The organism is Micromonospora sp. NBC_00821 (genome assembly GCF_036347035.1).
GTDB classification, from domain to species: domain Bacteria; phylum Actinomycetota; class Actinomycetes; order Mycobacteriales; family Micromonosporaceae; genus Micromonospora; species Micromonospora hortensis.
This window is the reverse complement of sequence record NZ_CP108880.1, coordinates 2,524,105-2,639,447: the sequence shown is the minus strand read 5'-3', so window position 1 is coordinate 2,639,447 and position 115,343 is coordinate 2,524,105. Positions and strand designations below refer to the sequence as shown.

Genomic DNA, 115,343 nt, shown 5'->3' with positions numbered 1-115,343 from the left:
CGGCGCACGGCCGATGCGCCGTGCCGGTCCAGTGACGCCGCCATCAACGAACCGGCGATGCCGAACATCAGACCCATCGCCGGCACCAGCAGGCTCAGCCAGATCCAACCGGTGACGTGGAAGATCACGACGCGGACGAGGGCGATCGTCCGCAGCAGGTCCAGGTAGCGGTCCCGGTCGGCTGCGGGGTCGGCGGCCTGGACGGTCCGCACCGCCGTACCCCTGCCAGGGATGACAACCCTGGACGCCTCATCGATGACCACAACGCACAATAACGCCACAAGTACGACAAATAACGCAGCATCGCGAACGCGAGCAAGACAGCGTTCCGCCCTCCGGGCGGCTGTTCCTCTGATCAGCCAGCCTCCCCGACCGGCAGGCCGACGGATGCCAGACGGTGAACCAGATCCGTCAGCGACGAGCGACCGGCGGCGCCCCACGACGCTCACCCAGCCGGGCGGTTCGTCCGGTTGCCAGGAGGCGGCACACCCTCTCAACTTCGCTGGGCAATGTCAGACCCGTCGATTAGAATGTATGTACTAATAAAGATCCTGACCTGGGAGGACGCCCGTGACCGCGCCCGCCTCGACGCCCCTCACCCCCTACGCGACACTGCTCGGTTTCACCCGCTACGTCGACCGCACCGGCCCCACCAAGGCGACCTTCGTCGGCGGGCTGCGCAAGCAGCGCGCCAGCCGGTCCGGCTTCAACCCGCACGGCCAGTTCGTCAAGGCGCTCAAGGCCGACATCGCCTTCCACACCGGCGGCACCCACCTGGCCGGGGTGGCTGACATCGTCAAGCCACGATGGCGCCCGCTCTATCAGACGCTCGTCCCCGGCGCCACTACCTGGCTGCACTCCCTCGGCGAGCCGGCCGCCGTCGATCTCGCCCAGACCCGCGACGCCCTGGCGATGCTGGGCGATCTGCCCGTCAAGATCAACCCCCACTTCGGAGTACGCCACGCCGACGGCCGCGCCGAAGCGGTCCGCCTGCACTTCGACGAGGCCCCACCGAGCGAGGAATCGGTGCTCGCCACCCTGCACCTGATGGCCCGACACATGGACGCGGTGCTTCCGCACGCCGAGCCGGTCCTGGTCGACGTCCGCCGCGGCCTGGCCCACCGCATGCCCACCGACGCCAAGCCCGACCAGATCGAACGATGGCTCTCCGGCGAAGCCGCCGCCTTCCGCGCCATCTGGTCCACCGCCGCCTAACCCACCCCCACCCTCCACGCCCCCACCCACGCACCCCACGCACCCCGAGGACCCCGCGCACCCCGCGCCCACCCGCCCGGCAAGATCGCGCTCGATCCAGGATGTAGTGGCCTCCGCTTCTCGGGAGGCCACTACATCCATGTTCGAGCGCGATCATGGGGATAACGACGCGCATCGGCGCCGGTGTGGGGAGCTGTGGTTATCCACAGGGGCAGCGTGACGCGACGAGGTTCGGTCAGCCTGAGGCACATGCCGAAAGTTCCTCGTCGGCCGCCGCAGTTGCGGGGTCGGGTCTTCCGTGGCTCGACCGCCGTCTCTCGGGGCCTACTGACCCGCAATGAGCTACGCAGCTCGGCGTGGCGACCGCTCTTCCGCGACGTCTACGCCGATGCCCAGCTCGCAGTCACCCACGCCATCAGATGCACCGCCGTCGGACGGTGGCTTGTCCCACCCGGTGCGTCCATCGCGGGACGCGCTGCCGCCGGCCTCTACGGCTGCGCTGAGCCCAGCGCGAGCGAGCCCGTCGACGTCCTCGTTCCCGCCGCCACTCGGATCGGCCCGACCGCCGGCATCCGGGTCCACCACGGGGAGATCGACCCCGGCGACACCGTGGACCGGGCCGGGATCACTGTGACCAGCCCGGCGCGTACCTGCTGGGACCTGGCCCGGTGGCTCGATGTGATCGAGGCGGTGGTCGTCATCGACGCCATGCTGGCTCGCCGGCTCACAACCGCTCCAGCCCTGCGCGAGTACGCGCTGAGCCGGGCCGGTCGACGCGGCTGGCGGTCGCTGCTACGCGCGGTCGACCTGGCCGACGCGGGCGCGGAGTCCCCGCAGGAGTCCCGCACCCGGGTCGGGCTGGTGCTCGCCGGCCTGCCGAGGCCGGAGACGCAGTGGGTCGTGGCCGAGCAGGGCCGATTCGTGGCCCGCCTGGACCTGGCCTGGCCGCAGTTCAAGGTCGCGGTGGAGTACGACGGGCTCTGGCACGACGACCCTGAGCAGTTCCATCGGGACCGCCAACGCCTCAACCGGCTCCTTGGCGGCGACTGGATCGTGCTGCATCTGACCGCCAAGCGCCTCCGGGACGACTTCGACGGGTTCCTCGCCGAGGTCCGAGCCGCCCTGGGGGCACGCTCGCGCTCCCCCCGGTGACGATGATCGCGCTCGAACATGGAAGTAGTGGCCTCCCTGGACGAGGAGGCCACTACTTCCTGGATCGAGCACGATCATGAGCCGGCGCGGTGGTGCGTGCCCAGCGCGGGTGCGCGGGGGCGGATGACTTCGCGCGGGTGCGCGGGGGCGGATGACTTCGCGCGGGCGGTGCTGGTGGGGTGTCAGGCGGCGGGGAGGTACTTGGCCAGGTCGTCGAGGATCTTGTTGGCGGCGCCGACGCCGATGCCGGTCATCCAGACCTCGTCGGAGACGGGGTACGCCTTGCCGGCCTTGACCGCGCCGAGGCCCTTCCACAGCGTCCCACCGGCGACCTTGGTCTGCTCGGCGGCGGCCTTGTCGCCGTACGCGGTCACGAAGATGACGTCACCGTCGACCTCGTTGACCCGCTCGGGGCTGACCAGGTCGAAGCGCTTGTCCTCCTTGTTGGCGAGCAGCTGCCGCTCGGGGCGGCCCAGGCCGGTGTCGCCGATGACGATGCCGGAGAACGAGTCGGGGCCGTATACCCGGATGTTGCCGGGCAGGAACCGCACGATGGAGACCTTGCGCGCGGCGGCGTCGCCGAGCGTCGCGCCGAAGTCCTTGGCCCGCTTCTCGTACGTGGCGAGCAGATCCTTGGCCTGCTGCTCGCGGCCGAGCGCCTTGCCGTCGAGGAGGAGGTTGTCCTTCCAGGTGATGCCCACCTTCTCGGTGAACACGGTCGGCGCGATGGCGGCCAGCTCGTCGTAGAACTTCTCCTGGCGGAACTTGCTGCCGAGGATGAGGTCCGGCTTCAGCGCGTTGATCGCCTCCAGGTCGGGCTCGGTGAGCACCCCGACCTCCTTGATGCCGGCGAGCTTGTCCGCGCCGAAGTACGTGGGCCAGCTCTTCGCCTCACCGGCGGTGGCCGCGCCGACGGGCGTGATGCCCAGGGAGAGCGCCGTGTCGATCTTGTCGGTGTCGAGCACGACGACGCGCTTGGGCTCGGCTGGGACCTTGGTGGTGCCCATGGCGTGGGTGATCTCCCGGGTGTCCCCGGTGGTGGAGCCGGCGACCGGGTCGCTCTCACCGCAGGCGGTGAGGCCGGCGCCGAGGGCGACGGCCGCGGCGAGAGCTGCGACGAGACGACGCATCAGAGTCCTTTCGAGGGGTGCGAGCCGGCGAGCGGGTTGGCCGCGTCGCCGGTGGCGGGTCGGGCGTCCGGTACGGACGCCGTCGACGAATCGGGGTCTTTCGCGCCGGCGGGCGCAACGGCCGGGCCACCCGAGGAAGCGACCGGGCCACCCGACGCGACAACGGGAACTGGAGCGTTGCCGCCGGTGTACGCGGGCACCACCAGCGGCGCGCCGGTCACCGGGCAGGGCACGACCACGCAGGCCAGCCCGAAGACGTCGCGGACCAGGTCGGCGGTGAGGATCTCCCGGGGCGGGCCGGCGGCGACCACCGCGCCGGCGCGCATGGCGACCAGGTGGTCGGCGTAGCGGGCGGCCTGGTTCAGGTCGTGCAGGACGGCGACCACGGTGCGGCCCCGCTCGGAGCGCAGCCGGTGCAGAAGGTCCAGCACCTCCACCTGGTGGGCCAGGTCGAGGAAGGTGGTCGGCTCGTCCAGCAGCAGGGCGTCGGTGTCCTGGGCGAGGGTCATGGCGATCCACACCCGTTGCCGCTGACCGCCGGAGAGGCTGTCCACCGGTCGGTCGGCCAGGTCGGTGACGTCGGCGAGGGCCATCGCCTGGTCCACCGCCGCGCCGTCCTCCGACGACCACTGCCGCCACCACCGCTGGTAGGGCTGTCGGCCGCGCCCGACCAGGTCCGCCACGGTGACGCCCTCGGGCACCAGCGGGCTCTGCGGCAGGACGCCGAGGCGGCGGGCTACCTCCCGGGTCGGCAGGTCGCGGATGGCGGTGCCGTCCAGCAGCACCGTGCCGCGGCGGGGGGTGAGCAGCCGGGCCATCGTGCGCAGCAGTGTGGACTTGCCGCACGCGTTGGGCCCGACGATCACTGTGAACGCGTCGGTGGGCAGGTCGAGGTCGAGCCCGTCGAGCACGGTCCGCTCGTCGTAGCCGGCGACCAGGTCGCGGGTGGAGAGCATCACACGACTCCTTGAGGCGTCACGACGACCGCCGCCGGCCACGCAGCAGCAGGAAGATCAGGTACGGGCCGCCGATCGCGGCGGTCAGCACACCGGCGGGTAGTTGGGTGGGTGCGAACAGGCGCCGGCCGGCCAGGTCGGCCAGCACCAGCAGGAGTGCGCCGAGCAGCGCCGCGCAGACCAGCGGTGGTCGTTCGGCGCGTACCAGGCGACGGGCCACCTGCGGGGCGACCAGCGCCACGAAGTCGACGGCGCCGACCTGGGCGGTGACCATCGCGGCGACGAGTACGCCGGTGCCGGCGAGGCCGATCCGGCGGGCCACCGGGCGCAGCCCGACGCCCCGGGCGGTGTCGTCGTCCAGGGCGCTGCTATTCAGCGCCCAGCCGGCCCAGGCCAGCACCGGCAGCAGCACCAGCAGCGTGCCGGCGATCCAGGCGGCCTCGGTCCAGCCCTTGCCGGCCAGCGTGCCGATCAGCCAGATCTGCGCGCGCAGACCGTCGATCGGATCGGCGGTCAGCATGACCACCTCGGTGAGCGCCCGGAAGCCGAACGCGACCGCCACCCCGGCGAGCACGAACCGCTGCGCGGCCAGCCCGTGCCGAGCACCGAGAGCGAACAGCAGCACCGCCGCGAGCAGCCCGCCCACCAGCGCGGTGGGCGCCACCAGCACCGCGGCCATTCCGCTGGTCAGGGCCACTGTCGCGGCGAGGCCGGCGCCCTGGGTGATGCCGATGACGTCCGGGCTGGCGAGGGGGTTGCGGGCCACGCTCTGGATCAGCGTGCCGGCCACGCCGAAGGCGGCGCCGGCCACGGCCGCCAGCACCACCCGCGGCAGCCGAAGATCAAAGACCACGAGGTCGTACGGGGTGCCCGCTCCGGAGAGGGCGCGCAGCACGTCGGCCGGGGCGACGTACGGGGTGCCCAGCGAGAGGCTGAGCACGACGGCCAGCAGGAGCAGCACTGTCAGCGCGGCGGCCACCAGCACCGAGCGGCGGCGGATCAGCAGGCTGACCGGGCCGATCCGCAGCAGCGACCGTCCGGGCAGCCGAGCCGCATCGGCACGAGGCGTGCCCGCGCGCTGCGTGGTCGTCACGCGGTCACCACCCGGGCGCGGCGGACCAGCACGGCCAGCAGTGGCGCGCCGATCAGCGCGGTGACGATCCCGGCCGGGATCTCGCCGGGCGGGGCGACGAGCCGACCGACGATGTCGGCGGCGAGCAGCAGCGCCGGTCCGAGCAGGGCGGAGACGGCGAGGGTCCAGCGGTGGTCCGCGCCGACCAGGGCGCGGGCCAGGTGCGGCACGGCCAGCCCGACGAACGCGACAGGTCCGGCGGCGGCCACCGCGGCGCCGGTCAGCAGCACGGCGGCGAGGCCACCACCGAGGCGGACCAGGCCGATCCGGTGGCCGAGACCACGGGCCACGTCGTCGCCGAGGGCCAGCGCGTCCAGGCCCCGGGCGACCAGGGCGGCCAGCACCAACCCGACGAGGACGAACGGCAGCACCTGCGCGGCGACCGACAGGTCCCGTCCGGCCAGCCCGCCGACCACCCAGAAGCGGTACTCCTCGAAGGTGCGGGCGTCGATGCTGAGCAGGGCGTACACCCCGGAGGCCAGGCTGGCGTCGAGCGCCGCGCCGACCAACGCGAGGGTGACCGGGCTGGCGCCCTCGCGGGCGCGGGTGGCGATGGCGAAGACCAGCAGTCCGGCGATCAGGGCCCCGGCGATGCCGAACCAGACGTACCCGGCGAGCGTGCCGACGCCGAAGACGGAGATCGCGAGCACCACCCCGAACGACGCGCCCGCGCTGATGCCGAGGATGCGCGGCTCGGCGAGGGGGTTGCGGGTGAGCGCCTGGAACAGCACCCCGGCCACGGCGAGCGCGAGCCCGACAGCGAGGCCGAGGGCGGTCCGGGGCATCCGCAGCTCACGGACGATGGTGCTGGCGTCGCCGCCGTCCGGCGCGACGAGCGCGTGCCAGACCTGGTCGACGCCGAGTTGTCGGCTGCCGAGCGCGAAGCTGGCCAGCACGGTGAGCAGCAGCACCAGCGCGGCCGCGACGGTGACGGCCACCCGGCGGCCGGTGCGGGTGCCGGACCGGTTGCGGGCCGGGGTCGGCCGGGTGGCGAGGGTGGTCACGAGTCTCCTGCACGTTCACGCTTAGGTTCGCCTAACCTTAGCCGCTCAGTTGAGGGTCACCTAACTGGCGCTCATCGATCCGCAGGAGGCTGAGCAGGGCAGACGCCCGCGCGAAGAGAGCCGCGCGCCTACTGTTGGCTCATGCGATTCGACCAGCACACGGTCGTCCTGCTGACCCGGCCGTCGGATCCGCCGGAGTTGCCGCAGGACGCGATCGACCGGTTGCGGGACGCGCACCTGGCCCACCAGGCGGGCCTCGTGCAGCAGGGGCTGGTGCTCGCGGCCGGGCCGTTTCTGCACCCCGACGACGAGCAGCTGCGGGGCTTCGTGGTGTTGTCCATCGCCCCGGACGAGGCCCGCGCGCTGTTCGCCAACGACCCCGCCGTGCGGGCCGGTCGCCTGGTCGCGCGGGTCACGTCGTGGCTGCTTCCGGAGGGCACCCTGCGGTTCGAGAGCGTGCCGGTGCCGCAGTCGATGCTGGAGGCGGCCTCCGGGGACTGACCCCGGGCCCGGTCAGCCGGCCGATTCGCTGCCGGTCTCCGCCGGCAACTCACCGAGCGGGACCACCCGCAGGGCGTCCATCGGGCCGACGATCACCCGCAGCTCGGGGAAGTAGTCCCGCAGCACCTGCTGGCACCGGTCACAGGGCGCGACGACCTCGCGGCCACGGTCGGCGACAGTGACGATCGTCTCCAGCGCGGTGACGCCCTGCGTGGCGGCCGTGCCGATCACGACAAGCTCGGCGCAGGCCCCTCCGGTGGCGTGCTGGACGTTCACGCCGGTGAAGACCCGCCCGTCAGCGGTACGGGCCGCCGACGCGACAGTGTGGTGCTGGCTGCGGCAACGCAGCTTGGAGACCGCGGTGGCGGCCTGCACCAACGCACGGTCGGTGTCGCGCATCTCCATCCGGCTCCCCCAGCGCTCGACGTCGGCCGCCAACTCTAGGGCCCGCTCGTGGCCGTCAACGGACCGGAGGTGGCCGTCGGAGAGCCGGCCGCTCGGTAACCCAGGAGCGGTGCGCCGCCGGGCTGCCTATCCTTGGGCACGACATGCAGAATCCAACCGCCTCCGTCGCGTCCGACCCCGTTCGCGAGCTGCACCGCCGCCTCACACCTCTGATGTTCCGCGACCAGCGCCGGCTCCAGCGGCGACTGGACGGTGCCCGCAAACTGCGCGACCCGCAGCGTCGGGAGGCGGCGCTGACCGAGATAACGGCTGACCTGGTCCGGGCCGAGCAGCGGCTCGCCGCCCGACAGGCGGCGGTGCCCGTGATCACGTACCCGGTGGGCTTGCCGGTCAGTGAGCGCAAGGACGACATCGCCGCCGCCATCCGCGACCACCAGGTGGTGATCGTGGCCGGCGAGACCGGCTCCGGCAAGACCACCCAGATTCCCAAGATCTGTCTGGAGTTGGGGCGCGGGGTGCACGGCCTGATCGGGCACACGCAGCCCCGCCGGTTGGCCGCCCGGACGGTGGCCGACCGGATCGCCGACGAGCTGGGCACCGAGTTGGGCGACGTGGTCGGCTACAAGGTGCGCTTCACCGACCAGGTCAGCGAGCGCAGCCTGGTGAAGCTGATGACCGACGGCATCCTGCTGGCCGAGTTGCAGACCGACCGGATGCTGCGCCAGTACGACACGCTGATCATCGACGAGGCACACGAGCGCAGCCTCAACATCGACTTCATCCTCGGGTACCTGCGGGAACTGCTGCCCCGCAGGCCCGACCTCAAGGTCATCATCACCTCGGCGACCATCGAGACCGACCGGTTCGCCAGGCACGTCGCCGGTCCACCCACCGCCGACGAGCCGGAGGGCGTACCCGCGCCGGTGGTCGAGGTGTCGGGTCGCACCTACCCGGTGGAGGTGCGCTACCGGCCCCTCGTCGAGCTGGCCGAGGGCGAGGAGGACGGCGACGGCGACGACGAGAACGTCCGCGACCAGATCCAGGCGATCGGCGACGCCGTCGAGGAGCTGGCCGCCGAGGGCCCCGGCGACATCCTGGTCTTTCTCAGCGGCGAGCGGGAGATCCGGGACACCGCCGACGCGTTGGGCAAACTGGTGCAGAAGAAGCGCTCGCTGCTCGGCACCGAGATCCTGCCGTTGTACGCGCGACTCTCCTCCGCCGAGCAGCACCGGGTCTTCGCCGCGCACTCCTCGCGCCGGGTGGTGCTCGCCACCAACGTCGCGGAGACCTCGCTGACAGTGCCCGGCATCAAGTACGTGGTGGACCCGGGCACCGCCCGCATCTCCCGCTACTCCAGCCGGCTCAAGGTGCAGCGGTTGCCGATCGAGCCGATCTCCCAGGCGTCGGCCAACCAGCGCAAGGGCCGCTGCGGCCGTACGTCGGACGGCATCTGCATCCGCCTCTACGACGAGCAGGACTTCCTCTCCCGCCCCGAGTTCACCGATCCGGAGATCCTGCGGACCAACCTGGCGTCGGTCATCCTCCAGATGACAGCGATCGGGCTCGGCGACCTCGCCGCGTTCCCGTTCATCGACCCACCGGACAAGCGCAACATCGCCGATGGCGTCAACCTGCTGCACGAGCTGGGCGCGTTGGACCCGACCGAGGCCGACCCGGCGAAGCGGCTCACCGCGCTCGGCCGGCGGTTGGCCCAGTTGCCTGTCGACCCGCGCCTGGCCCGGATGGTGGTCGAGGGCGAACGCAACGGCGCCGCCACCGAGGTGCTGGTGATCGCCGCCGCGCTGTCCATCCAGGACCCGCGGGAGCGGCCGGCCGAGAAGCAGGCCCAGGCGGACCAGGCGCACGCCCGGTTCGCCGACAAGGAGTCGGACTTCGTCGCCTTCCTCAACCTGTGGCGCTACCTGCGCGAGCAGCAGCGGGAGCTCTCCTCCAGCGCGTTCCGTCGGATGTGCAAGGCGGAGTACCTGAACTACCTGCGCATCCGCGAGTGGCAGGACATCGTCAGCCAGCTGCGCCAGGTGCTGCGTACCCCGTCTGAGGGCGACCGGCGTGGCGGGCGGCCGGCACGCGACAGCTCGGACGACGCGGACGCCGGCCGGGGCCGCCGGGGTGGCGCGGACCTGCCGGAGGAGATCGACACCCCGAAGGTGCACCAGTCGCTGCTGCCCGGCCTGTTGTCGCACATCGGCCTCAAGGACGCCCAGAAACACGAGTACCTGGGGGCGCGGGGCGCCAAGTTCGCGCTCTTCCCCGGGTCGGCGTTGTTCAAGAAGCCGCCGCGCTGGGTGATGGCCGCCGAGCTGGTGGAGACCTCCCGGCTGTGGGGGCGCATCGCCGGCCGGGTCGAGCCGGAGTGGGTCGAGCCGCTGGCGCAGCACCTGGTCAAGCGCAGCTACAGCGAACCGCACTGGGAGAAGAAGCAGGCCGCGGTGATGGCCTACGAGAAGGTCACCCTGTACGGCGTCCCGCTGGTCAGCTCCCGCAAGGTCAACTTCGGGCGGATCGACCCGACGCTGAGCCGGGAGCTGTTCATCCGGCACGCCCTCGTCGAGGGCGACTGGCAGACCCACCACCAGTTCTGGACGGACAACAAGCGGCTGCTCGCCGAGATCGAGGAGTTGGAGAGCAGGGCCCGGCGCCGGGACATCCTGGTCGACGACGAGACCATCTTCGGCTTCTACGACCAGCGGATCCCGGCCGACGTGTCCTCCGGCCGGCACTTCGACAGCTGGTGGAAGAAGACCCGCCGCGAACAACCCGACCTGCTCACCTTCACCCGCGACCTGCTGATCAACGACGGCCGGCCCGGGGTGGACGAGGACGACTACCCGGACGAGTGGCAGGCCGACGGGGTGAGCCTGCCGCTGACCTACCGGTTCGAGCCGGGCACGCCGGACGACGGCGTCACGGTGGACATCCCGCTGCCGCTGCTCAACCAGGTGCCGGCGGAGACCTTCGACTGGCAGGTGCCGGGGCTGCGCGAGGAGACGGTGATCGCGCTGATCCGCTCGCTGCCCAAGGCGATCCGCCGCAACTTCGTTCCGGTGCCGGACTACGCCCGGGCCGCGCTGGCGGCGATCACCCCCGGCGAGGAGTCGCTGCTGGACGCGCTCACCCGGCAGCTGCGGCGGATGACCGGGGTGACAGTGCCCCGCGACGCCTGGGAGCCGGGCAAGCTCCCGGCGCACCTGCGGGTGACCTTCCGGGTCCTCGGCGACGACGAGAAGCCGGTCGCCGAGGGCAAGGACCTGCCGGCCCTGCAACGCCAACTCCGCCAGGAGGTACGCCAGGTGGTGGCGGCCGCCGCACCGGAGGTGGCCCGCACCGGGTTGCGCGAGTGGAGCATCGGCACGCTGCCCCGGACCATCGAGCAGGTCCGCGCCGGTTACGCGGTCACCGCGTACCCGGCGCTGGTCGACGAGGGCGCCACGGTCGGGGTGAGGGTGTTCGACTCCCCCGCCGAGGCGGAGGCGGCGCACTGGGCCGGCACCCGCCGGCTGCTGCGGCTCACCGTGCCGTCCCCGGCGCGGTTCCTGCAGGGGCGGCTGGACAACGAGGCGAAGCTGGCGTTGAGTCGCAACCCGCACGGCGGCGTGCAGGAGCTGATCGAAGACGCGGCGGGCGCTGCCATCGACCGGCTGATCGGTGTGGCCGGCGGGCCGGCGTGGGACGCCGACGGCTTCGCTGCCCTGCGCGAGAAGGTACGCGCCGACCTGGTCGACACCGTCGTCGAGGTGATGGACCGGGTCCGCAAGGTCCTCGCCGCCGCGTACGCCGTCGAGCAGCGGCTCGGTGCGACCCGCAACCTCGCCGTGGTGGCGGCGCTGGCCGACATCCGCAACCAGCTCGCCGGGCTGGTGCACGCCGGTTTCATCACCGAGACCGGGTACGCGCGCCTGCCCGACCTGCTGCGCTACCTCACCGCCATCGAACGTCGGCTGGAGCGGCTGGGCGGCAACCCGCAGCGGGACCGCCAGCAGCAGGACCGGATCGCCGTGGTGCAGAAGGAGTACGCCGACCTGCTCGCCAACCTGTCGCCGGCCCGCCGTCAGGAGTCGGCCGTCCGGCAGATCCGCTGGATGATCGAGGAGTTGCGGGTGAACGTCTTCGCCCAGGCGCTGGGCACTCCGTACCCCGTCTCCGAACAGCGGATCTACCGGGCGATGGACGACGCCGAGGGCCGCTGAGCCGACGGCCGGGCCGCTGCCGGCCTCTTCGCGGCAGCGGCCCCGGCTGGCCTCTTCGCGGCCGGCGGGCCCCGGCGGGTCAGGTCAAGGGCTCGACGCCCGGGGGCAGTTCGCCGAGGTCGATCGCCGACTGGATGTAGTCGAGCAGGATGCGCCGAAGCTCCCGACCGGCGTGGGTGGGTACGACGTCGCGCCGACGGGCCACCGCGATGGTCCGCCGCACCCCGGGCGGGGCGAGTGGTGTGATCCGCACGCCCGGCCGGCGAGCCAGCACGATGCCGGGCACGAGAGCGATGCCGAGCCCCGCCTCGACGAAGCTGAGCACAGCGTCCATCTCGCCGCCGTCCACAGCGAAGGTGGGTTCGAAGCCCGCCTCCCGACACGCCTGGATTGTCGCGTCGCGCAGGTCGTACCCCTCGCGGAACATCACCATCGGCTGGTCCCGCAGGTCGGTGATGCGCAGCTCCCCGGTCGTCGACGCGGTGGGCACCTCCCCCACCGAGGCCACCACCAGGCTCTCCCGCAGGATCGGGTCGACCCGCAGCCCCGGGTCGGCCCCTTGCGCCGGCATGATGATGAGGGCCAGGTCGAGATCGCCGCGGAGCAGGTCGCGCACCAGGTCCTGCGAGCCACCCTCCTCGACCTTGAGATCGACTGTGGGGTGCGCGTCGCGGAACCGGCGCAGCACCGGCGGGGCGAGCGAGGTGGCCAGACTGGGGGTGGCGCCGAGCCGCACCCGGCCCCGGCGCAGCCCGACCAGTTCCTGGACCTCCCGGGTCGCGGTCTCCACGTCGGCGAGGATGCGGGTGGCCAACGGCAGCAGCACCTCACCCGCCGCGGTGAGGGCGATGTTGCCCCTTACCCGCTCGAACAGTGGTGCGCCGAGGTCGGCCTCCAGAGCGTGAATTTGCTTACTGAGAGAAGGCTGAGTGATGCCGACCAGGTCGGCGGCTTGGGTGAAATGTCGTACTTCGGCCACCGCGACGAAGTACCGAAGCTGATGGAGCTGCATCTACATAGCCTACGGCTATCAACACTGCGAGTTTGATGCATTGGACGACTGGTCGAAGTGCTCCTAGCGTCGGTCCTGTGGTAATCACGAAGACTCGGTCGCCCATCCGCTCGAACGTCGGCCTCAAAGCCGTCATGGCGGTGACGGGCATCCTGCTGGCGCTGTTCCTCATCGCCCACATGCTCGGCAACCTGAAGGTGTTCACGGGGGAAACCTCGTTCGACCACTACGCGCACTGGCTGCGCGACATCGGCAAGCCACTGCTGCCCGGCGTCTGGTTCCTGTGGATCCTGCGCACCGTGCTGGTCGTGGCGGTCGTCGCCCACATCGTGGCCGCCACCGTGCTGGCCCGGCGGGCCCGCGCCGCCCGCCCGGTCAAGTACGCCCACCGCAAGAAGGTCAACGGCAGCTACGCGGCCCGCACGATGCGCTGGGGTGGAGTGATCATCCTGCTCTTCGTGATCTACCACCTGCTGGACCTGACCACCGGCACGCTGAACCCGGTCGGCAACGAGAGCAAGCCGTACGGCAACGTCGTCGCCGACTTCGCCCCGGAGCGCTGGTACGTCACGCTCTTCTACACGCTGGCCATCCTCACGGTGGGCTTCCACCTGCGCCACGGCGCGTTCAGCGCGTTCCGCAGCCTCGGCCAGCAGACGCCGCGCGGCGAGCGCAGGGCGCGTACCGCGGCTCTGATCTTCGCCGTGCTGCTCTGCGCCGGGTACCTGGTGGTCCCGTTCGCCGTACTCACCGGATTGGTGTCCTGACATGGAACTCTTCACCGAGGGCGACCCGATCGCCGACACCAAGGCTCCCGCCGGCCCGGTCGAGAAGCGTTGGGAGACCCGGCGCTTCGAGGCCAAGCTGGTCAACCCCGCCAACCGCCGCAAGATGACGGTGATCGTGGTCGGCACCGGGCTGGCCGGCGGCTCGGCCGCCGCGACCCTGGCCGAGCAGGGCTACCACGTCAAGTCCTACTGCTACCAGGACAGCCCGCGCCGGGCGCACTCCATCGCGGCACAGGGCGGCATCAACGCGGCGAAGAACTACCGCAACGACGGCGACTCCGTGCACCGGCTCTTCTACGACACCGTCAAGGGCGGCGACTTCCGCTCCCGGGAATCGAACGTGCACCGGCTCGCCGAGGTGTCGGTCAACATCATCGACCAGTGCGTCGCCCAGGGAGTGCCGTTCGCCCGCGAGTACGGCGGCCTGCTGGACACTCGCTCCTTCGGTGGCGCCCAGGTGCAGCGCACCTTCTACGCGCGGGGCCAGACGGGCCAGCAGTTGCTACTCGGCGCGTACCAGGCCCTGGAGCGGCAGATCGGCCTGGGCAACGTCGAGATGAACACCCGGCACGAGATGCTGGAGCTGGTCCTCGTCGACGACAAGGCCCGGGGCATCGTCGTCCGGGACATGGTGACCGGCGAGATCAGCACCGAGATGGCCGACGCCGTGGTGCTCGCCTCCGGCGGCTACGGCAACGTCTTCTACCTCTCCACGAACGCCAAGGGCTGCAACGTCACCGCCACCTGGCGGGCGCACCGCAAGGGCGCGTACTTCGCCAACCCCTGCTACACGCAGATCCACCCGACCTGCATCCCGGTCTCCGGCGACCACCAGTCGAAGCTGACCCTGATGAGCGAGTCGCTGCGCAACGACGGCCGGGTCTGGGTGCCGAAGACCAAGGGCGACGACCGCAGCCCGAAGGACATTCCGGAGGACGAGCGGGACTACTACCTGGAGCGGATCTACCCCTCCTTCGGCAACCTGGTCCCCCGCGACATCGCCTCCCGCGCCGCGAAGAACGTGTGCGACGAGGGTCGGGGCGTCGGGCCGACGAAGCTCGGCGTCTACCTCGACTTCGCCGACGCGATCGGCCGGCTGGGCCGCAAGGCCATCGAAGCCAAGTACGGCAACCTCTTCGAGATGTACGAGCGGATCACCGGCGAGGACCCGTACGAGGTGCCGATGCGCATCTACCCCGCCGTGCACTACACGATGGGCGGCCTGTGGGTCGACTACGACCTCCAGTCGAACATCCCCGGCCTGTTCGTGATCGGCGAGGCGAACTTCTCCGACCACGGCGCGAACCGGCTCGGCGCCTCGGCGCTGATGCAGGGCCTCGCCGACGGCTACTTCGTGCTGCCCACCACCATCGCCAACTACCTGGCCTCCGGTCCGCTGGAGAAGGTCGACGCCAGCCACCCGGCGGCCGTCGAGGCGCGCACCGACGTCGAGGACCGCGTCCAGCGGCTGCTCGCCGTCGACGGCGACCGGACCGTGGACTCGTTCCACCGGGAACTGGGCCAGATCATGTGGGAACACTGCGGCATGGAGCGCAGCGAGGCCGGGCTGCGCAAGGCGATCGACGAGATCCGTGCCCTGCGCGAGCAGTTCTGGCAGCGGGTCAAGGTGTCCGGCACCGGCGAGGAACTCAACCAGTCGCTGGAGAAGGCCGGCCGGGTGGCCGACTTCTTCGAACTGGCCGAGCTGATGTGCATCGACGCCCTGCACCGCGAGGAGTCCTGCGGCGGCCACTTCCGGGCCGAGCACCAGACCCCCGACGGTGAGGCGCAGCGCGACGACGACCGGTTCGCGTACGTGGCGGCCTGGGAGTTCACCGCCGACGGCGAGCCCTCGGTGCTGCACAAGGAAGACCTGAAGTTCGAATACGTCCACCCCACGCAGCGGAGCTACAAGTGAACCTGACCCTGCGCATCTGGCGCCAGAAGGGCCCTGAGGACAAGGGTCGGATGGTGACCTACCCGGTCGACGACGTGTCCCCGGACATGTCGTTCCTGGAGATGCTCGACGTGCTCAACGAACGGCTGATCCTCGCGGGCGAGGACCCGGTGGCGTTCGACCACGACTGCCGCGAGGGCATCTGCGGCATGTGCGGCCTGATGATCAACGGCGACGCGCACGGGCCGCAGCGCGGCACCACCGCGTGCCAGCTGCACATGCGGCAGTTCACCGACGGCGAGACGATCGACATCGAGCCGTGGCGGGCCAGCGCCTTCCCGGTGGTCAAGGACCTGGTCGTCAACCGGAGCGCCTTCGACAAGATCATCGCGGCCGGCGGTTACGTCACCGCGCCGACCGGCAGCGCGCCGGAAGCCCACTCCACCCCGGTGGCCAAGGCCAACGCCGACGCCGCCTTCGAGTCCGCCGCCTGCATCGGCTGCGGCGCCTGCGTGGCAGCCTGCCCCAACGGCTCCGGCATGCTCTTCACCGCCGCCAAGCTCACCCAGCTCTCGCTGCTGCCGCAGGGCCAGCCCGAGCGCTACACCCGGGTGATCGGCATGGTCGACGCGCATGACGAGGCCGGCTTCGGCGGCTGCACCAACGCCGGCGAATGCACCCCGGCCTGCCCGAAGGGCATCCCGCTGAACACCATCGGCCGGCTCAACCGCGACTACCTCGCGGCCACCGCCAAGGGAGCCAACAACACCCCCGGTTCCTGACGTCCGCCGTACCGACCGCCGTATCCCGCTTTCCCAGGGGTACGGCGGTTTGGCGTTCGGCTCTGGCTCTTTGGCTTTGGCTTTGGTTGCGGTGGGGGCTGGGGCGACCGTCCCCGGCTCCGGGCGGTCAGGCTTGATCCCTCCGCCGGGGACGGTCGCCCCAGCCCTGACCCTGGTCACGGCTCGTCCGCACCACCGGCCCCCTCGCCTTATCTCGCCTCGTCTCGCATCGCTGCGCTTGCCGCGCTTGCCGCGCGCATGGCCACGCACGGCCGCACCGCGCCTCGCCTCACTGCACCGCATCTCACCGCGCCTCGCCTCACCTCACCTCGCCTCACCTCGCCTCGCGTGATCCACTCGGGTTTCAGGAAATCGGCCTGTTGCCGGGCGCCGGATACCGCGACTTCAAGGAACGCGAGTGGATCAGCTCGATCTCGGCCCGGACGAGCCGTACCGCAGCGCGACAAAGACCGTTAAGGCGCGCATATCGCCGCCTCGATGCGCGGCTCGTTGACTCCCCCGGCGAAGCGCACAAGCAATAGCCATCCATGCACCCAAGCCACAGGCCCGAACCCGGCCCACAAACCGGCCCACGGACAGGGCCACAGACCGGGCCACAGACCGGGCCACGACAAGGCCACGAACCGGGCCACAGACCGGGCCGCGGAGCGCACGGGGTTGATCGACTCGCGTTTCTTGAAGTCGCGGTATCCGAGGCGCGTTGATAGGCCGATTTCCTGAAACCCGAGTGGATCATGTGCCGCTTGGGAGATGCGGCGGGCGCACCGCGTTGGGCTCGCTCCGAGGCACGGGGCACACCGGGCAAGGGCACACCGAGACACGAGCCAGACCGAGACGCGAGCCAGACCGAGACGCGAGCCAGACCGAGACGCGAGCCAGACCGAGACGCGAGCCAGACCGAGACGCGAGCCAGACCGAGACGCGAGCCAGACCGAGACACGGGGCACACCGCGGGATGGGGTCGAGCCGGCTACGGGCAGTGGCCACCCACGGTCTGGGGGGCGACCGTCCCCGGCGTAGGGATCAAGCCTGACCGCCCGAAGCCGGGGACGGTCGCCCCCCAGACCCCCACCGCAACCGACAAGAGGTCGCCCTCCAGCCCTCACCGCAACCACTCACAGGCCAGCGACGGGCGGCCGGTTCAAGTGCCTGAGCCCGGGTAGCAGTCTTACGAGACGGCAGTGAGAAGGGATGAGGGACATGAAGGCGCTCACCTGGCAGGGCAAGCGAGACGTACGGGTCGAGGAGGTCCCGGACCCTCGGATCGAGGAGCCGACCGATGCGATCGTGAAGATCACCTCGACTGCGATCTGCGGTTCCGACCTGCACCTGTACGAGGTGCTCGGGCCGTACCTGAAGCCGGGTGACGTGCTCGGACACGAGCCGATGGGCATCGTCGAGGAGGTCGGTTCGGAGGTGACCGGGCTCAAGCCGGGCGACCGGGTGGTGGTGCCGTTCAACATCGCCTGCGGCAGTTGCTGGATGTGCCAGCGCCAGCTCTACGCGCAGTGCGAGACCACCCAGGTCACCAGCGAGGGCAAGGGCGCGTCCCTGTTCGGCTACACGTCGCTCTACGGTTCGGTGCCGGGCGGGCAGGCCGAGTACCTGCGCGTCCCGCAGGCCCACTTCGGGCCGATCAAGATCCCGCAGACCGGCGCGGACGAGCGCTACCTCTACCTGTCCGACATTCTGCCCACCGCCTGGCAGGCGGTGAAGTACGCGGACACCCCACCGGGTGGCACCCTGGCCGTCTTCGGCCTGGGCCCGGTCGGGCAGTTCTGTGCCCGGATCGGCCGTCACCTCGGCGCGGGCCGGGTGATCGGGCTGGACCTGGTTCCCGAGCGGCTGGAGTTGGCCCGCCGGCACGGCATCGAGGTGCTCGACGTGAGCCAGCTGTCCGACGTGCCGGGCGCGTTGATCGATCTGGTCGACGGGCGCGGCCCGGACGCGGTGATCGACGCGGTCGGGATGGAGGCGCACGGTTCGCCGGCGGGGAAGTTGGCCCAGACCGCCGCCGGGCTGTTGCCGGACAAGCTGGCCCAGACGATGACCGACCGGGCGGGCGTGGACCGGTTGTCAGTGCTGCACGCCGCGCTCAAGGCGGTTCGTCGCGGCGGCACGGTGTCGCTCTCCGGGGTGTACGGCGGCGAGGCGGACCCGATGCCGCTGATGGAGATGTTCGACAGGGGCATCCAGTTGCGGATGGGCCAGTGCCACGTGCGCCGGTGGACTGACGAGATCCTGCCGCTGCTCTCCGGCGACGACGACCCGCTGGGCGTGGAGGACCTGCGTACCCACCGGGTGCCGCTGGCCCGGGCGCCGCAGGCGTACGAGATGTTCCAGAAGAAGGAGGACGGCTGCATCAAGGTCGTCCTCGAACCATGAGTGCGAGGAGTGAGCCGGGGTTGCGAGCCCCGCAGTCACGAATTCAAGTGGCACCGTGAGCCGGGTGGTCGTGATCGTTGGCGCGAGCAGCGGGATCGGCCGGGCGACGGCCCGGGCGTTCGCCGAGCGCGGCGACCGCCTGGTCCTCGCCGCTCGCGCCACCACGACCCTGGCCGAGGTACGCGCGGAGTGCGCCGACGTCGACGTGCTGACCGTGCCGACGGACGTGACCGAGCCGGACGCGCTGGACGCGCTCGCGGGCGCCGCTGTCGACCGCTTCGGCCGCATCGACGTGTGGGTGCACACGGCGGCGGTGATGGCCTACGGGCGCTTCGACGAGCTGCCGGAACGGGTCTTCGACCAGGTGGTACGGACGGATCTGCTCGGCGCGGCCGGCTCGGCGCGGGTGGCGCTGCGGCACTTTCGGGCCACCGGGGCCGGCACGGTGATCCTCACCGGTTCGGTGCTCGGGCACATCACCGCGCCGTACATGAGCGCGTACGTGGCGAGCAAGTGGGGGTTGCAGGGTCTGGTCCGGACGGTCCAGCAGGAGTTGCGTGACAGCCCGGAGATCCGGCTGTGTCTGGTCAACCCGGGCAGCGTGGACACACCGGTGTACCAGCAGGCGGCCAACTATCTGGGCCGGATCGGGCGGCCTCCGCCGCCGGTCGCCGGCCCGCAGCGGGTGGCGCGGGCCATCGTGGACTGCGTGGACCGACCCCGCCGGGAGGTCTCGGTGGGCCGGCTCAACGTGGTGCTGCGGGCCGGCTTCACAGTGCTGCCGGGGGTCTACGACGTCCTCGTCGGCCCGCTGATGCGGGCGGCGGGACTGAGTGGACAGTCAGTCGCCGCGCACGACGGCTCGGTCTTCGCTCCGAACCCCTCCGGTGAGGCCGTCCGTGGCGGTCACCTGCCCGACCTGCGGCAACTCCTGTTCGGACCGGTCGGAGCTGTGCACGCCGCACTGCGCCGACGGTTCGGTTGACCTGTTCGGGACTGTTCGGGACATATTCGGGGGCATCGTGCGTCGATCAACTCGCCTAGGGTGGTGGGCCAGCAAGCGCTCAGGCACACCACGATCGGGGAGACGATTGACCATGCGACTGAACCGCAGAACGGCACTCGGACTGGGCACGGTGGCCACCGCCGGCACGGTGCTGGGCGCCGCTGCCCCGGCGAGCGCCGCCGAGACCACCGAGGCGTCGCCGACCACCCCTGCTCGGGCCGCCCTTCGGGTCGCCTCCGTCTTCACCAAGCACAGCGTCGCGGCCGGCGGAAACTGGCAGGCGTACGTCAGCGTCGCCGACCCGGCCGGTGCGCCGGTGGTCGCGGTCGAGGCTGACGCGGACCGGCGGATCGAGGCGTACAGCGTCAACAAGATCGCCGTCGCCACGGCGGTGCTCGACAAGGTCGACCGGGGGCTGCTCACCCTGGACCAGCAGGTCGAGGTGAGCGCGGCGATCGTCGTACCGGGCGGTGACGGCATCTTCAGCCTGGACGGCGCGTACCCGAGCCTGGTGACCATCGGGCACGTGCTGGCCAACCTGCTGACCGTCTCGGACGACACGGCGGTGCGGCTGTGCGGGCTGGTCGCCCCGGCCGCCGAGATCAACTCCATCCTGGTCGCCAAGGGCTTCCCGAACACCCAGGTGCAGCCGGTGGCCAACCCGAACCGGTTCTTCCTCGGCACCAGCACCCCCCGGGAGACGCACGACCTGCTGCGCGCCCTGGTCGCTGGCACGCTGCTCTCCCCCGCCTCGACGACGTACCTGTTGGGCATCCTGCGCTCCCCGGTGGCATTCACCGACGGCATCCGGCGCACCATGTCCTCCGACGAGCGGGCCCGGATCGCCACCAAGGCCGGTTGGTACGCCGACGCCCGGCACGAGGCCGGCGTGATCTTCGACCGCTCCGGCGCGGCGGTGCTCACCTACGCCCTCTTCGCCGACGGGCAGGCCAACCCGGAGGACTTCGGCGCGACCCACCCGGCGGTGCAGGCCCGGGCCGCCATGGGCCCGAAGTTCCTGGCCGCCGTGGACCGGATCGCGGGCGTGGGCAAGACGTTCCGGATCACCGCCCGACGCCCCAGCAACGGCGGCTAGGGCACCCGCTGAGCGCGTCCCGGGTCGGTCGCCGCTGCCGGCGACCGACCCGGCGTGGCGACCACCGAGGCACGGGTCGGTCCGGGTGACTACCGTGTAGGGCGGACACGTCGGAGGGACGGCAATGGCACGAGCGCAGAACACGGACGTCGAACGGTCGCTCGGGCGGCGGATGCGGGGCGCCGCTGGCCTGGCCGCGCTGGCCGGCCTGGCCTGGGTCGCCCGGGATGTGCCGGCGGCGCTGGGTGGCCGGCTCAGCGGGGCGCGGGCCGAGCGGGCGGCCCGCTCGCCGCAGTTCCGCGAGGGGACCTTCCACAACCGGGCCGGCACCCGCACGATGATCGCCGAACCGGGGCGCAACCTGGTCCGCGAGCTGATCTTCGGCAAGCAGAAGCGGCGTCCCACCACAGCCGTCCCGCTGCTGCGCCCCAGCGCCGGCGGACCGGAGGCCGCCGACAGCGCCGACGAGCTCAACATCGTCTGGTACGGCCACGCCTCGACCCTGATCGAGATCGAGGGCCGGCGGGTGCTGCTCGACCCGGTCTGGAGCGAGCGGTGCTCCCCCTCGGGTCTCGTCGGCCCACGCCGGCTGCACGAGCCACCGGTGGGCATCGACGAACTGCCCCCGCTGGACGCCATCCTGATCTCGCACGACCACTACGACCACCTCGACATGGCCACCGTGCGGGCCCTGCTCGCCGGGCAGTCCGCGCCGTTCCTGGTGCCACTCGGCGTGGGCGCGCACCTGGACCGCTGGGGCGTACCCACCGAACGGATCATCGAGCTGGACTGGTCCGAGTCGCACCGGGTGGCCGGCCTGGAGATCACCGCCACCGCCGCCCAGCACTTCTCCGGCCGAGGACTACGCCGCGACGGCACGCTCTGGAGTTCGTGGGTCGTGGCCGGGGCGCGTCGCAAGGTCTTCTACACCGGCGACTCCGGCTACTTCGACGGGTACGCCGAGATCGGCGCCGAGCACGGGCCGTTCGACGTGACGCTGATGCAGATCGGCGCGTACGACAGGGCCTGGCCGACGATCCACATGTTCCCGGAGGAGGCGGTCGACGCCCACCTCGACCTGCGCGGCGGGCTGTTCGTGCCGGTGCACTGGGCGACGTTCAACCTGGCCCTGCACGACTGGTCCGAGCCCGTCGACCGGCTGTGGGCCGAGGCGAAGGCCCGCGACGTGCGGCTCGCCGTGCCCCGGCCGGGCGAACGGGTGGTGGTCGACGAGCCGCCCGCCGTCGACGGTTGGTGGCAGGCCGTCGCCTGAGTCAGGCCGAGCACGCGTCGCCTGACCTCGGGCCGTCGCCTGGCCTCGGGTCAGAGCACGAACGCGTCGGTCCAGAGCGCGCCGGACCGGCCGGAGAGCGCGTCCAGCATGGCCACCGCCTGACCGTCGGTGAGCTGCGCGACGAAGTCCACGATGGCTCGGCCCCGGGCACGACCGATCCGGTCCGAGGTACGCGGGTGCAGCTCTGCCTCGGCCAACTCGACCAGATCGTGCAACCGCCGGGGGAGGCGGGACTCCTCCTCCGGGTCCAGCAGCCACTCCCAGAGCGCCTCGACCAGGGTGCCCAGCAGTCGGGCCTGGCCGCGCTGGTGCAGGGCGAGGTCCGGGCGGGCCAGCACGAACCGGTGGTGGACGAACTTGAGCACCTGCACCTCGTGCCACTGGGCGCAGCCCAGCAGCACGTGCCCGGAGCGCACCGACGGCTGTTCGGTGACCGTTATCGCCTCGACGAAGCGGGTGGACCAGCGGGCAGAGAACCGGGCCACGTACTGCTCGGCCTCGATCGAGCCGTCGAACGGCATCGCGAGCAGCCCGTCCACCAATTCCTCGCGGACGTGCTCGACGGCGGCGGCGAACGCGTCGTCGTCGGCGATCCAGGCGTCCTTGCGGTGCAGTTGCCGGCGTAGCCGCTCGATCGCCGCCCCCGGTCGCCGGGCAGCCGTGGCCAACGCCGCGTCGGTGATCGCCCGCAGTTGCCCGCTCTCGCGCTGCCAGGCCATCAACTCAGCGGAGACCGAGCCCTGCTGGAGCACCCCGACCCGGTAGAAGTCCTCCACGTCGTGGATGGCGTACGCGATGTCGTCGGCGGTGTCCATCACGGACGCCTCCACCGTCTGCTGCCAGTCCGGGATGCGACCGGCGAACGGGGCTCGGGCCTGCCGCAGGTCGTCCAGCTCGGTCCGGTACGCGCCGAACTTCGAGGAGCCGCTCTCGGGGTCGTCCGGCGGCGGGGTGGCGCCGCGCGGCGGCGGGTCCATGGCGCGAGGGTGCGGATCGGGGTGATCCAGCCGGGTCCACGGGTACTTCAGCATGGCCGCGCGGACCGCCGCGGTCAGGTCCAACCCGGTGGTGGCCGCGCCGCGGATCTCGGTGCTGGTGACGATGCGGTACGACTGCGCGTTGCCCTCGAACCCGTCGGAGAGGCCGAGACGCTGTCGGGCCAGCCGGTCCAGCACCCGCTCGCCCAGGTGCCCGAACGGTGGGTGGCCGAGGTCGTGGGCGAGCGCCGCCGCCTCCACCACGTCGGGGTCGCAGCCGCCGAGCTTGTCCAGCAGGTCACGCCACCGTTCGTCGGCGCTCAACCGCTCGGCGACCGCCCGGGCCACCTGGGCGACCTTGAGGCTGTGGGTGAGCCGGTTGTGCACCAGCAGCCCCGAACCGACCGGGCTGATCACCTGGGTGACACCACCGAGGCGGGCGAAGAACGGCGAGCCGACGATCCGGTCCCGGTCGGCACGAAACGGGTTGGCCGTGAGGTCGCCGAGGGCCCGGGCGCTGCCGCCGAAGAGCCGCCGGGCGCGCGGCTCCGCAGCAGATTCCATGATCGCCACGCTAGCGCAGGCCCGACGGGACCGCCGCCGGTCACCCCGGCCGGGCGCCACGGTTCGCTCCCCCGCCCCGGCCGGGCGCGGCGACAGCACCCGGGCGCGCCCGGCAGAATGCAGGAGTACCCACTCCCGAAGGCGGATCGAGATCGTGACCCAGTCTGTTCATCAGCGGATCGCCGACGAGCTCGGCGTGGCCGAGCGTCAGGTGCGGGCGGCCGTGGAGCTGCTCGACGGCGGCGCCACAGTGCCGTTCATCGCCCGCTACCGCAAGGAGGCCACCGGCCTGCTCGACGACACCCAGCTGCGCACCCTGGAGGAGCGGCTGCGCTACCTGCGCGAGCTGGACGAGCGGCGGGCCGCGGTGCTGGAGTCGATCCGCGGCCAGGGCAAGCTGGACGAGGCCCTGGAAGCGCAGATCATGGCCGCCGACTCGAAGTCCCGGCTGGAGGACATCTACCTCCCGTACAAACCGAAGCGGCGGACCCGTGCGCAGATCGCCCGCGAGGCCGGGTTGGCGCCGTTGGCCGAGACGCTGCTGGCCGACCCGAGTCAGGACCCGCGGGCCACCGCCGCCGGCTTCGTCGATGAGGACAAGGGCGTCGCCGACGCCGCCGCCGCACTGGAGGGCGCTCGGGCCATCCTCATCGAGACCTTCGCGGAGGACGCCGACCTGATCGGCACGCTGCGCGAGCAGATGTGGTCGCGGGGCCGGCTGGTATCCCGGGTACGCGAGGGTCAGGAGACGGCCGGCGCGAAGTTCGCCGACTACTTCGAGTTCTCCGAGCCGTACCCGAAGCTGCCCTCGCACCGGATCCTGGCGATGTTCCGGGGCGAAAAGGAAGGCGTGCTCGACCTGACCATGGAGTCGGAGGAGGCGGGCGAGGCGGACGCCGTACCGACCGGCCCGACCCGGTACGAAGCGGCCATCGCCGGCCGGTTCGGGGTGTCCGACGCGGGCCGCCCGGCCGATCGTTGGCTGACCGACACGGTCCGCTGGGCGTGGCGTACCCGGATCCTCATCCACCTCGGCGCGGACCTGCGGATGCGGCTGTGGCAGGCGGCCGAGGAGGAGGCCGTCCGGGTCTTCGCCACCAACCTGCGGGACCTGCTGCTCGCCGCGCCGGCCGGCACCCGACCCACGATGGGCCTGGACCCGGGCCTGCGGACCGGCGTGAAGGTGGCAGTGGTGGACGCCACCGGCAAGGTGCTCGCCACCGACACGATCTATCCGCACGAGCCGCGCCGGCAGTGGGACGCGTCGGTGGAGACCCTCGCCCGGCTGGCCGGGGCGCACGGGGTGGAGCTGATCGCGATCGGTAACGGCACGGCCTCCCGTGAGACCGACAAGCTCGCCGGTGAGCTGATCGCTCGGCATCCGCAGCTCAACCTGACCAAGGTGATGGTCTCCGAGGCCGGCGCGTCGGTCTACTCCGCCTCCGCGTACGCCTCGCAGGAGTTGCCCGGGATGGACGTGTCGCTGCGCGGCGCGGTCTCCATCGCCCGCCGCCTCCAGGACCCCCTCGCGGAGCTGGTCAAGATCGACCCGCGCTCGATCGGCGTCGGCCAGTACCAGCACGACCTGTCCGAGGTGAAGCTGTCCCGTTCCCTGGACGCGGTAGTGGAAGACTGCGTGAACGCGGTCGGAGTGGACGTCAACACCGCCTCCGCGCCGCTGCTGACCCGGGTCTCCGGGATCGGCGCCGGCCTGGCCGAGAACATCGTGCTGCACCGGGACGCCAACGGGCCGTTCCGTACGCGTACCGAGCTGAAGAAGGTGGCCCGGCTCGGGCCGAAGGCGTTCGAGCAGTGCGCCGGCTTCCTGCGCATCCCCGGTGGCGACGACCCACTGGACTCCTCCAGCGTGCACCCCGAGGCGTACCCGGTGGTGCGCCGCATCCTCTCCACCACCGGGCAGGACCTGCGCTCGGTGATCGGCAAGAGCGGCATTCTGCGCGGGCTGCGGGCCACCGACTTCGTCGACGACCGGTTCGGCCTCCCCACCGTCACCGACATCCTCGCCGAGTTGGAGAAGCCGGGCCGGGACCCCCGCCCGGAGTTCCGCACCGCCACCTTCGTCGAGGGGGTGGAGAAGATCAGCGACCTGACGACGGGGATGGTGCTGGAGGGCGTGGTCACCAACGTCGCCGCGTTCGGCGCGTTCGTCGACGTCGGGGTGCACCAGGACGGTCTGGTGCACGTCTCGGCGATGTCCCGGACCTTCGTGAAGGACCCTCGCGAGGTGGTGAAGTCCGGCGACGTGGTCAAGGTCCGGGTGCTCGACGTGGACGTACCCCGCAAGCGGATCTCGCTGACCCTGCGCCTGGACGACGAGCCCGCGGCCGGCGGTGGTGGTAGCCGGACCGACCAGGAGGGACGTGGCGGCCCGGCGCAGCGTGCGCCGCAGGGTGGTCGCGGTGGGCAGGGCGCATCCGCTGGCCCGCAGGGTGGTCGCGGCACCGGACAGCAGGACGGTCGCGGTGGCGGCCAGGGCGGTCGCGGAGGCCAGCAGGGCGGTCGTGGCGGCGGGCAGCAGGGAGGTCGCGGCGGGCAGCAGCGGCAGGGCGCGCCGGCGCCAGCCAATGACGCGATGGCCGAAGCCCTGCGCCGCGCCGGACTGGCCTGACCCCGTTCGGCACGTAAACCCCGTCCCGTCCCGTCGATCATGGAGTTGTGGTCGGGCGACAAATCGCCCGAATAAGACCAAGCCCAGGCACCACAACTCCATGATCGACGAAGCCGATCCGCCCTTCCCCGTCGATCTTGCATTTACTGTCCCGACATAAGTTGGCATTCCGCCTATTTCGACGACCGAAAGTGCAAGATCGGCGCGGGTGCCGCACCCCCTGACCCAGCCCGACCGGGCCAACCGCGGGCGGTGGCCCGCGTGGGCGGTGGGGGCGGTGGGAAAACCGCTCGCTTGGCCGCGAGGTTCGGGGTGATGATCTCGCGGTGAGGATGCACGCCGATCAGGTGGACGTGAGCGTGGACGTGGTTTCCGCGCTGGTGGCCGAGCAGTTTCCGCTGTGGCGGGGCCTGCCGGTCCGGCCGCTCCCCTCGACCGGCACGGTGAACGCCCTGTTCCGGCTCGGCCGGGACATCGTGCTGCGGTTTCCGCTGCTCCCCTCGACCGATCCCGAGCTGCGCGCCGAGCTGCGGCGCGAGCAGGCGCACGCCGTGCTGCTCGGCGGGAACCTGCCGGTCGCGGTGCCCGAGCCGCTCGGCCTCGGCGAGCCGGGCGACGGCTACCCCGGGCCGTGGACGGCGTACCAGTTCATTCCGGGCGAGACGGCCCAGCCCGACCGGATCGCCAACCTCGACGTCTTCGCGCGGGACCTGGCCGGCGTGGTGACCGCCCTGCGCGGCATCGACACCGGCGGGCGGGTCTGGTCCGGGGACGGGCGCGGCGGGCGGCTGGCCGCCGAGGACGACAGCGTGCGGGCCGCGCTCGCGCTCAGTGGCGCGCTCACCAACACGACCGCGCTCAGCGAGGTGTGGGAGCGGTGCCGGGACGCACGCCGCGACGACCTCGCCGACGTGTGGATCCACGGCGACCTGATGCCGGGCAACCTGCTGGTCCGTGACGGCCGGCTGGCCGCCGTCATCGATCTGGGCGCGGTCGGCGTGGGCGACCCCGCGGTGGACCTGATGCCGGCGTGGAACCTGCTCGACGCGGGTTCCCGCGAGACGTACCGGCGGGCGCTGGGCGTGGACGACGCGACGTGGGAGCGGGGGCGCGGCTGGGCCCTGGAGCAGGCGATCAACGCCCTGCACTACTACGTCGAGACCAACCCGGTGATGGCCGGCATCGCCCGGCACACGCTGCGGGCCGTGCTCGACTGAGTCGGCTCGCGTACCGTCGGCGTCGTGGGTGAGCGAGACGCCGGGGAGTGGCGGGATCGGCAGCGGCAGGCGGTGCGGGCGCACGCCGACGCGGACGCGCGGCGGCGGGCCGCCGAGCACGCGGAGGCGGCGGAGCTGGTGGCCTGGTTCGTGGCCGAGGCGACCCGGCGGGGGCTGCGCACCACCCGGCTGGTCGCCCGGGGGTACGACGGGCGTGGGCGCTACCGGACCGGGTTGACCGGCTGGTACGTCGACCGGGCCGAGACCCGGGCGGTGGACGTCGCTGGCCGGTTCCATCTGCTGACCGTGCCGGGCGGTCTGCGGGCTCGGCTGTTCGGCGTCGATCCGCAGCCCAGTCCGGCGCCGTTGGTCGTCGGAGCGGGAGGCCGCGACGGTGAGTCGATCCCGCTGCGGACGCTGCTCACCCGGCTGCTGGGCGACGGGCCCGCCGGGCCAGGCTCCACCACCACGCCTGCTGCACCACGAGGGTGAGCAGGCCGGCAAGGACGATCGCGGACAGGTTGATCACCAGTTGCAGCGCCGAGCCGCCCGCTTCGTCCCACACTCCGTAGGCGGCCGCTACCGCCACGTTCGCCGCCGCCGGAACCGTGGTGACCGAGATCAGCACGCCGACCAGGCTGCCGGACTTCTTCGACGTCAGCGAGAGCATGCCGGCGACACCGGCGAGTAACCCGACCACCCAGGACAGCGCGTCCGGCCGCCAGATGAAGTCGGTGAGCGGGCGTTCGGCGAGCAGCATCTCCCGACTGACCAGGCCGACGGCCGTCAGCGCCCAGGTGCTCAGCACGGTCGCCACCATGGCCGTCAGGAAGCCGACCGCGAGAGCCTGCACCGAGCGGCCGACCACCCCGAGTTCGCGGCGCAGCAGCGCCACGCACAGCGCGGCGAGTGGGCCGAACTCCGGGCCGACCACCATCGCCCCGACGATGAGGATCGGCTGGTCCAGCAGCACACCGATGCCGGCGATCATGGTGGCCACCACGATCAGCACGAGGTAGGTGCCGGACAGTTCGGTCTGCTCGCCGGTCTTCGCGGCGATCTCGTCCCAGACCACCGCGTCCGCGCCGCTGCCCGGTGCCCTGTCCGCCGCCCGGTCGGCCGACGCGGAGATGGTCAACTCGACGTCCTCGGCGGCGATGCCGCCGCTGGTGTCCACGCCGATCCGCTGCAACTGCCGCAGTACGCGGTCGGCGCTCTCCCGCACCACGTCACAGAGGATCAGGTCGCCCGATGGCTGCCGGGCAGCACCGGGCAGCACGGCCAGATGGGTCACCCCGGCCTCCGCGGTGAGCAGGTCGACGACCTCCGCCGACCGGTCCACCGGGGCGATCACCCTCAGGTGCAACACGTCATTCCCCCTCGCCCGACCGGCCAGTTCTTCCCTCGCCCGACCGGCCGCCGCGACTCTACCGCTCGGTCTATTGGCCGCAAGAGCTGCACAAGGCCGCGGATCTGGCCGTGTCCGACTACGGGGTTTCGGGGTTGATCGGGGGAATGCGGACCGACCGTCGCTATTCAGCATCGGCGCACGGTCTGTCCTGGTATGACGAATACATACCTTTTTGAAATATCGCGTGGGAGGTCACAACGTGCCGGTGCCTGGTCTCGTCGACGCCGACCTGTCGCTGCCCCGGACCAGCCCGGAGCGGGGTAAGCGAATCATCGACGTCGTCGTGGCGGCGGTCCTTCTCATCCTGGCGTCACCGGCGTTGATCGTGGTGACGGTGCTGGTCGCGGTGGGCCTCGGTCGCCCGGTGCTGTTCCGCCAGTGCCGCGCCGGACTGCACGGCCAGCCCTTCGAGATGGTCAAGTTCCGCACCATGCGGCCACCCAACCTGAGCCTCGGTCTGCTCGGCGACCGGGACCGACTCACCCCGCTCGGACGCTGGCTGCGCGCCAGCAGCCTGGACGAACTGCCCACGCTCTGGAACGTGCTGCGTGGCGACATGAGCCTGGTCGGCCCACGGCCACTGCTGCCCGAGTACCTCGGTCGCTACTCGCCCCACCAGGCCCGACGACACGAGGTGCGGCCCGGCATCACCGGGTTGGCCCAGGTGCGAGGACGCAACAGCCTCAGCTGGGACGAGAAGCTGGACTTCGACGTGCGGTACGTGGACAGCCACAACATGAGAACCGATCTGTCGATTCTCGCCGCGACAGTGCGGACCGTGCTGCGTCGCGAGGGGATCTCCGCGGCGGGGTTCGTCACGGCTCCCGAGTTCATGGGTACGTCGCACTGGTCGCCGCCCCCACGCAGCGACTCGAACACCGCGACCACAGGCTCGGGCGGCGCCCGATGAGTGAAACCGTCTACCTGTCCCCGCCGGACGTCGGGCCGCTGGAGGAGTCGTACCTGGTCGCCGCCCTCCGCTCGGGGTGGGTTGCCCCGGTCGGCCCCGATCTCCAGGCGTTCGAACATGATGTCGCCGAGCGGGTGGGCACCGGCGGGGCCGTCGCCGTCAACTCCGGGACGGCCGCCCTGCACCTGGCGCTGCTCGGCGTCGGCGTCGGACCAGGCGACGTGGTCATCGTGCCCACGCTGACCTTCATCGCCACCGCCAACGCGGTCCGCTACACCGGGGCCCGGCCGGTCTTCGTCGACTGTGACCCCCGCACCGGCAACGTCGACGTGGGTCTCGTCGACGACCTGGTGCGACGGCTGCGGTCCCGCGGCGAGCGGGTCGGCGCTGTCGTGCCGGTCGACATGTTCGGCAGCTGCGTCGACTACACCCGACTCGTCCCGCTCTGCGCCGAGGCCGGTATCCCGCTGGTCGAGGACGCTGCCGAGGCGCTCGGCTCGCACCATCGAGGCCGCCCGGCCGGGTCCTTCGGGCAGGTCGCGGCGCTTTCCTTCAACGGCAACAAGATCATGACCACCTCCGGCGGTGGGATGCTCGTCTCCGACGACGCGGCACTGCTCGCCAAGGCCCGCCACCTCGCCACGCAGGCGCGGGAACCGACGCCGCACTACGAGCACCGCGAGACCGGCTACAACTACCGGCTGAGCAACCTCCTGGCCGCGCTCGGCCGGGCCCAGTTGGTCCGGCTGGACGGGATGATCGCCCGCCGCCGTCAGCTACGTGACCAGTACGCCAAGGTGTTCGCACCGGTGCCCGGTGTCGAGTTGGTCGGCGTCGAGGACACCGACTCGAACTGCTGGCTCACCGTCATCACAGTGGACGAGGAGCACTGCGGCTGGCGGGCCGCCGACCTGGCAGCCCACCTCGCGGGGCGGAGCATCGAGACGCGGCCCGTCTGGAATCCGATGCATCGCCAGCCCGTCTTCGCCGACGCCGAGAGTCTGCTCACCGGGGCCTCCGACCGACTCTTCACCCACGGGCTCGCCCTGCCCAGTGGCAGCGCCCTGACCGAGCACCAGGTCGGGCGCGTCTTCGAGGCGATCGACGAGTTCCTGACCAGCCACAGCGGGGTGCGGGCGGCATGACGACTCCACTGGTGATCGTCGGCTGCGGTGGCCACGGACGCGAGGCGCTGAGCATCGCCCGAGCGATGAACGCCGCCGCGGGCCGGCCGCGATGGCACCTGGTCGGCTTCGTCGACGACCGACCCAGCGAGGAGAACCTCAAACGGGTGCAGAAACTGGACGTCGCGTACCTCGGCGGGCTGCCGTGGCTGCGCGACGCCCCTGCCGACACCCATCACGTCATCGGCATCGGGGACCCTCGGACCCGACGGGCAGTGGCCCAGCGCGTCGACGCCTACGGCACGCCGGCGACCAGCCTCATCCACCCGGCCGCGACGGTCGGGCCGGACACGGAACACGGCAGCGGGTTCGTGGCGTTCGCCGGGGCCCGGGTCACCACCAACGTGGCCATCGGCCGGCACGTGCATCTCAACCAGAACGCGACGGTCGGCCACGACAGCGCTCTCGCCGACTTCGTCTCGGTGAATCCACTCGCTGCCGTATCGGGCGACTGCCACCTCGGCGAGGCAGTGCTGATCGGCACCACCGCCGCGGTGCTCCAGGGGCTGCGGATCGGTCGCGACGCCACCGTCGGCGCGGGCGCCTGCGTGACCAGAGACGTTCCCGCCGATGCCGTGGTCAAGGGCGTACCAGCGCGCTGACCAGCACTGACCGAGACCAGACGGGATCGACACCGACGCCGCGCGCCCCTGTGGTCCGGCACGAGGAGCAGGACGTGAGCACAAACCGCCGCGGTGCCAGCAACAGGCCACTGCGCGTTCTCCAGGTGACGAGCACAGCCGTCGGCGGTGACTGGTTCTACGACCAGGTGACCGGGTTGGCGCGGCTGGGGCACGACGTCTGCGCTGTCGTACCGGGCGAAGGTCCGCTCACCGACCGCCTCCGGACGGCCGGGGTCCGCACCGAGATCGTGTCGATGTCAGGTTGGCGCCCGGGGCAGCTCCCCCGGGTCGCGGCGGCACAACTGCGTCTCGTCCGCCTGGTCCGGCGCTTCGACCCCGATGTGGTGCACGGCCATCTGGTGAAGGCGAACATCTTCTGCCGGTTGGCCAGTCTGGCCGCCCGCCGACCGCTGCTGGTCAACCAGATCGCTGGCGTCGTCCACCTGCGCAGCCCGATGTTCAACCGCATCGACCGCGCGACAGTGCGCCGGGTGGACGTCCTGATCGGGTCGTGCCACGCGTTCGCCGAACAGTACCGACGCTTGGGTGCGCGGGCGGTGACGGTCAGTCACTACGGGTGCGACGTGCACCGGCTCGACCCGACAGCGAGTGGGGAGTCCTTCCGGGCGGAGTTCGGGCTGGCCGCCGGCACCCCCACCGTCGGAATGCTCGCGCACATGTACCGCAGCCGACTCCAGGCGTTCCAGGACATTGGTTTCAAGGGCCACGAGGTCTTCCTCGACGCGGCCCCGCGCCTGCTGGACCGGGTGCCGGCCGCCCACCTCTTCGTCGTCGGCGACGAGTTCACCGGTGACGTGGGCTACCGGCGTGAGCTGGAGGAACGCGCCGTCCGGCTGGGAGTGGCCGAGCGCGTGCACTTCACCGGTCGCCGGAGTGACGTGCAGACCGTTCTGGCCGGTCTCGACGTGGCGGTCACACCGTCGCTCGAGGAGTCCGCGTCGTACGCCACCATCGAGGCGCTGCTGATGGAGCGGGGCGTGGTGGCCAGCGACGTCGGCGGGTTGCCCGACACCGTGCAACATGGCGAGAGCGGCCTGTTGGTGCCTCCGGCGGACCCGGACGCGCTGGCCGACGCCGTCGCCGACCTGTTGGAGGACCCTCAGCGGCGGGCTGCCATGGCTCGGCTCGGGCGCAGCCGCTGTCTGGACCTGTTCGACATCGAACGGACGGTCGCCGACGTCGAGGCGATCTACCGGGCGGCGCTCGACCGTCGTCCACTGCCGCAGGCCGGACGTTTGCCCGAGGCGGCCCGGTGACGGCCGCGACGCCGCCCCTCGGTCCGGGCGCCAGCCCCGGTGCGGACGCCGGGCCGGCGGTGACCAGCGGCCGGGACCTCGCCGACAGCGGCCGACCCACCACCGATCCGGGCGCTTCGGCGCGGGTCTCGGAGCAGAGTGTGTCGGCCGCCGCCGCCGGGTCCGTCGGGACCAGGGTCGTGCTCCTGGCCATCAGCCTGGCGACCGGCGTGTTGGCGGCCCGGGTCCTCGGCCCGCACGACCGGGGCGTGGTGGCGGTCGTGCTCGCCTGCGCGGCGATCTTCGGAGCGCTCCTCACAGTGGGAATGGAGACGGCCAACCTCCGCTACGCGGGGGCTTCGGTCGCCGCCCATCGGCGAACCGTGTGGTGGAGTCTGCGCCACGTCGCAACGGTGGGAGTCGGCGTGGCAGCCGCCTGGGGGGCGCTGGCGCTGGTGGTCGGGCCAACCGTTCGGGTCGGGCTCGACCCGGTCACCTTCGCCCTCGCGCTCAGCCTCGGCCCCGTGGTGCTGCTCTCCTCGCTGCTCGGCACGGCCGAGATCGGCCGCAGTCGCGCCTCGGTCTACAACTGGACAGTCATCGGAGGACTGCTCGTCTACGGCCTGCTGCTCGTCGCCCTGACGGTGACCGACCGCGCGGACACCGACACCGTCATCGGCGCGTACCTCGTGGGCCAGGTGTGCGCCGCGACGGTGCTGCTCGTCCGCGCTCTGCCGTTGAGCCGCGACCCCGGCACACCCCAGGACTCGGCCGCCTACCGGGCGTTCGCCCGCCGGGTGTACGCACCCAACCTGGCCCAGTTCGCGATGGTGCGCAGCCAGGTTCCCGCCATCCACCTGGTGGCCGGTGCGGGCGCCGTCGGCGTCTACTCGGTGGCGGTGCCGTTCGCCGAGATGCTCCTGGTGCTCCCGGTGGCGCTCAGCCTCATCCTGGTGCCGGCGCTCGCACACGGCGGTGCCGACTGGCACACGGTCCGTCGGATGTCGGTGCAGACACTGCTCATCACCGCCGTCGGGGCGGGACTGCTGGCAGCTGTCGCGCCGCTGGCCTTCCCGCTGCTCTTCGGCCCGCAGTTCGCCGAGGCCGTACCGGTGCTCTGGGCGATGCTGCCCGGCCTCGTCGTGCTCGCGGTAGCCCGCACCGCGCAGAGCTACCTGACGGCCGTCGACCGTCCGGGGCCGCCGACCCTGGCTGCCGTGAGCGCCGCCATCGGCGGGCTGCTCGCCATGGTCGTCCTGATCCCACGCTTCGGCACGCTCGGCGCGGGCCTCGCCGTGTCGGCCGGATACGTCCTCTACGGCCTGGTCGTCGGCTGGGCCTTCCTCGATCACCGGCCTGTCCAGGGCCGGAGAAACGGTCCGACCACAATGACGACTGAACGCGGCGGCCGGCACTCGAGGCCAACGACACGGGACCGCGACTCCCTGCTGCCGGCGTGGGGAAGAGCAGCCGGCGTGCTCGTCGCCGGCGTGACGGCCGGTGTGGTGGCGGTGCAGGACACGTCGCTCCTGCTTCGGCTGGCCGCTCTCGCCGTGGTGGTGCTCGTCATCACCCTGCCCGGCTTCGGCCTCTACTGCATCGCGCTGGCGGTGCCCGCGTCGCAACTGCCCATCGCCCCGGCGGCAAGCAGCACCACACCGTTGCTGGCGCTGATCCTCTGCACCCTGCTCGGCACGTTGCTCCGCGGCCGTACGACCCGCCGCAGCACCCCCGCCGTCCTCATCGTGGCTGGCCTGACCTGCGTCCTCGCTCTCGGCGTGACGGTCGGTGGCCAACCCAACCAGGCCTTCCGGTCGGTCGCCGCGATCGCGATACCCCTGGCCTGCATACCGCTGATCGACACCGCCCGAGCCCGCTCACGGTCCGTCCTGCTCGTGTTCGCGGTCGCGGCGACCGGCGTCGGCCTGTTCCATGCCGCACTCGCCCTGATCGGTACACCGGTGCTTGCCGAGGAGAACCCGGCCCTCGCCGAATCCCTGAGCAGCCTGAACCACAACGCGTGGGGGCCAATGTTGCTGCTGGCGCTGGCGGTGTTGCTGGCCAGGCTGCGACCGGGCGTGTCGGGCACGGCCCGCGTGTTGACGGTCGCGGGGATCGCCGCCGTTGTCGTCAGCGTGGTGCTGTCATACAGCCGTTCGACGTACATCGGCGGAGCGCTGCTCCTGCTCTGCTTCGTGATCCAGCGACGACGCACGGTGGCCCTGGCCCTCACCGGCATGGTCGCCGTCCTCACCATCGGCCTGACCGGGGTTCAACTGGTGCCGGATCAGGTGGCCGAGCGGATCGCGTACACCACTGTGGACGGCCGACTGGACAGCTCCAGCAGCGTACGTCTCGACCTGTGGCTCAGTGCCCTGCGGATGGCCGCCGACCACCCTCTCGCCGGCGTGGGCTTCCAGAACTTCCGGGCCCACCTGCCCGAGTACTTCCAGCCCGAGGTCACGGTGGCCGCTGTCGACGTCCAGCTCGACAGCCTCAACCACGCCCACAACACCTACCTCACGGTGCTGGCCCAGACCGGGTTGGTCGGCGTCCTCCTGGTGGGCGGCCTCCTGTTCATCGTGATCCGCCAGGCCCGCCGACGCCTGCTCGCCGGCGACCAGACCGCGGAGGCGGCAGTGCTCGGCATGGCCGCGATCGGGGGATGCAGCCTCTTCGGGGAGCCGCTGCTCACCCTGCCGGTGCTCATCCCGTTCGTGCTCCTCCTGGCCGTTGCCACAGCCCGCTCGCAGGCCGAGCCGGAGCCCGCGACCGACAGGCGTCCCGCCGGACCGAAGCACTCCGTGCGGACCCGACCGGCCTGGACGCCCGGCCAGAGCGGCTACGGCGTGCGCCGCGGACGGTCCACCGCCGACAAGGTCCTGACGTGATCATGAAGGAGACGAAGGTGACCGCGACGCGTCCCGACACACCGAGGGTCGACAGCCACGACCAGCCGCGCCGGCAGCGGGCCGTCCCGGGCTCGGCCGCCGCCCCCGTCCTTCCGTCCGTGATGTTGCTCTGCGGCGCGAGCTCGCTGCACGCCCGCAAGTGGGCGGTCGCGCTGGCGGAACGCGGTCATCCGGTCATCGCCGTCAGCTGGATCGACGCGGAGCCGATCGACGGCGTCGAACTGCGCGTGGCGCCCGGGACCGGCCGGACCCGCAACGGGCGGTGGGGGGCGGTGTGGCAGCTCGCCGCCGCCGGCTGGTGGCTGCGCCGGCAGACGCGCGAGGCCCGCCCCGACGTGCTGCACGTGCACTCGGTGGGGATGGCGGGTCTGCTGTCGCTGCTGGCCTCGCGCCGACCCGCCCGGGTGGTCACGCCCTGGGGGGTCGACCTTCAGTCCGCGCGTCGGTCCCGGGTCCGCCGATGGGTCGCCCGGGCCGCCCTGCGCCGCTCCGACCTCGTTCTCCCCACCGCGGAGTCGGTCCGCACGGAGATCATCGAGCGCTACCGGATACCGGCGGATCGCAGCCGCACCGTGTCGTGGGGCGTGGACGACAAGCTGTTCGCGCTCCGCGACACCGTGACGCCGGCGTCGGTGCGGGCCGAATTCGGCATCCCGGCCGACGCGACGGTGCTGTTCGCCGCCCGGACGGCCGGTCCCGTCTATCGCACGTCCGAGGTGCTGCGGGCGTTCGCCCGGGTGGCCGCCGCTCGTCCCGACCTTCACCTCGTCGTCCTGGCCGGGCACCGTCCCGCCGAGGCGGCGGCCGCTCAGGCGCAGCGGCGGTGCGTCACCGAAGCCCACGAACTCGCCGCGAACCTACCCGGACGAGTCACGGTGGTGGACCGGTCACTGACACCGGAGGACACCTTCCGGCTGATGCGGGCGAGCGAGGTGAGCATCTCGGTTCCTCGCTTCGACCAGCGCAGTTGCACGGTGCTGGAGGCGGCGCTCGCCGGTTGCCGGCTGCTGCTCGCGGACCTGCCGCCGTATCGCGAGATGGTCGAGGACGGCATGGCGGCCGACATCCTCACCGGGCCGTTGGAGGCCGCGCTGGCGGAACAGCTCATGGCCGCCCGCCCGCTGGAGCCGACTCTGCAACAGCACAACCGGCGCTTCATCGAGACGTCGGAGTCCTGGTCCCGCCAGGTCTCCGTCGTGCAGGAGTTCTACCGGCGGCTGAGCGCCGACCGCGCCGGACAACGTCGGGACGGGGTGGCCCGGTGAGGATCGTCTACCTGCACCAGTACTTCCGCACACCGGCCATGTCCGGTGGCACCCGGTCCTACGAGTTCGCCCGGCGTCTGGTCCGTAACGGCCACGACGTGCACGTGGTAACCAGCGACACCGAGTCCTCGTCGGGCGCCGCGAAGACCTGGCGGACCACAGTGGAGGCGGGTGTGGTGGTGCACTGGGCGGCCGTCCCCTATCGCAACGCGATGTCCTTACGAGAGCGGCTCTCGGCCTTCGGGCAGTTCGCCCGGTTGGCAGCTCCGCGAGCGGCGTCGCTGGAGCAGGACGTCGTCTTCGCTACCAGCACGCCGCTGACCATCGCGTTGCCCGCTGTCTACTCCGCCCGCCGCCGCCGGACGCCGATGGTGCTGGAGGTACGCGATCTCTGGCCGGAGGTGCCGATCGCGCTGGGCGCGCTGCGGTCGCCGCTGACGCGGCGCGCTGCCACCGGTCTGGAGGGGTGGGCCTACCGCAACGCCGCGCACATCCTGGCGCTGTCGCCGGGAATGGCGGCGGGCGTTCGGGCGCGGCACCCCGAGGCCGCGGTGACAGTCATTCCCAACGGCTGTGACCGTCAGTTGTTCGCCGACGCGGACGCTGCCGGCCGAGCGCTACGGGATCGCACGCAGTGGTTGGGCGACCGTCCTCTGATCCTCTACGCGGGGACGCTCGGTTTCGTCAACGACGTGGGTTATCTGGTGCGGATGGCAGCGACGCTGCGTCGTGACCACCCGGACGTGCGGATCGCTGTCGTCGGGCAGGGCGCGGAGACGGCGCAGGTGCGCGCACAGGCAGCCGCGTCCGACGTCCTGGACCGGAACCTGTTCATGTTCGACCAGGTGCCGAAGGCCGAGGTGGTGGCGTTCTTCGGTGCGTGCGATCTCGCCGTCTCGACGGTGCGCGACGAGCCCGCGTTGCACGCCAACTCGGCGAACAAGGTCTTCGACGGGTGGGCCGCCGGTCGACCGGTAGCGGTCAACCACGAGGGGTGGATCGCCGACATCCTGCGCCGCAGCGGTGCCGGACTCGTGCTGCCCGCGGGAGATCCCGCCGCCGCGGCGACGCTCGTGGGCGCGTTCCTCAGCGATCCGGCCAGGACCGCCACGGCGCGGGCCGCGGCGCGGCAGGTCGCGGCCAACGAGTTCGACCGCGACCTGCTGTTCGAACGGTTCGAGGACGTGCTGCGGGGGGCGGTGGTGCCACGACAGTCGGCCAGGTCAGCAGCCGGACAAACCTCGTAAACCGCTAAAAACCAGTCATAAAGTGATTAGTTTTGGTAGGACGTAAATAAGACCATTTGGTGGTTTCCCCCGGATGGGCCGCTATCGCAGCAGGAGTTTCCACATGCAACTTTTGGGGACAAGCCCCAGCGAGTCCACACGCCTCGGTCGGTCGCATCGCAACCTCCGCCTGGCCGGCGGCCTCCTCGCAGGGGACGCCCTCGCCTGGATCGCGGGTTTCGCCGTCGCCGCGTGGGTGCGCTTCGAGTTCTCGCTCACCGGCCCCGCCCTGGCCCGCGCGATCGGCATGGGAGTGGTCGCCGCGGTCGCGCACGTCGCAGTGTCCGCCGTTCGCCGCAACCTGTCCGGCCGGCATCCCCTGGGCAGCGTCGAGGAAATGCAGGGGCTCGCCAACACGGCCCTGACCACCGGCGTGCTCCTGCTGATCGCCCTCGTGCCCATGACGTCCCGGCCGGTGCCCGCGAGCACGCCACTCGTCGGCGCGGCGATCGCGCTGGCCGTCATGCTCGGCACCCGCCTGGCGTACCGCAGCCGCAGCGACCGGACGTTGCGCCCGGACGCCGGCCGAGCGGAACCGGTCCTGCTCTTCGGCGCGGGCTCGGCCGGTCAGGGGCTCCTGCGGGCCATGCTGAGCGATCCGGCAGGACAGTTCCTGCCGGTCGGCATGATCGATGACGACCCGCAGAAACGCCACCTGTCGCTGGGGGGCGTGCGCGTGCTCGGCTCTCGCGCTGACATCGACACTGTCGTGCGGCGTACCGGCGCGAAGATGGTGATCTTCTCCGCCGCCAACGCCGACTCCGAGCTGATCAACGAGGTCCGCGAAAGCACACTGAAGACCGGAGCGACGTTCAAGATCCTTCCTTCGGTACGGGAACTGGTCGACCATCGGATCACCGTCAACGACGTTCGCGACCCGGACATGGCGGACCTACTCGGACGACGACAGGTGATCGGCGACCTCCGGGATGCGGAGTCCCAGCTGCGCGGACGCCGGATCCTGGTGACCGGCGCCGGTGGGTCGATCGGCTCCGAGCTGTGCCGCCAGATCATGCGGGCCGATCCGGGCGAGCTGATGATGCTCGACCGCGACGAGTCGGCCCTGCACGCCCTGCAACTGTCGATGTCGGGTCGCGCGATGTTGGACAGTCCCGAGCTGATTCTCGCCGACCTGCGCGACGAGGAACGGATCCGGCGCGTGATGGCGGAACGCCGACCCGACATCGTGTTCCACGCGGCGGCCCTGAAACACCTGACACTGCTGCAACGCCACCCGGGCGAGGCGGTCAAGACGAACGTGTTCGGCACGCAGACGGTGCTCAACGCCTGCCGCGACGTGGCGAGGTTCGTCAACATCTCGACCGACAAGGCCGCCGACCCGGTCAGCGTTCTCGGCTACTCCAAGCGGATCACGGAGCGGTTGACAGCGAACGCCGCCGCGACGCACGGCGGCACGTTCCTCAGCGTCCGCTTCGGCAACGTCCTGTCCAGCCGAGGGTCGGTGGTCACGGCGTTCCGGGCCCAGATCGAGGCGGGACTGCCGATCACTGTCACTCACCCCGACGTGACGCGCTACCTGATGACAGTGCAGGAAGCGGTGCACCTGGTGCTCCAGGCCGCCGGCATCGGCCGCGACGGCGAGGCGCTCGTCCTCGACATGGGCGAGCCGGTACGGATCGACGACATCGCTCGCCAGTTGGCGAGCCAGGCGCCGGGGCCGGTCCAGATCGTCTACACCGGGCTCCGGCCGGGCGAGAAACTCCACGAGGCTCTGATCGGTGCTGGCGAGCGGGACCTTCGCCCGCTGCACCCGCTCATCTCGCACGTGGCAGTGCCCCCACTCGATCCCATCGAGATCACCACGCTGGACCCGTTCGAAGACCCAGACAAGATCATCGACCGTCTCGCGTGGCTGTGCGGTCAGTCGACCGGCGTCGTCGCGCAGCAGACCGTCAAGTCGACAGCTCCGGCACCCAGCGCGAGCTGAGCCGACGCCGACCCCGCAGGTGACGTCCGGGATGAATTCTCGACGCGCCTGCGGGGTACGGCTTGCCGGCCCGCCTCGAGCATCGCGGGGTGGCCTGGCGAACGCCCGCCCGCGCCGGCAGCCCGCGTCGCGGTGAGCGTCACAGTTGGCACCAACGCCGACACGGTCAGCAACGAAGCTCCCATCGACTGATTGACATCGATAACGGCACGCCGAAGGCTCGCGCCTACAAGGTCCTTCACCCAAGGAGGCGCGATGAGACCGAGACGACTGGCGATCGCCGGCGTGGTCACCCTGCTCGGCGCACTGGCACTGACCCCACCGGCCAGCGCGCGGCCGCCGTCCGACCCGGGCGTCCGCGACGGCCTGGAGGTGTACGTCGGCACTGTCGACCCGAAACAGCGGGAGCAACTGCGCGCCGCGGGGGTCGACCTCGGCCACGACGCGAAGACTGACGCGGCCGGTCGCACGACTGTCGAGACGGTCCTCAGCCGACGGCAGGCGAAGCGGTTGACCGACAAGGGCGTACCGCTGTCGGTGAAGAAGGTGCGCGGCAAGGACGCGTCGCAGGCGCTGCGGGAGCAGGCCGCGGCCGGCTGGACGAGCTTCCGTCCCTACGGTGAGCCGGGCGGCCTGCGAGACGAGCTGAACGCCACGGCGGCCCGGTATCCCAAGCTGACCAAGGTGGAGACGATCGGTCGCAGCCAGCAGGGGCAGCCGATCGTCGCGGTCAAGGTCACCAAGAACGCGCGCACCGTTGCGGACGGCCGGCGACCGGCGGTGCTCTACGCCGGTGCGCAGCACGCCCGCGAGTGGATCACGCCGGAGATGACCCGCCGGCTGATGCATCACGTGCTGAACAGCTACGGCACCGACCGGGAGATCACCCACCTGCTGGACACGACCGAGCTGTGGTTCCTGCCGGTCGCCAACCCCGACGGCTACGACTTCACATTCACCGCCGGCAACCGTCTGTGGCGCAAGAACCTGCGGGACAACAACGGTGACGGGCAGATCGGCTCCGCCGACGGCGTCGACCTCAACCGCAACTTCAGCTACAAGTGGGGCTACGACAACGAGGGCTCGTCACCGGAGCCGAACAGCGAGACCTACCGGGGCCCCGGCCCCAACTCCGAGCCGGAGACCAAGGCGCTGGACCGGCTCTTCAAGCGGGTCGGGTTCGAGTTCTTCGTCAACTACCACTCGGCGGCCGAACTGCTGCTCTACGGCCTCGGCTGGCAGGTGAGCACCCCCACTCCGGACGACGTGATCTACGAGGCGATGGCCGGTGACGACGCGCACCCCGCGGTGCCCGGGTACGACCCGGACATCTCCGCGGAGCTGTACACCACTAACGGCGACACCGACAGCCACGCCACCGTCAGGTACGGCACGCTGGGCTTCACCCCGGAGATGTCCACCTGCGAGGCCGCCTCGGCCGTCGACCCGGACGACCAGTGGCGCCCGGAGGACTGCGTCAGCGGCTTCATCTTCCCCGACGACGAGGCGCTGATCGCCGGCGAGGTGAGCAAGAACCTACCGTTCGCGTTGGCAGTGGCCCGGTCGGCGGCGGACCCGGACGACCCGGTCTCGGTGGTCGGTCGGAGCACTCCGGACTTCGTCGTGGACGCCTTCGACACCTCGTACGGACGCACCCAGCAGGTCGCCGCGATCACCCGTCGGGCGCTGCGGAACGTGCGGATGCACTACACGGTCAACGGTGGGCGGCCGAAGACGGTCGCGGTCCGCGAGTGGCGCGGCGGCGAGCGGTACGGCGAAACACACGACGACTACTACGCCGAGCTACGGGGCACTGTCAACGGCGCGAAGCCGGGCGACCGGGTGGAGGTCTGGTTCACCGGGAACAAGCCGCGTGCCGGGGTGGTGGCCAGCGAACACTTCACCTATCGGGTGCACGACGACATCGGCGGCGACGTGCTGGTCCTCGCTGTGGAGGACGTCACCGGCCTCAGTCCGGCGCAGACCGGCACCACAGCGAAGTACGCCGACGAGGTCGCGGCGTCGCTGGGCGCCGCCGGGCGCAGCAGCGACGTGTACGACTTCGACGCGATGGGCCGCAAGGCACCGCACCCGCTCGGCGTGCTGTCGCACTACGAGGCGGTGGTCTGGGAGACCGGCGACGACGTGATCCTGCGCTCCCCCGGTCAGGTGGCCGGCACGACGGCCAGGGCGGCGCTGGAAACCGAGCTGGCCGTTCGGGACTACCTGAACGAGGGCGGCAAACTGCTGGTCAGCGGCCAGTACGCGTTGTTCGCGCAGGGCGCCAACGGGTCGTACGTCTATCACCCGGACGCGCCACCGGAGTGCACCGACGCCGAGGCCGCCAGCTGTCTGCCGCTGCTGAACGACTTCCAGCAGTACTGGCTGGGCGCGTACACCTATGTCAGCGACGGCGGGACCAGCCCGGACGGGGAGCCGTACCCGGTCGCCGGGACCGACGCGGCGTTCACCGGCTTCGACGGGCAGCTGAACGCCTCCGGCTCGGCGGAGAACCAGGCGCACACCGCGTCGTTCCTGACCACGTCGAGCTTCCTGCCACCGGACGAGTTCCCGCAGTTCGCCAGTTCCGCGCCGGTGGGCTGGTCCCGACCGGGCGGCGCGCCGTTCGATCCGCGTACGGGTGAGTGGTACCTGTACAGCGGGCAGACCGACGAGTCGTACAAGCGCCTCACGCGCACTGTGGATCTCACCGGGGCGAGCAGCGGGGAGTTGCGCTTCTTCACCTCCTACGAGATCGAGCAGGACTGGGATTTCATGTTCGTCGAGGCGCACGAGGTGGGCAGCGACGACTGGACGACCCTGCCGGACGCCAACGGCAATACCAGCACTGTCACCGGGGACAGTTGCACGCAGGGTTGGGTGGAGCAGTTGCACCCGTTCCTCGCGCACTACCAGGGCGCTGACTGCTCCCCCACCGGGAGCACCGGCAGCTGGAACGCGGCGAGCGGGTCGTCGGGGGGCTGGAAGGAGTTCGTGGCCGACCTGTCGGGCTACGCCGGCAAGCAGGTCGAGGTGTCCATCACGTACGCCTCGGACTGGAGCACCCAGGGTCTCGGCGTCTTCCTGGACGACGCCCGGGTGCTGGTTGACGGGTCGACAGTGGCGGAGACCTCGTTCGAGTCGGCCGACCTGGGTGGCTGGACGGTGGCCGGCCCACCGCCCGGCTCCGCTGGCAACGCCAACGACTGGTCACGCAGCCAGCAGGCGTTCGAGGAGGGCTCGGTGGTGGTCACCGGGGACACCGTGTATCTGGGCTTCGGGTTGGAGGGTCTGCCTCCGGCGGCCCGCGACGACCTGGTCGCCCGCTCACTGACCCACCTCACCGGGCAGCCCCGCCCCTGATGGCGGCGAGGTGCGCCGACGGTCCGCGGACCGTCGGCGCACCTTCGGTGTACGCCGGGTACGGTCGCCGCCGATGTGGTGAGCTGTACGGGTGTCGGGGCTGGGACTTGTGCTGCACCCCACCCGGGATGTCACCGAGGTGGTCGGGATCATCGAACGGTGGGCGACGCGTCACCACAAGACGCTGATGGTGCGCGAGGAGGACCAGCACCGCGTCTCGTCCTGCATCGTGCCGGTGCCGGCGGACGAGGTGGCGACCCGCTCCGACGCCCTGATCAGCATCGGCGGCGACGGCACCATGTTGGGTGCGCTGCGATCCGCCGTCCTCGACCCGAAGCCGGTGCTCGGCGTACACCTGGGTCGTGTGGGTTTTCTCGTGGAGATCGAGCCGCCGGAGCTGCCTGAGGCGCTGAGCCGGTTGCTGTCGAAGGAGTTCACCGTCGAGTCGCACGCCTGCCTCGCCTGCGACGTGTGTGGCGACGACGTGGTGGCGTTCAACGACATCGCGCTGGTGCGCCAGCCCGGCTCCGGCTTCGTCAACGTCACACTCGCCATCGACGGCCAGCAGTACGGCTACTACCGGTGCGACGCCGTGGTGGTCAGCACCCCGATCGGCTCCACGGCGTACAGCTACGCCGCCGGCGGCCCGCTGATCTCCCCCGCGGCGGACTCGATGGTGGTCACGCCGTCGGCGCCCATGGCCGGCATCTCCCGGTCGGTGGTGCTCTCACCGGACGAGAAGATCCGGCTGGAGCTGGAGCCCGACTCGTCCCCAGTGGTGGTGGAGATGGACGGGTTGGTGTTCCGCGACCCGGCCACCGAGGGAGCTGTGGAGATCAGCTACCGCCGCAACGCCGGCCTGGTGGTGCGCTTCGACCCGCTGCGCTACCAGGAACGCAACCAGTTGAAGATGACGCTGCTCGACCTGCCGTTCCTACCCGAGCAGCTCCGCGAACTGCTCCCCGAGGAGCTGCGCCGCGCCCAACGAGAAATACCCCCACCCTGCTGACCCCGCCCACCCGTCCCCGACGTCCGGGTTGATCAAGAGGTTTGCGTCACGACACGCCGGGTGGAGTGACGCAAACCTCTTGATCAACGGCGATAAGCCGGCGGGGCGCTCCGGGTTAGGACTGGGTTAGGGCTTGGTCTACCAGGGCTTTGGCTTCTTCTTGGATCTGCTTGAGGTGGTCGGGGCCCTGGAAGGACTCGGCGTAGATCTTGTAGACGTCCTCGGTGCCGGAGGGCCTCGCGGCGAACCAGCCGGACTCGGTGCTGACCTTGAGGCCACCGATCGCCGCACCGTTGCCGGGGGCGGTGGTCAGCGTCGCGGTGATCGGCTCACCGGCGAGCTCGGTGGCGGTGACCTGCTCCGGGGAGAGCTTGCCGAGCACTGCCTTCTGCTCCCGGGTGGCCGGGGCGTCGATCCGGGCGTACGCGGGCGCGCCGAAACGCTCAGCCAACTCCGCCCAGTGCTCGCTCGGGCTGCGGCCGGTGGTGGCCTGGATCTCGGCGGCGAGCAGGCAGAGCAGCAGGCCGTCCTTGTCGGTGGTCCAGGTCGAGCCGTCGCGTCGCAGGAACGACGCCCCGGCGCTCTCCTCGCCGCCGAAGCCGACTGCGCCGTCCAGCAGGCCGGGCACGAACCACTTGAAGCCGACCGGCACCTCCAGCAGCGGCCGACCCAGGTCGGCGGCGACCCGGTCGATCATCGACGAGGAGACAAGGGTCTTGCCCACCGCGGCGTCCGGCCCCCACTCGGTGCGGGTGCGGAACAGGTGACGGATCGCCACCGCCAGGTAGTGGTTGGGGTTCATCAGCCCGGCGTCCGGTGTGACGATGCCGTGCCGGTCGGCGTCGGCGTCGTTGCCAGTGGAGATCTGGTAGTCGGCACGGGCGGCGATCAGCGACGCCATCGCGTTCGGCGAGGAGCAGTCCATCCGGATCTTGCCGTCGCCGTCCAGGGTCATGAACCGCCAGGTCGGGTCGACAGTCGGGTTGACCACTGTCAGATCCAGGCGGTGCCGCTCGGCGATCTCACCCCAGTACGCCACGCTCGCCCCGCCCAGCGGGTCCGCGCCGATACGGATCCCCGCGTCGCGGATGGCGTCGATGTCGATCGCGGTCGGCAGGTCGTCGACGTAGTTGGCGAGGAAGTCGTACTCCCCGGTGGTGTCGGCGGCCCGCGCCCGCGCGTAGGTGATCCGGCGGACCTCCTTGAGCCCCGCGGCGAGGATGGCGTTGGCCCGGTCCTGGATCCACCGGGTCACGTCGGTGTCGGCCGGCCCACCGTTTGTGGGGTTGTACTTGAAACCGCCGTCGTCGGGCGGGTTGTGCGACGGGGTGATGACGATGCCGTCGGCGAGCCCGCTGGTCCGCCCACGGTTGTGCGTGAGGATCGCGTGCGACAGCGCCGGGGTCGGGGTGTAACCGTCGCGGCTGTCCACCAGAACGGTGACCCCGTTGGCGGCGAGCACCTCCAGGGCGTCCACCGCAGCCGGCGCGGAGAGCGCGTGGGTGTCCCGGGCGAGGAAGAGCGGCCCGTCCAGCCCCTGCTCGCGCCGGTAGTCGCAGAGCGCCTGGGTGACCGCCAGGATGTGGTCGGAGTTGAACGCGTTGCGCAGGCTGGAGCCGCGGTGGCCGGAGGTGCCGAAGGAGACCTGCTGGGCCGGGTCCGCGGGATCCGGATGCTCGGCGTAGTAGGCGGTCACCAGGCGCGGCACGTCGACCAGGTCGGCGGGCTCGGCGGGCTGGCCGGCACGGGGGTGGGTCACTGCGGGATCCTCCTCAGGAAGTGCTGGTCGGTCACGGCACGACCTTCTGGCCCTTGCCGATCACCACGATGCCGTTGTCGGAAACGGTGTAGCGCTGCCTGTCCTTCTCCAGGTCGACGCCGATCTCGACGCCCTCCGGGACGAACACGTTCTTGTCCAGGATGGCCCGCCGGACCACGGCGTGCCGGCCGATCTCCACACCCTCCATCAGCACCGAGCCCTCGACGTGCGCCCAGGAGTGCACCCGCACCTTCGGGGAGACGATCGAGTTCTCCACCAACGAGCCGGAGATCACCACACCCGGGGAGACCATCGAGCCGACCGCCCGGCCGACCCGCTCACCCCACTGGTGCACGAACTTCGCCGGCGGCCACGGCGGCTGCTCGGTGTAGATCGGCCAGTCGAAGTTGTACATGTTGAAGACGGGGTGCACGTTGATCAGATCCATGTGCGCGTCGTAGAACGAGTCGAGCGTTCCCACGTCCCGCCAGTAGCCGCGATCACGGTCGGTGCTGCCCGGCACCTCGTTGTCGCGGAAGTCGTAGACGTTGGCCTCGCCGCGTTCGACGAGCATCGGGATGATGCTGCCGCCCATGTCGTGCTTGCTGGACTTGTCTTCCGCGTCGCGCTCGACCGCCTCGCAGAGCGCCCGGGTGGTGAAGACGTAGTTGCCCATCGAGGCGTAGATCTCGTCCGGCGCGTCGGGCAGACCGACCGCGTCGGTGGGCTTCTCGCGGAACGCGCGGATCCGCTTGCCGTCCTCGCCGACCTCGATGACGCCGAACTGGTCGGCCATCGACAGCGGCTGGCGGATGCCGGCCACTGTCACCGCCGCGCCGGAGGCGATGTGGTCCTCCACCATCTGCCGCGGGTCCATCCGGTAGATGTGGTCGGCGCCGAAGACGATCACGTAGTCGGGCTGCTCGTCGTTGATCAGGTTGAAGCTCTGGTAGATGGCGTCGGCCGAGCCGGCGAACCACCACGGACCACGACGCTGCTGCGCCGGCACCGGGGTGACGTAGTTGCCGAGCAGCGTGGACATCCGCCAGGTCTTGGTGATGTGTCGGTCGAGGGAGTGGGACTTGTACTGGGTCAGCACGACGATCTTGAGATAGCCGGCGTTGGCCAGGTTGGAGAGGACGAAGTCGACCATGCGGTACATCCCGCCGAACGGGACGGCCGGCTTGGCCCGATCCGTGGTGAGTGGCATCAGGCGCTTGCCCTCCCCACCCGCCAGGACGATCGCGAGCACCTTGGCAGCCATGCCCCGACGCTATCCACCCGCGTCCCACTTCACCACTCGTACGGGGAGTCTTCTGCACTAGGGTGCGCACATGACCGACTCCTCCCCGGCCACCGGATCCCTGCGCGTCGATCTGCTCACCCGCGAGTACCCACCGGAGGTCTACGGCGGCGCGGGCGTGCACGTCGAGTACCTGGCTCGGGAGCTGCGCAGCCTTGCCGACGTACGGGTGCACTGCTTCGGCCTGCCGCGCACCGAGCCGGGCGTCACCGCGTACGCCGAATCGCCGGGCCTGACCGGCGCGAACGCCGCGCTGCGCACGATGGGCGTGGATCTGGAGATGGCCGCCGGCGCGGCCGGCACCGATGTGGTGCACAGCCACACCTGGTACGCGAACCTGGCCGGCCACACCGCGAAGCTGCTGCACGGGGTGCCGCACGTGGTGACCGCGCACAGCCTGGAGCCGTTGCGGCCGTGGAAGGCCGAGCAGCTCGGCGGCGGTTACGCGCTCTCCTCCTGGATCGAGCGCACCGCCATGGAGGCCGCCGACGCGGTGATCGCGGTCAGCGGCGGGATGCGCAACGACGTGCTCACCGCGTACCCGCAGATCGACCCCGACCGGGTCCGGGTGGTCTACAACGGCATCGACACCATCCAGTACGCCCCGGACCAGGGCACCGACGTCCTCGACCGACTCGGTGTCGACCCGTCCCGCCCCAGCGTGGTCTACGTGGGCAGGATCACCCGGCAGAAGGGGCTGCCGTACCTTCTGCGGGCCGCCCGGGAGTTGCCGGCGGACACCCAGCTCGTCCTGCTCGCCGGCGCGCCGGACACCGCCGAGATCGCCGCCGAGGTGGAGGAGTTGGTCGCCGAGCTGCGGGCCAACCGTTCCGGCGTGGTCTGGGTGGCCGAGATGCTGCCCAAGCCCGAGGTGATCCAGGTGCTCACGCACGCCACCGTCTTCGTCTGCCCGTCGGTCTACGAGCCCATGGGCATCGTCAACCTGGAGGCGATGGCCTGCGAGACGGCAGTGGTGGCCACCGCGACCGGCGGCATCCCCGAGGTCGTGGCCGACGACGAGACCGGCCTGCTGGTGCCGATCGCGCAGGCCACCGACGGCTCCGGCACCCCACTGGACCCGGCCCGCTTCGTCGCCGACCTGGCGGCCGCGATCAACACGCTGCTCGCCGACCCGGCGCGCACCGAGCGGTTCGGCCTGGCCGGCCGGCGGCGCGCGGTGCAGCACTTCTCCTGGGACGCCATCGCCCGACAGACACTGGAGGTCTACCGCTCCGTCGGCGCGGCCTGAGGCAGACGGACGTCAGATCGCCGTGCCCGGCGGCGACTTGAACAACGCTGTCGCCTCGGCGGCATGACCACCACGCCCGTTCCGTAACGCGCTGGCCGCGATGCGGATCAGGTCGATGTTGACACCGGCGGCGCCGCTCGGGTCGTGCACCTTCAGCTTCACGTCGAGGCTCACCGCTGTCTCACCCCAACCCTGCGCCTCAAGGTTGAGGTGAGCCACCTTCTGCGACGCGAGATGCGGCAGGTACCCGAGCGGGGCCACCTCGACGCTGTCCGCCTCCGAGAGAGCGTTGAGCTTGGACTGCTTCTTGGTGTTCGGGTTCTCGACCAGGTTGCGGAAGTCTTCGGTGCCGCCCAGATTGACCTGGTAGGAGCTGACCAGCGTGAGGCCCCGCTCCCTCAGGAGCCGCAGCAGCGCGTTGTGCAGCACCGAGGTGCCGAACTGGCTCGCCAGGTCGTCGCCGAGCAACGGCAGACCGGCAGCCTCGAAGCTGTCCAGCAGCTCTGGATCGCGGGCGACCGGGTCGGCTGTGGTGTTGATGAAGGCGACACCCGCCGTGCGGGCTGCCTCGGCGTACGCCCGGGCGGTCTCCGGCCGGCCACTCGGCGCCGAGTAGAGCAGCACCTCCGCCCCAGCCAGGACCGCTGCCACCCGTCGCACCTCGCTCGCGTCGACGAGGCCCTTCGTGACCGGCACACCCGCTCTGGGCAGGTCGCAGTCCAGCCGGGGGAAGTTGTTGGGCGCCAGGAAGATCGCCTCGGTCAGGTCCCGACCGATCTTCTCCTCCGAGGTGGCGAAGGCCGCCACGACGTCGATGTCCCCCACTCCGAGCCCGTCGATCATCGGCCTGCGGATTCCGACCAGGCTGCCGCTCTGGCGGTAGAGAGCAAGCCCCTGCACCAGTGCGGAGGTGTTGTTACCGACACCGACAACCGCGACCTTCACCCGTTCGATCATGGCCGGAGGCTACGTCACCCTCGGCTCGGTGGTGTGCCCCCAACACCGGAAGATGTCGCACACGAGCCGTCCGGCAAACACCCGTCCAACTGCGCCTCCTCCCGGCACGACGATGTCGGGTCACGGAGGCCGTGCGTGATATCGGTAGTGGATGACACCGCCTCCGAGACCGGAACCCGGGCCTGGGGTGTCCACCGCCATCAAGGTCACGCTCGAACCAAGATTTAGTGGCATCTCCGACGCGGCGACACCACTACAACCAGGATTCTGCGTGATCTTGCAGTTTTTCGGATCGTCGCGGCGGAGCGGGGCGGGGCGGGGCGGGGCGGAGAGAGGTGCTTGGCCGCGCGCAAGCGGACGACGGCCGGACGACGAGAACGGCGGTCAGTTGGCCGGTGTGGTCAGTGTCAGGGTCGGGAAGTACGTGCGGTATCGCGCGCCGTCTCGGGTCAGCAGGTTGTACCGGCACACGGCCGCGTGCGCGCCGATGTAGAAATCGGCAAGTGGCGAGCGCTTCACGCCGCCCAGCCTCCGATACCGCGCGTACGCCTTGCCGGCGAGGAAGCCCGCCAGGTAAGGCAGCTCCTCGCGAAGGAAGTCCCTCGCCGGCAACGCCTCGTCCAGCTCCTCGATCCGGTCGAAACGGACCGACACCTCGGCGTACACGATGGGGTTGATCACCAGGTTGCCCGCGTCGCGGGCCTCGGCGAGGGCGCTACCGGACCAGTCGGCCCACTTGGGGTCATCGGTGAGGATGTCCAGCAGCACGTTGGTGTCGACCAGGGTCGTCACCGCGTCGGGCGGACGTGGTGGCACTGCCCGAAGCCGGTCACTCGCCACGCAGCAGCTCCATCAGCTCCTCGGTGGACATGTGCTCGGTCTCCTTGGCGCTGCCCCGGCCCCGCATGTGACCGACGAGGCGCTGGCCCCGGGTTTCGGCACCGTGAACTCGCACGATGCGGAGGGCACCACCCTCCTCGACCACGTCAACCTCGTCGCCCTCATGCAGGTTGTATCGAGCCCGCAGCGCCGCCGGGATCGTCACCTGGCCCTTGCTGTTCAACCGCATGCTCTGAACCTCCGTCACGTAATACCAACGATACGTGACACTTCCCGACTCGCGGTCTGAGCGATGTCACTACGGTAAGCAGCGGGTGGGGTGCTTGGCCGCGCGCGAACGGATCTCGCGCAGTAGGTTGGCGGGGTGACTGGACGGTTCCCGATCGAAGACGTCTCCCCCGTCGTCTCGTGCGGGCGATACCCGGCCAAGGCGGTGGTCGACGAGCCCATTCCGGTGTCGGCGCGCGCCTACCGGGAGGGGCACGACGCGCTGGGCTGCAACGTGGTGTGGGCTGGGCCGGACGGCGCGAGCCGGCCGTTCACCCGGATGCGCCCCGGCGAGCCCGGCCAGGACCGCTGGCACGCCACCATCGCACCGGACGCCGTCGGCTCGTGGACCTTCTCCGTCGAGGCGTTCCAGGACCCGTACCTGACCTGGCAGAACGCGGTGACCAAGAAGATCGCCGCCGGGCAGGGGCCGGAGGACCTGGCCAACGACCTGGCCGAGGGCGCGCGGGTGCTCGCCGCCGCCCGGGGCCTCGTGCCGACCGCCGACCGGCCCCGGGTCGCCGACGCGCTCACCGCGCTGGTCGACACCGACCTGCCGCTGGCGCAGCGGGTCGGCCCGGCGCTGGCGCTGGCCGACCTGCTCTGGGAGCACCCCGTCCGGGAGTTGGTCACCGCCGGTGACACGTACTCGATCTGGGTTGACCGCAAGCGCGCGCTCTACTCGGCCTGGTACGAGTTCTTCCCCCGCTCAGAGGGAGCGGCGGGCGGCCGATCCGGCACCTTCGCGACCTCCACCGAGCGGCTGCCAGGGGTGGCCGCGATGGGCTTCGACGTGCTCTACCTGCCGCCGATCCACCCGATCGGCCGGGTCAACCGCAAGGGCCCCAACAACGCGCTCACCGCCGGGCCGACCGACGTGGGCTCACCGTGGGCGATCGGCGCCGCCGAGGGCGGCCACGACACGATCCACCCCGATCTGGGTACGCCGGCGGACTTCCGGGCCTTCATCCAGGCGGCGGCGGCACAGGGCCTGGAAGTGGCGATGGACCTGGCGTTGCAGTGCGCGCCGGACCACCCCTGGGTCACCGAGCACCCGGAGTGGTTCACCACCCGGGCCGACGGCAGCATCGCGTACGCGGAGAACCCGCCGAAGAAGTACCAGGACATCTACCCGGTCAACTTCGACAACGACCCGGAGGGCATCCGGGCCGAGGTGCTGCGGGTGGTGCTGCACTGGGTCGGCGAGGGCATCCGGATCTTCCGGGTGGACAACCCGCACACCAAGCCGTTCGACTTCTGGCACTGGCTGATCGCCGAGGTGAAGGCCGTCGACCCGGACGTGCTGTTCCTGGCCGAGGCGTTCACCCGGCCGGCCATCATGCACGGCCTCGGCAAGATCGGTTTCACGCAGTCGTACACCTATTTCACCTGGCGCACGACGGCGGCCGAGATGCGGGCGTACTGCGAGGAGCTGATCGAGGCGGCCGACTACATGCGGCCGAACTTCTGGCCGAACACCCCGGACATCCTGCACGAGTCGTTGCAGCATGGCGGCCCGCCGATGTTCAAGATCCGGGCGGTGCTGGCCGCGCTGCTCTCCCCCTCCTGGGGCCTGTACGCGGGCTACGAGCTGTTCGAGCACGTGGCTCGACCGGGCGCGGAGGAATACCTGGACAACGAGAAGTACCAGCTGCGGCCGAGGGACTGGGCCGGCGCCGAGGCGCAGGGCCGCTCGCTGGCACCGTTCCTGGCCACCCTCAACCGGGTACGCCGAGACAACCCGGCCCTGCACCAGCTCCGCAACCTGGTCTTCCACGAGATCGACAATCCGGCGTTGCTCTGCTGGTCGAAGCACGATCCGGAGACCGGCAACACGGTCCTCGTGATCTGCTCGTTCGACTCGCGCGAGGTGCAGTGGGGCAACACCACCCTCGACATGCCGGCGCTGGGCTTCGACTGGCACGAACGGTTCACCGTTTACGACGAGCTGACCGGCACCAGCTACGACTGGGGCCAGCGCAACGCGGTACGGCTCGACCCGTACCTGCAACCCGCCCACGTGTTGACAGTGCGTCGCCCGGCCCCGCCGACCGAGCCGCAGCCGGCGGGCACCGAGCCGGCCGACCTCACCGTCGCCGACGTGCCGGACGACCTGTCCGGTGGCACCGCACCGACAGCCCCCGTCCCGACACCTCCTGCGCCGACACCTCCTGCGCCGACACCTCCTGCGCCGGCGCCTCCTGCTCCGACAGCTCCTGCTCCGGCGCCTCCTGCGTCGACAGCTCCCGTTCCGACTCCGCCCCGCCGGTCGGGCCCGGTTCCGACCCCACCGCGGCGAGCGGCCACCCGCCCGTCCGCCCCCGTACCGACCGACGCCGCTCCGAAGGACGCCCGATGGACCAGCTGATCTCCGGCGCGACGCACGACCCGCACGCGCTGCTCGGCGCGCACCCCGCCGACGGCTCGACGACGATCCGCACGATGCGCCGTGGTGCTGGCGACGTCGCGCTGCTCGTCGGCGACGAGCGGCACCCGATGAAGCGGGTGCACGACGTGGGCGTCTTCGAGGCGCAGGTCGACGGCACAGTGCTCGACTACCGGGTGGAGGTCGACGGCACCGCCCACGACGACCCGTACCGCTACCCGCCGACCCTCGGTGAGCTGGACCTGCACCTGATCCGCGAGGGCCGGCACGAGCGGCTGTGGGAGGCGCTCGGCGCCCGGGTCTTCGACGAGGGCGTCGCGTTCAGCGTCTGGGCGCCCAACGCCCGCGGGGTTCGGGTGATCGGCGACTTCACCGGCTGGGGCCCCGACGACGGCTGGCCGATGCGGTCGCTCGGCTCCAGCGGGGTGTGGGAGCTGTTCGTCCCCAACGCCCGGGCCGGGGCCCGCTACAAGTACCGGGTGCTGGGCGCCGACGGGCAGTGGCGGGACAAGGCCGACCCCCTCGCGGCGTACGCCGAGGTGCCCCCGGCCACCGCCTCGGTGGTGCACCACTCGACGTACCGGTGGGACGACGCGGACTGGCTGGCCCGGCGTGCCGAACGACAGCCGCACCAGGAACCGATGAGCGTCTACGAGGTGCACCTCGGCTCGTGGCGGCCCGGCCTGGGCTACCGCGAACTGGCCGAACAACTCACCGCGTACGTCACCGAGCTGGGCTTCACGCACGTGGAGTTCCTGCCGGTGATGGAGCACCCGTTCGGCGGCTCCTGGGGCTACCAGGTGACCGGCTACTACGCGCCGACCTCCCGGTTCGGCGACCCGGACGAGTTCCGCCACCTCGTCGACCGGCTGCACGCCGCCGGCATCGGCGTACTCCTGGACTGGGTGCCCGCGCACTTCCCGAAGGACGAGTGGGCCCTCGCGCGCTTCGACGGCACACCGCTCTACGAGCACCCCGACCCGCGGCGCGGCGAGCACCCTGACTGGGGCACCTACGTCTTCGACTTCGGCCGCAACGAGGTGCGCAACTTCCTGGTCGCCAACGCGCTCTACTGGTGCGACCAGTTCCACGTCGACGGGCTGCGGGTCGACGCGGTCGCCTCGATGCTCTACCTGGACTACTCCCGCAATCACGGCGAGTGGGCCCCGAACAAGTACGGCGGCCGGGAGAACCTGGAGGCCATCGCGCTCATGCAGGAGGTGAACGCGACCGTCTACAAGCACCACGCCGGCGTCGTCATGATCGCCGAGGAGTCGACGGCCTGGCCGGGGGTCACCCGCCCCACCGCCGACGGCGGGCTGGGCTTCGGGTTCAAGTGGAACATGGGCTGGATGCACGACACCCTGCTCTACACCTCGAAGGACCCGATCTACCGCCAGCACCACCACCACCAGCTCACCTTCTCCCTGGCGTACGCCTGGAGCGAGAACTACGTGCTGCCCATCAGCCACGACGAGGTCGTGCACGGCAAGGGCTCACTGGCCGGCAAGATGCCCGGCGACACCTGGCAGCGGCTGGCGAACGTACGGGCGCTGCTGGCGTACATGTGGGCGCACCCCGGCAAGCAACTGCTCTTCATGGGCTCCGAACTAGCCGACGACCGGGAGTGGAGCGAGGAACGCGGCCTCGACTGGTACCTGCTGCACGACCCGGCCCGCGCCGGCGTGCAACGACTCGTCGCCGACCTCAACCGGGTCTACCGGGACACCCCGGCGCTCTGGGCACAGGACACCGAGCCGGCCGGGTTCCGCTGGATCGCCGGCGACGACGTCGCCAACAACACCGTGTCGTTCGTCCGGATCGCCCCGGACGGCTCGACGCTGGTGTGCGTGGCGAACTTCTCCGCCCAGCCACTGCACGACTACCGGGTCGGATTGCCCGCCGGCGGGACGTGGCAGGAGGTGCTCAACACCGACGCGCACCACTACGGCGGGTCGGGCGTGGGCAACATGGGGGCGGTGCACGCCGAGGACGTGCCGTGGCACGGGATGGTGGCGTCTGCGGCACTTCAGGTTCCGCCGCTGGGCGCCGTCTGGCTGCGGCGTTCTTAGGTGAGCGCGAACGCGATGAGGGCCGCCACTACCACGATCACGGCAATGACGTTAAACACCATGACGGTGGAGTAGCCGGTCGAGCCCTGTTCACCCGGTGCGCCGAGGGAGCCTCGGGCGAAGGTCACTGTAGGCGCCATGTACTCCAGCGCAGATCCCTGACCCTTGACAATCGTGATCTCACACAGGGCTCGACCAGCACGGCGGGGCAGGATGTAGGGCACCCAGACCTCAACCCGGTGGTCGCCCGGAGAGACCGGCAACCGCTGCACGCCCCAGCCGGTCGAGGGCACGTCCACACCATCGAGCCGGAGACGAGGCTTCGTCGCCCGGTAGAGAAAAGCGGAGGCCGGGTAACGCAACGTTACCTTCAGTGTGCTCTGGCGGGATGACTGTCCCACGATCTCCTCCTGATGAATAACAAATGGTGGCCTGCCCGGCCCCGTGAAAGGCCGGGCAGGCCAGCAATGTTTCTGCTGCCCGAAAGCAGGTTACCCCAGAAGAGAAATCACTGACACCGGCCCTCTACCCGAGTCATTATCGCCGCGTCGAAGACTGCCGCCTGCGCCCGTTCTTGATCAGCGCACCGAACAAGCCTGCACACACAAGCGAACATATGCCTATGACGACTGCAGCGAACTGATCGGCTTTCGGGTTAGCCAACAGACCCACTGAGCTGATTCCGAATATGATGGCCAGGATTGGCAACATGATTCGTATTGCACCCCGGTGGTGACGCCGGTTATGCGCCACGTTGATCCGACGTTGTTCGGCGTCGAGATCCTTTCCCCAGGGAGTATTCAAAGGCCAGTTGGCAACCCAGATTATGGCAGCCAATCCTACAATAAGCATCAGCACTGTAACGACGGATTTCAGGAACATGCTCGACCTCCAGGCGCTGTCAGTCCAGCAGAGACCCTACAGCCCCCGTGAACGGGTCATGATTTGTCGCGATCCATCCACCCACCACGCCCGCAGCACGCCCAGGGTCGATACGTGTCGCCGCCTCGTACCGACCGGTCCCGAAGTTGATGAACTTCGCCCCGGTCACTGATTGGCCCAAACGACCCAACGGAACACTAACCGCCGCCCGGGTTACGACCTTGTTAGCACCCGTGAGCACACGTGCGCCAGGGACGAACACCAATCCGACATCCGTGGCCAACCCGACGCCGAACTTCGCGTAGTCCGCCTTGGTAAAGTCACTCCTCCCGAAATCGACCGCGCGGTAACTGGCGCTGATGCCGGCTGCTCCGGCCGCCACGGCAAGGCAGGCACCCGCAGACGCCACGATGCAGACACCAAGCGCCAGGACGGCGGCGCCCGTCAGAATCTCGTTTTTGTGCTCCATGACAAAGTTCTGAGTTGCATTTTGCACATCCCGGAAAGTCTCGTACGTGCTGGTGAGCGCCTTGGTGGCCCGACATTTCAAGGACCAGCCCGAGCACTTGTCACGCTCCGGCGCCGACTTGGTACGAGGCGGGGGCACGTACTTACCACGCTTCATTTTGGTACTGGTTAGCTTGTTCTTCTTGCCATAGGTCACGTTATCGGTGGAGCCGCATCCACCCGGGCAGCCCTTCTTCACGTCATAGCCATAGCAGTCGAAGTACTTGCAATCATCGGGGATGAGCCCGGTGGGGTCGCTGGACGTCACCGGAGTGTTGTTGGCGTACGAGTATCCGTTCCATTGCTGCGGCTGGGCGGCGTCTTGAAGTGGGTCGATGGAGATGAATCGGCCCGTGAGCGGGTCGTAGGAGCGGGCGCCCACCGTAGTTAGTCCGGTGGGGCTCATCGGCTTGTCGAGGAAGCCGTGGTTGTCCGGTGCGGCGACGGTGGCGCCTCGGGGAGCGCCGTACGGGGTGTACTGCCGCCAGGTGGGGTTCTGGGCGGTGCTGTCGAGATAGAGGGTCGGCGTTCCCTGGTGGTCGGCGATGGCGAAGGTGTAAGCGGTGCTGCCGGTGCGGATGCAGGTGCCGCCGCCGGGGAGGGCGTAGTAGCGGCTGCCGGTGACAACGCTGCTGGCGGTGTTGAGGGTGAGCTGCTGTCCGGGCAGGTAGAGCGTGTTCTTGCCGGGTTCCTTCTGCAACAGAAGGTTGCCGTCGGCGTCGTAGATGAAGGTGTTGTTGCCGCTGGTGCCTCCGGTGACCGTGCCGAGCTTGCCGGCGTCGTCCCAGGTGAGGGTTTGGTTCCCCTGGGCGGCGTTGCGGCCGGTGGTGTTACCGGCGTTGTCGTAGGTGTACGACGTGGTGCCGGTAGACCCACCGGTCTTGGTGGTGGAGGTCAGGGTGTGCGGCTTGTTCTGACCGTTGCCGTTGTAGGCGTAGGTGGTGGTCGTGTCGGTGCCGCCGGTCAGGTTGTGCTCGACCTGCTTGGTGCGGTTGCCGATGAGGTCGATCTGCCAGCTGGTCCAGTAGGCGCTACCGGCGCCGATGGTGTTGCCGACCATTGACTTGTTGGTGTCGGTGGGTGTGGTGGCGCAGGCGTCGGTGCCGGTCCACGCTTCGGTGAGTCTGGCCAGGCCGTCATAGCCGTAGCACTGCGTCTCCGCCGGGGTGGTGGCGCCCAACCGCTTGCTGATCTTGCGGGTGATGTTCCCGACCAGGTCGTACCTGTACTCCTGCTCATCCACAGTCGTCGGGGTCGTCGTGGAGCGGGTGACGAGTTGGTTGGTCAACCGGGCGGTGTGCGGGTCGTACGTGTTGGTGACGAAGGCATGGCTGCTCGCCGAGCCGATCTTCTGCTGGTCAACCCGGCCGTAGGCGTCGTAGCTGACGCTCTGGCTGTATCCGGCGAGACCGGCGAGGGTGGTGGGCAGGTCCAGCACACCGGTGTAGCCGTGCAGAACGGTCTCCGAGGGCAGGCCGCCCTTGGACGGGTAGGTGTCCGTCAGGGGCAGACCCAGCACCGAGGAGTAGGTGTGCCCGAACGCGTACGACCCGCCGAGCGCGCCCTCGGTGTCCGGGACGGTGACCGTCGTGCCGAGAGAGCTGCCGAAGACGTTGAACGCCTTCTGCTGGGTGACGTACGCCTGCCCATCACGGTAGGCGGTCGTGGTGGTCAGCTTCCCTAGCGCGTTGGTGACCCCCGCGACGCTGTTGCTGTTGTCGTACACCCAGGTCGCCCGCCGGTTCGCCGTCGACTGGTTCGCCACCGTCGCCGCGAACTCGCCGGTCTTGCGGTCGAGGGAGTCGTAGGTGAACGACAGGGTCTTACCGCGCCCGTCGGTGGACTGCTCGAGGTTGCCGTTGGCGTCGTAGCTCATGCTGCTGGTGCCGGCATCCGGGTCGACCCTGCTAACGACCTGGCCGAGCAGGTTGTAGGTCGAGGTCCACACGTTGTTGCTGGCATCGGTGAGCGTCGACTGGTTGCCGTGCTCGTCGTAGCCGTACTTGCTGACCGTCGCGGTACCACCGGTGACGGTGAACATCCCGGTGAACGTGTCCGCCGGAGTCGTCACCGTCGGACGAGCGCTGTACTCGTGCAGTTCCTTCTTGCGACCGAGCGGATCCGTGAGGGTGGCGGAGACGACCCCGCCGGTAGGCGGAACAACGGTCGTGCGGTCACCGGCGTACACGGTGGTCGTCGTCGAGACGGTCACGCCGTTCTTCGCATTGGTGACGACGACCGCCCTGCCCAGGCCGTCGTAGGTGGTGAGGGTCTGGTTCGGCACCTGCTTGCCCAGGTTCGCGGCCGATACCGGAGTGCTGACGGTCGGCAACGACCCGTCATCCCACCAGCCGTTGTACGACGCGCGAGTCCCACCACGGGTGTCGTAGAACGTGTCCGTGATCATGCGGCCACCCGCCGGGGTGATCGACTGGGTCTGCCGCGTGCGCAGCAACGCGTCGTAGATCGCAACGGACGTCTGATAGCCGTTGGAGTTGTTCAGCGTCTGCGTGGTGGTAGCCGACACGCCCGTCTTCGACACGGTGTAGGCGAACTTGTGGTTCGCCGCGACGCTGGTGGCCCGCGAGTTCAGCCACACCGACGTCGCGCGGCCGAGCGCGTCGTAGTGCTGGGTGGTGACGATGCCGTTGGCGTCGGTGCTGACCAGCGGGATGCCGCGCTTCGTGTCGAGCGTGACGGAACCACCGTGTCCCGCGGCGTTGGTGATGGAGGTCGCGGTGACCAGTTTGACGGCGTTCATGGTGTAGCCGCTGGTGGTCTTGTTGCCCTTGGCGTCGTACGAGTCGGTGACCCGGCCGTAGCTGTCGTAGGTCGACCGCTCGGTGGTCTGCCAGGCGTACGCCCCGCCGGTGTAGTCCTTGGCGACCTGGGTCATCGTGACGTTGCCCTTGGACGGGGCCGCCGCCTGCGGGAACGTGGTGGAGAAGTCCGTCACGTCGTAGAAGCTGCGTTCGGCCTTCACCACCTGGGCGGGTCGGTTGACGCTGCCCGGGGCGGTGAGGGTGTTGACGCTGCCGGGCACCGAGGCGGGGCTGCCCTGGGTGAACCCGCCGCAGGCCACGGAGACGGTTTCGGTCTGGCTGACCAGCCCGGCGAGGTTCTTGGTGGTGTTGGCCGGGGCGTAGGTGTAGGTGGTGCACTGGTTGTACGCCGCGTCGACCGGCACCGTGTAGGTGTAGGTGTTCTTCAGTTCACCGAAGGTGGCGCTGGCGGTGTTCGCGTCGTAGCTGCTGTCCGTTCCGGTGTTGCGCCACGTCACCGATCCGCTGCTCGTGACGGCCTGACGGGTGTAGGTCTTGATGGGGGCGACCCACTGCGCCGTCAACGCCGGCAAGCCGGTGCGGGAACGCGTCGCGGTCGCCCCGGACACCCAGTACGAGGTGATGGTGGAGGAGTCGACGCGGCCGTTCTCGCCGAGGTACTGGGTGGTTTCCAGTTCCTTGCCGGCGAGTTCGTCGATGTCCTCGTGCAGGCCACCGGCGGAGTCGGTCAGGTTGACCACTGTCGTGTTGTTGTTCTTCGACATGCCGCGGTAGTAGGCGGTTTCGGCTTGCGTACGGCGGTCGTTGACGCCGTCGCCGGTGAAGGTTTGCACCTTCGCGTAGCCGCGGAACTGCCCGTAGCTGCGGTACTTGGTCTTGACGACCTCGTTCTCGTCGAAGTGCCAGGCCGCCCCGCCGAGGTACTTGTAGCTGGTCGACAGGGCAGCGGCGCCGCCGGTCGGGTCGGTGGAGGTGACCCGGGTGACGGCGTACTTGTTGAACCAGTCCTTGAACGGGTCCGTGTACCCGTCCGGGGTCCAGTACACCGGGTAGCAGGACTTCGTGTTCGCCGCCGGGTCGGTGGTGACCGGGGCGGTGCACGGCACCGGCAACTCGTAGCTGGGACTGATCACCGATCCGGTTTCGGTGGTGATCGTCGCGATGCGCTGCCGGTAGAACGACGGCAACCCACCGGCGGTGTCGACCCGGTTGGGCAACTTGATGCCGGTGAACGACACCGACGGCAACGTGATCGCCGCCGTCGACCCACCCGCGCTGGTGTCATGACCGGTACGGACGACCCCGGTCAGCCACAGCGTCGGCGACGTGCCGTCACCGGTGGCGGGCATGCTGTGTGACAGGGCGTACGAGTCGACCTTCTCGTAGGTCGAGGTCGCCGTGTTGTACTGCCTCGCCTCGATCGACGTCAACCGGACGGTGGAGAAGAACGACGGGCTCCAGTCGTCACAGTCGGCCCCCGAGGCGCAGATCAAGTCGAACGGCACGTCCGGCCAGTTCGCCTTGTTCGCCGCATTCAACGGCTGACACGTCCCCGACAGGCACCGGTCACCGGTGTTGAAGACGATCTGGTTCGCCACCGTGCCGTACGCGCCACCGTCGGTGAACCCGTAGTCGATGCGCGCCAGGTTGCTGTCGCGGATGTAGGACACATCCGAAGCGCCCTTGTTACGGCCGTAGAAGTTGGTGGCCTGGTTGTAGTAGTACGCCATCGCGTTGCCGTTGGTGTCAGTGACGTAGTCAAGGTTCCACCGGTACGCCATCGTGCACACCGACGACGAGAACCCCGCCGAGTTGTAGCACGGGTCGCCCGAGTGCGGCGAATACACCGGCGAGTGGTCCACCGACTTCGTCTCCGCCTTACCTGAGGCCCACCCCGGCAACCGGTTACGACCGAACTCGTAACTGGTGCCGTCGCGCAGAGTCACCCGCCAGTAGTCGGTGTTGTACGTCCCCGAACCGTTGTTCGCGTTCTCGACGTGCGTGACGACCTCACCGTTGTCCGACTCCGGCTTCCACACCTTCTTCGCGGCATCCCACACCAACGCCGTCGAGGAACCATTCAACGACAACGTCAACAACGGGCCGTCGTAACAGCGGTCCGGGGTCTTCACCGGCGACGCGCTGCCACCCGGCTCGTCCATGCAGGACGCGAACGTCTGCTCCACGTACGAGCGCGGCGTGGACCAACCGTCACCCACCCACGACGCCTGCGCGTTCGTCGACGCGGTCTGCCCATCCACGCTGCCCGAGTCATACGACAACGCCACCGTCGGCACCAGATCCGACGCCGCCGGCGGCACCGTCACCGGATACGAATACGTGAACGAACCCGTACTCCCACCACCGGTCCACGATCCCGACGGCTTCAAGTCCGTGGCCGCGTACGTGCCACCCTTGCCGCCCTCCTCAGCAGCCGCGGCAACCGCCGCCAGCACGGTCACGCCGCCGGCCGCCCGAGCGCCCGCATCCGCCGCCAGCGGCACCTCGGCAGACACCGACCTCGCCCCGGCGTCGTTCGTCGAGGCCAACGGCTGACCCGTCCGACACTCGCTGCGCGTCGGCGTCGTCAGCGCACACGCCGGCAACCGGACCAACCGCAACCGCGACCCGTAGTTACCGCCGAACGCCTCGGCGAACCCCGCGTAGTCCACACCAACCCGTACCGAGCCGGAGCCAGCGTCCGGAGACACCGACAGCAGCACGCCATCCACCCCAGCGGCCTCGGCGGCCTTGCGGTCGGCCACCTTCACGTCCAAGCGCCGCGCACCGACCGACTCACCGGCCTTCGCCGCCACCGACTCGGCCCACACCGGTGTACCAGCGGCACGTACCCGCGCCGGCGACGCGGCCCGCGCACCGGCGGGAACCGCCTCCAGTTCCACCCGCGCCGAGGCGGCCTTCGGCCACGCCGTCCGCGTCGGCGTGAACGTCGACTTGGCGTCGTCCGGCGGCGTCACGAACTTGGTCGGCAGCGGCTTCACACCCTTGACCGACTGTCCCGGCGACGTCGCCGGCGCCTTCGCCAGCTCCGGTTCCTTCGGCTTCGCCAGGGCGGGCGCGCCCGACAGCAGACTGGCGGCGAGCGACGCGGCCGCGACAACCGCGACGAGACGTCTGGGACGTGTGAGCAGGCGTAATCCCCCGTGGACGGCCATGCGTACCTCAGCTCTACGAGACGGGATGGGGGCCACGCAGAGTGATCGATCAGGCACCCCCGTGGCGCGAACAATGTTTCATGTTTGATCACCCAAGAAGGTCACGGAGTCATAACGATGATTGGCTTCCGATGCCATCAAAACCGTCTCACTGAGTGCTAAAAGGACAGCATTTAGTGACCGGAGACGTTCCCCGTAGGCCGGCGTGACTGCTTCACTGTGGCCGCTCGGTCGGACGCGCCCTCGCGTTCACGTCACTAACGGGGAGAACTACATATGATCAAGAGACGACTGCGCCTACGCGCCGTCGCGTCGGTTGCGGTGGCCGCTGTCGCCATCGCCGCGGCCGCAGTGCCCCTCACCCTGCCAGCCGCCGCTGCTGCTCCGGCGAAGCCGAAACCCGCCGCTGAACCGGCCGGACCGCTCGGGGTGGACGCGGCGCTGGCCCACGCCAAGCGGACCGGCAAGCAGGTCGAGGCGACCGCCGCCGGCACCTCGACGGAGACCCTGACCGCCCGCCCAGACGGACGGCTCCTGCTCAGCCAGAGCGCCATGCCGGCCCGCAAGCGTGTCGGGGACACCTGGAAGGCGCTGGACCCCACCCTGGTCCGACGGGCCGACGGTGCCATCACGGCGACCACCACCACGCATGACATCACGCTCTCCGGTGGTGGCACCGGACCGATGGCACACCTGGTCAGCGGGGACCGCTCGCTCACCCTGACGGCGCCCGTGGCCCTGCCCGTGCCCACGCTTGCCGGGCCGACGGCCACCTACGCCAACGTACTGCCCGGTGTGGACCTGACCGCGACCGTCAACGCCCAGGGCGGCTTCTCGCACGTCTTCGTGGTCAAGGACGCGAAGGCCGCGGCGAACCCGAAGCTGGCCACGCTCGAGCTGGCCACCGCCACCAAGGGCTTCACCCTCGGTGCCGACTCGGCAGGAAACATCAGCGGGCAGAACCGGGCTGGCGACGCGGTCATCACCGCACCGGCGCCGCTCATGTGGGACTCCTCGGCGTCGGGCACCAACGGACCGACCGCCCGCAGCGGCGCCGCGTCGACGAGCGCTGCTCCCGGCCGGGTGGCGCGCACCGCCGCCATCGGGGTCTCCATCGCCCCCGGCAAGCTTGGTCTCAAGCCCGACCGCAAGCTGCTCACCGACGCCGCGACCGTCTACCCGGTCTACATCGACCCCAGCTTCAACTGGAGCGCCACCGGCCCGCGGATGTCCGGCTGGGCCAGCATCTCCTACCAGCACCAGTCCACCAACTACTGGAACAACACCCCCGACCCGATCGGTCGGATGCAGGTGGGTAACTCCGGTGAGCAGCGCTCGAACACGCTGATCAACTTCCCGGTGCCCTACAGCGCCCTGAAGGGTGCCGAAATCAGCTCGGCCATCTTCAAGATCACCAACACCCGCTCGTGGTCCTGCACGGCCAAGCGGGTGAACGTCTACGCCCCGAACACGGTGCTCACCAAGTCCAACGCCACCTGGAACTACTGGGAGACGCAGAGCAACACCCGGCTCGCGGCGTCGGCGAGTTTCGCCCACGGCTACAGCGGCTGCGCCGCGGCCGGCGTTGCCTTCGACATCACCAGCCAGATCACCACCGACCTGGCGAGCAACCGGACAGCCGCCCGGACCCTGCGGCTGGTCGGCGACAACGAGGGCAGTGACGCACAGAGCTGGAAGGAGTTCCTCCAGACCAGCCCCACGCTGGAGATCCTCTACAACCACAAGCCGAACAAGCCGGCCGGTATGACCACCTCGCCGCGGACCGCCTGCGCCGGTGGGTCGACCGTCGGCGACAACCCGGTCTACCTCTACGCTCCGGTGTCCGACCCCAACGGCGGCACTCTCGGGGTGAGCTTCAAGCTCTGGAAGACCGCCGACGCCTCGCAGACCGCCCTGGCGTCGTCCAACCCGAACCTGCTCACCTACTCCTCCGGCAGCACCGGCGTGCTGATCGTGCCGTCCGCCACGCTGCGCGCCGCCGCCGGTGGCACGATCACCAACTTCTCCTGGAAGGTCCAGGCGACCGACTTCCGGAGCGCCAGCGACTGGTCGGCGACCTGTAACTTCACCTTCGACCCCACCCGGACCGGCGCGCCGGAGATCAGCCAGCCGCAGGGCGAGTCGAAGATCGGCCAAGAGGTCAGCTTCGCCATCACGCCGCCCAGCACCGGTACCCAGCCGACCAGCTACAGCTACCAGCTCAACGGCCTGCCCCCGGTCACCGTCTCCGCCGCGGCCGGCGCTGCCACCGTCCTCACGACGCCGACCCGGTTCACCAACACGCTCGCGGTGACCAGCCTCTCGGCCGGTGGCAACTTCGGCGAGACCGCCACCATCACCTTCAACGCGGACCCCGCCGCCACGACTGCCGACGCGGACCTCACCGGTGACGGTGTCGCCGACCTGTTGACCGTCGGCGCCCGCAACGGGCTGCCCTCCGGCCTCTGGCTCGGCACTGGCATGAACAGCGGCGCGGTGCGCACCACTGTGAACGACATCGGGGCGCGGGGCAACGGGGTCACCGGCAACGAGGACCCGTCCGACTTCAACGGAGGCCAGGTGCTCTCCGGTCACTTCTTCGGGTCCGGCCTGCAGGACGTTCTCGTCTACTACACGGCGGGCACCAACGCCGGCAACGGAACCATCCTGCGGGGCAGTGGCGACGGCTCGGTCATCCAGCCGTACAACAACCAGGTCAGCGTCCTCGGTGACCTGCTGCTCGACGGCAACGGCAACGCGCCGCTGCAGCTGGCCAACGCCGGCGACTCCCGTGCCACCGGATCCACCCTGCCGGACCTGATCGGCACCAGCGGCGACGCCGCCAACGGTTACTACCTCAACTACTACCCGGTGTCCTCCGCGCCCGGCCTCTACTACTACAGCGCCAGCACCCAGACGCCGACGCCGACGGGCGGGGTGGACTGGAACAACTGGACCATCTCCACCGCCCAGGTCAACGGCAGCACCTCGATGTTCCTGTGGAACAGCGGCACCGGGGCCCTGCACCTCTGGACGAACCTGGCGTACAACCAGGACACCGAGCAGCTCACCTACACGCCGTACACGCTCTCGACCAACTGGAACCGCAGCGCCGCACTGAGCCTGCGGGCCGCCGACGTCAACTCCGACGACACCCCCGACCTGTGGACCATCGGCGCCAACGGCCTGACCACGGCGTACCTGGTGACCGGCCTCGGCGGCACGCCCGCCATCGCCACCCAGCAGGCGCAGGGCCTGGTCACCGCCAAGCACACCTGGGCGCTCAACGACGGCGCGGCCGGAGCGACAGCGGCGACCGCGGCCGACACCTCCGGCGGCAGCACCCTCACCGGCACCGGCAACGCGTACTGGCACGAGGGTGACCTCTTCAGCCCGGACCTGCGGCTCAACACCGATGCCACCGGCACGGGCGTGGACGCCAACGGCACCGGCAGCCTGGTCAGCGCCAACAGTCCGGTACTGATCGACACCACCAAGTCGTTCAGCGTCGCCGCCTGGGTGAAGCCCACCACCGCCGGCAAGATCATCCTCTCCGAGGAGGGAACGCGCTCCGCTCGGTTCATCCTCTGGCAGGAGCAGAGCGACAACACCTGGCGCTTCGGGATGGCCCGATCCGACAGCGACGCCTGGTCGTACGACCAGGCCATCAGCGCACCGAACGCGCAGCTCGGGGTGTGGACGCACCTGGTGGCCACCTACAACGCCACCACGAGCACGATGGCTCTCTACGTCAACAACAACCTCGCCGGCACGGCACAGCACGCCGCCGCCGCCGTGTCCTGGCCGAGCACCGGCCGGTTCGTCATCGGCCACTACCGCTACAGGGGCGCACCGAGTTCGTACTACTCGGGGCAGGTCAGCAACGTGCAGCACTGGGACCGCGCGTTGAACCCGGCCGAGGCCACCGCACCGGGCAATTACGCCCAGACGCTCCTCGCACCCAACGTCCGCGACGTCACCGGTGACGGCCGGAGCGACATGTTGATCAGGCAGAGCAACGGCGACGTGCTGCTGCGCCGCGGAACGAACCTGGACAACACGCTCACGTTCGATGCCGGCGTGGTGGTCTGCGGCAAGTGCGGAGGCTACGACTCGTTCAACATCGCCGATGCCAACAACGACGGCAAGCTGGACCTCTTCATGCGCCAGATCAGCACCGGCGACATGTACGTCTACCCGAACACGGTCGCCAACGGCGACCCGGTCTGGGCCACCCGCCAGCTGGTCTGTGGCAAGTGCGTCAACTTCGGCACGTCCGACCTGGCCGATGTGAATCGCGACGGCAAGACCGACCTGTTCATTCGGGAGAACAGCACCGGGGACATGTACGCGTACCTGGGCAACGGCCCGACCGGCGGCGCAATCACCTGGAGCAACCGGATTCTGCTCTGCGGCTCCTGTGGTGGATACGACAACGTGCACATCGAGGACGCCAACAACGACGGCAAGCCGGACCTGTTCATGCGCAACTCCGGCACCGGCGACATGTGGGTCTACCCCAACACGGCCGCCAGCGGGGCCCCGGTGTGGGGCCCCCGTGTCCTGGTCTGCGGCTTGTGCCGGGACTTCGACATGAGCAGCCTCGGCGATGTCAACAACGACGGGAAGATGGACCTGATGGTCCGTCGCAGGAGCAACGGCACCCTGAACCTCTACACGGGCAACGGCGCCCCCGGCACCGTCACCTGGGGCTCACGGTCGTTCATGTAGTCCGAAGGGCCGAAACCCCCGGGCACCGCGAAAGCGGTGTCCGGGGGTTTCGCATGTGCGGGCCGAGCTCCCGGCCTCGGGGGCGGCTGTGCACCGCGAGGACAGGCCGTGGCACGGGATGGTGGCGTCGGCGGCCCTTCAGGAGCCGCCGCTGGGCGCGGTTCGCCTGCGGCAGGGCTGAGCTTGGCGGGTCATGCCGCCGACGTCGACGAGGGTTCGCCCCTCAATTGACGAACGAGGAGATGTCGGCGGCTATCTCGTTCGGGTATTCGCCGTTGATGGCGTGTGAAGCGTCCGGGTAGGTCTTCACCGTGCCGTGGGTCAGGGACCGCTTCGCCAGCTTCGCGGCCTCGCCAGCGTCGTGCAGGCGGGACTTTCCCGCCATCAGGACGAGCACCGGGACGTCGACCGCCGCGAGCTGGTCCTCGGACGGCCGGGTCGGGGCGGACAGCTTCATCACGTACGCCTGCATGCCGGCCTCGATCATCCGTGCGACCGGTACGTCCTCCACCGGGGCGCCGTTCGCCGTCCAACTGGTGAAGCTGTCCCGCCAGGATCGGGGTGCCCAGCGGACGCTCAACGGGATGGACCGCAGCACCACCTCCGTCGACAGACCAGCGAAGACCAGGACCGGATCGAGCAGTACGACGCTCCCCACCTTCTGCGGCCGGTGCACAGCGAGGTTCATCGCCGTCCAACCGCCGAACGACACGCCGACCAGGTGGATGGTCGGCTCGGGCAGCGCCAGCAGGACCTCGTGCAACCACTGCGCGTGCGCGGTCGTGTCCGTGATGGGGCGCTGCTGGATGCTCATGCCCGGCTCACCGAGCAGGTCGACGGTGTAGACGTTGCGCGACCGCAGCAGCGACGGCAGGTTGTCCGCCCAGACCGGTGACGCCGACGCCCGGCCGGGCAGAAGCAGCAGGGGCGCGGCCGCCGGGTCGGTGCCGCCGCTGAAGTGGTAGAGCCGTACGACGCCGTATCCGGTCCGGACGTCGAGGGTGCGGTCGGGCTCGGGCAGGTCCGCCATCGCCTCCCGGTACGCACCGACGAAACGATCGTGGGACTGCGCCGACGTGAAGTAGCCGACGGGTGCGGGGTCGCGCAGCGCGTACGCGATCGCCACCGTGATCACCGCGAGCACCGCGGCGGCTCGGAGAAGGCCGCGCCGATGCGCTCGCAGGAATCTGCCCACCCCCCGCACGACCTTCGTCACCATGAGGTCAGATTACTAACCGCATGGTAGAAAATACAACCGTCAGGTCAGAGAGTGGTAGGCGAAGGGGCCGGTACGGTAAGCGGGTGCACCCGAACGACGCCACGTCAGCCCAGGTCCGCGCCGCCAAGCCACTCACGATCACCGAGCAGGCGCGACGGGCGCAACTCATCGGCGTGACAATCGATCTGGTTGCCCGGCACGGCTATCGGGGCACCTCACTCGCCCGCATCGCGGAGGGGGCCGGCATCTCCAAGGCCGCCGTCCTCTACCACTTCCCGTCCAAGGACGCGGTCGTGCGGACCGCCTACGCCTCGGTCCTGGAATCCCTCACCGCGTACGTCGGCGCCGAAGTCGGGGCACGATCCGGTGCGTCCGCGGTGGAGGCCTACGTCCGGTCCCTGGTGGCGTACCTGCGGGACCACCCGGACCACACCCGGATGATCGTGGAGGCGTTGAGCGAGGACACCGGCATCAATGACACGCCGAACGCGCGCAGTCGGCGGGAGGCGGTCGCCGGTCTGATCGACGCGGCGCGGGCGGCCGGCGACTACCGGCCCAGCGTCGACCCGCAGGCCACCGCCGTCATCGTGAACGGGGCCATCGACGCGATCGTGTCGGAGTGCCTGGCCGACCCCGACTTCGACAGCCGGCACGCAGCCGAGGAACTGGTCACCATGCTTCGCCGGTCCCTCGGCACCGCACCGACGGCCGGGAATCCGTCGTCCTGATCGGCCGTCAGACCAGGCCGGCGTCGCGCAGCAACTGCCACAGGCCGGCGCCGTCCGGGGCGGACAACCACTTCTGCCCCACCGGCCCGGACGACGGGCGGCCGGCCGGGGCGGGCAGGGTGCCGGCCAGCACCGACTGGGTCGGGGAGAGCCGGCGGATCGCCACGCCTGCGACGTTCTCCGGGTGGGCGGCGGCGAACTCCCGGTAGATCTCCTGGTCGTGCTGGCCGTCATCGCCGACGAGCAGCCAGCGCACGTCGGGGAACTCCCGGGACAGCCGTGCGAGGGTGACCCGCTTGTGTTCCATGCCGCTGCGGAACCAGCGGTCGGCGGTCGGGCCCCAGTCGGTGAGCAGGAGCGGCCCGGCCGGGTAGAGGTGCCGGGACAGGAAGCGGGTCAACGTGGGCGCCACGTTCCACGCGCCGGTGGAGAGGTAGAAGACCGGTGCGCCGGGGTGCGCGGTGACCAGCCGCTCGTAGAGCACTGCCATGCCGGGCACCGCGTTGCGAGCGTGCTCGTCGAGCACGAACGTGTTCCACGCGGCGAGCAGCGGCCGAGGCAGCGCGGTCACCATCACCGTGTCGTCGATGTCGGAGATGATGCCGAACTTGACCTCCGGGTCGAGGATGCGCACCGGCGCGTCGACCGGCTCGGCGTCCGGGACACTGAGCCGGACCGTACCCCAACCGGGCGGCAGGTCCGCCTCGACCAGGGTGTCGACGAAGCCGCTGCGGTCGGCCCGCGTCTCGTGCCGCACCCCGCCGGCCTCGATGGTCACCGTGACGTGCTTGTTCGGCAGCGTCGTGAAGCTGCGCCAGCCCCGGACCTTGTCCAACCGACCCCGCTGGCGGGTGTCCGGACGGCCCAGCAGCACCCGGCACATCACCCGCACCCAACCCGGCGCGCCGTAGCCGGTGTACGCGACGATGTTGACCCGCCAGCCGGTGCGCCGCAGCCGGCGCTCGACGAGCTGGTGCACGGCGTCCTCGATCCGCGCAGCCCGGTGCAGGTTCGGAACGGCCAGTTGGCCGGCGGGAGTGGGTGGCACGCGCCAACCCTGCCACACGTCGACAGCCACGGCCACGCGAGCCGACCCCGGCAGCGCCGGTGCGGCCCGGCCACCGTGGACCCGATCCAGCCCCACCCCGCTGCGCCGATCCGCCTCGGTGACCCGGCTGAACGTGAAACACTCCGGTCGGGACGACGACGGGGGCGTTGGTCGTGTCGCATCCAGAGCAGCACCGTGGGCGATGGCGCCCGCGACTCGATCGGCCGGCGCTCGTCGCGCTGCTGTTCGGGCTCGCCGGGGTCGTCTACCGGCTGGTCCTGACGCTGTTCACGGTGCCGGTGTCGAACAGCGACGAGGCGACCTTCGGCTTGGCCGCGCTGCACATCGGGCAGGGCCGGGAACACCCGGTGTTCCTCTACGGCCAGCACTACATGGGGATGTTGGAGTCGTACCTGGCCGCTCCCCTGGTGGCGGTGTTCGGGCCGAGCTGGCCGGTGCTGCGGCTGCCGATGCTCGCGCTCTACGCGGTCTTCCTCTACCTGATCCACCGGTTGACCCGCCGGCTCGGCACCCCGTGGTTCGCCGCCGTCGTGGTGGGTCTGCTCGCGCTCGGCCCGGAGCGGGTGGTGCGCGACCAGCTCACCGTCGTCGGTGGGCGACCGGAGGTGAAGCCGGCGGTGCTGCTGATGCTGCTGATCACCGTGGGGTTGGCCGTCGGCACGGTCCACCGCCGACGGCTCGCGATCGGCCTGTTCGGGCTGCTCGTCGGGCTGTCCGTCTGGTCGGACTGGCTGATCCTGCCGTACCTCGCGGTGGCCGGGCTGGCACTGGTGTGGGCGGTGCGGCGGGAGCTGCTCGGCTGGTCCGGTCTGCTGCTGGCGGCGGGGGTGGTCGTCGGCGTGGCCCCGATGATCGTCGACAACCTGCGGGCCGGGCCCGGTGAGGACTCGCTGTCGGTGTTCCGGGAGGTCAGCACCAAGGCCGGGCCGCAGCCGCCGTGGTCCGACCGGGTCCGGGGCGGCCTGCTGGAGGGGGTGCCGCTCGCGCACGGGCTCTGCCCGGTGGACGGCTGCGGACGCTGGCAACAGTGGTTCGGCGTGCTGTACCCGGTGCTGCTGCTGGCCGGGGCGGCACTCGCCGTGCTCGCGTACCGTCGCGCCGCCGGGGCGCCGCACGGGGAGCGGAGCGGACGCGGGGCCGAGGCGCCGCGCGGGGAGCGGGTCGGGCCGGTAGTGCAGCTCGCGCTGATCGCCGGCGCGGCGTTGACACTGCTGTCGTACGTGCGCAGTCCGCTCGCCGCTACCAGCCCGCTGGACAACGCCCGGTACCTGTCGGTGCTGCAACTGTCGCTGCCGGCGGTGCTCTGGCCGCTCTGGGTGGCGGCGCTGACCGCCTGGCGAGGCACCAGCAGCGTGCTCGGACGGTTCACCGGCGCGCTGTCCGCCGCCGTGCTGGCCGCGCTGACAGTGACCACCCTGGTGATCACCGTGCTGTTCGCGACCACCGGCACCGCGCCGTCGCGGACCGAGGAGCGCCAGGCCCGGGAGTTGGCCGCCGCGCTGCGCGCCGACGGACCCCACGAGGTGTACGGGGACTACTGGACCTGCAACCGGTTGATCTTCAACACGGATGAGTCGGTGGTCTGCGGGGTGCTCGACGGGGACCTGTCGCCGGGGCAGAACCGCTACCGGCCGTACTGGCGGCAGGTGGGGCGGGCCGAGCGACCGGGCTACGTGGTGGAGGTCGACTCGCCGATGGACCGGCGGTTGCGCCGGTTGCTCGCCGACCGGGCCGACGCCACGCCGGTGCGGGAGGTCGGCGGCTATCGCGTGTACCACCCCGACACCCCGGTGCGGCCCTGGCGGTAGGGGCTGGTCGTACGCTGGCCGGGCCGGCGCGTGGGGCGCCGCCGTTTCGCCCGTCGAGGAGACCCATGCTCATCCTGTTGCCGCCCTCGGAGGGGAAGGCCGACGCCGGCACCGGGAGGCGGTGGGCGCCGGACCGGCTCTCGCTGCCCGAGCTGAACCCGGCCCGCGAGCGGGTGCTGGACGCCCTGGTGACGCTGAGCGCCGGGCCGGACGAGGAGGCCGCGCGAGCCGCGCTCGGCCTCAGCGAGGGCCAGCGGGGCGAGCTGCGGCGCAACGCCCGACTGCGGGAAGCGGCCACCGCACCGGCCGAGCGGCTCTACACCGGTGTGCTCTACGAGGCGCTGGACCTGGCCTCGTTGCCGGCCACCGCGCAACGGGCGGCCCGCCGGTCGATCCTGATCAGCTCCGGGCTGTGGGGCGCGGTTCGGTTGGCCGACCGGATCCCGCCGTACCGCTGCCCGATCGGCGCCCGCCTGCCCGACGTCGGGGCGCTGTCGACGTACTGGCGCAAGGAGCTGACGCCCGCTGTGGACGCCGCCGCCGGGCGCGGCCCGGTGCTGGACCTGCGCTCCGGCGCGTACGCCGCCACCTGGACGCCGCGCGGCGAGCTGGCCGAACGCACTGTCACGGTGCGGGTTCTGCACGAACGGGAGGTCGACGGCGTGCTGGTCCGCTCGGTGGTCAGCCACTTCAACAAGGCGACCAAGGGCCGTCTGGTCCGGGACCTGCTCGTCGCCGGCGCCCGGCCGCGCACCGCGGCGGAGCTGGTGGGCACCCTGCGGGAGTTGAAGCACACGGTGCTGGAGCAGGCCACCGCCGCGGGCCGGGTGCGGCAGGTGGATCTGGTGGTCACCGACCTGTAGGGGCGCCGCAGCCGCAAGATTTGCTCAAGGCTGGGCCGGACCGGTTCCGTAACGGCGTGGCAGGGGCCACGGTAGGGCAACCCAGACTCCGACAAGGGAGCCTCCGTTGACCCACGAACCCGCAGTGCTCGACCGGCCCCACACCCCGACCACCCCATCCCCGCTGGGCTGGCTGACACTGGGCGACGCGTTCGAGGCTGCCTGCCTGCTGCGGTGCACACCGCCACCGACCGCCGCCCGGCCCAACGCGGTCCGTGCCGAGCACACCGCCGGTGTGGAGTTCAACAGGGAGGACGCCGCGCAGCGGATGCGGCAACTGCTCAACCGGCTGGACATCCCGGTCACCCACGAGGTGGCCGTCGGCGGCCTGCGTCGCCGCTACGAGTTGCACCGGCTGTGGGTGCCCCGGGAGCACCAGGGCGCGTACACCCGGATGTTGGACGCGGGCTGGTGGCAGGGGCGACGTGAGCTGCTCGGCGGGCCGCTGCCCGGCGCCTCACCGGCCCGCCGACGGTTGGTGACCCGCCTGGCGGAGGCAGCCTGGCGCTCGGCGTTGCTGGCCGCCGGGCGGCACGTCCGCCGGCACATCCTCGGTGTCCGGCTCACCGACCGGGAACTGGCCGCGGTGCTCATCCGAGGCGCGGCGGTGCTCGACGTGCCGGCCCGGCTCCGCCCCGGCACCGGTTGCTTCCTGGTCAGCGTGGCCGACGGCCCGGACCGGCAACGGATCCTGCGCAGCGCGGCGTTGGAGCCGGCGCGCGGCCCGATGGCGGAACCCGGGACGACGACGCGCGGGGTGACCCCGACGTCGACGCGGGGCGCGGGCCTGGCGCCGGCAGGTCGCGCGGCCTGCTGAGCGGGTTCCGACCGTCCGGCACCTCGCCAACCCGGGCTTGCGCGCACCCGCCCGACGGCGCACAGTGCACCGCGTGAGTCGTACCTCGTCCCGCCGCGCCGGCCTGGCCGCCCTGTCGACGGTGCTGCTGATCGCGAACCTGGCCGTCGCCAGCTGCCGGGACGCCCCGACCGAGCCGACGTCGATCCGGATCGCCACCGGTAGCCCCACAGCTGTCTACTACGCGTTCGGGCAGTCCCTGGCGGCCATCCTCAACCGGGAACTCCCCGACGTACGGGCCAGCGTGGTGATCACCGCCGCCTCCGCGGAGAACGTTCAACTCGTCGGCTCCGGCGGGGCCGAGCTGGGCTTCACCCAGGCCGACGTGCTGCCCACCAGCACGGCGGGAAGCCCCACTGTCGACGCCGTCGCCCGGGTGTACGACGACCAACTGCACCTGGTCACCACGAGCGGCGGCCCGGTCCGCACGGTCGCCGACCTGCGCGGCCGGCGAGTCTCCGTCGGCGCGGCCGGCTCGGGCACCGAGATCACCGCGACCCGGCTGCTGGAGGTGGCCCGCCTCGGTGGTGACGAGGTGCGGCGGGAGCGGCTCGGACTGGACGACTCGGTGGCGGCGCTGCGCTCCGGGCGGATCGACGCGTTCTTCTTCTCCGGCGGGTTGCCGGTCCGGGGCATCGAGGAGTTGGCCGAGGCCAGCGCCATCCGGATCGTGGACCTCAGCGAGTGGACCGAGCCGCTGCGCTCGCGCTACGGCCAGGTCTACGTCTCCCGGGACATCCCCCGCTCGGTGTACGGGGTGGACGCGGTGACCACCGTCGCCGACCCGAACTACCTGATCGTCCGGGCCGACCTGCCGGAGCCATTGGTCCGGGAGGTGACCCGGCTGCTGATGGAACGCCGGGCCGAGCTGGCCGCCGCCCATCCGGCGGCGGGCCGGATGAGCCCCCGCTCGGCGATCGTCACCGCGCCGCTGTCGCTGCACCCGGGCGCCGCGTCCTGGTACCGCGCCACCAAACCGTGACGGCCGGGCCTCACAGTGCCGGTGAGGGGCTCAGGTCGGCGGCCGGTTCCTCCTCCGCCGACTCCACCGCAAGGGTCGGCGTCGGGAACCACAGGGCGGCGATCAGCCCCCGCGACTCCCCCGGGCGCATGGTGAGCCGCCCGTCCGAGGCGTCCACCAGCACGGCGGCGATGGTCAGACCGAGCCCAGCGCCGTCCACGTTCTGCGCGTCCGGGGCCCGCCAGAACCGCTCGGTGGCCTGGCCGAGCTGACTCTCCGTCATGCCGGGGCCGGAGTCGCTAACCTCCAGCGCCACCCCGCCGTCGCGGCTGGCCACCGTCACCGTCACCGCCCCGCCTGCCCCGCTGAACTTCACCGCGTTGTCGATGAGGGCGTCCAGGGCCTGGTCGACGGCGGTCGGCACGGTCTGGGCGTACGCCGGGGCGTCGGTAGTGGCCAGCCGCAACGCGACCGACCGGTGCCGGGCCAGCGGCGCCCACGCGGCCACCCGGGAGGCGGCCACCGCGGCGGCGTCGACTGTGACGCGCTCGTTCTCCTCCCGTTCGGCCCGAGCGAGGGTGAGCAGCGCGTCGAGGACCAACGCGAGTCGGTCGGTCTCCTCCAGGGCCAGCCGGTGCTCGGACCGACCGTCCGGGTCGGTGAGGCTGGGCCCCAACTCCTCCACCCGCAGCCGCAGCGCGGTGAGCGGGTTGCGCAGTTGGTGGCTGGCGTGGGCGACGAAGGCACGCTGCCGGTCCATCACGTCGGAGACCACGTCGGCCATGTGGTTGAAGCTGGCCGCGAGGCGGCGCAGCTCCGGCGGTCCCAACCGGTGCTGCACCCGGGCGCCCCGGTCGCCCTCGGCGATCTCGTGGGTGACCGCGTCCAGTTCGGTGACCGGGCGCAGCACCCAACCGGCCAGCCCGAACGCGGTGAGCACGCAGGCCAGCACGGCGAGCAGACCGGCCAGGGCGAGCAACAGCCACCACGCGATGACGGCTCGGCGGATCGGACCGGCCGGGGTCACGATCACCACCGCTCCGAGCACCTCACCCCCGTCGTTTATCGGTACCGCCACCATCACCGGGTCGGTCGTCCAGGGCCAGACCGACTCGGGGGCGCTGGTCTGCTGCCCGGACAGGGCGACGTCCAGCACCGTCGCGGTCCCCGGGCTGGCCTGCCACCTCGGCGACGAGACCGGGATGTTCCGGTCCCGGTCGACGATCGCGGCGCTGATCGCGTACAGGTCGTCGTAGCTGGTCAGCTCCGACTCGATCGGGCCGGGCCCGCCGTCGCGCAGCGCCGGGCCGGCCAGCGAGGCGAACCGGGTGGCGTCGGCGAGCCGGTCGGCGCGGACCCGTTCGGTCTCGCGGCTGGCCATGGTGGCGGCCAGTGGGGTCTCCAGCGCGATGAGGACGAGGACCATCAGCAGCAGATAGCTGATCACCAGGCGACGGCGCACGTCAGCTCCTCACGCGTCGCGCAGCCGGTAGCCGACGCCGCGCACGGTCTCCACCAGGCGGGCGTCGCCGAGCTTGCCGCGCAGCGACCCGACGTGCACCTCGACGGTGTGCCGGTCGGCCCAGGTGGTGCCCCAGGCGTCGAGCAGGATCCGATCGCGGGGCACCGCCACCCCGGGCTGGCGGGCCAGCGAGAGCAGCACGTCGAACTCCTTGCGGGTCAACGTGACGGCCCGGCCGTCGACGGTCACTGTCCGCGCGGCCACGTCGATGCGGACCGGCCCGGCCTCGATGAGGTGCCGCTCGGGCGCCGCGTTCGCGGCGCGGCGCAACACCGCCTCGATCCGGGCCTGCAACTCCACCATCGAGAACGGCTTGACCACGTAGTCGTCAGCGCCCAGGCGCAGACCCAGCACCCGGTCACGTTCCTCACCCCGGGCGGTCACCGCGATGATGCCGAGCTGACTGCTGCGCCGACGCAGCTCCCGGCACAGGTCAGTGCCGTCCCCGTCGGGCAGGGTCAGGTCGAGCAGCACCAGGTCACAGGGTGCGGCGGAGAGCGCGGCGGCGACGGTGGCGGCGTGCTCGACCTCGTACCCCCGGCGGGTGAGGGCGGAGGACAGCGCGGCGGCCACCCGGCGGTCGTCCTCCACCAGCAGGATCCGCACCCGTGCCCCCGTCCCTCGCAGCGCTGTTCTGCGAATGGTGGCAGAAGTGCGAGCGGACCGGGAGGCCGCCCACCCGCGCTGGGCGGGCAGCCGGCCGCTACAGGCCGAAGGTGTCGTCGGCGGTGGCGTCCCGGACGCCGTCGGTGAACCCGCGGAAGCCCGGGTCCTCGTGGCTGGCCGGCACGCTGGTGACGTTGACCCCGCTGGCCTGGGTGACCGCGTCGACCAGGGCCGGATAGTCGATTTCGGCGTCCTGGAAGGCGTCGTCGTCCGCCTCGGCCAGGTTGATCACGTGCTGCACGTCGTCGGACGACGTGTCCGGATCGTCGGCCCACTCACCGCCGGCCTGGTAGCACTCGTCGTACAACGCGCGCTGGCTGTCGGTCCAGTCATCGTCGTAGCTCTTCATCGCCCATCCCTCCGCGGCCCGTGACCTGAGCATGCCCGGCGGGAGGCGACGGGCGCGGCGGTACCGGCGAAAACCGGGCGGGCGCGCCGACCACTGCCCCGTACGCTGCTGTGGTGATCTACAAACTGCTGTCGAACGCCGAATGGGACGACGCCCTCGCCGCCGGCGCCTTCACCGGCTCCGCGGTGGACCGGCAGGACGGGTTCATCCACCTCTCCGGCGCCGACCAGGTGGTCGAGACGGCGCGGCGGCACTTCACCGGGGCGACCGGGTTGACACTGCTCAGCGTCGAGGAGGAGCGACTGGGCGACGCGCTGCGCTGGGAGCCGTCGCGCGGCGGGCAGCTCTTCCCGCACGTGTACGGCCCGCTGCCGGTCGCGGCGGTGGCGGAGTCGCGGGCGTTGCCGGCGGACCTTCCGGCCGCCGACGCGGTGGCCGCCCTGCTGGGCTGACCGGTCGCGGCACTGCTGGGTTGACCCGGTGGCCGCTCTGCTGGCTGACACGGACGCGCCCGGCCCGACAGTGTCGGGCCGGGCGCGATGCCGAAGGGACGGGGCTCAGTGGCAGAGCCTGGCGATCTCCTGCTGGAACCGGTCCATCGGGTTCGCCTCGGCCGGGCCGAGCAGGTAGGTCTTGAGCTCCCGGCGGGCCTCGGTCATCGGGTCGTCACCGGCCCGGGTGACCGACACGATCTTCTCCAGCTCGCCGCAGTCCTTCGAGAGCAGGTACGCGGCCCGCGCCGTCGGGAACTCGCGGCGGAAATCGTCCTCCGACAGGCCGGCCGGGTTGGCCACCACGTACGGCCGCTGGCTCTGCACGAAGTCGGACACCACACTGGACACGTCGCTGACCAGCAGGTCGGTCTGGTTGAAGCAGTCGAACAAACCCGGTGTGCGGCCGGTGACCACCAGGTGCGCGGTGCCGTCCAGCGAGGACGCGTCCGGGTTGCCGCCGGCCGCGCGGATCGCCGTGACGATCCGGTCGTGCACGCCCTTCGCCGCCTTGGACCGCGAACCGGTGAGCGGATGCGGCTTGTAGATCAGGCGGACCCGCGGATTCGTGGCGAGCAGCCCCTTGACGATCCGCTCACCCATCAGCACCAGCGAGGTGTGGTAGGGGTCGTCGTCGAGCCAACCCTCCCAGGTGGGCGCGTAGAGCACCGTGAAAGGCCGGTCCACCGACTCGGCGCCGAAGGTGTGCACCCCGGCGAGCTGCGGCCGGCCGATCTCGACGATGTCCGCGTCGAGCACCCCCACGCCGGCCCGCGCGTAGCGCTCCCGGCCGGCCAGGCCAGCGACCCAGACCTCGTCGTACACCTTGCTGTAGGGGTTGACGCTGGCCTGCTTGTCGCTGTCGCCGTGCCCGACGAAGACGTGCTTCGTACCCGGCTCGCGGAGCATGTGGATGTTCGCGCCGACGTTCGCGGAGTAGAGCGCCGCGCGGATGCCGCCGAGGTCGAGGTTCATGAAGTCGACCCCGGCCGGTACGCAGATCACCGGCAGCCGGGTGTCGGCCAGTTCCAGGAACGCCTCGCGGCTGCGCATCAGCACCACAGCGCGCTGCTGGAGCGCCTCGGTCGGGGCGAGCCACATGTTCGCCTGGTAGACGTCCTTGGCCGGGCCGGCGAAGTAGAGCGCCACCTCCGGCCGGTAGTTGTCCAGCCAGCGCTGCACCGCGGGCAGCAACGGACCCTGCCCGGCGCCCCGACCCCGCAGCCAGGTCAGCGCGATGATGGCGCCCACCAGGCCGGTCGCCACGACCGCCACCGCGCCGGCCACGAAGAACGGCGTCGGATCGTGCTGCACCGCGGCGGCCACGCCGGCCGGCACCAGCAGCAGGTTGAGCAGCGGCATCCGGTCACCGGCGACCGCCGCCGCCCAGGCGGGCGGTTGGGGGGCGCCGGACAGTGGACCCAGGTCGATGTTGCGCACCATGGCGGAGAGCGGGTTACGACGATCGATCATGGTGGAGAGCGCACCCGCGAAGACCGACACGACCCACACCGCTGCCGGCAGCACCAGCAGCAGGGTCAGCTCGCCGCCGCTGAGCCGAACCTCGGCGACGACCAGCAACACGGCGGCGAGGTCGCGGGTCAGCTGCCGGTACGACCAGTGCAGGCCCACCTTCTCCAACAGCAGTTGCGACGGCGGTGACCAGCGGGCGACGGCGAACTCGCCGATGATGGCGGCCAACCCGGCGACGGCGAACAGGCCGATCCAACCGAATACGCCACCGACGAGCATGACCAGGTAGGCCAGTACCAGTAGCGCACTCTGGGCGGCCACCCCGAGGCGTCCTGTCAACGTGCCGAACAAACGAGTTCGCTCCCTACGAGTTCCATGACGGGCTGAGCCCGTGGTGTGGTCGACGTCAACCTCGGCGGCACTGCGGTTGCGGCCCGGGGCTGTCGGCCGGCATGGCGCGCAGCCTCCGACCGGACGATGCCGGTCGACCTTTCCGCGCAGGTCACATGCCGTGCCCCAGGTCCGCAGCGCAGTTTGTCAGGAAGTGGCGACCGAACTTGTCTGCTCGGGCCCCAGTCACTGACTGCGACCTTAACGCGAGACGACGGGCGGGCGTCACTCGGGTATCGACACAGCTTAAGGACAAACCGCCCTGGTGACCGACGCACCGGCCACCCGGGAGGAAGCGGACCCGAAGCTGGTACCGGGCGCGGACCCCGAAGCGCCGACGGCGGTGGGCTTCCTGAGGTCCACAGCGGCCAGCCGTCGGGGGTGGAGACGATGAGCGGCCCGCCGTCGGGGGTGGAGACGATGAGCGGCCCGCCACCGATGCCGGCACGTCCACACGCTGGGCCGGGGCCGACACACCATGACCAGGACGCGGCGCGCGTCCTGGCCATGGTGACGACATGTTCCGGCAGGTCAGCGGCCAGCGGTCGGGGACGCGGTGGTGCGGTAGCAGTACATCGCACCGGGTGGGTTGCGCGACGCGATCCGCTCCAGGCCCAGGTACGGCGCGGCGTCGGCGACGAGGGTGTTGGATTTCCAGACGCAGACCAGGCTGACACCCACCCGGCGGATCGCGGCGTCCACCTCGTAGATCGAGACGGTCCGATCGGCGTCGGCGAACCTCGCCAGCAGCAGCCGGTCCTGGGAGAACTCCGTGTCGATCCCGTAGTCGGTGAGGTAGAGGTCACGGGGAAGCACCACCCGGACCTCGGTCGTGACCTGTGGGAGTGCCCGCATGACCGACGACGGCGCGAGCACCAGGCCCGGTGGGCGATTGTCCAGGTTCTTGATCCAGAAGGACGAGGCCTTACGGGCCTCCGGCATCCGCCAGGTCGGCTTCGTCTGGACCAGGTCGTCGGTCCACATCGGCTTGCCCTGGGTGTAGAAGGCGCACACCAGCACGGCGGGGAGCGCGAAGGCCAGGACGCGATTGACTCGGGCCAACCCGGGCAGCCGGATGACGGCCAGCATGCCGACGAGCGCCGGCACCGGCAGGATCCACGGCACCCGCCAGAGCACCGCGCGCAGACCGCTGAGGTCACCGGCGAGCTTCAGCAGGCCGGGAATCATCAGGACCGTCACCGCGAGCACGGCACCGGCGGCGAGCTGACGGGGCGCGCCCGCGCGGAGCACCAGGGGCGACCACCACACGGCGAGCCCGGCGATGACACCGAGGATGCCGAGCCACAGGGTGAGCTCGTAGATGGTCCGCAGCGGCAGCAGCGGCGTATAGGTGGCGACGGTCGTCTCGATCCCGCCCCGCAGGACCTGGACGAGCGCGCCGGACAACACGGGGTAGAGCGACACGGCCGCGAAGCACAGGACGGCCTCCCGCACTCGCCGGGTGAACAGCAGCACGACCGCCGCCGCGGCGCCGAGCAGGGGCAGGAGCATCACGGCGGTGGTGGTGTAGCCGACGCTGGCCACGGAGAGCAGGGCGAGCAGGATCAGCGCACGTCGGGAACGGCGCTCAAGGTAGTCGGTGAGATACACCCAGGCCAGTGGGATGAGCGCGTGCACGAAGACGCTCTTGCCCTGGGTCAACCGCGGCAGGTGGTAGGTGTTCAGGGAGTCGGCGTAGTAGGCCACGAGCAGGATGTAGGCCGCCGCCACACCGAACGCGACCAGTGGACGGCGCGGCGCCCACCGCTGCACGAGTCGCCACAGCGCGAAGATCGCGAAGACGGCCAGCACCGGCAGGAGCAGATACCACGTCGCGGTCGCGGCGTGCACGTGCAGGACGCGCGCCATCGCCCCGATGAAGACCTCGAAGGACGGCAGTGGCGGGTTCGCCGAGCCCGCCGGCAGGACGCCCTCGGTGAAAAGGAAGTCCCGGAAGGGGATCTCGTCCCGCTCGGCCACCCAGACCGACTTGCCGACGTAGAAGACGTCGTCGAGGGAGACACGGCCGATGAGCGTGGCGAAGTAGGCGGCGGCCAGCGACACGACGAGGACCACCCAGCCCTGCCTCGGCGTGGTCTTTCGGCTGACCGGAGCGGCACCCGCGTCGGTCGGCCCACCGCGACGGGGCACGGCCAGCCACGCCGAGATGACCGAGACCAGGCCGAGCGCGGCCGCCAACCACCAGGTCACCATGCCGGTGCCGAGGGCCGCGAACAGCGCCGCACCCAGCGCGCTGCCGATGGGCAGGGCGTACCGGCGCAGCAGCGCTACCCGGTTGGCGGGCGCCTCGGCCGGCGTGTCCGCCGGCTCGTCGTCTGTGAGTCGGCCTCTCGTGTCACGCCGCCGGAGCTTCCGGGACACGTACGCCACGATCGGCAGCAGGGCCACCCAGCCGAGGAAGACAACGGAGGGACGCAGGTCGAGGCCGAGGTTGAGGTGGTAGAGCAGAGTCCAGAGGGCGAAAGCGACCACCGCCGCGTCGGTGAACAGCACGGGTGCGGCGGCCACACCGGCGTTGAGTCGCCCGATCAGATTCAGGCCGCGCCCGGATCGGCTGGCGCCCTCCGCTGCGGCGTCCGCAGTCGGGGCGTTCTCTCGGTCGGCTGGCGCTGGCGCCACGACAGCGTCTTCGACTTTCGTCACGGGTCGTCCTTGTCGTCCGGCGGCGGATGAGGGGGCGAAAAGCGGGTGTCGGCTCGGTGACAGCCGGGTGTCAAGGGGGCAGCCTAGCGGAGGCGAACCGGGGTTCCGGGCCCCCGTTCGGCGGGTGTCGCGGGCTCGGTCAGCCTCAGATCGGAGCCGCTCGCGGGGCCGACAGGGCCCTGTTCGCGCCCATCCCGGCGACGACGGACTCGACCAGACGGTCCAGGTAGCCGTCGGTGAGTGGGAGACGGGCGATGGCGAGCCGCCAGTAGAGCGGCCCCACGATGAGGTCGACGGCGGCGTCCAGCTCCGTGTCGGCGGGCAGTTCGCCACGTTGCACGGCCCGGGTGACCAGGTGACCGCCGATCTCCTGCTGCCTGGCGTGCAGCACCTGACGCAGCGTCGCGTCGATGCTGGGGTTGCGGGCGGCCTCGGCCAGGAGATCCGGAATGATCTGCGACGCCAGTGGGTGGCGCAGCGCGTGCGCCACCGCCTGGAACAGCAGCGCGAGGTCACCGCGCAGCGTGCCGGTGTCCAGTGCGGGGAGCTTGCCGTGTGCCGCAGCGGCGACGACCTCCAGCACCAGGTCGAGCTTCGAGCTCCACCGTCGGTAGATTGCCGTCTTGCTGACGCCGGCCCGCCGGGCCACCGCCTCGATGGAGAGCCGGCCGTAGCCGACAGCGGCGAGCTCCTGCATCAGCGCCCGGCGGATGGCCGTGGTGATCTCGTCGCGCAGCACCGCCGCGCCGGCCGGTGCCCGCCTCTTTTCGGTGGTCATCGAGGGCTCTTATCGCAGGTCACGCCGGACAGCGTAGCGCAACGACGGTACGGTTGCGTCCCGACGTGTTTCGGACTACTGTCCTCGCAGCGACGAGGCGGCGCCCCGCGCATATTTCCCACTAGGATTCGATCGTCGCGAGCAACCCCCGTCTGCACGAAAGATCGGAGCGCCATTTCCATGGCCACCACCGCGCTGGTCGACCCCGACACGGGCCTGACCCAGGCGCAGCTGGCCGCTCGGCACGGGCTACGGGTCGCCGGTGAGCGACCCAGCCTCGTCGAGTACAGCCGCCGACTCTGGGCCTACCGGCACTTCATCGCCGCGTACGCCAATGCCAAGCTCGTCGCCTCGTACAGCAACGCCAAGCTGGGTCAGCTCTGGCAGGTGCTCACCCCGCTGACCAACGCGGCGGTCTACTACCTGATCTTCGGGGTGGTGCTCGCACAGAACAGCATCCCGAACTTCATCGCCTACCTGACCACCGGGTTGTTCATCTTCAACTTCACCCAGAGCGCGGTCCTGGCCGGCACCCAGTCGATCAGCAGCAACCTGGGGCTGATCCGGGCGCTGCACTTCCCCCGGGCCAGCCTGCCGCTGTCCACCACGGTCACCCAGTTCCAGCAACTGCTGGCCTCGATGGTGGTGCTGGTCGGCATCGTGCTGGTCACCGGCGAGCCACTCACCTGGGAGTGGTTGCTGCTGGTGCCGGCGTTGCTGCTGCAGGCGGTGTTCAACGCCGGAGTGGTGCTGCTGGTGGCCCGACTGGGCGCCAAGTCGAGCGACCTGAAGCAGGTCATGCCGTTCATCATGCGGACCTGGATGTACGGCTCCGGCGTCCTCTACAGCGTGAGCCTCTTCGACCGGCTGCCCGGCTGGGCGACGACACTGGTGCAGTACAACCCGCTGCTGGTCTACATCGAGCTGGCACGGTACTCGCTGCTCGAGGAGGCGCCGTTGCTCAACGAGTCGCTGGCCCAGCTCTGGCTGGTCGGCGCCGGTTGGGCGCTGGTCGCCGGCATCGGCGGTTTCATCTACTTCTGGCGCGGCGAACAGGAGTACGGCCGTGGTTGATCACTTCGACGCCCCCACCGAGGCGAGCGCGACGATGACCCGAACCCAGGAGCGCATCCCGACAGTGGTCGTGGACGACGCGCACATCATCTACCGGGTGCACCAGGGTGCCGCCGGTGGCACCACGCCGGTGGCCGCGCTGCGCCGGCTGGTCAAGCGCACCCACGCGCCGAACGTCCGGGAGGTGCACGCGGTCAAGGGCATCTCGTTCACCGCGTACCGGGGCGAGGCGATCGGGCTGATCGGCAGCAACGGCTCCGGCAAGTCCACCATCCTGCGGGCCATCGCCGGTCTGCTGCCGGTGAACCGGGGCGCCATCCACACCCAGGGGCAGCCGTCGCTGCTGGGCGTCAACGCCGCCCTGCTCAACGACCTCTCCGGGGAGCGCAACGTCGTCCTCGGGTGCCTGGCCATGGGGATGCACCCCGACGACGTGGCCAAGCAGGCCGCGGGGATCATCGACTTCTCCGGGATCAACGAGCGGGGTGACTTCGCCAGCCTGCCGATGCGGACGTACTCGTCGGGCATGGCGGCCCGGCTGCGGTTCTCCATCGCCGCCGCCAAGAAGCACGACGTGCTGCTCATCGACGAGGCGCTCGCCACCGGCGACAAGGGCTTCCGCAGGCGCAGCGAGCAGCGGGTGCGGGAGCTGCGGGAGGGCGCGGGGACGGTGTTCCTGGTCAGCCACCAGCTCTCCTCCGTACGGGACACCTGCGAACGGACGATCTGGCTGGAATCGGGCGTCATCCGGATGGATGGCCCCACCGACGAGGTCATCCGGGCGTACGAGGCGTACGCGAACAGCAAGTAGAGTTCCGGCGAACGTCCGGCACCGACATGCACCTGAGGACCGCGTCGCCCGCGTTGGGGCGACGCGGTCCGCGCGTTAAGGTTCATTCCGTCGCCGCTCGGGCGGAACCTTCCGTTAACGCATCCCTGAGAGTGAGGATCCGGCAATGACGCAGGACCAGACCCCTGGCCCGGACGCCGAAGCGGAGACCCCGACGCCGTGGCGGCCCTCGCGGACAGTGGCGGTGGTTCTGGCCGGCGGCACAGGGACCCGGCTGGGCCTCGGCATCCCGAAGCAGCTGCTGAAGATCGCCGGTAAGCCGATCATCGAGCACACCCTGGCGGTCTTCGAGGCGGCACCGGAGATCGACGAGATCATCGTGTTGATGGCCACCGGCCACGTCGAGGACGCCCAGCAGATCGTCGAGAAGGCCGGCCTGCGCAAGGTCACCAAGGTGATCGAGGGCGGTGACACCCGCAACGCCACCACCCGGATCGCCCTGGACGCTGTCGGCCCGGAAGACTGCAACATCCTCTTCCACGACGCGGTGCGCCCGCTGCTCAGCGGCCGGATCGTGCGCGAGTGCGTCAACGCGCTCTGGAGCTACGACGCCGTGGACGTGGCCATCCCCTCCGCGGACACGATCATCCAGGTCGACGACAACGACTGCATCACCGACATCCCGGTGCGCTCTCGGCTTCGCCGTGGTCAGACCCCGCAGGCGTTCCGCTCCCCCACGATCCGGGCGGCGTACCAGATCGCCGAGGACGACCCGGACTTCGCCGCCACCGACGACTGTGGCGTGGTGCTGCGCTACCTTCCCGGCACCCCGATCAAGGTGATCGACGGTTCGGACGAGAACATCAAGGTCACCCACCCGGTCGACGTGCACCTGGCGGACAAGCTCTTCCAGCTCGCCGCCGCGCAGGCCCCCCGACTGACCGACCACCGCAGCTACAGCGAGGAGCTGACCGGCCGCACCATCGTGGTGTTCGGCGGCAGCTACGGCATCGGCCACGAGTTGACCGAGCTGGCCCGCCGCTACGGTGCCCAGGTCTTCCCGTTCAGCCGTTCCAGCACCGGCACCCACGTGGAGCGGGCCAATGACGTCGAGGCCGCGCTGACGACCGCCTTCGAGGCCACCGGCCGGATCGACCACGTGGTGGTGACCGCCGGCATCCTGGAGAAGGGCGCCCTCGCCGAAATGGACGAGGAGACCATGGACCGGCTGCTCCAGGTCAACTTCGTCGGCCCGGTGACCATCGCCCGCCAGGCCCTCCCGTACCTCCAGCAGACCAAGGGCCAGTTGCTGCTCTACACGTCCAGCTCCTACACCCGGGGCCGGGCCCGCTACGCGCTCTACTCGGCCACCAAGGCCGCCCTGGTCAACCTGACCCAGGCGCTCGCCGACGAGTGGGCCGACGTGGGCGTGCGCGTCAACTGCATCAACCCGGAGCGCACCGCCACCCCGATGCGGACGCGGGCCTTCGGCGAGGAGCCGGAGCACACCCTGCTCGCCGCGGAGGCCGTCGCCCAGTCGTCGCTGGACGTGCTGATCTCCGACCTGACCGGTCAGGTGATCGACGTACGCCGGGCACCCGGCGACGGGCCCACGCCGAGCGTGCCGGCGCAGTCCGGGTCGGGTCGGGTCGAGGCACCGGCCGGCGCGACGTCCGCCAACTGACGCCGACGGCTGCCGAACCACGAACGGAGCGACATTGCGCGGCGACCTGGTCCGAAAGCTGGCCGCCCGGTGCCTGACCACCGGGTTGGCCGTGCTGGCCTTCGTCGTGCTGGCGCTGACCGGCGCCACCGGCTGGGGGCTGGCGTTGGCCGTCGCCGCGCTGGCCGCCTCGGCCGCTGAGCAGCGGATCCGGCCCAGCGCCGACCTGGTGGCGGAGACCGCGTTGATCGCCGCGGCGATCCTGGTCGGTTACTCCCGGCGGCTGGACGACGGGCTCAACCTCGCGCTGGTCGCCACCGGGCTGGTCCTGCTGGGGCTGGTGCTGCTGGTGGGGCCGCTGCGCACCGCCGGCGGTCTGGAGATCCGAACTGCCAATCTGCCGGTACGCGCCTGGACGCCGCTGATCGCCGACCAACTCGGCACGGCCCTGCTCGGGCTGCTCGCCGCCCTGGCGCTCGCCGCCACGCTCGCCCTCCCGGCCGGTGTGGCGCTGGCCGCCAGCCTGCTGGTCGGCGCGGGCGCCGGTGCGGTCGCGCTGGACCTGGCCCGGCGACGGTTCCGGCCGCGCGCCGGTGGCGGGTCGGTGGCCGCAGCGCTGCGCCGGCACCAGCCGGAGTTCCTGCTCTACTTCTCCGCGCCTCCGGGCTCGGAATACCAGGTCACCATGTGGCTGCCGTACCTGCAACGGATCGGCCGGCCGTTCCTGGTCGTGCTGCGTGAGCCGGAGTTCCTGGCCCCGATCGCGGCGGCCACCGACGCGCCGGTGGTCTACTGCCCCACCCTGGGGGCGATGGACGAGGCGTTGGTGCCGAGCCTGCGGGCGGCGTTCTACGTCAACCACGGTGCGAAGAACAGCCACTGCGTCCGCTTCACCCAGCTCACCCACATCCAGCTGCACCACGGCGACAGCGACAAGGCGCCGAGCGCCAACCCGGTGTCGGGGATCTTCGACCGGATCTTCGTGGCCGGGCAGGCGGCGATCGACAGGTACGCCCGCGCCGGAGTGCAGATCCCGACTGACAAGTTCGTGGTGGTGGGTCGCCCGCAGGTCGAGTCGATCGAGGTACGCCCGGAGCCCGCACGAGGGTTGGCGCACCCGACCGTGCTCTACACGCCGACCTGGACCGGGCACCACGCCGACGCCGACTACTGCTCGCTGCCGGTGGCCGAAAGCCTGCTGCGCCGACTGTTGGAGCGCGGCGCGACGGTGATTCTGCGAGCCCACCCGTACACCACGCAGAACCCGGCATCGGCCCGCCAACTGGGCCGCCTGACCGAACTGCTCGTCGCCGACCGGGCCCGCACCGGCCGCCAGCACGTGGTCGGCGCGGCGGCTCGGGAGCTGAGTCTGACCGAGTGCGTCAACTCCGCCGACGCGCTGGTCTCCGACGTGTCCGGCGTGATCTCGGACTTCCTCTACTCCGGAAAGCCGTACGCGGTCACCGACATGGGCGACGAGGGCGACCGGTTCGTGGAGCGGTTCCCGCTGGCCGGGTCGGGTTACGTGCTGCGTCGGGACATGTCCAACGTGGACGAGGTGCTGACCGCCCTGCTGGACACCGACCCGCTGGCCGAGGCTCGCTGGGCCACCCGCCGCCACTACCTGGGTGACTTCCCGGCCGAGGCGTACGCCGAGGCGTTCCTGACCGCCGCCCGCCGGGAGCTGACACCGGCCCAGACACTGGCCGCGTCCACACCGGCGTAACCGAATCAGCGGTACGGGTCGAGCAGCGCCAGCACCGCCGCCGGGTCCTCCACGTGCGCGTTGTGCCCGAGACCCGGAAGCGTGGCCACCGGTACGCCGTACTCCTTGAGCTGTTCGTCGGTGACCATCGGGTCGTTCTCCCCGCGCGCCAGCACCACCGGCACGTCGGTCGCCGCCAGGAGCGCGGCCAGGTCGGGCTCGCCGACGGCGAAGGCGGCCGGGTCCATGGCGAGGCGCCACCGGCCGTCGACCTGGCGCAGCCCGGCGTCCACCACCGGATCATCCGGCGGGACCAGGCCGGCCAGCCCGGAGACCCGCAGGTAGCGGCGCGCCGCCTCGGTGCGGCTGGCGAACCAGCTCACCGGTCGGGCGGCCACCTCGGCGGCGCGGGCCAGCTCAGCGGGTGACCAGAGTGCCTTGATGCCCAGCCCGACCACCGCGTCCACCGGCGTTCCGGCGTCGCGGGCGGCAAGCACCAGGCCGACCACCCCACCCAGTGAGTGCCCGAGCACTACCAGCCGGTCATCGGGGGCGAGGGCCTGCGCGATCTGCTGAGCGAAGCCCGGGAAGGAGTACGACGGCAGCGGCGACGCCCAGCCGTGGCCGGCGAGGTCCGGTGCCAGCCACCGACCGGGCCAGTGCTGCTCAAGGTACGGGGCCCAGGGCAACCACACGTCCCCGGTCGCTCCCATGCCGTGCAGCAGCAGCAGGACCCGCCTGCGGCCGACGTGACCACCCGTTTTCTCCACCACGGCCGCAGTCTCCCACGGTTCACTGTCGGGTACGAGAGCCGTCGACGCCGGACCGCGCGCACAAACGCCGCGGGCGCCGGCCCCTTGTGGAGGACGGCGCCCGCGGCGGTCAGCGTGCCCGGGTCAGGCGGAGTAGCCCCGGCTGGTGATCCAGTTGGCCAGGTCGATCGTGGTGATCCAGTACGACGGGTCGGCCGGGTTCGCCGAGTCGGCGATCCGAACGGTGCGGCCGTTGTCCTTGTAGCCCACGACGGCGATGTAGTGCCCGCCGCCGTAGGAGTGCCAGCCGCCGTCGGTGTCGGTGGCGTCCCCGACGACGTTCGCCACCACGCCCCGACCGTCGGTGATGGCCTTCACCACGTCGGCCTGGAGCCGGTCCATCTGGGCCGGGCTGGGCGCTCCGGGGAACATCCGGGTCCGGTACGGGGAGCCCTTCACCTCGGCGTTGAGCACCCGGGTGGTGTCCTCGGCCGAGTTGGTGCCCATCTCGGTGGTGCCCAGCTCGGCGCCGAGGTCCTCCTGGGTGCGGTCGATGCCGGCGGCGCTGAGCGCGTTCCGGGTGGCAGCCGGGCCGCAGTTGTAGTAGGTGTTCTGCGCCTCGTAGTCGTAGTCGAGCACCTTGGTCGCGGGCGGCTTCGGCCGCTCCGGCTTCCGGGTGAGGTCCGGGTTGCTGCTGGCCTTGGCGGCGGGCGACGCGGCGCTGGTGGCCGGCGCGGCAGTGGTCGGCGCGGCGCTGGCCGAGGGGGACGCGTCCCGAGCCTCGCCGCGGGAGGCGGTGAGGTCGCTGCGCATCTCGGCGACAGTGGTCGCGGTGCGCTGGCCGGCCGGGGCTTCGTCGGCAGTGGTGAGCAGGGCGCCGGTGGTGGTGGCGATCGCGAGGGCAGCGGCGGAGGCGGCGACGATCTGGTACGGGCGCTCGGTGGCGAGGCGGCGGAGCTGACGCTGCAGGGTGTGCTTCACGGGGTCCTCCACGGATCGGGGGGAGAGCGGCACACCGGGGCCGGACCGGTATCCGGGCAGGCGCCAGCGCGCGGACCGTGGTCCGCGGATGGTGAACCGCTCAGGGGAACGCCCGGCGCGGCCGGGCGGGGAAGGCGATGACCCGGGGGTCAGCTCACCGTCACGGGACGAATGAGCGGGTGCACCGCCGCGCCGTGGAGGCGAGGGAACAGCCGAGGGGTGGAAAGGTGCTGCACGAGGATGGGACTCCTTCCGACACCGCCTACCGGGTTAGCTGACGGATTCGGGCGGGAAGACGCCCTACCGCGGGCCGTGGCTCGCGGATTCACCCCGGACTTACTGGTGGGTCCCCGGTTCGTTGATCACGATTAAGCGGGTCGATGCGGCGTCGCGTCTTGCGATCGGTTACCGCACCGGACGGGACGACACTACTGGCGTCTCAACGCCCTGCCAAGCAAGGTTCACCTGCGTAAACCCCAATTGGCGCGACAATCTCTGCGCGTATTGCCGCTGACGTGACTCGATGGGACAACCGGTTACGGTGACGCCTACGGGCGACAACCGGACAGGCCGTAAAGAACGCGGCCACAATCGCGGGAACAATCCCACCGAACGCGTCGGACGTCGGATTTTCCGATTGGGTGACCGGCCTCACATCACGGATTGGGCTCAACCCACCCGGGCCGGGCGCCACAGTGCCACGACGGCGGGACGCAACGCCCCGGCCACGGTGCGGCGCGCGGGGACCAGGATCGGGCGGAGCCGGGCCGCCGCCGCGTACGCCTCCTCGGCGAGGGCACGGGCCGAGGAGGCGGCCAACTCCGCGTCGCGCCAGGCGACCCGCTCACTGTCGGCGGCCACCTGGTAGTCGGCCAGCCGCGCATCGCGGACCACCCGGCTGATCAGCACCTCCTGCTCGACCGGGTGTCGCCGGGGATCCCAGCCGCGCCGGTGCCCGAACACGTCGCCCAGCTGCGCCATGGTCAGGTCGCCCCGCCAGTACGCCGCCATCGCCGCCCGGTGCAGATAGCGTTCCCGGGCGGCGTACTCGGCGGGGGTGTGCGAGGTCTGCGGGGTAGGCAGCGCCCCGGCGCCGGCGAAGCGACGCGCGGCGGTGTCCGCCTCGTCGTACCCGGTCCAGGCCTGCTCCATCTGCTCCTGAGCGGTCAGCCAGGCGGCGCGCCGCCGCTTGGCGGTGATGGCCGCACGGGCCGCGGCGACGGCCACCTCCTCGGCGTAGCGGCGCAGGTCGACAGCCTCGGCGGCGGCCAGCTCCCGACGAGTGGGCCCGGCCGGGAGCGGGTCGTCAGTGGGGAGGTCCCGTTCGGGGCGGGCGGCCAGCACGGTGAGCAGGCCCAGGGTCAGCAGGAACAGCGTCGACCAGATGGCGGCGGCCTGCGGCATCTCGGTCACGAACTGGTAGAAGACGACGGTCTCCATGGTCGGCACCTCGGGGAGAGAGCAGTGCGATGGGGAGCCGCGCCGATCAGCGGGCCACTGTGGGCCACGGGTCGGCGGGTCAGGGAGCGGGTGTGTCGACAGGGCGCTGTGGCGGGACGGTCGTCCCGGTGGCTCAGCGCGCGGGTGGGGCCCGCGAAGCCCGACCGCCCGTACCGTCGACGAGGGGCAGCCGGTCAGATTCGGCCGCGCCGACCGGCAGCACGACGGCCGCCATGGTGCCCTGATCACCGAAGAGCGCCACCGGCGTGTGGACCGACCAGGTCGGGGCCGACTCCTCTGCGGCTTCCGGCGGTGTCGCCGCGGCCGGGCGGGCCGCGCTGGATGCCCAGGAGTGCCGGGAGGAAGCCGCCAGCGACCCGGCGGCGGCCGAGGCCGGCACGGCGCTCGACGTCGGCACCGGGCCGGGTGTTGGCGTGACGGCCGTGGCCGGGCCTGCGCCGAGCGCCAGGGCCGCGACGACGGCGAGGCTGGTCAGCACCCGAGTCGCCCAGCGCGCCACCCACCACAGCGGACAGGTGAACGCGACCGGAAGCACGCCCCAACGCTACCGTCGCGCCGACCCGGGCGCACCGACCACGGGCGTGTCGGATCACGCCGCGCCGACCCCGTTGACCAGGGTGGACGTTGTCAGCGCAGGTCGACGTACGGTGATCGACCGTCAGCCTGACCGACCTCGTCGGCAGGTCCGTCGACAGTGCCGTTGGCGCTGCTTCCGGGATCCCGAGCGTCGCCGTCGCCGGCCTGGCTGGCCCCGTCGGCCCCGTCGCGGGCGCTGCTTCCGGGATCCCGAGCGTCGTCGCCGCCGGCCGCCCGTTGTCGGGGGACGGGCGCCGGACGGGCCGCACGGCGCGGCGCGAGCCGGCGCATCATCGGGGTTTCGACGAAGCGGTGCAGCAGCCCGGCGAGGATCAGGTTCGCCGCCAGGAAGCCGAGCACCACGGCCGGGCCACGCCAGCCCGCGAAGCCGATCCCCCAGGTGCCGCTCCAGCGCAGCACGCTCGTCATCACCAGCACGTGCACCAGGTAGAAGGCGAACGAGACCTCACCGAGCCAGACCAGCGGCCGGGACCGCCACGGCGAGCGCCGACCCCGCACGTCCGCGTCCGCAGCGGCGGTGATCACCAACAGGTACGCGACCGCGAGCAGCGTGGTCCACAACTCGGCACGGATCCACTGCGCTGCCGCCACCCAGGTGACCAGGAAGATCCCGCTGGCCACCCTCAGACCGGGACCGCGCCACAGCCCCCGGCGCATCAACTCGGCAGCCACCGCGCCCAGCCAGAACTCCAGCGACCGTACCGGCGGGAATATCTGGGTGAACCACCAGCGGCTCACCTCCGGCACCAGCTCCTGCGCCGGCCAGAGCGCGAGGATCAGCAGCGGCAGCGCGACGATCAGCGCCCAGAGCAGCTTCGGTCGGGCCCGGCGCAGCAGCGGCAGCGCCAGCGGCAGACACAGGTAGAAGAAGAACTCGCAGGACAGCGACCAGCTGACGGTGTTGATGCTGTAGAACCAACCCGGCCGGGGGTCCCACGCCTGCAACAGCAGCAGGTTCTCCAACGCCGCCGCCGGCAGGACCGGGTCGGCGAACCACCAGGCGACCACCAGCGTCGCCGCGAACAGCACCAGGTGGTTCGGGTAGATCTTGGCGATCCGTCGCCGCCAGAAGGTACGCCGGGAGTCCCCCTCGCGGGCCGACCAGACCAGCACGAAACCGCTGAGGATGAAGAAGAACTGCACCCCGGAGAGGCCGAGGGTGAACAGTGCGTCGATGACGGCCTTGTAGTCCGGCTCGGCGATGATCCGCATGGTGCCGGCATGGAAGCCGAAGACCAGCAGAGCGGCGATCCACCGCAGTCCGGTCAGCGAGGGCAGCCGGGGCAGGGCCGGTGCGGGCCGGGCGGCCGACGTCGCGGCGACGCTCGTCATGCCGGGATCCCGGCGCTCGGCAGGGTCACCAGCACGGTCGTAGCCTCCTCGTCGCGGCGTCGGACGGCGCGACGGCGACGCCCACGACGACCCGGCAGGGCCGCACCGAGGCACCCTACCGGGTCACTCCCGGGTGAACCGGACGCGTCCCACCCGCCCCACGAGCCCGCGTTCCCCGGGCCGGAAACCGCCCACCGGCCCGGCGTTAACCTTCCGCTCGGCGGGAGTTCAGAGAGTCCACCATCGGCGGCAACGTCAGGTTCCGGGTCCGGCCACCCGGGTCGTCGAAGGTGGCGGACGTGGTCAATGAGCCGACGCACGCACCGCTGCTGAGCATCGTCGTGCCCGTGTACGGCGTCGAGGCGTACCTGTACCAGTGCCTCGAGTCGATCCGGGCCGACATCCCGGCGGGCGAGTCGGACGCGGTCGAGCTGATCGCCGTCGACGACGCCTCCCCGGACGGCTGCGGCGACATGCTCCGCTCGTACGCGGTCAGCCGCGATGGCGTGCGCGTCGTGCACCTGAGCAGCAACGTGGGTCTGGGGCTGGCCCGCAACGCCGGGCTCGACGTGGCCACCGGCCGGTACGTCTGGTTCGTCGACAGCGACGACTGGTTGCCACCTGGCACGATCGCGGCGGTGCTGGACCGGCTGCGCCAGCACCAGCCCGACGTGCTGATGCTCGACCACCTGCGGGTGCACGAGGACGGCCGGCGGGAGATCGACGCGAGCAGCCCGCTGCTGCGTGGGATCACCGGCGTGACCCGGTTGGCCGACCAGCCGCAGCTCCTGCGGGTGCAGCACACCGCCTGGAACAAGGTGGTCCGCCGGGACTTCATGGACGAGTTGGAGCTGCGGTTCTTCCCCGGCTGGTACGAGGACATCCCGTTCAGCCACCCCCTGCTGATCGGGGCCGAGAAGATCTCCGTGCTGGACCGGGTCTGCTACCTGTACCGCCAGGGCCGCCAGGGCGCGATCACCTCCACCCGCAGCGGCCGGCACTTCGACGCCTTCGCCCAGTACGAGCGGCTGATGGACTGGGTCGCCCGGAAGCACCCGGACGAGCGGTTGCAGGCCGAGCTGTTCGAGCTGATGATCAGCCACTACCTGGTGGTGGTGGGCAACGACGGCCGGCTGCACCCGCACCTGCGGCGCGACTTCTTCCACCGGGCCACCGCGCACTACCGTCGCTACCTGCCCACCGGCGGCTACCCGCTGCCCCCCGGCGTGGCCGGGCTCAAGCACCGCCTCGTCGGGCGGGGTGACTGGGTGGCGTACTCGGCGCTGCGCCAGGCCCACCGGGTCGCTGGTCGCCTGCGCCGCTCCGGCCCGGTGGGCGGCGCCGACGGCGGTTCGCTCGCCGCCGACGAGGACCCGGGGCGAGGGGCGAGCGCCGAAAAGACGCGCGACGGTGGGCTCGCCCCGGAGCGGCGCGACGCGCTGGCCGTCGGCCGCCTGCCGTGATCGACCCCACCACGGAGCACGCCGGGAGCCGGGGCGGCTCCCGGCGCCCTGATTTCCCAGGTCGTCCGCCCGCCGGGTGGACGACGACAGCATCACCGCACCCCGGTGCGGGCGTACCCGAGCAGAGGTCGGAATGACAGCGACAATCAAGATCGGACCGCACGCGGTCGGTGCCGGGGAGCGACCGTTCGTGGTCGCCGAGATGTCCGGCAACCACAACGGCGATCTGAACCGGGCGCTGGCCATCGTCGACGCGGTAGCCGCGAGCGGGGCGCACGCGCTCAAGCTCCAGACGTACCGGCCGGACACCATCACCATCGACGTCGACACCCCGGCGTTCCGAATCTCCAGCGGGCACGAGCTGTGGGGCGGGGAGAACCTGTACCGCCTCTACGAACGCGCGCACACCCCGTACGAGTGGCACGCCCCGATCTTCGAGCGGGCCCGCGAGCGTGGCCTGACCGTCTTCTCGTCCCCGTTCGACGCGACAGCCGTGGAGCTGTTGGAGTCACTGGACGCGCCCGCGTACAAGATCGCCTCGTCGGAGTTGGTCGACCTGCCGCTGATCCGACTGGTGGCCAGCACCGGCAAGCCGATGGTGATCTCCACCGGGATGGCGACGGTCGCCGAGATCGACGCCGCCGTGCGCACCGCCCGGGCCGGGGGCGCGGCGGGCATCGTCCTGCTGGCCTGCACGGCGTCCTACCCGGCCCCGCCGGCCGACAGCAACCTGCGCCGGCTGCCCGTGCTGGCCGGGGCGTTCGACGTGCCGGTCGGGCTCTCCGACCACACCCCCGGCATCGGGGTGGCGGTCGCCTCGGTGGCGCTCGGCGCCTGCTTCATCGAGAAACACGTGACGCTGGACCGGGCCGACGGCGGCGTGGATTCGGACTTCTCCCTGAACCCGGCGGAACTCACGGCCCTGGTCGCCGAGTCCGGCCGCGCGTACGAGGCGCTGGGCGGCACCGCGATCGGACCGACCCCCGCGGAGCGGGAGGGCCTGCGGTTCCGCCGATCGCTCTTCGTGGTCGAGGACGTCCGGGCCGGCGATCCGGTAACCGCGCACAACGTCCGCTCGATCCGGCCGGCCGGCGGGCTGGCGCCCGTGGAGATCGACCGGGTCCTGGGCCGCACCTTCACCACCGACGTCCCCCGAGGCACCCCGTTGAGCTGGGACCAGATCTAACCCCACCCCACCCCACCCCGCGATCTTGCAGTTACTGTCCCGACGAAAGGCGTGTAAGCCGCGATTCGGCGTCAGAAAGTGCAAGATCGCGGGGCGGGAGGGTCGGGGCGAAGCCGACGGTGAGCACCAGGTCGGCCAGCCGGAGGGTCCGCCAGACCGCCGAGCCGGCGGCCGGCGCACCCAGGCCGTGACGCCGCCACCAGACCGCCACCGGCACGTCGGCCAGCTTGCAGCAGCACTCGGCCCTGGTCCACCGGGCCCAGAAATCACCCGTGCCGAACCGACGGGCCAGCGCCGGGGGCACCGGGGCGTCGGCGCGTTCCGCGTCGACGGCCACCTGCCAGCCGGGCGCCGGTGGGCCGTACCAGCCGACGCAGCGGCCGTCGTCGAGGTGGCTACGGGTCACCGCGTCGGCCAGGTCGGCGGGGGCGCCGACGCGCAGGTGCCGCTCGGCGGCGGCGAGCAGCCCCGGCACCGGACGCGGCACGGCCCTGCCGCCCGCCCCGGACGACAGGGGCGGCACGGCCGCCGCCCCGCCGTGCCGCACTTGGTGCACCGGGAGCGGGACCGACCGCAGGTCAGATGGCTGCGGCACCGTCCACCACGATGACCTGGCCGTTGATGTTGGTGTGCTCCCGCAGCAGCATCCGCACGACAGGGGTGACCTCCACCGGCTCGGTCAGGTGACCGGTCGGGGTGCGGCGCACGATCTGGTCGAGCTGGGTCGGACCGAGCACGGCGGACATCTCCGAGGCGAAGAAGCCGGGCGCCACCGAGTTGACAAGCATCCGGCCGCCCAGTTCGCGGGCGAGCGAGCGGGTGGCGGCGTCCATGCCGCCCTTGGTGGCCGAGTACGCGACGAGACCGGGGAAACCGCGTTGCCCGCAGATCGAGGTGATGTTGACGATCCGCCCGCGCAGCCCCTTGGCGAGCATCCGGCGGATCACCAGCCGGGTCAGCTGTAGCGGGGCCGTCAGGTTGGTCTCGATGATCCGGGCGATGTCGTCGGTGGCGGTGTGCGCGTGCAGGGAGTCCTGCCCCATGGCGGCGTTGTTGACGATGCCGTCGATCGGGCCGAGGCGCTGCTCCACCTCCCGGACGAAGCTCTGCGCGGCGCGCAGGTCGGTGACGTCCACCGCGCCGACGTGCACCCGGTCGGGGTGCTCGGCGGCGAGCTTCTCCAACTCCGGGGTGATGGTGCGGGCGAACGCGGCCACGCGTACGCCGGCGTCGAGCAGGTCGGTGACGATGGCCAGGCCCAGGCCACGGGAACCACCGGAGACGAGGACCACGGAGCTGGGCGGGACGAGCTGGGTGTCGGCGGGCTCAGACATCGCTCTTCAGGGTCTCCTTGACGGGAATGTCGGTCAGGACGCGAATGCGGCGCGGCACCGCGTGCTCGGGGAGCCGGTCGGCACACCAGCGGACCAGCGCGGCCTCGTCCGGCACACCGGTGTCCGCGCGGGACGGGTCGGCAGCGGCGAGGACCACCTCGGCCACCACCATCCGCCCGAGCACCGGGGCGCGGCGGCCGGTCACCCGGGCCCAGGCCACCGCCGGATGACCGGCGAGCACGCCGCGGACCACACCGGCGGAGACCTTGCTACCACCGACGTTGATCTCGTCGGAGTCCAGTCGGCCGGTGATCAGCACCCGGCCGTCGAGCACCTGCACCCGGTCCCCGGTGCGGACGGGACCGGCGAGACCGGCCCCGTGGTACGGGGAGGTGACCACCAGCTCGTCGTCGCGGACGGAGAGCGTCGGCCGGCCGGGGGTTTCCCGGTCCAGCCAGTCGACCGGGAAACCGGCCCGCCCGTCGTGCACCACAATGGACGCCCCCACCTCGGACGACGCGTAGATCCAGGAGATCCGGGCCGTCGGGAAGACCTCCCGCAGTTGGTCCAGGATCGCCTGGTCCACCGGTTCCCCGCCGAGGGTGATCTGGCGCAGCGGCACCCGAGCGAGGGCCTCGGCGTCGCGGTAGAGGGTGCGCCGCCAGAAGGTCGGGGTGCCGGAGGCCGCGTCCACCCCGTGGGTGGACGCTACGGTGGGCCAGTCGTCCAACTCGTCGGGCTCGACCACCACCAGGTGCTGGCCGGGCTGGGTCAGCGACAGGGTGACGACCTGCCACCAGGCGTACGTGCCCGGGGCGTACGGGCAGAGCCAGGTCCGGTCGGGCTGGTCGGCCCGCACTGTGGTCAGCGTGTCGAGGGTGTGCCCGACCCGCTTCGGACGCCCCGTGGAGCCCGAGGTCAGTAACCAGAGCCGGCCCGGCTCGGCGGCTCGCGGCCGGGCCGGTGCGCTCGGATGCACGCCGTCGTCGTCGAGGACGCCGACGGTGAACCCGGCCTCCAGCAGCTCGGTGCGCAGCACCGCGTCGACCCGACTCGCGGTGCTGAGCAGCAGCTCGGTGCCGTACACGGCGTGCTGCCGCGCCGCGGTGAGCGCGTGCACGGCCGACCGGGCGAGCACCGCCGCCGGGTCGGGCAGCGTGGGCATCGGCAGTGAACGCCAGGTCAGCGCGGCGCCACCGACGACGAGCCGGTTGTCGACACCGGCCGGCTCCGGGCTGGCGGGGGTCGGGGGGCGCGACGCCGCGACGGTCACTGGTGTTGAAGCTCGACGAGGAAGTCGAGGACGTCCCCGACGGTGGCGATGCGACGCAGCCCGGGGGCGTCGAAGTTGAGCTCCTCCCCCGTCTCGTCCTCCACCCGCAGGGCAAGCTCGGAGAAGTCGAGCGACCGGAAGCCGATCTCCCGCAACTGCGCCGCGTCGTCCGCGGGCAGCTCCTTGTCCTGATTCTTCAGCACCTGAGCCATGAGGTCGCGGATCTGCACGCGACTCAATTCGTTCATGCGCCGCAGTCTACAACCCAACGAATGCATATCTGCTTTCCCGGTAGGCCCGGGTAAGGTGCCGGAACCCGATGTGAACGGCTAGGAAAGCGAGACGCACGTGCTGCGCGAAGCGACGACGGACGACGTTCATCTGATGTTGTCCTGGCGTAATCAGGAAACCAATCGACAGGTCAGCAAGACGAGTCACGAGATCACCGTCGAGGAGCACGCCAGGTGGTGGTCGACGGTCCGCGACGACAGGTCCCGGCGGGTGCTGGTGTACGTCCGCGACGACCGGCCCTGCGGTGTGGTCACCTTCTTCGACCTGCGGTTGGACGGCCCCCGCACCGGCGCCTGGGGCTTCTATCTCGACGCCGACGGGCTGGACGGGCGGGGCGAGACACTGCCGGCCTGGCTGGGGGTCATGCGGGAGGCCGTCGAGTACGCCTTCGACGGGCTGCACCTGGACCGGCTCGACGGCGAGGTGCTCGGCCACAATACCGTCGTACGGCAGATGAACCGACGTTTCCGATTCGTCGAGGGCACCCCGCGACAGGAACTGTCGGACGGCCGGGAAATCACCGTCGTCCCGATTTCCCTGGCTCGGGCGGACCGCCGCCAGCGCTGATTGGCGGACACTTTTCCGTAATGGACGGGAACCATTAACCGACAGTGCTCCCGGTGGACATCCGCCGTTAACGGACAGCGGTGTCCACCGGGCGCGGTGGGTCAGGCGCGCCGCCAGGCCGCCCAGTGCTGCTCCGGGTTGCCGCCGAGTCGGACGAAGCCGTACGCGGCGCCGTTCCAGTCGTCGACCTGGCCGGGCGCCCAGCGGGCGAACACCACCTGCGCCGCGGCCGGCGGCTGCTTGTCGCCGAACCACCGGACGTCGGTCCAGGTCACCTGGTGGCTGAGGTTGAACCGGAGGACGTAGTGCACGCCGGTCGAGGCCCACACCCGCTCACCGGGGCGTACGCCGACGTCGGCCACCCGGGGCGTCGGGGCGGTGCTCTCGGCGGCCGGGCGCACGATCCGTTCGTCGATCACCTGCATCGTGACGAGGTTGACCACCACGAGGGCGCCGAGGATCGGCAGCCGTAGGCGGTGCACCCGGGCCGCGGCGACGAGCAGCACACAGCCGGCGATGCCGACCAGCGACCCGACCACCGGTCGCAGCTCACGCCAGCCCCCGGTCAACGCCACCAGGTCCGGCGCGCTGAAACCGCCGTAGCGCAGCTGGTGGCCCTGGCTGGCCACGTACGCGAGTCGGGCCGCGATCAGCGCGCCGCCACCGACCAGCAGCGCCACCGCGACGGCAGCCCGGCGCAGCACCACCCGCCATCCGGCGGTGAACAGCACCCCCAGCCCGACCAGCAGCCAGAACGGCGCCAGCATCTGCACGTACCGGCCGTAGATCGCGTCCAGCGGCTTGCCGGTGATGCCGGACAGGATCACCGACGCGCCGCCGGCCACCCCGACGGTCACCACCAGCGCCACGCCCATCGTCCAGCGGGCCGCGTCGCCGTGCCGGGGGCGCCACAGTTCGCGGACGGCCCCGGCCCAGGCCACCCCGGCCAGTCCGAACGTGATCACCACGAGGTACCAGAGCTGGGTGGTGACAGCGGCGCTCACCCGGACCACGCCCTGGACGGAGGCGATCGCGTCGAGCGTGCTGCCGCCGGGGGTGCTGCCGAGCAGGTAGACCCTGCCGCCGAGGTAGCGGATGGCGGCCTCGTTGACCAGCGCCATGGCCAGCACCGGCAGCAGCGCCGCGAGCACGACGGGCGGGCTGATCCGACGGCGGACGAACAGCAGCAGGACCAGCCCGGCGTGCACGGCCACGATCACCAGGCCGCGGGAGTGCAGCAGGTGGAACCCGCCGACCAGCAGGCCCACTGTGGCGGCGGCGAGCGGGCCGGGCCGGGTGATCCAACGGTGCACGGCGAGCAGCCAGGCGACCACCAGCGGTGCCATCACCGCGTCGATCATGGCGACGCCCGCGTAGAAGGCGGTGGCCGGCAGGGTCGCCGCCGCGACGGCGCCGAGCAGCGCGTACGAGCGGCGCAGTTCGAACAGGCGGCGACCGAACAGGTACGCCAGCGGCAGCAGCGTGGAGTTCACCATCGCGTTGATCAGCTGGACGATCCGGTAGCTGTCGGTGAAGTCCCGGTCCCCGAGGAACGCCGGCGAGATCAGCATCGGGTAGCCGACCCGGCGCAGCAGGTCGTTCTCGCTGCTGAAGCCCCCCGGGCCGCCGGCCAACGCGCGGGCGGTGTTCAGGTAGCTGTCCTCGTCGGTGTGAGCGATCGGCAGCACGATGTGCCGGGACCACCACATCCGCCAGGCCACGCTGAGCACCCAACCGACGACCAGCAGCAGCGGCACCAGCCAACGCCGGGCGGGTGGGCCGCTCGGCGTCTCGGCCGCCACCACCGGTCGTTCGATCACGTCACTACCGGGTGCCATGAACGCCTCCAGAATTGCCGGCCGGACCGGGCCCGCGCTGATCCGACGGGCCCTCCGGCCGGCGTCGGTGACGCCCGGGGTGGCCCGCTCGTACCGAGCCGGTGTGGATGTCGGGTGAACGGGGGACCCGGCTGCGCGCCGGGCCGCCGGGTCGTTCGCGCGGTCACTGTAACGGCCCGATCCGGCCAGGTCAGCCCACATCCGGGGCGGTCGGAAGTGTTCGCCTACGCGGTGTTCGGCATTCACGGGAGCAGAGGTTGTGGTTCACCCGCGAGCGCCGAGGAGTTAACCCGCCATGGCTAGCGTGTCACCCCGGTCGGCCGGCCCACTGCCGCTCGTTCATCCACCAACACGGGAGCACCACATTGAGTGAGTTGAATGGATCGTCCATTCTGATCACCGGCGGAACTGGTTCCTTCGGCAGGACGTTCCTCCGGCACATCCTCAACGAGGCCGACCCCGCCCGCGTGGTGGTGTTCTCCCGCGACGAGCTCAAGCAGTACGAGCTGCGCCAGCAACTCGGCGACGACCCGCGGTTGCGCTGGTTCATCGGCGACATCCGGGACCGGCACCGCCTCACCCGGGCCATGCACGGCGTCGACCACGTGGTGCACGCCGCCGCGCTGAAGCAGGTGGACACCGCGGAGTACAACCCCTCGGAGTACATCGCCACCAACATCACCGGCTCGCAGCACGTCGTCGACGCGGCGATCGAGGCCGGCGTCAAGAAGGTCATCGCGCTCTCCACCGACAAGGCGTCCAGCCCGATCAACCTGTACGGCGCGACGAAGCTGGTCGGCGACAAGCTGTTCGTCTCGGCCAACCACTACGCCGCCCAGCACCCCACCCGGTTCTCGGTGGTGCGCTACGGCAACGTGGTGGGCAGCCGAGGCTCGGTGGTCCCGCTGTTCCGCCGGCTGGCCGCCGAGGGCAAGAGCCTGCCGATCACCGACAAGCGGATGACCCGCTTCTGGATCACCCTGGACCAGGCCGTGCAGTTCGTCATGGACTCGTTCGACCAGATGCAGGGCGGCGAGCTGTTCGTGCCGCGCATCCCGAGCATGCGCATCCTCGACCTGGTCGAGGCCGTGGCCCCGGACGCCACCACCCACGAGATCGGGATCCGGCCCGGCGAGAAGCTGCACGAGGAGATGATCGCGCCCGACGACAGCCGGCGGACGCTGCGCGCCGACGGCCGGTTCATCGTCCAGCCGACCATCGCCACCTGGGGCTACCAGGCCCCGGTCGACTGCGACCCGGTGCCGGACGGCTTCGCCTACCAGTCGGACACCAACGACGAGTGGCTCACCGTCGAACAGTTGCGCGACATGCTCGGCATCAACTGATGACGGGGATGCTCCCGTACGGCCGGCAGTCGATCAGCGAGGACGACGTCGCCGCCGTCGCCGACGTGCTGCGCGGCGACTGGCTCACCACCGGTCCGCAGGTGGACGCCTTCGAGGCCGACCTCGCCCGGTGGACCGGCGGAGTCGGTGTCGCCGCCGTCTCCAACGGCACCGCGGCGCTGCACGTGGCGTACGCGGCGGCCGGGGTGGGGCCGGGCGACGAGGTGGTCGTCCCGCCGATGACGTTCGTGGCGACCGCCAGCAGCGCTGTCGCCCTCGGCGCGACGATCGTGTTCGCCGACGTCGACGACGAGACGTTCTGCCTCGACCCGGCGGCGGCCGCCGCCGCTGTCACCTCGCGGACGAAGGTCGTCGCCGCTGTCGACTACGCCGGCCACCCCGCCGACTACGACGCGCTGCGCACGTCGGTCGAGGGCAGCGACGCGCTGCTGCTCGCCGACGCGGCGCACTCGATCGGCGGGACCTACCACGGTCGGCCGGTCGGTTCGCTCGCCGACCTGACCACGTTCTCGTTCTTCCCCACGAAGAACCTGACCACCGCCGAGGGCGGCGCCGTCGCGGCGCTGGACCCGGCGATCCTGAAGCGGGCCCGCCGGTTCCGTGGCGTCGGCGTGGTCCGCGAACGCGACGACCTGCGTTTCCCGGACGAGGGCGGTTGGCACCAGGAGGTGCACGAGTTCGGGCTGAACTACCGGCTGCCGGACGTGCTCTGCGCCCTGGGTCGCAGCCAACTGCGTCGGCTCGGCGAGTTCACGGCCCGCCGCGGCGCCCTGGTCGCCCGCTACGACGAGGCGCTGGCCGACCTGGACGGCGTCCTGCTGCCAAACCGCAGGTCGTGGGCCGACCCGGCCTGGCACCTCTACCCGATCCGGGTGCTCGACGGGCGCCGCCGCGAGGTGTACGACAGGATGCGGGCCGCCGGCATCGGCGTCCAGGTCAACTACATCCCGGTGCACTGGCACCCGGCCTTCGCCGACCTGGGTTACCGGCGCGGGTCCTGCCCGGTGGCCGAGTCGTTCTACGCCCAGCAGCTGTCGCTGCCGCTGTACCCGGGGCTCAGCGACACCGACCAGGACCGCGTCATCGACGCGCTGACCGCCGCGGTGCGGGGCGGTCCGGTGCGTTCCGCCGCCTGATGGGAACCTGATGCACCACGCCAACCACTTCTACGGCCACGCGCACGTACTGGCCCGGTACGCCGGCCTCGGCGACCGGCACCCACCCCGGATCAACGGGTACGTGCAGCACGGCTGGAACATCGGTGACGGCCTGGCCCCCGGCCACCCGTACGCCGAGCTCACCCCCAGCCTGCTCTGGTCGGAGCAGACCCGCCGTCGGGCCTGGTCGGTGGGGCGACGCAACGTTGTCGTCATCGGCGCGCCGTTCAGCTACCTGTTGGCCATGCGCCCCGAGGAACCACCGGCCGAGGAGCGCGAGGGCACCATCTGGTACCCGTTCCACGGCTGGGAGGGTCAACACGTCAAGGGCGACCACCGCAAACTGATCGCCCTCATCAAGGACACCGAACCCGGCCCGGTCACCGTCTGCCTCTACTGGCACGAGTACCGGATGCGCAACGTGCGCCGGCTCTACGAGCGCGCCGGGTTCCGGGTGATCTGCCACGGCTACCGGGGACACTGGTGGAAGGACACCGATCCGGAGTTCCTCGACCGTCAGCTCACCGAGCTGCGCCGTCACCGCCGGGTAGCATCCAACCGGCTGACCAGCGCGATCTTCTACGGCATCGCGGCCGGGTGCGAGCCGGCGGTCTACGGCGACCCGATGATCCTGTCCAACGAGGACCCCACCTTCGGCGGCACCGCTCGGATCCGACGGCAGTGGCCGCAGCTGCACGGCACCAACGTCGACCTGCCCACGGCTGTCGAGATCGCCCGCGCCGAGCTGGGCACCGACCACCGCTGCACGCCGGCCGAGCTTCGCGAGCTGCTCGGTTGGGCGAACCTCCAGGAGGAAGAGGAAGACCGTGACGACTGAGACGGCACCCGTCGACCGGATCACCCTGCCGGGCGGCGAGATGCTGGCCTGGTCGGACCTGCCGCAGGAACGGCTGGCCGACGGTGGGCCGCTCGCCGCCCTGGCCGCGCGGTTGGTGCCGCCCGGCGCCCGGGTCCTGGTGGCCGGTCCACACGACCCGGCACTGCTCGACCAGCTCACCCACGCCGAGGTCACCTGCCTGCTGCGCAGCCACCCGGACGCGGTGGCGCTGGCGCACCGGGCCGCCCGCGTGGTGGTGGGTGGCCCGGCCGGGCTGCCCGACGACGAGACGTACGACGTGGTGATCGCGGCTGCCGGGCTGGACCCGGTGGAGTCGGTGGAGGGCACCCGGCTCGGCTGGGACGGTGTGCTGGCGCGACTCGTCGCCGCGGTGCGACCGGGCGGCGCGTTGCTGCTGCGCCTGGACAACCCGTTGGGCCTGCACCGGCTGGTCGACACCAGCCCCTGGTACGCCCGCCGGGACGACTCCGCCTGGGTGATCGGTGGCGTGCTGGACCGCGCCCACCCGGCCAACCGGGACCAACTGCGTGAGCGGCTCGGCGCGGCGGGGCTGCGGCCGGCCGCGTGCTGGGCGGCGTACCCCGGTGTCACCACCCCGACGGCGCTGCTGGACGCCGACCACCTCGACCGGGACGCGGGCTCCGGCCTGTTCGACGCCGTGCTGCACGGCGCCTGCGCCGGGGGTTTCAGCAGCGCCACAGTCCTCCAGGACCCGGCCCGGCTCGCGGTGGACGCCCTGCACGCCGGGCGGGCCGCCGACCTCGCACCGGGCTGGCTGACCCTCGCCCACCGACCCGCCGACCCCGCGGACCCGACCACGCCGACCGTCGAGTCGGACCTGCCGGTGGCCCTCGTGCAGACCGGTCGCCCCGGGATCGGCGTGCTGGAGGTGCTGCACGGCCCCTCCGGTTGGCGCTGGGGGCTCATCCCAGCCACCGACGCGACGACGCCGGCCGTCGCGCCGTTCGCCAGCCGCGAGGCCGCGTACCGCGACGCGGACGCGCTGTCCGGACCGGTGCCGTCCGGCCGGCTGCTGCGTACTCTGCTGCTCGACGCGGCCCTGCGCCGCGACCTGGCCACCCTGCGCGCGCTGCTGCGCGGTTACGCGGGCTGGCTCGCCGACCAGGCCGACACGGACGGCCGGATCGCCGGGGCGGCTGCGCTGGCCGGCACCGACAACGTGGTGGTCGACGGCGAGCGGTACGCGGTGCTCGACCCCAGCTGGCGGGCCACCGCCGCGCTGCCCGGCGACGTGGTCCTCGCCCGCGGGCTGTGGCGCTTCGCCACGGGCCTGCTCACCGGCGGGTACGCCCACCCGTGGTCGTCCACTCTCGACATCGCGGGCCTGACCGTGGTGCTCGGCGGACTCGCCGGCCACGACCTCGACCGCGCGACGGTCAGCGACGCGGTCGAGGTCGAGGCGGCCATCGCCGCCGCGCTGCACGGGCTGGACGCCGGCGCCACTGTCGGCCTCGCCACCGAACTGCACGCCGTCACGCCGACCGACCCGCCGGTCGGCGGGCACAGCTACCAGCAGCTCCGCGAGGCGTGGCTGCGCCAGCGCGAGGAACTCACCCGGTTGGCGGCGCTGACCGCGTGGACCGAGGAGTTGCTCACCTCGCGGGAACGGGCGCTGCGCCGGGCCGAGACGACGATCGGCCTGCTCAGCGGTTCGCTCAGCTACCGGGTGGGCCGGCTCGCCATCACCCCGGCCCGGCTGGCCAAGCGGGGTGCCCGCGCCGCCAAACGTCGAGCCACCGCAGCGTTGGCCCCCAAGCAGGAGGAGCAGCAGTGACCGCCGGGGTCGCCACGGACGCCGCCGGGCCACGGATCGTCGGCATCGTGCAGGCGCGCATGGGTTCGTCCCGGCTGCCCGGCAAGGTGCTCCGCCCGCTCGCCGGACGGTCCGTTCTGGGCCGGGTCGTACGCGCCGCCTCCGACAGCGGCGTCCTGGCCGACCTGGTCGTCGCCACCAGCACCGACGCTGTCGACGACGCGGTGGCCGCCGAGTGCGCGCGGCTCGACGTGCCGTGCCACCGCGGGCCGGTCGACGACGTGCTGGACCGGTTCGTGGGCGCCCTCGCGGCGCGCCCGGGAGACGCCGTCATGCGCTTCACCGCCGACTGCCCCCTGCTCGACCCGGAGATCATCACACTGGTCGCGTCGGTCTACCGGGCGGTCCCCGGGCTGGACTACGCCAGCACGTCGATCGCCCGGACCCTGCCCCGAGGACTGGACGTCGAGATCATCCGAGCGGAGACGCTGCGCACCCTGGGCCGGGTCGCCACCGACCACCACCGGGTGCACGTCACCTCGTACGCGTACACCCATCCGGAGCTGTTCCGGGTGCTCGGGGTGACGCTCACCCCGGACCGTTCCGCGCTGCGGCTCACCCTCGACACCGAGCGGGACTGGGCGCTGGTCAGCGCGATCATCGACCACTTCGGCGACGTCAGCGTGCCGCTGGCCACGCTCGCCGACTGGCTCGACGGTCAGCCCCGGCTGCGCGCGCTCAACGCCGACGTACGACAGAAGCACCTGGAGGAGTCCTGAGCACCCTGCGGGTCGGGTTGCGCTGCGACGCCGGGCCACGGCGTGGCGTCGGCCACCTGGTCCGCTGCTTGGCGCTCGCCGAGGAGTTCCTCGCCCGGGGCGCCGACGTCACAGTGTTCGGCGCCGTCGAACGGCTCGACTGGGCAACCGCGGAGCTGGCCGCGCGGGGCATCCCCCTGCTCCCCGGCCCGGACTCGGCGGCCGAACTGGTCGAGGCGGCCCGCCGACACCACCTGGACGTGCTGGTCCTCGACTCCTACGAACTGGACCCCGCCGGGGCCGGCGCCCTACGCGCCGCCGGCGTCTACACCCTCGCCATCATCGACGGCGACAGCCGGGGCCAGGTCGCGGACCTCTACGTCGACCAGAACTTCGGAGCGGAGCTGCCCAGGCCGGGGTCCGTGGCGGCACTACCCGGCCGGCTGCTCGCCGGGAGCGGGTACGCCCTGCTGCGCGACACGGTGATCAGCGCCCGGCCGCCGCTCGCCCCGCCCACCACGGCGGTCAGCCGCCCCCGGGTACTGGCCTTCTTCGGCGGCACCGACGCCGTCGGCGCGGCCCCGCTCCTCACCCGGGTACTGGTGGCCACCGGTCACCCGATGGACCTCACTGTCATCGTCGGGCGACCCGAGATCGAGGCGGAGATCGACGATGTCGCTCCCGGCCGGGGGCAGACCATCCGACCGGTCCCGCCCACCACCTCACTGCCGGCACTGATCACCGAAGCCGACCTCGTGGTCAGCGCCGCCGGCACGTCCACCTGGGAACTCTGCTGCCTCGGCGCACCCAGCGCACTGGTCTGCGTGGTCGACAACCAACGTGAGTCGTACACCCGGGTGGTGCGGCACGGCCTGGCCGCCGGCCTCGGCGAGTTGCCGGAGCTGACCGCCGTCGGCGTCGCCGGACGAGCCACCCGCGCGACGGCGGCGCGGACCCTGCACGGGCTGCTCAGCTCGCCGCAGCGACGCGCGGCCCTCGCCGAGCGGGCCTGGTCCACCGTCGACGGGCAGGGCCGGGCGCGGGTAGTGGACGCGGTGTTCGACGCCGTACGCACCGCCGCCGTCCCCGGCTGACCGCGGCAGGCCAGGCCACGGTCCAGGGCTAGCACGGGTGTACGAAAGTGCTGCTAGGGTGGCTGCATGACGCAGGCCGCCTACCAGCCGTCGATGCTCGACCTGGCCGACGCCGGGCCGACCCTGGGGCCACTGCCCGGCCAGATCCGCCGGCACCAGCTCAGCCGGGGCGCCTGGGTCGACCACCTCCCCGGCTGGGTGCGCGGCTCCGACACCGTCCTCGACACCCTGCTCACCGAGGTGCCCTGGCGTGCCGAACGGCGCACCATGTTTGACGCCGAGGTCGACGTGCCCCGCCTGCTCTGCTGGTACGACGCCGCCAGGCCACTCCCCCACCCCGTCCTCACCTCCGCGCGAGCCGCGCTCACCGAGCACTACACGCCCGAGCTGGGCGAGCCCTTCGTCACCGCCGGCATGTGCCTCTACCGGTCCGGGCGCGACAGCGTGGCCTGGCACGGCGACACCATCGGCCGCTCGGCCCACACCGACACGGTCGTCGCGATCGTCTCCTTCGGAGCACCCCGACCGCTGCTGTTGCGCCCACGCGGCGGTGGCGAGAGCCTGCGCTTCCCGGTGGGCCACGGCGACCTGATCGTCATGGGCGGCTCCTGCCAACGCACCTGGGAACACGCCATCCCCAAGACCACCCGACCTGTTGGCCCCCGGGTGAGCGTCCAGTTCCGCCCCCACAACGTCGCCTGACTCCGGCCCCGCACTAAGAAGAAACCAGACGTTCAAGGCGATGGCGGACCTCCTCGGCCGCCGGGTCGCCCACGTCCTCGTAGATCCGCGCCGCCAGGCGCCACGCGGCAGCGGCAGCGTTCCGGTCGCCCATCCCTTCCCGGGTGTCCCCGAGTCGGATGAGGGTCTCCGCCTCGTGATACCGGTCCGCGGAGTCGCGGAAGAGTGTGATCGCCTGCTCGTAGCAGTCGGCCGCGCGGTCGCGTTCACCGAGGCGGTCGTAGGCGAAGCCGAGGCTGTCCAACGTCGCTGCCTGACCGTTGCGGTCGTCGGTCCGTCGTTGCTGCTCGAGGGCCTCGGTGCAGCTGGCGATGGCCTGGACGTAATCGCCGTTGCTGGCGAGCAGCCAACCGATCGCGTTCAGGGTCCGGGCTTCGCCCGCGTGATTGCCGACCTGCCGATAGAGCCGTAGCGCCTCACGACCGTGCGCGAGCGCGTCGTCGAGCCGGCCGTCCAGGTAACAGAGTTCGCAGTAGTTGTGCAGCGTCTGAGCCTGGCCGATCGGGTCGCCGAGACGTTCGTGCAGCTCAAGCGCGCGCTTGAGCCGAGACTCGGCAGTGGTGCGGTCGCCCAGTCGGGTCAGCGCGCGGGACACCAGCCGGTTGGCGACGGCCTGACCGGCAAGGTCGTCGATCTTCTCTGCGGCCCTCAGCGCGACCTCTTGGATGTCGAGCTGGTCCTGCCAGAGGCCACGCGGCGCCACGAAGGCGGTCAGCGCCCAGGCGATCTGCCAAGCGTACGTTTCGAAGCCGTTCTCGGCGGCCTGTCGGACCACCCGGACCAGCACCCGATGCTCCGCCGTGAACCAGGCGAGCGCGCCGTCGTGATCAGTCACCGGCCGCCTGGCGGGTACGGGCAGCGGCGCCACCGGCTCGATCGAGGGCCACTGCGGCTGGAGTAGCCGGGCAGCTGGATAGGCGGCGTGCAGATAGTGGTCGTACAGGCGCTGTCGGGCTGCGACGTGGTCGTCGCCGCGCTCCGACGACTGTGCGAGCTCGGCCGCGTACGCCCGCAGAAGATCATGGAAGGTGAACCGGCCGGGCGCGTGCTCCGCCAGCAGATGGAGCCGGGTCAGCTCCCGCAGGATCGGCGTGACGACAGCGGCAGACACACCGGCGAGCGCCGAGGCCGCAGCGGTGGTCAGGTCCGGGCCCGGATGCAGCCCCAGCAGGGTGAACAGCCGGGCCGCGTCCGCCCCCAGGGCGAGGAACGACCACGAGAAGACGCGCCGGACGTCGCCGTCGGCCAACGCGTCCAGCCTCGCCTCGGCCGAGCACAGTTCGGCGGCGATCGCGCTGAGCGGAAAGGTGGGATGGGTCGCGACGCGCGCCGCCACTATCGACAGCGCCAACGGGAGCCGGCCCGAGGCCTCGATGATGTCGGCCACCGCCACCGACTCGGGAGCGATCCGGCTGACCCCGAGGCGTCTGGCGAGCAGGCTCCTCGACTCCTCCGCCGTGAGCACGTCCAGTGTCAACGGCGTGGCACATTCGGCGGCGATCAGGCCGCCGAGCCGGTCACGGCTGGTCACCACGACCATGCAGCGGCCCGCACCGGGCAGCAGGGCCCGCACCTGGGCGGAATCACGAGCGTTGTCCAGCACCAGGAGCATCCGCCGCGAGGCCAGCAGGCTGCGGTAGAGACCAGTCCGGGCCTCCATGTCGGAGGGTATCCGGGCGTGGGGCACCCCGAGCGCTTCGAGGAAGCCGGACAGGGCGTCGGGCGGGGACACCACGCCGGCTTCGTCGTAGCCGCGAAGGTTCACATAGAGCTGGCCGTCCGGGAAGCGGTCGGCAACCGAATGCGCCCAGTGCAACGCCAGGGCCGTCTTGCCGACCCCGGCCATGCCGGACACCACAGAGATGGCGCCGCTCGTCGGGGCCTCAGCCCTGCCACGCAGAAGCCCATCGAGGCTGGCCAGCTCGGCGCTGCGTCCGACGAACTCCGGCACCGCACGCGGCAGTTGCTCGGGGCGCTGGGTGAGCGCCCCCACTGCCGTATCCGGCACCGGCCGGTCCGACCCCGTTGGCGGTTGCGCCGCCAGTCCCGGGCGGTGATGCAGGATGTCGTCGTACAGCGCGACGAGCTCAGGTGCGGGATCGAGGCCAGTCTCCTCCGCTAGCGTCTGCCGGGCCTGCCGGAAAGCATCCAGTGCGCCAGCTACGTCTCCGATGCGGTACAGGCCCACCATCAGCTGGCCCCACGCCCGCTGCCGCAGCGGGTGCCGGTCGAGCAGGCCGCGCAACCGGTGCACGACATCGGCCGACGCGCCGAGGGCCAGCACCGCCTCGGCGTAGTCCTCCTCGACGAGCAGCCGGCGCTCCTCCAACTGCGCCACCCGCCGAGCCAGCGTCGAGCGCAGCGGCAGGTCCGACAGCGGTGCACCACGCCACAGGCGCACCGCGGCCGACAGTTCGGCCTCGGCCCGGTCCAGATCGGAGGCGGCGAGCGCCTCGCGCCCCCGCGCCGCCGCGGCGTCGAACAGGTCCACGTCCCGTTCGCCCGGGCCCACCCGAAGCTGGTAACCGCCGGCCGCAGCGGTTATCCCGTCCCAGGTCGCCCCATCACCCAGCGACCGCCGCAACCCGCGCACATAGGTGCGCAGATTAGCGGCGGCCGACGCCGGCTCTTCGTCACCCCACAGCATCGCGGTCAACTCGTTGGTGCCGACGACCTCGTTCGGGCGCAGCAACAGGGTCGCCAGCAGGAGACGCTGCTTCACCGAGCCCAGCGGAACCGGCCGGCCGTCGCGGTACACCCGGAACGGGCCAAGGAGTTCGAAACGCAACCAGGGACCTCACCTGTGGGCGCTGCCATGTGCCGCCACGCGTACCACACCCGGACAACCGGGCGAGCAAATGAGCTGTGCGTGAGTTGTGCGGGGGTTGTACCGGCCCCACCGTACCTTCTCCAACGGGGGACCCGGAGCGGTGAGGACGGCAGAACCGTCCTCACCGCCCCATCCACGAGCACCAATCACCTGGCCTGGTCGCACGACGACGGGGCGAGGTCGAACGGGACCGTCTGTCCACACCTGCCGCGAGGTCACCTCGTCTCGTCGTGCCGGGCCTGACACCGCCGGCTGGCACGACGCCCCAGCACCGCCGCCCCCTCATGATCACCGACCAGAGGAGATACATGTCGTCGCTCCGCTCCACCCGCCGCATCCTCCGGAGAGTCGCCGCGCCCGCCATCGGCGCGGCATTGGCCATCGGCGTCAGCGTCACCATCGCCACGCCGGCCGCGGCCAGCGGCTCCTACACGGGCCGGGCCTTCGTCCATGGCGCCGGCGCGGTGTCTGACGACTTCGATGACGAAGGCGTCACCAACGTCACCACGCACCGCAACTCGAACGTCGCCTGTCTCTGGCAGACCATTCTCTGGGCGAACGGCTACCTGCCCTCGTCCGGAGTCGACGGCGTCTTCGGCGACCAGACCGATGCCGCGACGAGGAACTTCCAGCGCGACAAGGGCCTCTCCGCGGATGGCTCCGCAGGCCGGAACAGCTGGACGAAGGCCGGCGACAAGCTGGTGCAGCACGACAACCAGAACGGATGGCTGTACGTGGTGTACCACGGGGCGACGGGTTCCCGGAGCCCGTACGGCTCGCACCAATTCGTCCTGCAGCGTTCGCCCGACGGGAACTACCGCTTCTACCCGCCTCAGGGCAGCGGCCCCTACTGGGCCGCCTACAACTCCCGCACCTGCTGACCAACAGCTGGAAGGCGATGCAGCGCTACCCGGCCACCTGGCCCGGTCAGCCCTCTCCCTACCGGGGCACCATCGCGAGCGGCCCGACAGCCACGCGGTGACCAGCGACCTGCACGGTAGGTCCGGACGCGACGGGACCCTTGTCCGGACCTACCGTGCAGGGTGCTTCGCGGTGCACCCGGACCCGCACCGACAACAGAGGGCGCCAACGTGCCGCTCTGGCGGGCAGCCCCACTCCGCATGATCGTGCTCGATCCGGGATCGAGTGGCATCACCGCGTCGGTGAACCACTACCTCCAGGATCGAGCACGATCTTGGCGTCGGCCGCGCCGGCCGCGCGCCAGGAACACCGGACGCCCATAGAGCGCGGGCACCGGTGACGGCGCGACAGGCGGATGGGGTCAGTCCCGTTCGATCAGGTGGCCTACGACCGTTGGGCCGAGCATCACGGCGAAGCCGCTGCCGTCGCGGCGTGGGTCCGCCGCGGGCAACTCCACCGGGTCGCCGGTGGCGGTCGCACCGACCGGTCGCGGGCCCACCCAGGCGACGGCCACGTCCGTCTCACCCTTGAGGAAGCGGTGCGCGCGCACGCCGCCGGTCGCCCGGCCCTTTGCCGGGTACGCCTTGAACGGCGTCACCTTGACCGTCGCGCCGGTGGAGGTGACCACCATCGGCTCGCCGTGCCCCGGGTCGTCGGTGCGCACCGCGCCGAAGAACGCGACCCGTGCCCCGGCCGGCAGGTTGATGCCGGCCATACCGCCGCCCTTGAGGCCCTGCGGCCGGACCAACCCGGCGGGGAAGCGCAACAGTGACGCCTCCGAGGTGACGAAGGTCAGCGTCTCCGTGCCGTCGGTCAGCCAGGTCGCCCCGACCACCTCGTCACCGTCGCGCAGACCGATCACCTCGAACTCGTCGGAGCGCACCGGCCACTCCGGCGAGCAGATCTTCACAGCGCCCTGCCGGGTGCCCAACGCCAGCCCCGGTGAGCCCTCGGCCTGCCCGCCGAGCGGGGCCAGGCCGACGACGGTCTCCCCCGCCGCCAACGGCACCAGCTCGGCCGCGGACATACCGCCACGCAGTGACACGGTGCCCGCCTGCTCGGGCAGCACCGGCAGCGGCAGGACGTCGACCTTGAACGCCCGACCGGCGCTGGTCAACAGCAGCACCCGACCACGGGCGGTGGAGTGCGCGATGGCGCGTACCGTGTCGTGCTTGACCCGGCCGTTGCGTCGGCGCCCCTCGGAGCTCTCCTCCGACTCGGCAGCGGTCCGGGCGACCAGCCCGGTCGCGGAGAGGATCACCTGGCACGGGTCGTCGGCGACCTCCAGCGGGCCGGCCGGCGCGGACGCGGCCAGCACCTCCTTCAGGTCACCGTCGACAAGCGTCGTACGACGTTCGGTGCTGAACTGCTTAACCACGGCGGCCAGCTCGTCGGAGACCACCTTCCGGAGCACCCGCTCGTCGTCGAGGATCTTGCTCAGCTCGGCGATCTCGGAGCGCAGCCGCTCCTGCTCGGCCTCCAGCTCGATCCGGTCGAACTTGGTCAGCCGCCGCAACGGAGTGTCCAGGATGTACGTGGCCTGGATGTCAGAGAGACCGAACCGGCTCATCAGCCCGTCCTTCGCGGCCTGCGCGTCGTCGCTGCCCCGGATCAGCCGGACCACCTCGTCGATGTCCAGCAGCGCGATCAGCAGACCGTCGACCAGGTGCAGCCGCTCCTGGCGCTTGCGCCGACGGTACGAGGTGCGCCGGGTGACCACCTCGTACCGGTGGGCCAGGAAGACCTCCAGCAGCGCCTTGAGGCCCAGCGTGCGTGGCTGCCCGTCGACCAGGACCAGGTTGTTGACGCCGAACGACTGCTCCAGCGGGGTCAGCCGGTAGAGGTCGGCGAGCAACGCCTGCGGGTTGACCCCGACCTTGCACTCGACGACGAGCCGGGTGCCGCTCTCCCGGTCGGTGAGGTCCTTGACGTCGGCGATGCCGGTCAGCCGCTTGGTCTTGGTGACCTCGTTGGTGATCGCGGCGATGACCTTCTCCGCGCCGACGCCGTAGGGCAGCTCGACCACTGTGATCGCCTGACGGCCCCGGCTGCCCTCGATCGGGCCGATCTCCACCTTGCCGCGCATCCGCACCACACCACGCCCGGTCTCGTACGCCCGGCGCACCTCGTCCAGGCCGAGCAGCACCCCACCGGTGGGCAGGTCGGGGCCCGGAACGAACTCCATGAGTTTGTCCAGGGTGGCGTCCGG

The 115,343-nt window shown here is 71.1% G+C and carries 84 protein-coding genes, 1 pseudogene and 1 riboswitch (2 of these 86 only partly in view); of the genes and pseudogenes, 49 read left to right on the top strand and 36 right to left on the bottom strand.

Annotation, left to right across the window (positions count from 1 at the left end):
- Nucleotides 1-212, bottom strand: the 5' portion of a protein-coding gene (locus tag OHB44_RS11940; RefSeq protein WP_330440808.1) for an acyltransferase family protein. The gene continues 877 nt to the left of window position 1, outside the view; 212 of the gene's 1,089 nt are visible here — the first part of the coding sequence; it begins with the start codon at nt 210-212; its stop codon lies off the left edge, out of view.
- A 358-nt stretch (nt 213-570) separates the two neighbouring features.
- Between OHB44_RS11940 and OHB44_RS11935 the strand changes: the two genes are divergently transcribed.
- A complete protein-coding gene (locus OHB44_RS11935) occupies nt 571-1,215 on the top strand; it encodes a hypothetical protein (protein ID WP_330440807.1) in 645 nt (214 codons plus the stop codon).
- Between the two features lie 249 nt (nt 1,216-1,464).
- Nucleotides 1,465-2,367 (top strand): endonuclease domain-containing protein, encoded by a 903-nt coding sequence (locus OHB44_RS11930; RefSeq protein ID WP_330440806.1) that lies wholly within the window; start codon nt 1,465-1,467, stop codon nt 2,365-2,367.
- A 182-nt stretch (nt 2,368-2,549) separates the two neighbouring features.
- On the opposite strand, the gene OHB44_RS11925 is transcribed toward OHB44_RS11930, so the two are convergent.
- The 4 genes from OHB44_RS11925 to OHB44_RS11910 are packed head-to-tail and all read right to left on the bottom strand — an operon-like array spanning nt 2,550 to nt 6,589.
- Nucleotides 2,550-3,497 carry an ABC transporter substrate-binding protein gene (locus tag OHB44_RS11925; protein WP_238686235.1) on the bottom strand — a complete coding sequence of 316 codons (948 nt, stop codon included), beginning with the start codon at nt 3,495-3,497 and terminating at the stop codon, nt 2,550-2,552.
- Nucleotides 3,497-4,453 (bottom strand): ABC transporter ATP-binding protein, encoded by a 957-nt coding sequence (locus OHB44_RS11920; protein ID WP_330440805.1) that lies wholly within the window; start codon nt 4,451-4,453, stop codon nt 3,497-3,499. Before OHB44_RS11920 ends, OHB44_RS11925 begins: the two co-directional genes overlap by 1 nt.
- Before the next feature lie 19 nt (nt 4,454-4,472).
- Complete coding sequence (locus OHB44_RS11915) at nt 4,473-5,546, bottom strand: FecCD family ABC transporter permease (protein ID WP_238686236.1); 1,074 nt, start codon at nt 5,544-5,546, stop codon at nt 4,473-4,475.
- Nucleotides 5,543-6,589, bottom strand: coding sequence for a FecCD family ABC transporter permease (locus OHB44_RS11910; RefSeq protein WP_210781359.1), 1,047 nt, complete (start codon nt 6,587-6,589; stop codon nt 5,543-5,545). The genes OHB44_RS11915 and OHB44_RS11910 overlap by 4 nt, the downstream gene beginning before the upstream one ends.
- Nucleotides 6,590-6,730: 141 nt before the next feature.
- Between OHB44_RS11910 and OHB44_RS11905 the strand changes: the two genes are divergently transcribed.
- Entirely contained in the window at nt 6,731-7,090 is a 360-nt protein-coding gene (locus OHB44_RS11905) for a YciI family protein (RefSeq protein WP_091402189.1), read from the top strand.
- 12 nt (nt 7,091-7,102) lie between these two features.
- On the opposite strand, the gene OHB44_RS11900 is transcribed toward OHB44_RS11905, so the two are convergent.
- Entirely contained in the window at nt 7,103-7,495 is a 393-nt protein-coding gene (locus OHB44_RS11900) for a cytidine deaminase family protein (protein ID WP_266303087.1), read from the bottom strand.
- Between the two features lie 143 nt (nt 7,496-7,638).
- On the opposite strand from OHB44_RS11900, the gene hrpA reads away from it, so the two are divergent.
- A complete protein-coding gene (gene hrpA / locus OHB44_RS11895; RefSeq protein ID WP_330440804.1) occupies nt 7,639-11,703 on the top strand; it encodes an ATP-dependent RNA helicase HrpA in 4,065 nt (1,354 codons plus the stop codon).
- 79 nt (nt 11,704-11,782) lie between these two features.
- Here the strand turns inward: hrpA and OHB44_RS11890 are convergent, their stop codons facing one another.
- Entirely contained in the window at nt 11,783-12,715 is a 933-nt protein-coding gene (locus OHB44_RS11890; RefSeq protein WP_238686239.1) for a LysR family transcriptional regulator, read from the bottom strand.
- A gap of 35 nt (nt 12,716-12,750) precedes the next feature.
- Here OHB44_RS11890 and OHB44_RS11885 point away from each other — a divergent pair, with 35 nt between their 5' ends.
- The 7 genes from OHB44_RS11885 (at nt 12,751) to OHB44_RS11855 (ending at nt 21,963) form a co-directional block, all read left to right on the top strand.
- Nucleotides 12,751-13,482 (top strand): succinate dehydrogenase cytochrome b subunit, encoded by a 732-nt coding sequence (locus OHB44_RS11885; protein WP_266303089.1) that lies wholly within the window; start codon nt 12,751-12,753, stop codon nt 13,480-13,482.
- A 1-nt stretch (nt 13,483) separates the two neighbouring features.
- Nucleotides 13,484-15,421, top strand: a complete 1,938-nt coding sequence (locus OHB44_RS11880; protein ID WP_238686240.1) for a fumarate reductase/succinate dehydrogenase flavoprotein subunit — start codon at nt 13,484-13,486, stop codon at nt 15,419-15,421.
- Nucleotides 15,418-16,182 (top strand): succinate dehydrogenase/fumarate reductase iron-sulfur subunit, encoded by a 765-nt coding sequence (locus OHB44_RS11875; RefSeq protein WP_238677177.1) that lies wholly within the window; start codon nt 15,418-15,420, stop codon nt 16,180-16,182. The genes OHB44_RS11880 and OHB44_RS11875 overlap by 4 nt, the downstream gene beginning before the upstream one ends.
- Nucleotides 16,183-17,403: 1,221 nt before the next feature.
- The gene (locus OHB44_RS11870) at nt 17,404-18,588 is read left to right on the top strand and encodes a zinc-dependent alcohol dehydrogenase (protein ID WP_266303090.1); all 1,185 of its coding nucleotides are present in this window, start codon (nt 17,404-17,406) and stop codon (nt 18,586-18,588) included.
- Between the two features lie 64 nt (nt 18,589-18,652).
- Nucleotides 18,653-19,573 (top strand): SDR family NAD(P)-dependent oxidoreductase, encoded by a 921-nt coding sequence (locus tag OHB44_RS11865; protein WP_330440803.1) that lies wholly within the window; start codon nt 18,653-18,655, stop codon nt 19,571-19,573.
- Between the two features lie 112 nt (nt 19,574-19,685).
- Complete coding sequence (locus OHB44_RS11860) at nt 19,686-20,690, top strand: serine hydrolase (RefSeq protein WP_238686243.1); 1,005 nt, start codon at nt 19,686-19,688, stop codon at nt 20,688-20,690.
- Between the two features lie 124 nt (nt 20,691-20,814).
- Nucleotides 20,815-21,963 carry an MBL fold metallo-hydrolase gene (locus OHB44_RS11855; protein ID WP_330440802.1) on the top strand — a complete coding sequence of 383 codons (1,149 nt, stop codon included), beginning with the start codon at nt 20,815-20,817 and terminating at the stop codon, nt 21,961-21,963.
- 50 nt (nt 21,964-22,013) lie between these two features.
- On the opposite strand, the gene OHB44_RS11850 is transcribed toward OHB44_RS11855, so the two are convergent.
- Nucleotides 22,014-23,525, bottom strand: coding sequence for a deoxyguanosinetriphosphate triphosphohydrolase family protein (locus tag OHB44_RS11850; RefSeq protein WP_330440801.1), 1,512 nt, complete (start codon nt 23,523-23,525; stop codon nt 22,014-22,016).
- A 154-nt stretch (nt 23,526-23,679) separates the two neighbouring features.
- Here OHB44_RS11850 and OHB44_RS11845 point away from each other — a divergent pair, with 154 nt between their 5' ends.
- The 3 genes from OHB44_RS11845 (at nt 23,680) to OHB44_RS11835 (ending at nt 27,863) form a co-directional block, all read left to right on the top strand.
- Nucleotides 23,680-26,154, top strand: coding sequence for a Tex family protein (locus OHB44_RS11845; RefSeq protein WP_330440800.1), 2,475 nt, complete (start codon nt 23,680-23,682; stop codon nt 26,152-26,154).
- 332 nt (nt 26,155-26,486) lie between these two features.
- Nucleotides 26,487-27,371: an aminoglycoside phosphotransferase family protein gene (locus OHB44_RS11840; RefSeq protein ID WP_330441218.1), complete on the top strand. Its 885-nt coding sequence runs from the start codon at nt 26,487-26,489 to the stop codon at nt 27,369-27,371.
- 24 nt (nt 27,372-27,395) lie between these two features.
- Nucleotides 27,396-27,863, top strand: coding sequence for a hypothetical protein (locus OHB44_RS11835; protein WP_330440799.1), 468 nt, complete (start codon nt 27,396-27,398; stop codon nt 27,861-27,863).
- Here OHB44_RS11835 and OHB44_RS11830 read toward each other — a convergent pair.
- Complete coding sequence (locus OHB44_RS11830; protein ID WP_330440798.1) at nt 27,793-28,740, bottom strand: DUF389 domain-containing protein; 948 nt, start codon at nt 28,738-28,740, stop codon at nt 27,793-27,795. The genes OHB44_RS11835 and OHB44_RS11830 overlap by 71 nt on opposite strands.
- A 241-nt stretch (nt 28,741-28,981) precedes the next feature.
- Here OHB44_RS11830 and OHB44_RS11825 point away from each other — a divergent pair, with 241 nt between their 5' ends.
- The 10 genes from OHB44_RS11825 to OHB44_RS11780 all read left to right on the top strand — a co-directional run bounded on the left by OHB44_RS11825 (nt 28,982) and on the right by OHB44_RS11780 (nt 44,538).
- Nucleotides 28,982-29,692, top strand: a complete 711-nt coding sequence (locus OHB44_RS11825; protein ID WP_308193733.1) for a sugar transferase — start codon at nt 28,982-28,984, stop codon at nt 29,690-29,692.
- The gene (locus tag OHB44_RS11820) at nt 29,689-30,837 is read left to right on the top strand and encodes a DegT/DnrJ/EryC1/StrS family aminotransferase (protein WP_330440797.1); all 1,149 of its coding nucleotides are present in this window, start codon (nt 29,689-29,691) and stop codon (nt 30,835-30,837) included. The genes OHB44_RS11825 and OHB44_RS11820 overlap by 4 nt, the downstream gene beginning before the upstream one ends.
- Nucleotides 30,834-31,478, top strand: a complete 645-nt coding sequence (locus tag OHB44_RS11815) for an acetyltransferase (RefSeq protein WP_238686250.1) — start codon at nt 30,834-30,836, stop codon at nt 31,476-31,478. Before OHB44_RS11820 ends, OHB44_RS11815 begins: the two co-directional genes overlap by 4 nt.
- Nucleotides 31,479-31,552: 74 nt before the next feature.
- Nucleotides 31,553-32,776: a glycosyltransferase family 4 protein gene (locus OHB44_RS11810; protein ID WP_238686251.1), complete on the top strand. Its 1,224-nt coding sequence runs from the start codon at nt 31,553-31,555 to the stop codon at nt 32,774-32,776.
- Complete coding sequence (locus OHB44_RS11805) at nt 32,773-35,646, top strand: O-antigen ligase family protein (protein WP_330440796.1); 2,874 nt, start codon at nt 32,773-32,775, stop codon at nt 35,644-35,646. Before OHB44_RS11810 ends, OHB44_RS11805 begins: the two co-directional genes overlap by 4 nt.
- A 17-nt stretch (nt 35,647-35,663) precedes the next feature.
- On the top strand, nt 35,664-36,932 hold the full coding sequence (locus OHB44_RS11800; RefSeq protein WP_238686253.1) for a glycosyltransferase family 4 protein: 1,269 nt from the start codon (nt 35,664-35,666) through the stop codon (nt 36,930-36,932).
- The gene (locus tag OHB44_RS11795) at nt 36,929-38,179 is read left to right on the top strand and encodes a glycosyltransferase family 4 protein (RefSeq protein ID WP_238686254.1); all 1,251 of its coding nucleotides are present in this window, start codon (nt 36,929-36,931) and stop codon (nt 38,177-38,179) included. The genes OHB44_RS11800 and OHB44_RS11795 overlap by 4 nt, the downstream gene beginning before the upstream one ends.
- 103 nt (nt 38,180-38,282) lie before the next feature.
- Nucleotides 38,283-40,166, top strand: a complete 1,884-nt coding sequence (locus OHB44_RS11790) for a nucleoside-diphosphate sugar epimerase/dehydratase (protein WP_238686255.1) — start codon at nt 38,283-38,285, stop codon at nt 40,164-40,166.
- A 255-nt stretch (nt 40,167-40,421) separates the two neighbouring features.
- The gene (locus OHB44_RS11785) at nt 40,422-43,529 is read left to right on the top strand and encodes a M14 family metallopeptidase (RefSeq protein WP_238686256.1); all 3,108 of its coding nucleotides are present in this window, start codon (nt 40,422-40,424) and stop codon (nt 43,527-43,529) included.
- Between the two features lie 100 nt (nt 43,530-43,629).
- Nucleotides 43,630-44,538 carry an NAD(+)/NADH kinase gene (locus OHB44_RS11780; RefSeq protein ID WP_274531545.1) on the top strand — a complete coding sequence of 303 codons (909 nt, stop codon included), beginning with the start codon at nt 43,630-43,632 and terminating at the stop codon, nt 44,536-44,538.
- A 115-nt stretch (nt 44,539-44,653) separates the two neighbouring features.
- Here OHB44_RS11780 and pgm read toward each other — a convergent pair whose 3' ends face one another.
- Together pgm and glgC are read right to left on the bottom strand one after the other, a co-directional pair.
- Nucleotides 44,654-46,297 carry a phosphoglucomutase (alpha-D-glucose-1,6-bisphosphate-dependent) gene (gene pgm / locus OHB44_RS11775; RefSeq protein ID WP_238686258.1) on the bottom strand — a complete coding sequence of 548 codons (1,644 nt, stop codon included), beginning with the start codon at nt 46,295-46,297 and terminating at the stop codon, nt 44,654-44,656.
- Between the two features lie 31 nt (nt 46,298-46,328).
- Complete coding sequence (glgC, locus tag OHB44_RS11770) at nt 46,329-47,561, bottom strand: glucose-1-phosphate adenylyltransferase (protein ID WP_091401467.1); 1,233 nt, start codon at nt 47,559-47,561, stop codon at nt 46,329-46,331.
- A 70-nt stretch (nt 47,562-47,631) separates the two neighbouring features.
- On the opposite strand from glgC, the gene glgA reads away from it, so the two are divergent.
- Nucleotides 47,632-48,849, top strand: coding sequence for a glycogen synthase (glgA, locus tag OHB44_RS11765; protein ID WP_330440795.1), 1,218 nt, complete (start codon nt 47,632-47,634; stop codon nt 48,847-48,849).
- A gap of 12 nt (nt 48,850-48,861) precedes the next feature.
- Here glgA and OHB44_RS11760 read toward each other — a convergent pair whose 3' ends face one another.
- From OHB44_RS11760 to OHB44_RS11750, 3 genes are all read right to left on the bottom strand, one after another.
- Nucleotides 48,862-49,806 carry an inositol-3-phosphate synthase gene (locus OHB44_RS11760; RefSeq protein WP_238686259.1) on the bottom strand — a complete coding sequence of 315 codons (945 nt, stop codon included), beginning with the start codon at nt 49,804-49,806 and terminating at the stop codon, nt 48,862-48,864.
- 384 nt (nt 49,807-50,190) lie between these two features.
- Nucleotides 50,191-50,646, bottom strand: coding sequence for a type II toxin-antitoxin system VapC family toxin (locus tag OHB44_RS11755; protein WP_266303107.1), 456 nt, complete (start codon nt 50,644-50,646; stop codon nt 50,191-50,193).
- Nucleotides 50,636-50,893, bottom strand: a complete 258-nt coding sequence (locus OHB44_RS11750) for an AbrB/MazE/SpoVT family DNA-binding domain-containing protein (RefSeq protein WP_238686261.1) — start codon at nt 50,891-50,893, stop codon at nt 50,636-50,638. The genes OHB44_RS11755 and OHB44_RS11750 overlap by 11 nt, the downstream gene beginning before the upstream one ends.
- A 117-nt stretch (nt 50,894-51,010) precedes the next feature.
- Between OHB44_RS11750 and OHB44_RS11745 the strand changes: the two genes are divergently transcribed.
- Together OHB44_RS11745 and glgB are read left to right on the top strand one after the other, a co-directional pair.
- A complete protein-coding gene (locus OHB44_RS11745) occupies nt 51,011-53,281 on the top strand; it encodes a maltotransferase domain-containing protein (protein ID WP_442932668.1) in 2,271 nt (756 codons plus the stop codon).
- Nucleotides 53,269-55,371 carry a 1,4-alpha-glucan branching protein GlgB gene (gene glgB, locus OHB44_RS11740; protein WP_330440794.1) on the top strand — a complete coding sequence of 701 codons (2,103 nt, stop codon included), beginning with the start codon at nt 53,269-53,271 and terminating at the stop codon, nt 55,369-55,371. Before OHB44_RS11745 ends, glgB begins: the two co-directional genes overlap by 13 nt.
- Here the strand turns inward: glgB and OHB44_RS11735 are convergent.
- Together OHB44_RS11735 and OHB44_RS11730 are read right to left on the bottom strand one after the other, a co-directional pair.
- A complete protein-coding gene (locus OHB44_RS11735; protein WP_330440793.1) occupies nt 55,368-55,772 on the bottom strand; it encodes a hypothetical protein in 405 nt (134 codons plus the stop codon). The two genes, glgB and OHB44_RS11735, sit on opposite strands and share 4 nt — an antisense overlap.
- A 500-nt stretch (nt 55,773-56,272) precedes the next feature.
- Complete coding sequence (locus OHB44_RS11730; protein WP_330440792.1) at nt 56,273-62,719, bottom strand: RHS repeat-associated core domain-containing protein; 6,447 nt, start codon at nt 62,717-62,719, stop codon at nt 56,273-56,275.
- Nucleotides 62,720-62,995: 276 nt separating this feature from the next.
- Between OHB44_RS11730 and OHB44_RS11725 the strand changes: the two genes are divergently transcribed.
- Nucleotides 62,996-67,450, top strand: coding sequence for a LamG-like jellyroll fold domain-containing protein (locus OHB44_RS11725; protein ID WP_330440791.1), 4,455 nt, complete (start codon nt 62,996-62,998; stop codon nt 67,448-67,450).
- 223 nt (nt 67,451-67,673) lie between these two features.
- Here the strand turns inward: OHB44_RS11725 and OHB44_RS11720 are convergent, their stop codons facing one another.
- Nucleotides 67,674-68,669, bottom strand: coding sequence for an alpha/beta fold hydrolase (locus OHB44_RS11720; RefSeq protein ID WP_330440790.1), 996 nt, complete (start codon nt 68,667-68,669; stop codon nt 67,674-67,676).
- A gap of 83 nt (nt 68,670-68,752) precedes the next feature.
- Between OHB44_RS11720 and OHB44_RS11715 the strand changes: the two genes are divergently transcribed.
- Nucleotides 68,753-69,397 carry a TetR/AcrR family transcriptional regulator gene (locus tag OHB44_RS11715; protein WP_330440789.1) on the top strand — a complete coding sequence of 215 codons (645 nt, stop codon included), beginning with the start codon at nt 68,753-68,755 and terminating at the stop codon, nt 69,395-69,397.
- Between the two features lie 7 nt (nt 69,398-69,404).
- Here the strand turns inward: OHB44_RS11715 and OHB44_RS11710 are convergent, their stop codons facing one another.
- Nucleotides 69,405-70,445, bottom strand: coding sequence for an App1 family protein (locus OHB44_RS11710; protein ID WP_238686268.1), 1,041 nt, complete (start codon nt 70,443-70,445; stop codon nt 69,405-69,407).
- A 173-nt stretch (nt 70,446-70,618) separates the two neighbouring features.
- Here OHB44_RS11710 and OHB44_RS11705 point away from each other — a divergent pair, with 173 nt between their 5' ends.
- The 4 genes from OHB44_RS11705 to OHB44_RS11690 all read left to right on the top strand — a co-directional run bounded on the left by OHB44_RS11705 (nt 70,619) and on the right by OHB44_RS11690 (nt 75,014).
- On the top strand, nt 70,619-72,274 hold the full coding sequence (locus tag OHB44_RS11705) for an ArnT family glycosyltransferase (protein ID WP_330440788.1): 1,656 nt from the start codon (nt 70,619-70,621) through the stop codon (nt 72,272-72,274).
- A gap of 65 nt (nt 72,275-72,339) precedes the next feature.
- A complete protein-coding gene (gene yaaA / locus OHB44_RS11700; protein WP_238686270.1) occupies nt 72,340-73,137 on the top strand; it encodes a peroxide stress protein YaaA in 798 nt (265 codons plus the stop codon).
- A gap of 106 nt (nt 73,138-73,243) precedes the next feature.
- Nucleotides 73,244-73,993, top strand: coding sequence for a hypothetical protein (locus OHB44_RS11695; protein WP_330440787.1), 750 nt, complete (start codon nt 73,244-73,246; stop codon nt 73,991-73,993).
- A 64-nt stretch (nt 73,994-74,057) separates the two neighbouring features.
- A complete protein-coding gene (locus OHB44_RS11690; RefSeq protein ID WP_238686272.1) occupies nt 74,058-75,014 on the top strand; it encodes a TAXI family TRAP transporter solute-binding subunit in 957 nt (318 codons plus the stop codon).
- 10 nt (nt 75,015-75,024) lie between these two features.
- Here OHB44_RS11690 and OHB44_RS11685 read toward each other — a convergent pair whose 3' ends face one another.
- The 3 genes from OHB44_RS11685 to OHB44_RS11675 all read right to left on the bottom strand — a co-directional run bounded on the left by OHB44_RS11685 (nt 75,025) and on the right by OHB44_RS11675 (nt 77,530).
- Nucleotides 75,025-76,455, bottom strand: coding sequence for a sensor histidine kinase (locus OHB44_RS11685; protein ID WP_330440786.1), 1,431 nt, complete (start codon nt 76,453-76,455; stop codon nt 75,025-75,027).
- A gap of 9 nt (nt 76,456-76,464) precedes the next feature.
- Nucleotides 76,465-77,121 carry a response regulator transcription factor gene (locus OHB44_RS11680; RefSeq protein ID WP_091401433.1) on the bottom strand — a complete coding sequence of 219 codons (657 nt, stop codon included), beginning with the start codon at nt 77,119-77,121 and terminating at the stop codon, nt 76,465-76,467.
- A gap of 97 nt (nt 77,122-77,218) precedes the next feature.
- The gene (locus tag OHB44_RS11675) at nt 77,219-77,530 is read right to left on the bottom strand and encodes a hypothetical protein (RefSeq protein WP_238686274.1); all 312 of its coding nucleotides are present in this window, start codon (nt 77,528-77,530) and stop codon (nt 77,219-77,221) included.
- Between the two features lie 113 nt (nt 77,531-77,643).
- Between OHB44_RS11675 and OHB44_RS11670 the strand changes: the two genes are divergently transcribed.
- Nucleotides 77,644-77,982 (top strand): DUF952 domain-containing protein, encoded by a 339-nt coding sequence (locus tag OHB44_RS11670; RefSeq protein WP_238686275.1) that lies wholly within the window; start codon nt 77,644-77,646, stop codon nt 77,980-77,982.
- Nucleotides 77,983-78,087: 105 nt separating this feature from the next.
- Here OHB44_RS11670 and OHB44_RS11665 read toward each other — a convergent pair whose 3' ends face one another.
- From OHB44_RS11665 to OHB44_RS11655, 3 genes are all read right to left on the bottom strand, one after another.
- On the bottom strand, nt 78,088-79,845 hold the full coding sequence (locus tag OHB44_RS11665; RefSeq protein ID WP_330440785.1) for a CDP-glycerol glycerophosphotransferase family protein: 1,758 nt from the start codon (nt 79,843-79,845) through the stop codon (nt 78,088-78,090).
- 570 nt (nt 79,846-80,415) lie between these two features.
- Nucleotides 80,416-82,548: a DUF6077 domain-containing protein gene (locus OHB44_RS11660; protein ID WP_266303117.1), complete on the bottom strand. Its 2,133-nt coding sequence runs from the start codon at nt 82,546-82,548 to the stop codon at nt 80,416-80,418.
- A gap of 145 nt (nt 82,549-82,693) precedes the next feature.
- Nucleotides 82,694-83,326, bottom strand: coding sequence for a TetR/AcrR family transcriptional regulator (locus OHB44_RS11655; RefSeq protein WP_238686278.1), 633 nt, complete (start codon nt 83,324-83,326; stop codon nt 82,694-82,696).
- A gap of 180 nt (nt 83,327-83,506) precedes the next feature.
- On the opposite strand from OHB44_RS11655, the gene OHB44_RS11650 reads away from it, so the two are divergent.
- The 4 genes from OHB44_RS11650 to OHB44_RS11635 all read left to right on the top strand — a co-directional run bounded on the left by OHB44_RS11650 (nt 83,507) and on the right by OHB44_RS11635 (nt 88,579).
- Nucleotides 83,507-84,400: an ABC transporter permease gene (locus OHB44_RS11650; protein ID WP_330440784.1), complete on the top strand. Its 894-nt coding sequence runs from the start codon at nt 83,507-83,509 to the stop codon at nt 84,398-84,400.
- Between the two features lie 34 nt (nt 84,401-84,434).
- Nucleotides 84,435-85,211, top strand: a complete 777-nt coding sequence (locus OHB44_RS11645; protein ID WP_112585647.1) for an ABC transporter ATP-binding protein — start codon at nt 84,435-84,437, stop codon at nt 85,209-85,211.
- 145 nt (nt 85,212-85,356) lie between these two features.
- The gene (locus OHB44_RS11640; RefSeq protein WP_238686280.1) at nt 85,357-86,874 is read left to right on the top strand and encodes a bifunctional cytidylyltransferase/SDR family oxidoreductase; all 1,518 of its coding nucleotides are present in this window, start codon (nt 85,357-85,359) and stop codon (nt 86,872-86,874) included.
- A 34-nt stretch (nt 86,875-86,908) separates the two neighbouring features.
- The gene (locus tag OHB44_RS11635; RefSeq protein ID WP_330440783.1) at nt 86,909-88,579 is read left to right on the top strand and encodes a CDP-glycerol glycerophosphotransferase family protein; all 1,671 of its coding nucleotides are present in this window, start codon (nt 86,909-86,911) and stop codon (nt 88,577-88,579) included.
- A gap of 5 nt (nt 88,580-88,584) precedes the next feature.
- On the opposite strand, the gene OHB44_RS11630 is transcribed toward OHB44_RS11635, so the two are convergent.
- The 5 genes from OHB44_RS11630 to OHB44_RS11610 form a co-directional block, all read right to left on the bottom strand.
- Entirely contained in the window at nt 88,585-89,331 is a 747-nt protein-coding gene (locus OHB44_RS11630) for an alpha/beta fold hydrolase (protein WP_330440782.1), read from the bottom strand.
- Between the two features lie 123 nt (nt 89,332-89,454).
- The gene (locus OHB44_RS11625; protein WP_238686282.1) at nt 89,455-90,303 is read right to left on the bottom strand and encodes a C39 family peptidase; all 849 of its coding nucleotides are present in this window, start codon (nt 90,301-90,303) and stop codon (nt 89,455-89,457) included.
- 232 nt (nt 90,304-90,535) lie between these two features.
- A riboswitch (cyclic di-AMP (ydaO/yuaA leader) is annotated at nt 90,536-90,676 on the bottom strand.
- A 284-nt stretch (nt 90,677-90,960) separates the two neighbouring features.
- Nucleotides 90,961-91,731: a hypothetical protein gene (locus OHB44_RS11620; protein WP_330440781.1), complete on the bottom strand. Its 771-nt coding sequence runs from the start codon at nt 91,729-91,731 to the stop codon at nt 90,961-90,963.
- 133 nt (nt 91,732-91,864) lie between these two features.
- Nucleotides 91,865-92,287, bottom strand: coding sequence for a hypothetical protein (locus OHB44_RS11615; protein ID WP_238686284.1), 423 nt, complete (start codon nt 92,285-92,287; stop codon nt 91,865-91,867).
- A 92-nt stretch (nt 92,288-92,379) separates the two neighbouring features.
- Nucleotides 92,380-93,681, bottom strand: a complete 1,302-nt coding sequence (locus OHB44_RS11610) for an acyltransferase family protein (protein ID WP_238686285.1) — start codon at nt 93,679-93,681, stop codon at nt 92,380-92,382.
- 299 nt (nt 93,682-93,980) lie between these two features.
- Between OHB44_RS11610 and OHB44_RS11605 the strand changes: the two genes are divergently transcribed.
- Nucleotides 93,981-95,144 carry a glycosyltransferase family 2 protein gene (locus OHB44_RS11605; protein ID WP_266303125.1) on the top strand — a complete coding sequence of 388 codons (1,164 nt, stop codon included), beginning with the start codon at nt 93,981-93,983 and terminating at the stop codon, nt 95,142-95,144.
- Nucleotides 95,145-95,277: 133 nt separating this feature from the next.
- Complete coding sequence (pseI, locus tag OHB44_RS11600) at nt 95,278-96,330, top strand: pseudaminic acid synthase (RefSeq protein WP_238686287.1); 1,053 nt, start codon at nt 95,278-95,280, stop codon at nt 96,328-96,330.
- 31 nt (nt 96,331-96,361) lie between these two features.
- Here the strand turns inward: pseI and OHB44_RS11595 are convergent, their stop codons facing one another.
- Genes OHB44_RS11595 through OHB44_RS11580 form a run of 4 tightly spaced genes read right to left on the bottom strand, consistent with a single transcriptional unit; the run spans nt 96,362 to nt 99,185 of the window.
- Complete coding sequence (locus tag OHB44_RS11595) at nt 96,362-96,925, bottom strand: hypothetical protein (protein WP_330440780.1); 564 nt, start codon at nt 96,923-96,925, stop codon at nt 96,362-96,364.
- Nucleotides 96,909-97,664, bottom strand: coding sequence for an SDR family NAD(P)-dependent oxidoreductase (locus OHB44_RS11590; RefSeq protein ID WP_238686289.1), 756 nt, complete (start codon nt 97,662-97,664; stop codon nt 96,909-96,911). The genes OHB44_RS11595 and OHB44_RS11590 overlap by 17 nt, the downstream gene beginning before the upstream one ends.
- Nucleotides 97,657-98,937 (bottom strand): AMP-binding protein, encoded by a 1,281-nt coding sequence (locus OHB44_RS11585; RefSeq protein WP_330440779.1) that lies wholly within the window; start codon nt 98,935-98,937, stop codon nt 97,657-97,659. The genes OHB44_RS11590 and OHB44_RS11585 overlap by 8 nt, the downstream gene beginning before the upstream one ends.
- Nucleotides 98,934-99,185: an acyl carrier protein gene (locus OHB44_RS11580; protein ID WP_238686291.1), complete on the bottom strand. Its 252-nt coding sequence runs from the start codon at nt 99,183-99,185 to the stop codon at nt 98,934-98,936. The genes OHB44_RS11585 and OHB44_RS11580 overlap by 4 nt, the downstream gene beginning before the upstream one ends.
- A 100-nt stretch (nt 99,186-99,285) precedes the next feature.
- Here OHB44_RS11580 and OHB44_RS11575 point away from each other — a divergent pair, with 100 nt between their 5' ends.
- Nucleotides 99,286-99,795, top strand: a complete 510-nt coding sequence (locus OHB44_RS11575; protein WP_238686292.1) for a GNAT family N-acetyltransferase — start codon at nt 99,286-99,288, stop codon at nt 99,793-99,795.
- Nucleotides 99,796-99,896: 101 nt separating this feature from the next.
- On the opposite strand, the gene OHB44_RS11570 is transcribed toward OHB44_RS11575, so the two are convergent.
- Nucleotides 99,897-101,633: a hypothetical protein gene (locus OHB44_RS11570; protein WP_266303128.1), complete on the bottom strand. Its 1,737-nt coding sequence runs from the start codon at nt 101,631-101,633 to the stop codon at nt 99,897-99,899.
- 365 nt (nt 101,634-101,998) lie between these two features.
- Here OHB44_RS11570 and pseB point away from each other — a divergent pair, with 365 nt between their 5' ends.
- The 7 genes from pseB to OHB44_RS11535 all read left to right on the top strand — a co-directional run bounded on the left by pseB (nt 101,999) and on the right by OHB44_RS11535 (nt 109,344).
- Nucleotides 101,999-102,979, top strand: a complete 981-nt coding sequence (gene pseB / locus OHB44_RS11565; protein WP_238677116.1) for a UDP-N-acetylglucosamine 4,6-dehydratase (inverting) — start codon at nt 101,999-102,001, stop codon at nt 102,977-102,979.
- A complete protein-coding gene (locus OHB44_RS11560) occupies nt 102,979-104,136 on the top strand; it encodes a DegT/DnrJ/EryC1/StrS family aminotransferase (RefSeq protein WP_330440778.1) in 1,158 nt (385 codons plus the stop codon). Before pseB ends, OHB44_RS11560 begins: the two co-directional genes overlap by 1 nt.
- A gap of 10 nt (nt 104,137-104,146) precedes the next feature.
- Nucleotides 104,147-104,995 carry a hypothetical protein gene (locus OHB44_RS11555; RefSeq protein WP_330440777.1) on the top strand — a complete coding sequence of 283 codons (849 nt, stop codon included), beginning with the start codon at nt 104,147-104,149 and terminating at the stop codon, nt 104,993-104,995.
- On the top strand, nt 104,985-106,811 hold the full coding sequence (locus tag OHB44_RS11550) for a class I SAM-dependent methyltransferase (RefSeq protein WP_330440776.1): 1,827 nt from the start codon (nt 104,985-104,987) through the stop codon (nt 106,809-106,811). The genes OHB44_RS11555 and OHB44_RS11550 overlap by 11 nt, the downstream gene beginning before the upstream one ends.
- Nucleotides 106,808-107,569 (top strand): glycosyltransferase family protein, encoded by a 762-nt coding sequence (locus OHB44_RS11545; protein ID WP_330440775.1) that lies wholly within the window; start codon nt 106,808-106,810, stop codon nt 107,567-107,569. Before OHB44_RS11550 ends, OHB44_RS11545 begins: the two co-directional genes overlap by 4 nt.
- Nucleotides 107,566-108,642 carry a PseG/SpsG family protein gene (locus OHB44_RS11540; protein WP_238686606.1) on the top strand — a complete coding sequence of 359 codons (1,077 nt, stop codon included), beginning with the start codon at nt 107,566-107,568 and terminating at the stop codon, nt 108,640-108,642. Before OHB44_RS11545 ends, OHB44_RS11540 begins: the two co-directional genes overlap by 4 nt.
- Before the next feature lie 66 nt (nt 108,643-108,708).
- Entirely contained in the window at nt 108,709-109,344 is a 636-nt protein-coding gene (locus OHB44_RS11535; protein ID WP_330440774.1) for an alpha-ketoglutarate-dependent dioxygenase AlkB, read from the top strand.
- Between the two features lie 13 nt (nt 109,345-109,357).
- On the opposite strand, the gene OHB44_RS11530 is transcribed toward OHB44_RS11535, so the two are convergent.
- Complete coding sequence (locus OHB44_RS11530; RefSeq protein WP_330440773.1) at nt 109,358-112,105, bottom strand: AfsR/SARP family transcriptional regulator; 2,748 nt, start codon at nt 112,103-112,105, stop codon at nt 109,358-109,360.
- Between the two features lie 392 nt (nt 112,106-112,497).
- Here OHB44_RS11530 and OHB44_RS11525 point away from each other — a divergent pair, with 392 nt between their 5' ends.
- On the top strand, nt 112,498-113,094 hold the full coding sequence (locus OHB44_RS11525; protein WP_238686299.1) for a peptidoglycan-binding domain-containing protein: 597 nt from the start codon (nt 112,498-112,500) through the stop codon (nt 113,092-113,094).
- 401 nt (nt 113,095-113,495) lie between these two features.
- Here OHB44_RS11525 and OHB44_RS11520 read toward each other — a convergent pair.
- Nucleotides 113,496-115,343, bottom strand: a pseudogene (locus OHB44_RS11520) (DNA gyrase subunit A); its annotated part runs 234 nt beyond the window's last position; the annotation flags it as partial.

Coding starts and splice junctions, on each gene's coding strand:
- OHB44_RS11885 (WP_266303089.1), top strand. CDS start 12,751: ATGCATTGGACGACTGGTCGAAGTGCTCCTAGCGTCGGTCCTGTGGTA.
- OHB44_RS11930 (WP_330440806.1), top strand. CDS start 1,465: ATGCCGAAAGTTCCTCGTCGGCCGCCGCAGTTGCGGGGTCGGGTCTTC.
- glgB (WP_330440794.1), top strand. CDS start 53,269: ATGGACCAGCTGATCTCCGGCGCGACGCACGACCCGCACGCGCTGCTC.
- OHB44_RS11855 (WP_330440802.1), top strand. CDS start 20,815: ATGGCACGAGCGCAGAACACGGACGTCGAACGGTCGCTCGGGCGGCGG.
- hrpA (WP_330440804.1), top strand. CDS start 7,639: ATGCAGAATCCAACCGCCTCCGTCGCGTCCGACCCCGTTCGCGAGCTG.
- OHB44_RS11785 (WP_238686256.1), top strand. CDS start 40,422: ATGAGACCGAGACGACTGGCGATCGCCGGCGTGGTCACCCTGCTCGGC.
- yaaA (WP_238686270.1), top strand. CDS start 72,340: ATGCTCATCCTGTTGCCGCCCTCGGAGGGGAAGGCCGACGCCGGCACC.
- OHB44_RS11645 (WP_112585647.1), top strand. CDS start 84,435: ATGACCCGAACCCAGGAGCGCATCCCGACAGTGGTCGTGGACGACGCG.
- OHB44_RS11730 (WP_330440792.1), bottom strand. CDS start 62,719: ATGGCCGTCCACGGGGGATTACGCCTGCTCACACGTCCCAGACGTCTC.
- OHB44_RS11920 (WP_330440805.1), bottom strand. CDS start 4,453: ATGCTCTCCACCCGCGACCTGGTCGCCGGCTACGACGAGCGGACCGTG.
- OHB44_RS11790 (WP_238686255.1), top strand. CDS start 38,283: ATGCAACTTTTGGGGACAAGCCCCAGCGAGTCCACACGCCTCGGTCGG.
- OHB44_RS11655 (WP_238686278.1), bottom strand. CDS start 83,326: ATGACCACCGAAAAGAGGCGGGCACCGGCCGGCGCGGCGGTGCTGCGC.
- OHB44_RS11880 (WP_238686240.1), top strand. CDS start 13,484: ATGGAACTCTTCACCGAGGGCGACCCGATCGCCGACACCAAGGCTCCC.
- OHB44_RS11650 (WP_330440784.1), top strand. CDS start 83,507: ATGGCCACCACCGCGCTGGTCGACCCCGACACGGGCCTGACCCAGGCG.
- OHB44_RS11560 (WP_330440778.1), top strand. CDS start 102,979: ATGACGGGGATGCTCCCGTACGGCCGGCAGTCGATCAGCGAGGACGAC.
- OHB44_RS11900 (WP_266303087.1), bottom strand. CDS start 7,495: ATGGAGATGCGCGACACCGACCGTGCGTTGGTGCAGGCCGCCACCGCG.
- OHB44_RS11675 (WP_238686274.1), bottom strand. CDS start 77,530: ATGAAGAGCTACGACGATGACTGGACCGACAGCCAGCGCGCGTTGTAC.
- OHB44_RS11890 (WP_238686239.1), bottom strand. CDS start 12,715: ATGCAGCTCCATCAGCTTCGGTACTTCGTCGCGGTGGCCGAAGTACGA.
- glgA (WP_330440795.1), top strand. CDS start 47,632: ATGACCGACTCCTCCCCGGCCACCGGATCCCTGCGCGTCGATCTGCTC.
- OHB44_RS11860 (WP_238686243.1), top strand. CDS start 19,686: ATGCGACTGAACCGCAGAACGGCACTCGGACTGGGCACGGTGGCCACC.
- OHB44_RS11840 (WP_330441218.1), top strand. CDS start 26,487: ATGCACGCCGATCAGGTGGACGTGAGCGTGGACGTGGTTTCCGCGCTG.
- OHB44_RS11820 (WP_330440797.1), top strand. CDS start 29,689: ATGAGTGAAACCGTCTACCTGTCCCCGCCGGACGTCGGGCCGCTGGAG.
- OHB44_RS11725 (WP_330440791.1), top strand. CDS start 62,996: ATGATCAAGAGACGACTGCGCCTACGCGCCGTCGCGTCGGTTGCGGTG.
- OHB44_RS11620 (WP_330440781.1), bottom strand. CDS start 91,731: ATGGAGACCGTCGTCTTCTACCAGTTCGTGACCGAGATGCCGCAGGCC.
- OHB44_RS11760 (WP_238686259.1), bottom strand. CDS start 49,806: ATGATCGAACGGGTGAAGGTCGCGGTTGTCGGTGTCGGTAACAACACC.
- OHB44_RS11870 (WP_266303090.1), top strand. CDS start 17,404: ATGAAGGCGCTCACCTGGCAGGGCAAGCGAGACGTACGGGTCGAGGAG.
- glgC (WP_091401467.1), bottom strand. CDS start 47,561: ATGGCTGCCAAGGTGCTCGCGATCGTCCTGGCGGGTGGGGAGGGCAAG.
- OHB44_RS11590 (WP_238686289.1), bottom strand. CDS start 97,664: ATGTCTGAGCCCGCCGACACCCAGCTCGTCCCGCCCAGCTCCGTGGTC.
- OHB44_RS11640 (WP_238686280.1), top strand. CDS start 85,357: ATGACGCAGGACCAGACCCCTGGCCCGGACGCCGAAGCGGAGACCCCG.
- OHB44_RS11570 (WP_266303128.1), bottom strand. CDS start 101,633: ATGGCACCCGGTAGTGACGTGATCGAACGACCGGTGGTGGCGGCCGAG.
- OHB44_RS11905 (WP_091402189.1), top strand. CDS start 6,731: ATGCGATTCGACCAGCACACGGTCGTCCTGCTGACCCGGCCGTCGGAT.
- OHB44_RS11525 (WP_238686299.1), top strand. CDS start 112,498: ATGATCACCGACCAGAGGAGATACATGTCGTCGCTCCGCTCCACCCGC.
- OHB44_RS11610 (WP_238686285.1), bottom strand. CDS start 93,681: ATGACGAGCGTCGCCGCGACGTCGGCCGCCCGGCCCGCACCGGCCCTG.
- OHB44_RS11925 (WP_238686235.1), bottom strand. CDS start 3,497: ATGCGTCGTCTCGTCGCAGCTCTCGCCGCGGCCGTCGCCCTCGGCGCC.
- OHB44_RS11815 (WP_238686250.1), top strand. CDS start 30,834: ATGACGACTCCACTGGTGATCGTCGGCTGCGGTGGCCACGGACGCGAG.
- OHB44_RS11720 (WP_330440790.1), bottom strand. CDS start 68,669: ATGGTGACGAAGGTCGTGCGGGGGGTGGGCAGATTCCTGCGAGCGCAT.
- OHB44_RS11850 (WP_330440801.1), bottom strand. CDS start 23,525: ATGGAATCTGCTGCGGAGCCGCGCGCCCGGCGGCTCTTCGGCGGCAGC.
- pseI (WP_238686287.1), top strand. CDS start 95,278: ATGACAGCGACAATCAAGATCGGACCGCACGCGGTCGGTGCCGGGGAG.
- OHB44_RS11555 (WP_330440777.1), top strand. CDS start 104,147: ATGCACCACGCCAACCACTTCTACGGCCACGCGCACGTACTGGCCCGG.
- OHB44_RS11580 (WP_238686291.1), bottom strand. CDS start 99,185: ATGAACGAATTGAGTCGCGTGCAGATCCGCGACCTCATGGCTCAGGTG.
- OHB44_RS11535 (WP_330440774.1), top strand. CDS start 108,709: ATGACGCAGGCCGCCTACCAGCCGTCGATGCTCGACCTGGCCGACGCC.